This is a genomic window from Paractinoplanes tereljensis, from assembly GCF_016862435.1.
In the GTDB taxonomy this organism is placed as follows: domain Bacteria; phylum Actinomycetota; class Actinomycetes; order Mycobacteriales; family Micromonosporaceae; genus Actinoplanes; species Actinoplanes tereljensis.
In genome coordinates, this window is the sequence record NZ_BOMY01000041.1 from 287,682 (window position 1) to 403,024 (window position 115,343).

94 protein-coding genes and 1 pseudogene (2 of these 95 cut by a window edge) are annotated in these 115,343 nt (G+C 70.9%); 48 read left to right on the forward strand and 47 right to left on the reverse strand.

Annotated features, from left to right (window positions below; translation table 11 throughout):
• A protein-coding gene (locus tag Ate02nite_RS31805) for a helix-turn-helix transcriptional regulator (protein WP_203811542.1) crosses the window boundary here: on the forward strand, positions 1 to 644 show its 3' portion. The gene continues 289 nt to the left of window position 1, outside the view; the window shows 644 of its 933 coding nt (coding positions 290-933); the start codon falls outside the window, past its left edge; it ends in the stop codon at positions 642 to 644.
• Here Ate02nite_RS31805 and Ate02nite_RS31810 read toward each other — a convergent pair.
• The gene (locus Ate02nite_RS31810; RefSeq protein ID WP_203811543.1) at positions 641 to 2,110 is read right to left on the reverse strand and encodes an ATP-binding protein; all 1,470 of its coding nucleotides are present in this window, start codon (positions 2,108 to 2,110) and stop codon (positions 641 to 643) included. The genes Ate02nite_RS31805 and Ate02nite_RS31810 overlap by 4 nt on opposite strands.
• 106 nt (positions 2,111 to 2,216) lie before the next feature.
• On the opposite strand from Ate02nite_RS31810, the gene Ate02nite_RS31815 reads away from it, so the two are divergent.
• Entirely contained in the window at positions 2,217 to 3,899 is a 1,683-nt protein-coding gene (locus Ate02nite_RS31815) for a family 43 glycosylhydrolase (protein WP_203811544.1), read from the forward strand.
• Here Ate02nite_RS31815 and paaI read toward each other — a convergent pair.
• From paaI to Ate02nite_RS31870, 11 genes are all read right to left on the reverse strand, one after another.
• Positions 3,896 to 4,324 (reverse strand): hydroxyphenylacetyl-CoA thioesterase PaaI, encoded by a 429-nt coding sequence (paaI, locus tag Ate02nite_RS31820; protein WP_239147840.1) that lies wholly within the window; start codon positions 4,322 to 4,324, stop codon positions 3,896 to 3,898. The genes Ate02nite_RS31815 and paaI overlap by 4 nt on opposite strands.
• Complete coding sequence (locus Ate02nite_RS31825) at positions 4,321 to 5,118, reverse strand: ABC transporter permease (protein ID WP_203811545.1); 798 nt, start codon at positions 5,116 to 5,118, stop codon at positions 4,321 to 4,323. The genes paaI and Ate02nite_RS31825 overlap by 4 nt, the downstream gene beginning before the upstream one ends.
• Positions 5,115 to 5,915, reverse strand: a complete 801-nt coding sequence (locus Ate02nite_RS31830) for an ABC transporter permease (protein ID WP_203811546.1) — start codon at positions 5,913 to 5,915, stop codon at positions 5,115 to 5,117. Before Ate02nite_RS31830 ends, Ate02nite_RS31825 begins: the two co-directional genes overlap by 4 nt.
• Entirely contained in the window at positions 5,912 to 6,679 is a 768-nt protein-coding gene (locus tag Ate02nite_RS31835) for an ABC transporter ATP-binding protein (protein ID WP_203811547.1), read from the reverse strand. Before Ate02nite_RS31835 ends, Ate02nite_RS31830 begins: the two co-directional genes overlap by 4 nt.
• Before the next feature lie 27 nt (positions 6,680 to 6,706).
• Positions 6,707 to 7,753 carry an ABC transporter substrate-binding protein gene (locus Ate02nite_RS31840; protein ID WP_203811548.1) on the reverse strand — a complete coding sequence of 349 codons (1,047 nt, stop codon included), beginning with the start codon at positions 7,751 to 7,753 and terminating at the stop codon, positions 6,707 to 6,709.
• A 148-nt stretch (positions 7,754 to 7,901) separates the two neighbouring features.
• Positions 7,902 to 8,486, reverse strand: coding sequence for a helix-turn-helix domain-containing protein (locus Ate02nite_RS31845; RefSeq protein WP_203811549.1), 585 nt, complete (start codon positions 8,484 to 8,486; stop codon positions 7,902 to 7,904).
• Entirely contained in the window at positions 8,483 to 9,823 is a 1,341-nt protein-coding gene (locus Ate02nite_RS31850; RefSeq protein WP_203811550.1) for an amidohydrolase family protein, read from the reverse strand. The genes Ate02nite_RS31845 and Ate02nite_RS31850 overlap by 4 nt, the downstream gene beginning before the upstream one ends.
• Positions 9,820 to 10,194 carry a nuclear transport factor 2 family protein gene (locus Ate02nite_RS31855; RefSeq protein WP_203811551.1) on the reverse strand — a complete coding sequence of 125 codons (375 nt, stop codon included), beginning with the start codon at positions 10,192 to 10,194 and terminating at the stop codon, positions 9,820 to 9,822. The genes Ate02nite_RS31850 and Ate02nite_RS31855 overlap by 4 nt, the downstream gene beginning before the upstream one ends.
• Entirely contained in the window at positions 10,194 to 11,564 is a 1,371-nt protein-coding gene (locus tag Ate02nite_RS31860) for a dihydroorotase (protein WP_203811552.1), read from the reverse strand. Before Ate02nite_RS31860 ends, Ate02nite_RS31855 begins: the two co-directional genes overlap by 1 nt.
• Positions 11,565 to 11,578: 14 nt before the next feature.
• Positions 11,579 to 12,388: an amidohydrolase family protein gene (locus Ate02nite_RS31865; protein WP_203811553.1), complete on the reverse strand. Its 810-nt coding sequence runs from the start codon at positions 12,386 to 12,388 to the stop codon at positions 11,579 to 11,581.
• The gene (locus Ate02nite_RS31870) at positions 12,385 to 13,068 is read right to left on the reverse strand and encodes an isochorismatase family protein (protein WP_203811554.1); all 684 of its coding nucleotides are present in this window, start codon (positions 13,066 to 13,068) and stop codon (positions 12,385 to 12,387) included. The genes Ate02nite_RS31865 and Ate02nite_RS31870 overlap by 4 nt, the downstream gene beginning before the upstream one ends.
• 128 nt (positions 13,069 to 13,196) lie before the next feature.
• Between Ate02nite_RS31870 and Ate02nite_RS31875 the strand changes: the two genes are divergently transcribed.
• From Ate02nite_RS31875 to Ate02nite_RS31925, 11 genes are all read left to right on the forward strand, one after another.
• Positions 13,197 to 14,396 carry an LLM class flavin-dependent oxidoreductase gene (locus tag Ate02nite_RS31875; RefSeq protein ID WP_203811555.1) on the forward strand — a complete coding sequence of 400 codons (1,200 nt, stop codon included), beginning with the start codon at positions 13,197 to 13,199 and terminating at the stop codon, positions 14,394 to 14,396.
• A gap of 5 nt (positions 14,397 to 14,401) precedes the next feature.
• On the forward strand, positions 14,402 to 14,794 hold the full coding sequence (locus tag Ate02nite_RS31880) for a RidA family protein (RefSeq protein WP_203811556.1): 393 nt from the start codon (positions 14,402 to 14,404) through the stop codon (positions 14,792 to 14,794).
• Positions 14,791 to 16,233 (forward strand): aldehyde dehydrogenase family protein, encoded by a 1,443-nt coding sequence (locus Ate02nite_RS31885; RefSeq protein ID WP_203811557.1) that lies wholly within the window; start codon positions 14,791 to 14,793, stop codon positions 16,231 to 16,233. Before Ate02nite_RS31880 ends, Ate02nite_RS31885 begins: the two co-directional genes overlap by 4 nt.
• Positions 16,221 to 18,398, forward strand: coding sequence for an oxidoreductase (locus Ate02nite_RS31890; protein ID WP_203811558.1), 2,178 nt, complete (start codon positions 16,221 to 16,223; stop codon positions 18,396 to 18,398). Before Ate02nite_RS31885 ends, Ate02nite_RS31890 begins: the two co-directional genes overlap by 13 nt.
• Positions 18,395 to 19,201, forward strand: a complete 807-nt coding sequence (locus Ate02nite_RS31895) for an SDR family oxidoreductase (protein WP_203811559.1) — start codon at positions 18,395 to 18,397, stop codon at positions 19,199 to 19,201. The genes Ate02nite_RS31890 and Ate02nite_RS31895 overlap by 4 nt, the downstream gene beginning before the upstream one ends.
• Complete coding sequence (locus Ate02nite_RS31900) at positions 19,194 to 20,600, forward strand: GMC family oxidoreductase (protein ID WP_203811560.1); 1,407 nt, start codon at positions 19,194 to 19,196, stop codon at positions 20,598 to 20,600. Before Ate02nite_RS31895 ends, Ate02nite_RS31900 begins: the two co-directional genes overlap by 8 nt.
• Before the next feature lie 9 nt (positions 20,601 to 20,609).
• Positions 20,610 to 22,049 (forward strand): aldehyde dehydrogenase family protein, encoded by a 1,440-nt coding sequence (locus tag Ate02nite_RS31905; RefSeq protein WP_203811561.1) that lies wholly within the window; start codon positions 20,610 to 20,612, stop codon positions 22,047 to 22,049.
• A gap of 8 nt (positions 22,050 to 22,057) precedes the next feature.
• Positions 22,058 to 22,492 (forward strand): Ohr family peroxiredoxin, encoded by a 435-nt coding sequence (locus Ate02nite_RS31910; protein ID WP_203811562.1) that lies wholly within the window; start codon positions 22,058 to 22,060, stop codon positions 22,490 to 22,492.
• On the forward strand, positions 22,485 to 22,961 hold the full coding sequence (locus tag Ate02nite_RS31915) for a flavin reductase family protein (RefSeq protein WP_239147842.1): 477 nt from the start codon (positions 22,485 to 22,487) through the stop codon (positions 22,959 to 22,961). The genes Ate02nite_RS31910 and Ate02nite_RS31915 overlap by 8 nt, the downstream gene beginning before the upstream one ends.
• Positions 22,962 to 23,056: 95 nt before the next feature.
• Positions 23,057 to 23,557: a PH domain-containing protein gene (locus tag Ate02nite_RS31920; RefSeq protein WP_239147869.1), complete on the forward strand. Its 501-nt coding sequence runs from the start codon at positions 23,057 to 23,059 to the stop codon at positions 23,555 to 23,557.
• Positions 23,554 to 25,098, forward strand: a complete 1,545-nt coding sequence (locus tag Ate02nite_RS31925) for a PH domain-containing protein (RefSeq protein ID WP_203811563.1) — start codon at positions 23,554 to 23,556, stop codon at positions 25,096 to 25,098. Before Ate02nite_RS31920 ends, Ate02nite_RS31925 begins: the two co-directional genes overlap by 4 nt.
• A 47-nt stretch (positions 25,099 to 25,145) precedes the next feature.
• Here the strand turns inward: Ate02nite_RS31925 and Ate02nite_RS31930 are convergent, their stop codons facing one another.
• Positions 25,146 to 25,865 (reverse strand): pectate lyase, encoded by a 720-nt coding sequence (locus Ate02nite_RS31930; RefSeq protein ID WP_239147843.1) that lies wholly within the window; start codon positions 25,863 to 25,865, stop codon positions 25,146 to 25,148.
• Positions 25,866 to 26,089: 224 nt separating this feature from the next.
• Between Ate02nite_RS31930 and Ate02nite_RS31935 the strand changes: the two genes are divergently transcribed.
• Together Ate02nite_RS31935 and Ate02nite_RS31940 are read left to right on the forward strand one after the other, a co-directional pair.
• Positions 26,090 to 27,514, forward strand: coding sequence for a M14 family zinc carboxypeptidase (locus Ate02nite_RS31935; protein ID WP_203811565.1), 1,425 nt, complete (start codon positions 26,090 to 26,092; stop codon positions 27,512 to 27,514).
• A gap of 167 nt (positions 27,515 to 27,681) precedes the next feature.
• Entirely contained in the window at positions 27,682 to 28,809 is a 1,128-nt protein-coding gene (locus tag Ate02nite_RS31940) for a GGDEF domain-containing protein (RefSeq protein ID WP_203811566.1), read from the forward strand.
• Positions 28,810 to 28,817: 8 nt separating this feature from the next.
• Here the strand turns inward: Ate02nite_RS31940 and Ate02nite_RS31945 are convergent, their stop codons facing one another.
• Positions 28,818 to 29,384, reverse strand: a complete 567-nt coding sequence (locus tag Ate02nite_RS31945; protein WP_203811567.1) for a Uma2 family endonuclease — start codon at positions 29,382 to 29,384, stop codon at positions 28,818 to 28,820.
• 526 nt (positions 29,385 to 29,910) lie between these two features.
• Here Ate02nite_RS31945 and Ate02nite_RS31950 point away from each other — a divergent pair.
• Positions 29,911 to 30,735, forward strand: a complete 825-nt coding sequence (locus Ate02nite_RS31950) for a glycosyltransferase family 2 protein (RefSeq protein WP_203811568.1) — start codon at positions 29,911 to 29,913, stop codon at positions 30,733 to 30,735.
• A 16-nt stretch (positions 30,736 to 30,751) separates the two neighbouring features.
• On the opposite strand, the pseudogene Ate02nite_RS49085 reads toward Ate02nite_RS31950, so the two are convergent.
• A pseudogene (locus tag Ate02nite_RS49085) lies at positions 30,752 to 31,339 on the reverse strand (DUF998 domain-containing protein); the annotation flags it as partial.
• Here Ate02nite_RS49085 and Ate02nite_RS31955 point away from each other — a divergent pair.
• Positions 31,302 to 32,021: a lysophospholipid acyltransferase family protein gene (locus Ate02nite_RS31955; RefSeq protein WP_203811569.1), complete on the forward strand. Its 720-nt coding sequence runs from the start codon at positions 31,302 to 31,304 to the stop codon at positions 32,019 to 32,021. The pseudogene Ate02nite_RS49085 and the gene Ate02nite_RS31955 overlap by 38 nt on opposite strands.
• Positions 32,018 to 33,181: a glycosyltransferase gene (locus Ate02nite_RS31960; RefSeq protein WP_203811570.1), complete on the forward strand. Its 1,164-nt coding sequence runs from the start codon at positions 32,018 to 32,020 to the stop codon at positions 33,179 to 33,181. The genes Ate02nite_RS31955 and Ate02nite_RS31960 overlap by 4 nt, the downstream gene beginning before the upstream one ends.
• Here Ate02nite_RS31960 and Ate02nite_RS31965 read toward each other — a convergent pair.
• Together Ate02nite_RS31965 and Ate02nite_RS31970 are read right to left on the reverse strand one after the other, a co-directional pair.
• The gene (locus Ate02nite_RS31965) at positions 33,133 to 33,816 is read right to left on the reverse strand and encodes a response regulator (RefSeq protein ID WP_203811571.1); all 684 of its coding nucleotides are present in this window, start codon (positions 33,814 to 33,816) and stop codon (positions 33,133 to 33,135) included. The genes Ate02nite_RS31960 and Ate02nite_RS31965 overlap by 49 nt on opposite strands.
• Positions 33,813 to 34,940: a sensor histidine kinase gene (locus Ate02nite_RS31970; RefSeq protein ID WP_203811572.1), complete on the reverse strand. Its 1,128-nt coding sequence runs from the start codon at positions 34,938 to 34,940 to the stop codon at positions 33,813 to 33,815. Before Ate02nite_RS31970 ends, Ate02nite_RS31965 begins: the two co-directional genes overlap by 4 nt.
• A 112-nt stretch (positions 34,941 to 35,052) precedes the next feature.
• Here Ate02nite_RS31970 and Ate02nite_RS31975 point away from each other — a divergent pair, with 112 nt between their 5' ends.
• The gene (locus tag Ate02nite_RS31975) at positions 35,053 to 36,591 is read left to right on the forward strand and encodes a multicopper oxidase family protein (protein WP_203811573.1); all 1,539 of its coding nucleotides are present in this window, start codon (positions 35,053 to 35,055) and stop codon (positions 36,589 to 36,591) included.
• 66 nt (positions 36,592 to 36,657) lie between these two features.
• Here the strand turns inward: Ate02nite_RS31975 and Ate02nite_RS31980 are convergent, their stop codons facing one another.
• Positions 36,658 to 37,662 (reverse strand): serine hydrolase, encoded by a 1,005-nt coding sequence (locus Ate02nite_RS31980; RefSeq protein WP_203811574.1) that lies wholly within the window; start codon positions 37,660 to 37,662, stop codon positions 36,658 to 36,660.
• A gap of 287 nt (positions 37,663 to 37,949) precedes the next feature.
• On the opposite strand from Ate02nite_RS31980, the gene Ate02nite_RS31985 reads away from it, so the two are divergent.
• The gene (locus tag Ate02nite_RS31985) at positions 37,950 to 39,158 is read left to right on the forward strand and encodes an FAD-dependent oxidoreductase (protein WP_203811575.1); all 1,209 of its coding nucleotides are present in this window, start codon (positions 37,950 to 37,952) and stop codon (positions 39,156 to 39,158) included.
• On the opposite strand, the gene Ate02nite_RS31990 is transcribed toward Ate02nite_RS31985, so the two are convergent.
• From Ate02nite_RS31990 to Ate02nite_RS32020, 7 genes are all read right to left on the reverse strand, one after another.
• Positions 39,155 to 41,308, reverse strand: coding sequence for a HelD family protein (locus Ate02nite_RS31990; protein WP_203811576.1), 2,154 nt, complete (start codon positions 41,306 to 41,308; stop codon positions 39,155 to 39,157). The genes Ate02nite_RS31985 and Ate02nite_RS31990 overlap by 4 nt on opposite strands.
• Before the next feature lie 257 nt (positions 41,309 to 41,565).
• Entirely contained in the window at positions 41,566 to 42,156 is a 591-nt protein-coding gene (gene folE, locus Ate02nite_RS31995; protein ID WP_203811577.1) for a GTP cyclohydrolase I FolE, read from the reverse strand.
• A complete protein-coding gene (gene pabB, locus Ate02nite_RS32000) occupies positions 42,122 to 43,258 on the reverse strand; it encodes an aminodeoxychorismate synthase component I (RefSeq protein ID WP_203811578.1) in 1,137 nt (378 codons plus the stop codon). Before pabB ends, folE begins: the two co-directional genes overlap by 35 nt.
• Positions 43,255 to 44,082, reverse strand: coding sequence for a bifunctional 5,10-methylenetetrahydrofolate dehydrogenase/5,10-methenyltetrahydrofolate cyclohydrolase (locus Ate02nite_RS32005; RefSeq protein WP_203811579.1), 828 nt, complete (start codon positions 44,080 to 44,082; stop codon positions 43,255 to 43,257). Before Ate02nite_RS32005 ends, pabB begins: the two co-directional genes overlap by 4 nt.
• A complete protein-coding gene (purU, locus tag Ate02nite_RS32010) occupies positions 44,082 to 44,987 on the reverse strand; it encodes a formyltetrahydrofolate deformylase (protein ID WP_203811580.1) in 906 nt (301 codons plus the stop codon). Before purU ends, Ate02nite_RS32005 begins: the two co-directional genes overlap by 1 nt.
• A 1-nt stretch (position 44,988) precedes the next feature.
• On the reverse strand, positions 44,989 to 45,846 hold the full coding sequence (locus Ate02nite_RS32015) for a methylenetetrahydrofolate reductase (RefSeq protein ID WP_203811581.1): 858 nt from the start codon (positions 45,844 to 45,846) through the stop codon (positions 44,989 to 44,991).
• Between the two features lie 66 nt (positions 45,847 to 45,912).
• Positions 45,913 to 47,244 carry an aminomethyl transferase family protein gene (locus tag Ate02nite_RS32020; protein ID WP_239147845.1) on the reverse strand — a complete coding sequence of 444 codons (1,332 nt, stop codon included), beginning with the start codon at positions 47,242 to 47,244 and terminating at the stop codon, positions 45,913 to 45,915.
• Between the two features lie 136 nt (positions 47,245 to 47,380).
• Between Ate02nite_RS32020 and Ate02nite_RS32025 the strand changes: the two genes are divergently transcribed.
• Together Ate02nite_RS32025 and Ate02nite_RS32030 are read left to right on the forward strand one after the other, a co-directional pair.
• Positions 47,381 to 48,310: a LacI family DNA-binding transcriptional regulator gene (locus tag Ate02nite_RS32025; protein ID WP_239147846.1), complete on the forward strand. Its 930-nt coding sequence runs from the start codon at positions 47,381 to 47,383 to the stop codon at positions 48,308 to 48,310.
• 25 nt (positions 48,311 to 48,335) lie between these two features.
• Positions 48,336 to 48,935 carry a TetR/AcrR family transcriptional regulator gene (locus Ate02nite_RS32030; protein ID WP_203811582.1) on the forward strand — a complete coding sequence of 200 codons (600 nt, stop codon included), beginning with the start codon at positions 48,336 to 48,338 and terminating at the stop codon, positions 48,933 to 48,935.
• 3 nt (positions 48,936 to 48,938) lie between these two features.
• Here the strand turns inward: Ate02nite_RS32030 and Ate02nite_RS32035 are convergent, their stop codons facing one another.
• Together Ate02nite_RS32035 and Ate02nite_RS32040 are read right to left on the reverse strand one after the other, a co-directional pair.
• Positions 48,939 to 49,325: a hypothetical protein gene (locus Ate02nite_RS32035; RefSeq protein WP_203811583.1), complete on the reverse strand. Its 387-nt coding sequence runs from the start codon at positions 49,323 to 49,325 to the stop codon at positions 48,939 to 48,941.
• A gap of 41 nt (positions 49,326 to 49,366) precedes the next feature.
• Positions 49,367 to 50,053, reverse strand: a complete 687-nt coding sequence (locus tag Ate02nite_RS32040; protein WP_203811584.1) for an aminomethyltransferase family protein — start codon at positions 50,051 to 50,053, stop codon at positions 49,367 to 49,369.
• Between the two features lie 141 nt (positions 50,054 to 50,194).
• On the opposite strand from Ate02nite_RS32040, the gene Ate02nite_RS32045 reads away from it, so the two are divergent.
• Entirely contained in the window at positions 50,195 to 51,553 is a 1,359-nt protein-coding gene (locus Ate02nite_RS32045; protein ID WP_203811585.1) for an aminomethyl transferase family protein, read from the forward strand.
• 54 nt (positions 51,554 to 51,607) lie between these two features.
• Here the strand turns inward: Ate02nite_RS32045 and Ate02nite_RS32050 are convergent, their stop codons facing one another.
• The 4 genes from Ate02nite_RS32050 to Ate02nite_RS32065 all read right to left on the reverse strand — a co-directional run bounded on the left by Ate02nite_RS32050 (position 51,608) and on the right by Ate02nite_RS32065 (position 55,538).
• Positions 51,608 to 52,177: an inositol monophosphatase family protein gene (locus Ate02nite_RS32050; RefSeq protein ID WP_203811586.1), complete on the reverse strand. Its 570-nt coding sequence runs from the start codon at positions 52,175 to 52,177 to the stop codon at positions 51,608 to 51,610.
• Positions 52,178 to 52,244: 67 nt separating this feature from the next.
• The gene (locus Ate02nite_RS32055; RefSeq protein WP_239147847.1) at positions 52,245 to 52,577 is read right to left on the reverse strand and encodes a hypothetical protein; all 333 of its coding nucleotides are present in this window, start codon (positions 52,575 to 52,577) and stop codon (positions 52,245 to 52,247) included.
• A 64-nt stretch (positions 52,578 to 52,641) separates the two neighbouring features.
• Positions 52,642 to 54,885 carry an ABC transporter permease gene (locus Ate02nite_RS32060; RefSeq protein WP_203811588.1) on the reverse strand — a complete coding sequence of 748 codons (2,244 nt, stop codon included), beginning with the start codon at positions 54,883 to 54,885 and terminating at the stop codon, positions 52,642 to 52,644.
• Positions 54,885 to 55,538: an ABC transporter ATP-binding protein gene (locus Ate02nite_RS32065; protein WP_203811589.1), complete on the reverse strand. Its 654-nt coding sequence runs from the start codon at positions 55,536 to 55,538 to the stop codon at positions 54,885 to 54,887. The genes Ate02nite_RS32060 and Ate02nite_RS32065 overlap by 1 nt, the downstream gene beginning before the upstream one ends.
• A gap of 132 nt (positions 55,539 to 55,670) precedes the next feature.
• On the opposite strand from Ate02nite_RS32065, the gene Ate02nite_RS32070 reads away from it, so the two are divergent.
• Both Ate02nite_RS32070 and Ate02nite_RS32075 read left to right on the forward strand, forming a co-directional pair.
• Positions 55,671 to 56,972 (forward strand): sensor histidine kinase, encoded by a 1,302-nt coding sequence (locus Ate02nite_RS32070; RefSeq protein WP_239147848.1) that lies wholly within the window; start codon positions 55,671 to 55,673, stop codon positions 56,970 to 56,972.
• Complete coding sequence (locus Ate02nite_RS32075) at positions 56,969 to 57,622, forward strand: response regulator (RefSeq protein WP_203811591.1); 654 nt, start codon at positions 56,969 to 56,971, stop codon at positions 57,620 to 57,622. The genes Ate02nite_RS32070 and Ate02nite_RS32075 overlap by 4 nt, the downstream gene beginning before the upstream one ends.
• Here Ate02nite_RS32075 and Ate02nite_RS32080 read toward each other — a convergent pair.
• Together Ate02nite_RS32080 and Ate02nite_RS32085 are read right to left on the reverse strand one after the other, a co-directional pair.
• Positions 57,609 to 59,924, reverse strand: coding sequence for a putative bifunctional diguanylate cyclase/phosphodiesterase (locus Ate02nite_RS32080; protein WP_203811592.1), 2,316 nt, complete (start codon positions 59,922 to 59,924; stop codon positions 57,609 to 57,611). The genes Ate02nite_RS32075 and Ate02nite_RS32080 overlap by 14 nt on opposite strands.
• 53 nt (positions 59,925 to 59,977) lie before the next feature.
• Positions 59,978 to 60,373: a DUF2750 domain-containing protein gene (locus tag Ate02nite_RS32085; RefSeq protein WP_203811593.1), complete on the reverse strand. Its 396-nt coding sequence runs from the start codon at positions 60,371 to 60,373 to the stop codon at positions 59,978 to 59,980.
• Between the two features lie 117 nt (positions 60,374 to 60,490).
• Between Ate02nite_RS32085 and Ate02nite_RS32090 the strand changes: the two genes are divergently transcribed.
• From Ate02nite_RS32090 to Ate02nite_RS32100, 3 genes are all read left to right on the forward strand, one after another.
• On the forward strand, positions 60,491 to 61,069 hold the full coding sequence (locus Ate02nite_RS32090) for an RNA polymerase sigma factor (protein ID WP_203811594.1): 579 nt from the start codon (positions 60,491 to 60,493) through the stop codon (positions 61,067 to 61,069).
• The gene (locus Ate02nite_RS32095; RefSeq protein WP_203811595.1) at positions 61,023 to 61,682 is read left to right on the forward strand and encodes an anti-sigma factor; all 660 of its coding nucleotides are present in this window, start codon (positions 61,023 to 61,025) and stop codon (positions 61,680 to 61,682) included. The genes Ate02nite_RS32090 and Ate02nite_RS32095 overlap by 47 nt, the downstream gene beginning before the upstream one ends.
• A gap of 83 nt (positions 61,683 to 61,765) precedes the next feature.
• Positions 61,766 to 62,401 carry a fasciclin domain-containing protein gene (locus Ate02nite_RS32100; protein ID WP_203811596.1) on the forward strand — a complete coding sequence of 212 codons (636 nt, stop codon included), beginning with the start codon at positions 61,766 to 61,768 and terminating at the stop codon, positions 62,399 to 62,401.
• A 16-nt stretch (positions 62,402 to 62,417) separates the two neighbouring features.
• Here the strand turns inward: Ate02nite_RS32100 and Ate02nite_RS32105 are convergent, their stop codons facing one another.
• Positions 62,418 to 62,633: a putative signal transducing protein gene (locus Ate02nite_RS32105; RefSeq protein WP_203811597.1), complete on the reverse strand. Its 216-nt coding sequence runs from the start codon at positions 62,631 to 62,633 to the stop codon at positions 62,418 to 62,420.
• On the reverse strand, positions 62,630 to 63,172 hold the full coding sequence (locus Ate02nite_RS32110; RefSeq protein ID WP_203811598.1) for a nuclear transport factor 2 family protein: 543 nt from the start codon (positions 63,170 to 63,172) through the stop codon (positions 62,630 to 62,632). Before Ate02nite_RS32110 ends, Ate02nite_RS32105 begins: the two co-directional genes overlap by 4 nt.
• 83 nt (positions 63,173 to 63,255) lie before the next feature.
• Here Ate02nite_RS32110 and Ate02nite_RS32115 point away from each other — a divergent pair, with 83 nt between their 5' ends.
• Both Ate02nite_RS32115 and Ate02nite_RS32120 read left to right on the forward strand, forming a co-directional pair.
• Positions 63,256 to 64,137 (forward strand): LysR family transcriptional regulator, encoded by an 882-nt coding sequence (locus Ate02nite_RS32115; RefSeq protein ID WP_203811599.1) that lies wholly within the window; start codon positions 63,256 to 63,258, stop codon positions 64,135 to 64,137.
• 9 nt (positions 64,138 to 64,146) lie between these two features.
• Positions 64,147 to 64,875, forward strand: a complete 729-nt coding sequence (locus tag Ate02nite_RS32120; RefSeq protein ID WP_203811600.1) for a GNAT family N-acetyltransferase — start codon at positions 64,147 to 64,149, stop codon at positions 64,873 to 64,875.
• Here the strand turns inward: Ate02nite_RS32120 and Ate02nite_RS32125 are convergent.
• Positions 64,846 to 65,025, reverse strand: a complete 180-nt coding sequence (locus tag Ate02nite_RS32125; protein WP_203811601.1) for a hypothetical protein — start codon at positions 65,023 to 65,025, stop codon at positions 64,846 to 64,848. The two genes, Ate02nite_RS32120 and Ate02nite_RS32125, sit on opposite strands and share 30 nt — an antisense overlap.
• Before the next feature lie 52 nt (positions 65,026 to 65,077).
• Here Ate02nite_RS32125 and Ate02nite_RS32130 point away from each other — a divergent pair, with 52 nt between their 5' ends.
• Both Ate02nite_RS32130 and Ate02nite_RS32135 read left to right on the forward strand, forming a co-directional pair.
• The gene (locus Ate02nite_RS32130; protein ID WP_203811602.1) at positions 65,078 to 65,653 is read left to right on the forward strand and encodes a DUF1349 domain-containing protein; all 576 of its coding nucleotides are present in this window, start codon (positions 65,078 to 65,080) and stop codon (positions 65,651 to 65,653) included.
• 54 nt (positions 65,654 to 65,707) lie between these two features.
• Positions 65,708 to 67,723, forward strand: coding sequence for a serine/threonine-protein kinase (locus Ate02nite_RS32135; protein WP_239147849.1), 2,016 nt, complete (start codon positions 65,708 to 65,710; stop codon positions 67,721 to 67,723).
• Here the strand turns inward: Ate02nite_RS32135 and Ate02nite_RS32140 are convergent.
• Complete coding sequence (locus tag Ate02nite_RS32140; RefSeq protein ID WP_438871276.1) at positions 67,710 to 67,859, reverse strand: VOC family protein; 150 nt, start codon at positions 67,857 to 67,859, stop codon at positions 67,710 to 67,712. The genes Ate02nite_RS32135 and Ate02nite_RS32140 overlap by 14 nt on opposite strands.
• Before the next feature lie 33 nt (positions 67,860 to 67,892).
• Here Ate02nite_RS32140 and Ate02nite_RS32145 point away from each other — a divergent pair, with 33 nt between their 5' ends.
• From Ate02nite_RS32145 to Ate02nite_RS32155, 3 genes are all read left to right on the forward strand, one after another.
• Entirely contained in the window at positions 67,893 to 68,264 is a 372-nt protein-coding gene (locus Ate02nite_RS32145) for a VOC family protein (RefSeq protein ID WP_203811604.1), read from the forward strand.
• Positions 68,265 to 68,286: 22 nt separating this feature from the next.
• On the forward strand, positions 68,287 to 68,613 hold the full coding sequence (locus tag Ate02nite_RS32150; protein ID WP_203811605.1) for a TraR/DksA family transcriptional regulator: 327 nt from the start codon (positions 68,287 to 68,289) through the stop codon (positions 68,611 to 68,613).
• A 214-nt stretch (positions 68,614 to 68,827) separates the two neighbouring features.
• A complete protein-coding gene (locus tag Ate02nite_RS32155) occupies positions 68,828 to 69,532 on the forward strand; it encodes a SprT-like domain-containing protein (RefSeq protein WP_239147850.1) in 705 nt (234 codons plus the stop codon).
• On the opposite strand, the gene Ate02nite_RS32160 is transcribed toward Ate02nite_RS32155, so the two are convergent.
• The 3 genes from Ate02nite_RS32160 to Ate02nite_RS32170 are packed head-to-tail and all read right to left on the reverse strand — an operon-like array spanning position 69,498 to position 82,797.
• Complete coding sequence (locus tag Ate02nite_RS32160) at positions 69,498 to 70,019, reverse strand: hypothetical protein (protein ID WP_203811606.1); 522 nt, start codon at positions 70,017 to 70,019, stop codon at positions 69,498 to 69,500. The two genes, Ate02nite_RS32155 and Ate02nite_RS32160, sit on opposite strands and share 35 nt — an antisense overlap.
• Positions 70,020 to 70,036: 17 nt before the next feature.
• A complete protein-coding gene (locus tag Ate02nite_RS32165; RefSeq protein ID WP_203811677.1) occupies positions 70,037 to 76,348 on the reverse strand; it encodes an RHS repeat-associated core domain-containing protein in 6,312 nt (2,103 codons plus the stop codon).
• Positions 76,349 to 76,383: 35 nt separating this feature from the next.
• Positions 76,384 to 82,797 (reverse strand): NIDO-like domain-containing protein, encoded by a 6,414-nt coding sequence (locus Ate02nite_RS32170; RefSeq protein ID WP_203811607.1) that lies wholly within the window; start codon positions 82,795 to 82,797, stop codon positions 76,384 to 76,386.
• A 404-nt stretch (positions 82,798 to 83,201) separates the two neighbouring features.
• Here Ate02nite_RS32170 and Ate02nite_RS32175 point away from each other — a divergent pair, with 404 nt between their 5' ends.
• From Ate02nite_RS32175 to Ate02nite_RS32195, 5 genes are read left to right on the forward strand one after another with little or no spacing between them, the layout of a single operon-like run.
• Positions 83,202 to 84,131 (forward strand): ABC transporter permease, encoded by a 930-nt coding sequence (locus Ate02nite_RS32175; RefSeq protein WP_203811608.1) that lies wholly within the window; start codon positions 83,202 to 83,204, stop codon positions 84,129 to 84,131.
• Positions 84,128 to 84,991: a carbohydrate ABC transporter permease gene (locus Ate02nite_RS32180; RefSeq protein ID WP_239147851.1), complete on the forward strand. Its 864-nt coding sequence runs from the start codon at positions 84,128 to 84,130 to the stop codon at positions 84,989 to 84,991. The genes Ate02nite_RS32175 and Ate02nite_RS32180 overlap by 4 nt, the downstream gene beginning before the upstream one ends.
• A 29-nt stretch (positions 84,992 to 85,020) precedes the next feature.
• Positions 85,021 to 86,667, forward strand: a complete 1,647-nt coding sequence (locus Ate02nite_RS32185; RefSeq protein WP_203811609.1) for an ABC transporter substrate-binding protein — start codon at positions 85,021 to 85,023, stop codon at positions 86,665 to 86,667.
• Between the two features lies 1 nt (position 86,668).
• Positions 86,669 to 87,295: a hypothetical protein gene (locus tag Ate02nite_RS32190; protein WP_203811610.1), complete on the forward strand. Its 627-nt coding sequence runs from the start codon at positions 86,669 to 86,671 to the stop codon at positions 87,293 to 87,295.
• Complete coding sequence (locus Ate02nite_RS32195) at positions 87,292 to 89,268, forward strand: beta-galactosidase (RefSeq protein WP_203811611.1); 1,977 nt, start codon at positions 87,292 to 87,294, stop codon at positions 89,266 to 89,268. The genes Ate02nite_RS32190 and Ate02nite_RS32195 overlap by 4 nt, the downstream gene beginning before the upstream one ends.
• On the opposite strand, the gene Ate02nite_RS32200 is transcribed toward Ate02nite_RS32195, so the two are convergent.
• Together Ate02nite_RS32200 and Ate02nite_RS32205 are read right to left on the reverse strand one after the other, a co-directional pair.
• Positions 89,262 to 91,187, reverse strand: a complete 1,926-nt coding sequence (locus tag Ate02nite_RS32200; protein WP_239147852.1) for an alpha-glucuronidase — start codon at positions 91,185 to 91,187, stop codon at positions 89,262 to 89,264. The genes Ate02nite_RS32195 and Ate02nite_RS32200 overlap by 7 nt on opposite strands.
• The gene (locus Ate02nite_RS32205) at positions 91,184 to 91,909 is read right to left on the reverse strand and encodes a cellulose binding domain-containing protein (protein WP_203811612.1); all 726 of its coding nucleotides are present in this window, start codon (positions 91,907 to 91,909) and stop codon (positions 91,184 to 91,186) included. The genes Ate02nite_RS32200 and Ate02nite_RS32205 overlap by 4 nt, the downstream gene beginning before the upstream one ends.
• A gap of 119 nt (positions 91,910 to 92,028) precedes the next feature.
• On the opposite strand from Ate02nite_RS32205, the gene Ate02nite_RS32210 reads away from it, so the two are divergent.
• The 3 genes from Ate02nite_RS32210 to Ate02nite_RS32220 are packed head-to-tail and all read left to right on the forward strand — an operon-like array spanning position 92,029 to position 95,311.
• Complete coding sequence (locus Ate02nite_RS32210) at positions 92,029 to 93,735, forward strand: phosphatidylglycerol lysyltransferase domain-containing protein (RefSeq protein WP_203811613.1); 1,707 nt, start codon at positions 92,029 to 92,031, stop codon at positions 93,733 to 93,735.
• Positions 93,732 to 94,370 (forward strand): hypothetical protein, encoded by a 639-nt coding sequence (locus tag Ate02nite_RS32215; RefSeq protein ID WP_203811614.1) that lies wholly within the window; start codon positions 93,732 to 93,734, stop codon positions 94,368 to 94,370. Before Ate02nite_RS32210 ends, Ate02nite_RS32215 begins: the two co-directional genes overlap by 4 nt.
• Positions 94,367 to 95,311 (forward strand): alpha/beta hydrolase, encoded by a 945-nt coding sequence (locus Ate02nite_RS32220; protein WP_203811615.1) that lies wholly within the window; start codon positions 94,367 to 94,369, stop codon positions 95,309 to 95,311. The genes Ate02nite_RS32215 and Ate02nite_RS32220 overlap by 4 nt, the downstream gene beginning before the upstream one ends.
• Here Ate02nite_RS32220 and Ate02nite_RS32225 read toward each other — a convergent pair.
• A complete protein-coding gene (locus tag Ate02nite_RS32225; protein ID WP_203811616.1) occupies positions 95,308 to 96,810 on the reverse strand; it encodes a hypothetical protein in 1,503 nt (500 codons plus the stop codon). The two genes, Ate02nite_RS32220 and Ate02nite_RS32225, sit on opposite strands and share 4 nt — an antisense overlap.
• 1 nt (position 96,811) lies before the next feature.
• Positions 96,812 to 98,857, reverse strand: a complete 2,046-nt coding sequence (locus Ate02nite_RS32230) for a hypothetical protein (RefSeq protein WP_203811617.1) — start codon at positions 98,855 to 98,857, stop codon at positions 96,812 to 96,814.
• A 94-nt stretch (positions 98,858 to 98,951) separates the two neighbouring features.
• Here Ate02nite_RS32230 and Ate02nite_RS32235 point away from each other — a divergent pair, with 94 nt between their 5' ends.
• Positions 98,952 to 100,421: a tetratricopeptide repeat protein gene (locus Ate02nite_RS32235; protein ID WP_203811618.1), complete on the forward strand. Its 1,470-nt coding sequence runs from the start codon at positions 98,952 to 98,954 to the stop codon at positions 100,419 to 100,421.
• Between the two features lie 12 nt (positions 100,422 to 100,433).
• Here Ate02nite_RS32235 and Ate02nite_RS32240 read toward each other — a convergent pair whose 3' ends face one another.
• Entirely contained in the window at positions 100,434 to 103,883 is a 3,450-nt protein-coding gene (locus Ate02nite_RS32240; RefSeq protein ID WP_203811619.1) for a toll/interleukin-1 receptor domain-containing protein, read from the reverse strand.
• 129 nt (positions 103,884 to 104,012) lie between these two features.
• Between Ate02nite_RS32240 and Ate02nite_RS32245 the strand changes: the two genes are divergently transcribed.
• Complete coding sequence (locus tag Ate02nite_RS32245) at positions 104,013 to 104,465, forward strand: hypothetical protein (RefSeq protein ID WP_203811620.1); 453 nt, start codon at positions 104,013 to 104,015, stop codon at positions 104,463 to 104,465.
• On the opposite strand, the gene Ate02nite_RS32250 is transcribed toward Ate02nite_RS32245, so the two are convergent.
• Positions 104,466 to 107,474 carry an AfsR/SARP family transcriptional regulator gene (locus tag Ate02nite_RS32250; RefSeq protein WP_203811621.1) on the reverse strand — a complete coding sequence of 1,003 codons (3,009 nt, stop codon included), beginning with the start codon at positions 107,472 to 107,474 and terminating at the stop codon, positions 104,466 to 104,468. It abuts the gene before it with no gap.
• A 263-nt stretch (positions 107,475 to 107,737) separates the two neighbouring features.
• On the opposite strand from Ate02nite_RS32250, the gene Ate02nite_RS32255 reads away from it, so the two are divergent.
• The 3 genes from Ate02nite_RS32255 to Ate02nite_RS32265 all read left to right on the forward strand — a co-directional run bounded on the left by Ate02nite_RS32255 (position 107,738) and on the right by Ate02nite_RS32265 (position 111,214).
• Positions 107,738 to 108,856 carry a flavin-containing monooxygenase gene (locus Ate02nite_RS32255; protein ID WP_239147853.1) on the forward strand — a complete coding sequence of 373 codons (1,119 nt, stop codon included), beginning with the start codon at positions 107,738 to 107,740 and terminating at the stop codon, positions 108,854 to 108,856.
• A gap of 250 nt (positions 108,857 to 109,106) precedes the next feature.
• A complete protein-coding gene (locus Ate02nite_RS32260; protein WP_203811622.1) occupies positions 109,107 to 109,796 on the forward strand; it encodes a response regulator transcription factor in 690 nt (229 codons plus the stop codon).
• Entirely contained in the window at positions 109,793 to 111,214 is a 1,422-nt protein-coding gene (locus Ate02nite_RS32265; RefSeq protein ID WP_203811623.1) for a sensor histidine kinase, read from the forward strand. Before Ate02nite_RS32260 ends, Ate02nite_RS32265 begins: the two co-directional genes overlap by 4 nt.
• Here Ate02nite_RS32265 and Ate02nite_RS32270 read toward each other — a convergent pair.
• On the reverse strand, positions 111,186 to 115,343 hold the final stretch of the coding sequence (locus Ate02nite_RS32270; RefSeq protein WP_203811624.1) for a hypothetical protein. It continues 10,149 nt past the right edge of the window; 4,158 of the gene's 14,307 nt are visible here — the last part of the coding sequence; its start codon lies beyond the right edge, outside the window; it ends in the stop codon at positions 111,186 to 111,188. The genes Ate02nite_RS32265 and Ate02nite_RS32270 overlap by 29 nt on opposite strands.

The following is a 115,343-nucleotide window of genomic DNA, read 5'->3' on the forward strand; positions in this document are numbered from 1 at the left end:
CCCTGCGCAAGCTGATGCGCGCCCTGCCGGAGACCTACCGCACCGACGCCCAGGCCGCCGCCGACGCCACCGTCGTCGACCCGGCCCGCTGGGGCCAGGAAACTCCGGACCGCCCGGCCGAGGTGCGCCGCCTGCAGGAGGCGGTGGTCAAGCGTCAAAAGATCAAGTTCGACTACAAGGCCCAGCCGCGTACGGCGGACCCCTGGGGCCTGATCGACAAGGGCCGCGTCTGGTACCTGATAGCCGGCACCGAAAAGGGCCAGCGAACCTTCCGCCTGGACCGCATAACCAACCTGACCCTGTCCGACCAGACCTTCGCCCGCCCCGCCGATTTCACCCTGGAAACGGCTTGGGACAGGGTGGTCGAGACCCTGGAGAACAACCGCTCCCGCACCTGGGCGACGGTGCTGATCCCGGAGCGCTTCCTCTGGGTCCTACAAGACCATTTCGGCCGCCACTGCCACCCAGGCGACCAACTGCCCGACGGCCGAATCCAAGCCCGGGTAGCCGCCCCAACCCCCCGAGACATAGCCCGCACCCTCTCCGGCTGGGGCGCAACCATAGAGGTCCTGAACCCACCAGAGGTACGCGAAGAACTAGCCCGCATCGGCACCGAGCTGGCGCACCTCTACGCCCCTGGCTAGGAGTACAAGCGGTTGAGGTCGACCAGGAGAATCCGGTCGTCCGTTGCGGCGGCGGCCGTCAGTTCGGCGGTGAACCCGGCGCCGCCGTACAGAGCAAGCACCGTGTCTTCGGTGTCGTAGCCCTTCGGCTGCAGCAGATCACGCGCCCTGGCCAGTCGATGGAGATGATGGTGGCCGATGACCTCACCCCATTTCGCCTCGCCCAGGGACAGGATGCGCCGGGGGTTGTTCGCCTGCTGCGCGGACAACGCGACCACGTCGATCTCGATCTGTGCGCGGTTCTCCGGGTCGTTGACCGTGCCGGATCCGACCTCCGCGGGGTGCTCCGCGAAGAGAGTGTCGCCGGACTCCAGAACGAAGGCCCGGCACAGGGCCTCGAAATGCGGGCCGACAACCTGGGTGAGAAACGTCTGCCGGGTCGTCGACCAGACCTGCTCGGCGCGGTGGATCTCCAGCTCGGCCCAGCGTTTCCGCATGATCGCCTCGTAGAACGTGATCAGCGGTTCGACGATCCGGAACCGGACTCGGCCCGGCCGGAGCAGGTCCGGTTCGCGGGCGATCAGCGCGCAGTCCTCCAGGACGTTGAGCGGATGGGTGATGTGGTCGGTCTTTCGCCCGATGAAACTGGCGATCCCGCCGTTGGTGTTGTTGCCGCCGGCAATCGCCGCCAGCACCGAGTGATAGAGGGCGGGGTCGCGGATGGCGGACTCCTCGGCCAGCAGATATCGCGCCTCCCGGAACAGCGGCGTCTGCGGGTTCAACGCGGTCCGGACCACCCAGGCGTCGAATTCCTCGACCGTGGCCGGGGAGTCGCCCTGAGTGAACTCGGAGCGGTAGGCCGGAGTTCCGCCGACGACCGCGTGAACCAGGACGGCGAGCCGGGGATCGGTGATGCCCCAGAACTCGGCCGATTCCCGATGCCGGAACGGTTGAACGACAAGCTCGAGGCTCGCCCGGCCGCGCAGTGGTGCCTGCCCGGCCAGCAGGCCACCCATGACCGACATCGCCGATCCACACAGCACCAACCGGGCCGAGCTCGTCCGGCCGCTGCCTCCGGGGCCGAGCTCGCGCTGAATGATCGACGGCAGCGCCGGTGAGGTCTTGGACAGGAACGGGAACTCGTCGATCGCGACGATGCTCGGGCGGTCGCGGAAACTGTGGAACAGGTGCGCTATCGCACCGTTCCAGTCCCGGAACGGTGCGTCGATGAACTCGCGGGTGTGCCGCGCGAGTGCCTCGGTGAACAGGCGCAGCGACTCCGTCTCGGTGGCCTCGGTGGCGGCGAAGTACATGCCTCCGGCCGCCTCGGCCATCGCTTGCAGCAGGAAGCTCTTGCCCTGACGACGCCGGCCGCTCACCACCCCCAGCGACGCGCCGCCCCCCGTCACGGCGGTGGGCCTGGTCGCGAAGGCGGCCAGGCCGTCCCACTCGCGGGCACGGCCGAAGATCCGGGGCGGTTTGTCCATGAAACGCAGCCTTCCAGAGGCGGACGGGTTACGGAAGTATAGTTCCCGGAACTATACTTCCGCTCAACTCTGGCGCGGGCGCGGATCATCGACGACCATGCATGGTATGACCATCGCCGTGCGGCGCGTGCTTGCTGTTCTGGTGCTGTTTCTCGGGTCGTTCGTGGTGATTCCGGCGGGCGCGGCTGCGGCTGCGGCCAGTGACCCGATCGCGCATGACCCCACCGTCATCCGGGAGGGGCGGTACTACTACAGCTTCATCACCGGGGACGCCGCCACGCGTACCTATCTGCCTATGCGGCGGTCAGTTGACCTGGTGCAGTGGAGTGACCTGGGGACGGTCTTCGCTACCGCGCCGGGATGGGTCACCGAGCAGCTGGGCACCACGCCGCCGGACTTCTGGGCTCCGGACATCAGCTTCTTCGGCGGGCTCTACCACCTCTACTACTCGGCCTCGTCGTTCGGCACCAACAACTCGGTGATCGGGCTGGCCACCAACGTGACGCTCGACCCGGCCAGCCCGGACTACCGTTGGGTGGACCGCGGGCTGGTGCTGCGGTCGGGGGCGCCGGACAACTTCAACGCCATCGACCCCGAGCTGGTGCTCGACGCCGGCGGCGGGGCCTGGCTGGCGTTCGGGTCGTTCTGGGACGGGATCAAGATGCGCCGGCTCGACCGGGCGACCGGGATGCTGTCGGGCGACGATCCGGCGCTCTACTCGCTCGCCTCGCGCGGCGGGGCGTCGATCGAGGGTGCGTCGATCACCCGGCACGGCGGCTACTACTACCTGTTCGCCAGCCTCGACTACTGCTGCCGCGGCGTCGACAGCGACTACCGGGTGGTGGTCGGCCGGGCCACCAGCGTGACCGGCCCGTACCTCGACCGGGCCGGAGTGCCGATGCTGACCGGCGGCGGCACCGAACTGCTGCGCGGTTACCACGAGTTCCGCGGTCCGGGCGGCGGCGACGTCATCGGCGGCGACCTCTACGCCCACCACTACTACGACCTCAACGACAACGGCCTGCCCAAGCTCTCGGTCCGGCCGATCCGATGGGCCGGTGGGTGGCCGGCGCTGGGCGATCCGCTGTCCGGCAGCCGGGAGATAGGCCACGGACCGGCGTACGTAACCCTGGTGAACCGCGTCGACGGCAGCGTGGTGTCCAACCCGTCGTGCGGCTACGAGGGAGCCGACCTGCAGCTGGCCGTCCCGGCCACCGGCGACCCGTGCCAGCAGTGGCGTCCGGACGAGCGCGGCAACGGCGACGTGAGCCTGGGCAACCGCTTCAGCAACAAGGTCGCCGAGGTCGCCGCGTGTGTCAACGCCGACGGCGCCCGGGTGGCCCAGTGGGGCTGGCTGAACAACGCCTGCCAGCGCTTCCAGTTCGTCCCGGCCCAGGACGGCTGGTCGACCATCCAGAGCAGACTGGCCGGCCGGGTCCTGCAGGGCGCCGGCTGCGGCGGCGCCGGCACGCCGGTACAGACGGCAACCGCGACCGGCAACGCCTGCCAGCAGTTCCGCCTACAGCCGATCGGCAACATACTGCTGACCGACCCAACCGGCCAGCGCTCCCTGGACGGCTGCAGCGCGAAGGTCACGTTCCGTACGGGCCACCCGAACCGCTGCCGCCAGTGGCGCTTCGACCACGTAGCGGACGGCTACTACCGGGTGGTCAACGCCGCGAACGGCCGCCCGCTGGGCGGTCCCGCCGCCCGGTGGCGGATGGCGGATGGCCACCAACTGATCAACCGCGACGGGTACGCCGTGACAGCGCGCCTGGAGCAGCCCTAGTCGAGAATGGGGCGGCCTACGTTGCGGCTGCGGCCACGGAACTCGGCGATCGGGTCGCCGGGGGTGCCGTCGGGGCGCAGCCGGAAGACGGTGACGTCGTAGACGCCGGTGCGGCCCTTCACCGCGCGCTCGCCGGCCCGGGCCAGCAGGTGGTCGCCTACCTGGCCCGGTTCGAGGAAGGTGATGTCGAAGCCGGCCGCCAGCGACAGCACGCCGTAGGAGTTGCAGGCGACCGCGAACGCCGTGTCGGCCAGCGTCGCGATCAGCCCGCCGTGGCAGATGTCCCAGCCGTTGGCCATGTCCGGCCGGACCACCATGGTGACCTCGCCGGTGCCGGGGCCGGCGCTGCGCAGCTCGATCCCCAGCGCCCGGCTGGCCCGGTCGGCCGCCAGCATGACCTCGGCCGAGCGAAGAGCGATACTCATGCCTGGGTGAATCCCATCCGGGCCAGCACCGCGGATTCCACGATGCCGATCACCTGGTAGATCAGCAGGGTGGCCAGGGTGATCAGCACGGCCAGGGCCCAGACCGCACCGATCCGCGACTCGCCCACGGCGGCCACGATCGCGTACCCGATGCCCTTGCCGGTGGCGAGCCACTCGGCGATCAGCGCGCCGGTGATCGCGCCGGGCGCGGAGATCCGCACCGCCGCGAACAGCGCGGGCACCGCGGCCGGCACCGCCACCTTGCGCAGCGACTGCCAGCGGGTGGCGCCGTAGACCGTGACCAGGTCGATCGCGGTGCGTGGGGCGCTGCGCAGGCCGAAAGTGATGTTGACCAGGGCCGGGAAGAGCACCACCAGGCCGCCCATCACCGCGACGGTCACCGTGCTCCGGCCGAAGATCAGCACCAGGATCGGCGCGATCGCGATCAGCGGCACCGACTGGAGCAGCAGCACGATCGGCAGCAGGGCGCTCTCCAGCGGCCGGAACAGCAGGAACAGGGCCGCCGCCAGCAGCGCCACGGCCAGACCGGCGACGAAGCCGACAAGCGCGTCGCCGAGCGTCGCGCCGAGCAGGTGCAGCGCCTCGGACCGGTTCTGCGCGGCCTTGGGCAGGGTGAAGTAGTAGTCGATGACGTCCATCGGGCCCTTGCCGACGAACGCGGGGACCTCGAAGACGCGCAGTCCGGCGACCCAGAGCACCAGGATCGCGACGATCGAGATGGCGGTCCGCCCGGCGCTCCGGCCGATGGCACCCGCTACCCGCAAGCCGTTCATCGGCCCTCCTTCGTGCCGGCCGCCCACGGCGCGGCGAACCGGCCGATCAGGGCCACGATCAGATAGCCGGCCAGCGAGACCAGCCCGGCGACCAGGGCGAGACCCCAGGTGCGGGGGATCTGCAGGGTCTGCTGGGCGTTGATCAGCGCCGGTCCGACGCCGACGTCGACGCCGCCTAGGTATTCGCCGAGCACCGCGCCGAGGAAGGCCGACGGGGCGGCGACCTTCAGCGCGGCCAGGATGCTGGGAATGGCCGCGATGATCCGTACCTTGGTGAGCTGCTGCCAGCGGGAACCGCCGTACGCGGCGACCAGGTCCAGCGCGGCCTTGTCGGCCGCCTTGAGGCCGAGCAGCGCGCCCACCACGGTGGTGAAGAAGACCAGCATCCCGGCCAGGAAGACCGCCGTGCCGGCGATCGCGCCGCTCTGCGGCGGATCGATGAGGATCCGCAGGATCGGGCCGATCGCCACGATCGGGATGCAGTACGAGACGACCGCCAGCTGCGAGACGATCCCTTCCAATTGCCGTACGACCATCACCGCCGCGGCCAGCAGGATCGCGATGAGATTGCCGAAGACGAAGCCGATGGCCGCCTCGCGCAGGGTGAGGGACACGTTCGGCCAGTAGAACGAGAAGCCGTCGCCGACCGCGGTGGAGACGACCCGGGCCGGGTCGGGGATCGATCCGCCGCCGTCGGCGGAGGCTGCGCCGACGTTCTTCAGGACGGTGTCGGCCAGCAGCCACCAGACCGCGACCACCCCGGCCGCGCCGATCCCGGCGCGCTGCCAGCCCCTCATGGGGCGCCCTCGAACAGCAACGCCGAGGCTCGGTCCTGCAGCGCGTGGAACTCCGGCGTGCGCAGCATTTCCGCGCTGCGCGGCCGGGGCAGGTCGACCTCGATCACCTCGACGACCCGGCCGGGCCGGGCGCTCATCACCGCGACCCGGTCGGACAGGAAGATCGCCTCGCCGATGCCGTGGGTGACCATCACGGTGGTGGCCGGCTTCTCGCCCAGGATGCGCAGCAGCTCGCCGTTGAGCCGCTGCCGGGTCATGTCGTCGAGCGCGCCGAACGGCTCGTCCAGCAGCAGCACCGACGGCTGCAGCACCAGCGAGCGGGCGATCGCCACCCGCTGGCGCATGCCGCCGGAGAGCTGGGCCGGCTTGGCCTTCTCGAAACCGCGCAGGCCGACCAGTTCGATCAGCCCGGAGATCAGGCCGCGCTCCGGCTTGACCCCGGCGACCTCCAGCGGCAGCCGGATGTTGCTCTCCACCGACCGCCAGCTCAACAGCGCCGCGTCCTGGAACGCGATCCCGAGCTTGTGGGATTCACGCAGCTCGCGGGGGGTCTTGCCGTCGACGGTGGCGGTTCCCTCGGACGCTGTCTCCAGGCCGGCGAGGATCCGCAGAATCGTGGACTTGCCGCATCCGCTCGGGCCGAGCAGGGAGAGAAACTCTCCCTGCTCGGTGGAGAGGGACACGTCCTGCAGCGCCGTGACGACCGACCCGCGGAGGGTGAAGTTCTTGCTCAGACCGCGGATGTCGATGCCGGTTTCAGGCATGTCGTGGTTCTCCGATCGACGGGCAGGTCACTTGAGCAGGTCCGGGTGGTCCTTGTAGACCTCGGCGATGAGCGAGGTGTCGAAGAGGTCACCGCTGCCGATCTCGACGCCGGAGGCCTTCAGCGTCGCGAGGCTCGTACTGATCGCCGTGTCGGAGATCGTGAGCAGGCCGTTGGTCGCGGTCTCGTCGCTCTGGATCAGCTTGTTCGCCTCGGTGGCCTGCAGTTTCTGGGTCGCGGCGTCCAGATCCAGGGTCTTTCCGTAGTTTTTCACCGCGAGGTCGACAGCGCCGTCGGTATCGGCGACCGCGTCCTTCCAGCCCCGGATCGTCGCGTAGAGGAAGTCCTCCAGCGCGGCCCGCTTGTTGTCGATCGAGTCCTGGCTGACCACGAAGCTCTCGGTCACGAACGGCAGCCCGTTGTCGGCGAACGGCAGGTTCTGCACCTTGAAGCCACGCTGCTGCAGGGTGATCGACTCGCTGGTGACGAACGCCAGGTAACCGTCGACCTCGCCGTTGGTCAGCACCGACGGGTCGTACTGCACCGGGACGATGGTCACGTCCGACTCTTTGATGCCGTTGACCGCCAGCAGCGCCTTGAACAGGCCCTCGTTGCCGGTCTGCACGCCGACCTTCTTGCCGACCAGGTCGGCCGGCTTGGTGATGTTCGCCTTGTTGGCCAGCGACAGGATCGTGAACGGGTTCTTCTGGTAGGTCGCGCCGATGATCTTCAGCGGGGCCTGCTCGTTGTTGATCGCCTGGGCGACCGTGATCGGGTCGCTGATCCCGATCAGCGACTTGCCCGAGGCCACCTGGGTCTCGGTCGAGCCCGGGCCGGCCACCAGGTTGACCGAGCTGAACCCGGCCTCCTTGTAGTAACCCTTCGAGTCGGCGAAGTACTCGCCGGCGAACTCGATGTCCTTGACCCAGGACAGCTGAACGGTGAGGGCGCCGTGATCGGTTTCCGTGGAGGCGGTGGAGGAGTCTCCGTCGCCGCCTCCACAGGCGGTCAGGGCAAGGGCTGCGGCGGCCAGAACTGCGACAAATCGTGACTTGGAGAAAGACAGCACCGTCATAGCGGCGGCTCCTAAACTCGCGAAGAGGGGGGCTTCATTCCAGTTAGGATGGAATCCTGTTCACCTATACCGAACACTAGGGGCCGCAAGTTACCTCGCACGGCACCGGTGTTTCGGGGTTGTAACTACAAGATCAGTAACTGCTTGATCAGTACGACGGTGGAGCGCTCGAGAACAGCAGCACCACGGGCTCGTCGCTCGGGTTCTCGAGGCGGTGCGGGGTGCTCGGGTCGTACGAGAGGCAGTCACCCTGCCGCAGTTCGAAGCGCTCCGCGCCGAGCCAGACGTCCACACGTCCACGCTCCACGAACACGGCGGTCTCGGAGGCGCCGTAGGCCAGCATTCCCTCGCCGGTGTTGCCTCGCGGCGCCAGCGTCGAGCGGATCACCTGCAGCTTGCCGAACGCCCGCGGGGTCAGCAGCTCCTCGTCCCACTCCCGGTTGGGGTGGACGAGTCGCGGGCCCTGACCGGAGCGCACCAGCCGGGAGTTCGACCGGCTCTCGAACAGGCTGCCGATGGTCTGGCCGAGCGCCTTGGCGATCCGCATCAGCGTCGCGATCGACGGGCTGGCCTCGCCCCGCTCGACCTGGGACAGGAAGCTCACCGAGACACCCGACTCGGCGGCCAGCGACCGCAGCGACACCTTGCGATCGAGCCGGAGCTCCCGGATGTAGGTGCCCAGCTTCCGCTCGAAGCCGGCCGCATCCGTCGTCAGGTCCTCGGGCGTCGTCACGTGTGCACAGTATCGGTCGGGTGGGTTCCGGTCAGTGGTGTCCACGATGCCGTCAGCGTGTCCACCGCCGCCCCGATCTCCGCCAGGTCAACGGTCAGAACCTGGCCGTCCCGGACGACGGTCCGGCCGCCGACCACCACTCGTTCCACCGCTTCCGGCAGCATCGAGTAGATGACGTTCTGGGTGGCGGTGCGCCGGGGCCGCAGCGAGGGCGCGGTCAGGTCGAGACCGACCAGGTCGGCCCGGTAACCGGGGGCGATCAGGCCGACCGGCTGGCGCAGTGCGCGCCCGCCCGCCGAGGTGCCCATCCGCAGCACGTCGGTCGCGGTCAACGCCGTACCGTCGCGGTCTTTGGCTTTGGCCAGCAGCGCGGCCATCCGCATTTCCTCGAAGAGCGACTGGCGGCTGTTCGCTCCCCCGGCGTCGGTGCCGAGGCAGACCGGGATGCCCCGGTCCAGCATCCGGCGGACCGGCGCGATGCCGCCGCCGAGGAAGGCGTTGGCCGACGGGTTGTGCACGACCGTGCTGCCGTGTTCGGCCAGCAGCGCGAGGTCGGCGTTGTCGACCCGGACCGCGTGCACGGCCAGGGTGCGCTCGTCGAGCACGCCGAGCGCGGCCATCCGGCCGATCGGCGTCACCCCGAACCGGGTGATCGACGTGTCCACCTCGCCCTGGCTGTCGGCCAGGTGGACGTGCACCGGGACGTCGAACTCGGCCCCGAGCGCGGCGGCCAGTTCGAGCATGTCGGGACCGGCCCCGAGTACCGAGTGCGGGGCCGGGTGGACGTCGATCAGCGGGTCGCCGGCCACCGCCGTCCGCAACTCTCGGAAGTTCTTTTCAAAAAGCGCCGGGGACTCCTGGTAGCGCGGCGGGCCGGGATCGGCGTCGAACATGCACCGGGCGAGTACGGCGCGCAGGCCGACCTCCCGTGCCGCCTCGATGATCGCCATCGCGTTGTCGTTGCCGCCGTCGTGCAGGTAGAAGAACTCGACGGCGGTGGTGATGCCCATCCGCAGCATCTCGGCGAAGTCGTAGCGGGCGGCCAGCTTGATCGCGTCCCGGTCCAGCCCGGCCGCGGTCGGGTGCACCAGCTTGCCCATCCAGTCGGCGAACCGCAGGTCGTCGCCGAAGCCCCGGATCAGCGCCTGGAACGTGTGCCCGTGCCCGTTGACGCCGCCGGGCACGATCGCCCGGTCGGCCCAATGCTCGACCTCGGCGCCATTTGAAGCCGAAGCAGGGCCGGCCGCCACGATCATGTCGCCGTCGATCTCGATCGCGGCGTCGGCGATCCACTCGTCGCCGATGAACGCCAGCGGCGCGGTGATCAGCCGGGTCACGGGTTCAGCGCCTTGTCGACGAGGTCCTGGTCGCCCTCGAAGAACCGGACGGTGGCGAGCTTCCCGTCGCGGACCGTGGAGAGGATCAGCCGCCGCCAGCTCACCCCGTTGGCGGTGGCGGTGGCGACCGTGACGACGTGCTCGTCGCCGCCCAGCAGCTCGTCCGGGACCAGCCGGAACGTGCCACCGGTCAGCCGGGCCATCGTCGCGCCGAACTCCCCCACCCCGGCGTGACCGTGGTACGTGCCCGACGCCGGGTGCGAGCCGGGCACTTCCAAGATGACGTCGTCGGCGTAGAACGGCATCGCCGCGGGCGGCCCGCCGGCCTTCATGGCGTCGAAGTAGCCCTGCAGTACGGCCAGGTTGCTCATCAGTCCTCCCCACGGATGTAGGTGCCGTAACCGGACGTACCGACGAGCTCCTCGTCGCGCACCACGAACTGACCGCGCACCAGGGTGTGCCGGGGCCAGCCCTTCAGCGGCATGTCCTCGTACAGCGAGTAGTCGGAGAACGTACCCAGCCAGGCCGGGTCCGGGGTCCGGGTCTTCTGCAGGTCGACGATCGCCAGGTCGGCGTCGAGGCCGACGGCGATGTCGCCCTTGCGGTGGTCGGCCTGGATCAGCTCGGCCGGGTTCTTGGCGGTGAGCTCGGCGATCCGCTGCAGCGGCAGGCCCCGGCGGTGATAGCCCTCGGACAGCAGCACCGGCAGCGTGGTCGGCGCGCCCGGGAAACCGGCGCTGGCCTTCCAGATGCCACCCTCCTTGGCGACCCGCTGCCGGCCGACGTGGTCGGAGCCGAGCGTGTTCACGGTGCCGTCGGCGAGGGCGGCCCACAATGCGTCGGGATGCCCGGCCGTACGCAGCGGCGGGTTGACCTTGCCGACCACGCCGCCCGCCCAGTCCGAGGTGTGCGTCAGGTAGTGCGGGCAGGTCTCGGCGAACAGCGAGTCGGAGGCGAACTCGACCCGGGCCTTGCGCAGCTGGTCGAGCGAGTCGGCCGTGCTGACGTGCACGAAGTACATCCGGCAGCCGGTGCGCTGGGCGAAGAACGTGGCCTTGCGGATCGCCTCGGCCTCGACGAACGGCGGCCGGGACTCGTCCCAGGCGGCCAGGTCGTCCCGGCCGGCGGCGATCAGCTCGTCGCGCAGCACCCAGACGATCTCCGGGTTCTCCGCGTGCACCAGCAGCAGGTCACCCCGGGCGGCGACGGCCTGGGCGATGCCGAAGAAGCGCCCGTCGTGGGTGCCCTCGACGTTGAGGTACGCGCCCTCGTCGCCCCGGAAGTGCATGAAGTACTTGAACGAGCGGAGCCCGTACTGGCTGCGGTACTCGTCGATCTCGCTGATGTGCTCGTCGGTCATCAGCGTGCAGTGGTAACCGAAATCGATGTGCGAGAGCGAAGAGGCCGCCGAGGTGTGCTCCGCGAGCATCGGCAGGTACGACCCGCCGTTGGAGAGCATGTACATCATCGTGGTGACGCCGCCCTTGGCCGCCGCCGCGGTGTCGGTGCGGTACTCCTCCAGGCCGGAGGTCGACAGCGCGATGTGGTTGTGCGGGTCGACGCCGCCGGGGAAGAGATGCAGGCCGGTGACATCGACGCGCTCGGCGGCGTCGACTGCGGTGCCGTTTTTCAAAAGAGCCGCGATCTTGCCGTCCCGGATGCCGACGTCGGCGGGCCGGGGCACGTCCCGAGGGCGCACCACCGTGCCGCCGGTCAGCACGAGGTCAAAGGGAGGTTGCATGCGGTTCTCCTCTTTCAAAAAAGAAGGCTGAGCGGGCGGTCGTCGATGATCGACTCGAGCAACAAGGGGTCGAACGGCAGGGACCGGAACTGCTCCAGGCAGTCGGCCGGCCGGTAGATCGGGAAGTCCGAGCCGAACAGCACCCGGTCGGTGACGCCGTAATCGAGCAGGTTCTGCAGGATCTGGGTGAGCTGCGCCGGGCGCCCGTACCGGGCCGAGAGGTCGGTGAAGACGTTCGGGTTCTTGAACATCACGGCCGCGGTCTCGAAGCTCCACGGCTGCCCGGCGTGCGCGATGATGATCTTGGTGTCCCGGAACGTGCGGGCCACCCGGTCGAGCAGCATCGGCTGCGCGTACTCCAGATAGCCGCTGCGCAGAAACACCCCGCCCTGGTGGAAGGTGAGCGCCAGGCCGTGCTCGGCGGCGGCCGCGTAGACCGCGAACGCCTCGTCGCTGTGCGGGTGGAAGCCCTGGTAGGGCGGCGACAGCTTGAGGCCCTTGAGCCCGAGGTCGGTGGCCGCGTAGCGAACCTTGTCGACCGCGTGCGGATCGGAGGGGTCCACGCTGCCGAAGCCGATCAAGCGGTCCGGCGAGGAAGCGACCAGCCCGGCGATGTACTCGTTCGGGATGTCCAGGTCGATCTCGCAGGCGACCAGTCCGAGGATCACCGCCGCGTCGACGCCGGCCTCGCGCATCGCCTCCTGATGGGCGTCCCAGTCGCCGTCCGCGCTCGGATGGGCGGACACGTTGGCGTCCAGCTCCGGCCCCCAGTGCGGGCCGAGGTGCTCAGGCAGCCAGGTGTGGCTGTGCCAGTCGACTCTCACGCTATTTTTCCGAAATAGGCGTCGATTTCCGACACGGACAGCACGTCGGCGTACTTGGAAGCAAGATCAAAGAGCGCCACTTCGTGTACGACGTCCAAGCGGTCGAAGACAGCGTCTCCCACCACACCCACCCGGAAGCCGTAGGAGAACGCGTCCACGGCGCTGGCCCGAACGCAGCCACTCGTCGTCGCGCCGGCCAGCAGCACGGTGTCGACACCTCGCTGAACCAGGTGGGTGAGCAGCCCGGTCGCGAAGAACGCGCTCGGGTGGTCCTTGGCGATCAGCGGCTCGTCGTCCCGCGGGGCGGCCTCGGCGACGAAGTCGTACGCCCCGGCGCCGGTCGAGGCCAGCGTCGGCGTCTTGCCGGCGTAACCACCGGCGGTGAGCTTGGTCTTCGGGGCGACGTGCGGGTGAAAGACCGGGATGCCGGCCTTCCGCGCCGACGCCAGGAGGACCGCGATCCGGTCGACGGCACCCCAGCCCCGGTTACCCGTGGCGGTCGGGAACTCGTTCATCGCCTCATCGATCGGCACACGCGAGTGGCCGACCGTGCGGTATTGCACGTCGATCACCAGGAGCGCCGGGCGTACACCCAGACCGGACACTCGGCCGAAGCCGGCCCGGTCGTACAGGGTTTCGTCCGCCGCGGCTAGAGCCGTTGGCCACCAAGAACTGGACATGGCGCCGAGGTTAAGTTGCCTGCTCGCCGGGTGTCAACCAATACCGGAATGCATCAACTAACACTGGACACATGTCCTGCGACCCTGTAAACCTGTCCGGCATAGGTTCACGGCTGGTGGGAGGCGTTGTGCAGTTCGATTACCTGTTCACGATGGACAACCCGGGTAACACCCGGTCCTATCGCGAACTCCTCGACATGGCCACGGAACAGATCGTGCATCTCGACGAGTCCGGTTTCGGCACGTTGTGGCAGGGTGAGCACCACTTCGGTGGCGAGGGTTTCGAGATCAACCCCAACCCGATCCTGGCCGGGGCTTATGTCGCGGGGATTACGAAGCGGCTTCGCATCGGCACGGGCGCGGTCACGCCGCCGTTCTGGCACCCGCTGCGACTGGCCGAGGACCTGGCACTTCTCGACCAGATGAGCCGGGGCCGGCTGGACATCGGCGTCGCCCGCGGCATCCAGCGCCGCGAGTTCACCAACTTCTACCCGGCCGCCGACCGGGGCGCCGACGAGCAGCGCAACTGGCGCTTCTTCCTGGAACAGATGGAGATCCTGAAGAAGGCCTGGACCCAGGAGGCGTTCTCACACCAGGGCGAATTCTGGACGTTCCCGGCTCCCGGGATCCCGGACGGCGCGACCTGGTACCCGCGCAACCCGCTCTGGCGGGCCGAGGACGGCGAGTACATCGCGATGTCGATCATCCCGAAGCCGTACCAGAAGCCGTACCCCTCGCTCTGGAATCTTCTGGATAAAACGCCCGGCTTCGTCACCTCCGCCCAGGAGCGGATGAACGTGATCACCTGGCTGCGCTCCCGCGAGGGCCTGCGCGAGGTGATGGACGCCTACCAGGGCGCGCTCACCGAGACGCTGGGCCGGCCGGCCGCCCGCGGCGAGGGCGTCTCGCTGATGCGGATGGTCTACGTCGCCGAGACCGACGAGCAGGCCGAGGCCGACACCCGCGAGCTGATCAACGCGCTGTACTCCTACGTCGGCGGGGTGCGCCCCCGCGGCATGTTCGCCAACCCCGGCGAGAAGCTCACCGACGAGGAGCAGACCGGCGAGTGGTGGAAGTTCCTCTACCCCCGCGAACATCTGTTCATCGGTTCGCCCGACACCGTCAGGGCACAGATCAAGAACTTGCAGGACGAGTACGGCGTACCGCGGCTCGTTCTCTGGTCGTGGATCCCCGGTCTCGACCAGGAGCAGGTCATGCGGTCCAACCGGCTGTTCGCCGAGGAGATCATGCCGCACTTCCCGGAGGCGGCGCCCGAGCCGGTCCGGCCCGAGATGCCGGCCGGCTTCGGCCCGCTGACCGGGGACTGAGCCCCGTGCGCCGGATCATCCGGGTGCCGGAAGGCCCCCAGTACGACGAGTCCTATCCGCTGTCGCAGGGCGTCGAGACCGAGACCATGGTCTTCGCGAACGGCATGGCGTTCGACAACGACTCCCGCACGCGCATGGCCGCGGCGGCCTCGATCGCCGACGAGACGCGCATCGTGCTCGACGCCCTGGCCGCGATCCTGGCCGACGCCGGGGCCTCGCTCGCGGACGTGGTGAAGACGACGGTCTACCTGTCCGACCGGGCGTTCTACGACGAGATGAACAGCGTCTACCGCACCTATTGGGCGCCGGGTTCATTTCCGACCCGCGCCACCGTCTATGTCGGAATCGGGAGTGAGTGCCGGGTGGAGATCGACGTGATCGCGGTGAAGCCGTCATGAGGGCCCCGAATCTGATCGGCGGGGTGGTCGAGCCGTCGACCGGCACCGACATCCCGGTGACCTCGCCGTGGACCGGGGAGTCGATCGGTTCGGTCGGCGCCGGCGACGCGGCGACCGTGGACCGCGCGGTCGCCGCCGCCCGAGCCGCACTGCCCGGGTGGGCGTCGATGCCGTCCACCCGGCGGGCCCGGATCCTGGTGCGCCTGGCCGGGCTGATCGAGGCGAACGCCTCCTCGCTCGCCGAGACCATCTCGCGGGACAACGGCAAGACGCTTGTCGACGCGCGGGCCGAGCTGGACCGGGCTCGCGAGCACCTCGAAGCCGCCGCGACCGCCCCCGCGCTGCTCGCCGGGGAGCACGTGGTCGACGTCGTCTCCGGCATCGACGCCACCCTGGTCCGCGAGCCGGTCGGCGTGGCCGCCATCGTGCCGCCGTTCAACTTCCCGATCATGACCGGGCTGATCTACTGGTCGTGGGCTCTGGCCTGCGGAAACACCGTGGTGATCAAGCCGTCCGAGCAGACCCCGTTCGGTGGTTCCGCGCTCGGGCCGCTGTTCGCCGAGGCCGGCTTCCCCTCCGGGGTCGTCAACGTCGTGCAAGGCGGCCGGGAAGTCGTGGAGGCACTCTGCGACCACCCGGACGTGGCGAGCGTGTCGCTGGTCGGCTCGTCGGCCACCGCCGCCGCCGTTCATGCCCGCGCGTCGGCGGCCGGCAAGCGCGCCCAGGCGGCCGGCGGCGCACGGAATCCGCTCGTCGCCCTCCCGGACGCCGACCCGGAGGTGGTCGCCGCCGCCGTCACCACCTCGGCGTTCGGGATGTCCGGGCAGCGCTGCCTGTCCAGCAGCATCCTGGTCGCGGTGGGTTCGCAGCCCGAGCTGGTCGATGCCGTGGTCCGCGCAGCGCGGGAGACCACTGTTGCTTCGGCTCCGGAGGCCGCCGGAATCCCGCCGATGATCTCGCGCGCCGCCGTCGACGCCGTCCTCGACGTGCTCAAGCGGGCCGAGGGCGATGTCCTTGTCGACGGCCGCGCCGCCGTCACCGCGGGCACGGCCGGCGCGGCTCCAAGTGGGCCCTATGTGGTCGGCCCGTCGGTGGTGCGCGCCGCGATCGACAGCCCCCTGCTCACCGACGAGGTGTTCGGGCCGGTGCTGTTCATCGTCACCGTGCCGACCCTCGACGCGGCGATCGAGTTCGTCAACGCCAGCCCGTTCGGCAACGCGGCCTCGATCTACACCGCCGACGGCACCGCCGCCCGCGCGTTCACCAGCCGCGCCGACGTCGGCAACGTCGGCGTCAACGTCGGCGTGGCCGCCCCGACCGCACAGGTCGGCTTCGGCGGCCGCCGGAAGTCGTTCCTCGGCACGATCCACTCCCAGGGCCGCACCGCCGTCGACTTCTTCACCGACCTCAAGTCGGTGTCGGCGAGGTGGGTCAGCTGAACGTTCTGACCACGGGCATCGACCTCGGCCCGGCCCGGATCAAGAACCGCGTCTTCGTCGCCCCGCACACCACCAACTTCGGCGAGGCCGGCCGCAACCTGGTCACCCAGCGCCACCTCGATTACCACCGGGAGCGGGCCCGGGGCGGCGCCGGCCTGATCATCACCGAGGGCATCCGGGTGCACCCGACCAGCCTGCGCCGGCTGGGCATCCACGCCTACCACGACGAGGCCCTCGAGGGCCTGTCCGAGCTGGCCGACGTCGTGCACGCCGAGGACACCCGGCTGTTCGCCCAGATCCTGCACACCGGCCGGCACTCCGGCGACGACCACCACGGCAGCTGGGGAGCCGGCCCGGCGCCCTGGAACACCGGCGCGCATTCCCCGCACGTGATGAACGCGTTCGACCTGGACACCGTGGTCGACGGCTTCGCGGCGGCCGCGGCCCGGGTCGTCGAGGCCGGCTTCGACGGCCTGGAGGTGCACCTCGGGCACGGACACCTGCTCCAGCAGTTCCTCTCCCCGCTCACCAACGACCGGCGAGATGGCTACGGCGGCTCGTTCGAGGCCCGCACCCGGCTCGCCCGGGAGGTGCTGATCGCCGTGGTCGAGGCGGTCGGCGGCCGGGCCGCCGTCGGCGTGCGGCTGTCCGCCGACGAGTTCCTGCCCGGCGGCCTAGGTCCCGACGACGTGGTCCGGATCGTCGAACATCTCCGCGGTTTCGTGGAGCTCGACTTCCTGCACGTCAGCCACTCCGCCTACATCGGGGCGGCCTCGCTGAGCACCCAGATGGCCGACATGAGCTACGGCCGGGCGCCGTTCCGGCACCTGCCCGCCCGCTTCAAGCAAGAGTTCCCGGACGTCCCGGTGCTGGCGATCTGCCGAATCGACACCCTGGAAACCGGCGCCGAGATGGTGGCGTCCGGCGAGGCCGACCTGGTCGGTTACGCCCGCGCGCACATCGCCGAGCCAGCCCTGACCCGGCGCACCCTCGGCCAGGGCGCCCCACGCCACTGCATAGCCTGCAACCAGGGCTGCAACGCCAACCTGGAGGCGATCACCCCGATCACCTGCACGGTAAACCCAGCCGTCGGCCACGAACGTTCCTGGCTGGCCGCCGAGGAGACCCACCCCACCCCGCAGTCGGTGCTGGTGGTCGGAGCCGGCCCGGCCGGCCTGGAAGCGGCAATAACCGCCAGCCGCCGAGGCCATCACGTCGTCCTGGCCGACGCCGCCCCGGATCTCGGCGGCACCCTGCCGGACGTCACCAAGATCCGCCCCGGCTTCAGCCTCCTCCTCGACGACCTACGGTCCGAGCTGGACGCCAGCCGCGTGATCCGCCGCTTCGGCGCCGAGGTAACCGCAGCCACGATCGCCGACCTGTCCCCCGACGTAGTCATCCTCGCCACCGGCGCGGCAACGCACCCGGCAGACGCGCTGACGCTGCCCGCAAGTCCGCCGCTCACCACCAGCGCAGCCACCCACCCAGCAGACGCACTCGCGCAGCCCGCAAATCCGCCGCTCGCCGCCGATGCGGCCACCCACCCGGACGACGCGCGGGCCCTGCCCGGCGATCCGACGGACGCCACCGATCCCGCCGTGCCGGCGCTGGCCGGTGGGCCGCCGGTGCTGGAGCTGGGCGAGGTCGTCAGACGGCCGGGATCGGCAGGGGCGACCACCCTCGTACTCGATGAATTGGGGTCTTGGGAGGCCTTTGCGCTGGCCGAATTTCTCGCGGCGCGCGGCGTCGCGGTCCGGCTGGTCAGCCCGCTGGCCAGCATGGCTCCGCGGATCACCGTCTACTCGCGGCTCGGGCTGGCCGAGCGGCTGCGCGCGGCCGGCGTGCGGATCTTCACCATGCACCGGCCTACGCACGCGTGCGGCGACGCCGTCACCATCACGCACACCGTCGACGGGTCGACGCAGACCCTCGCCGGCATCGACTCGATCGTCCACGTCCGGCCCGCTCGGGCGCGGGCCGGGCTGCTCGACCAACTCGCGGAGTCCGGCTGGTCCGGCCAGGTGCATCTGGTCGGCGACGCGTTCGCTCCGCGCACCGTTCAGGAAGCCGTCTACGAGGGGCGGGCCGCCGGTCTGGCGATCGGCGTCCCCTCCGTCACCGAAGGACTGTCCATGCGCCCTCCCTACCCCCTGGTCCCGGCATGACGACCGCGCTGATCACTGGCGCCGCCGGGGCGATCGGGCAGGCCATCGCGGCCGCCCTCGGCGCTGCCGGAATGCGGCTGGCCCTGGCCGACACCGACGAGGCGGCCTTGGCCGCCGCGCTGAGCAACGGCCCCGCCACCTCGGCTGCCGCGCTGGGCAACGGCCCCGCCACCTCGGCCGCCGCGCTGGGCAACGGCCCAGCCGCGCCGCTGAACGAGGGCCCGACCCTGCATCGGCTGGACGTGACGGACGATTCGTCGTGCGCCGACGTGGTCGCGGCGGTCGTTGCGGCTCACGGTGAACTCTCGCTTCTCGTCAACGCCGCCGGGATCATGGTGCGGAGCACCGCTCTGGAGACCGACACCGCGACGTTCCAGCGCGTGCTGGACGTCAATCTCACCGGCGCCTACCGGATGGCGAAGGCCGCGCACGCTGCCCTCGCCGCCAGCGGCGGCTCGATCGTGTCGATCTCGTCCACCCACGCCTTTCTGGCCGCCAAGGCCTCCTTCGCCTATGGCGTCAGCAAGGCCGGCGTCAGCCATATGACCAGGCTGCTCGCCCTGGAGTGGGCGGCCGACGGGATTCGGGTCAACGCGGTCGCGCCGACCGTGGTGCCCAGCGCGATGACCGCGGGCGTCCTCGCCGACCCGGCCTATGTCAACCGGAAGATGGCCGCGATCCCGCTCGGCGCGCCGATCGCTCCCGAGCACGTCGCCGCGGCCGTGGCCTACCTGGCCTCGCCGGCCGCGGCGTCGACCACCGGCCAGATCCTCGTACTCGATGGTGGTGAAAGCCTTGCGTAAGACCATTGTGGTGATCGGCAGCGGCGCGGCCGGCCTGTTCTGTGCGGACGGCCTCGTCGCGCGCGGCGACGCCGACGTGATCCTGCTCGAAGCCGGCGACGACCCGGGCACTCCCCCGCCGGACTGGATGCGCACCGACCTGGCCACCCCCGCCGACGTCGACTGGGGATACGTCGACGCCGACACCGGGCGGCCGCTGCTGCGCGGCAAGGTCACCGGCGGGTGCACCTCGACGAACTCGGCGGCGGCGCTGCGCGGGCAACCCTGGTGCTTCGACGAGTGGAACATCGACGGCTGGCGCTGGGACGACGTCGCCCCGGCGTTCAACGCCCTGGAGAACGACCGGCAGTTCGGTGACCGGCCCACCCATGGCGCCGCCGGTCCGATTCCGATCACCCGGCTGAGCTTCGGGCCGGTCGACACCGCGTTTGCCGAATGGGCGGCCGGGCAGGGGCACGCCTGGGTCGAGGACCAGAACGCGCCGGGCGTGCTCGGCGTCGGTCACTGGCCGACCAACACCGTGGACGGCGCAGTGCGCTACGGCGTACACCAGGCTCTTCTTCCTGGTCTTCGGCCGCATCTGCGGGCCGGGACGACCGCGAAGCGGTTGCTGTTCGACGGCACCCGGTGCGTCGGGGTGGAAACCTCGGCGGGCACGATCGACGCCGACCACGTCGTGCTGTGCGCGGGCTCGGTCGAGACACCGGCGCTGCTGCTGCGCTCCGGCATCGGCCCGGCCGCCGACCTCGCCGCGGCCGGGATCCCGCTGGTCCACGACGCCCCCGAGGTCGGCGCCAACCTGCAGGACCACCCGTGGACCGTGCTGCAGGTCCGCGCGGCCGACCCGGAAGCGCCCGGTCTGCGGCCGGTCAACGGTGTGCTGCTGCGCTACGAGATCCTCGCCGACGACCGGGTCGAGGTGCATCTCTATCCGCACCAGGCCAAGCCGTACCTGCCCGACGCCGATCCCGCCGACGTCTTCCTCGGGCTCGGCCTGATGCGGGCGATCAGCCGCGGCTCGGTCCGGCTCGCCGTCGACGGCACCACCGAGGTGCACCTCAACCACCTCGGCGATCCGCAGGACGCCAAGGCCTTCGACCTGCTGCTGGACGACGCGCGAGCGGCCCTCGACGCGCTGAGCGACGTCCTGATCGAGCCGGCGGACGCCTGGTGGCGTGCTGATAATCCGCCGCCCTTGGAGTCCTACGGGCACCTGGTCGGCACCTGCCGGATGGGAACCGACCCCGGCGCGGTGGTCGACCCGACGCTCGCCGTCGCGGGGGTCACCGGCCTGTCGGTCGCCGACGCCTCGATCATGCCGACCAGTCCCCGCGCCAACACGATGCTCGCCTCCATGATGATCGGCCTGCGCGGTGCCGCGCTGGTCCTGCCCGAATAGAGGACTGCCATGCCCCTTCTCGACCCCGACCGGATCGCCAAGGTTCTGCACGCGGGCACCGCCCAGCCGGCCGCCGCCACCGCCGACATCACCGAACCGGCCACCGGCGCCGTGCTCGGCCGGATCGCGACCGCGACCACCGACGACCTGTCCACGGCAGTGGCCCGGCTGGTCGACGGTCAGCGGGCCTGGGCCAGGCGCCCGGCGTTCGAACGCTCCGGCGTGCTCCGCGAGGCCGGCCGCCTGATCGAGGCCAATATGCCGGAGCTGGCCGACTGGCTGGTCCGCGAGGGTGGCGCCACCGTCGGCAAGGCGATGTTCGAGCTCACCATCAGCGCGCAGGCCCTGCACGCGGCGGCCGGGCTCGCGCTGGAGTCGACCGGCGAGACCTACCCGTCGCCGGCCGGCCGGCTCAGCATCTCCCGGCGCATCCCGGCCGGCGTGGTCGGCGTCATCGCGCCGTTCAACTCGCCGCTGTTCCTCGCCCTGCGCAGCGTCGCGCCGGCCCTCGCGGTCGGCAACAGCGTGGTGGTCAAGCCCGACCCGCGCACCGCGGTCAGCGGCGGCACGATCATCGCCGAGGCGCTGTTCCAGGCCGGGCTCCCGGCCGACGCCCTCGCGGTGCTGCCCGGCGACGGCACGCTGGGGGCGGCGCTTGTCGACCACCCGGACGTGCCGATCATCGCGTTCACCGGCTCCACCGCGGCCGGCCGGGCGATCGCGGTGCAGGCGGCCAAGCAGCTCAAGCGGGTCCACCTCGAACTCGGCGGCAACTCCGCGCTCGTCGTGTTCGACGACGTCGACCTGGACGCCGCGACCAGCGCCGGCGCCTGGGGCTCGTTCCTGCACGCCGGCCAGATCTGCATGGCGTCGAGCCGGCACCTCGTGCACGAGTCGATCGCCGAGGAGTACGTGGCCCGGCTGGCCGCCCGCGCCACGGCCCTCGACCCGCGGACGGCGATCGGGCCGATCATCGACGCCCGGCAGCGGGACGCCGTACACAAGATCGTCTCGGACACCCAGGCCGCCGGCGCGACAGTGGTCGCCGGCGGCACCTACGACGGCCTGTTCTACGCCCCCACGGTCATCAGCGGGGTGCGACCCGGGATGAGCGCCTACGACCTGGAGATCTTCGGGCCGGTCGCGCCGGTCACCACGTTCGCCGACTTCGACGAGGCGGTCGAGCTGGCCAACGGCACCGAGTACGGCCTGTCGGCCGGCGTGCTGACCGCCGACGTCGGCCGCGGGCTGGCCTTCGCCGACCGGATCGTCAGCGGAAACGTGCACGTCAACGACCAGACCCTGGTCGACGACGTGTTGCAGCCGTTCGGCGGCGTGCGCGCCTCCGGCAACGGCAGCCGGGTCGGCTCCAACCGCTACAACGCCGACGCGTTCACCGAGCAGCAATGGCTCACCAGCCAGGCCGAGATCGCCCGCTACCCGTTCTAGGAGTTCCCGTGTCCCACATCTACACCGCCAAAGCCCACGTCGCGGGCGGGCGCAACGGCCACGGCCGCAGCGACGACGGCCACCTGGACGTCGACCTGTCCCGGCCGGCCACCGGCGGCCCCGGCACCAACCCGGAGCAGCTGTTCGCGGTCGCCTATGCCGCCTGCTTCGAGGGGGCCCTGGCCACCGTGGCCCGGCGGGCCCGGGTCGACCTGGGCGAGACCAGCGTCGACTCGACGGTCTCGCTGTCCTCGGTCGACGACGGCAGCTTCCGGATCGGCGCCACCCTGGCCGTGACCATCCCGGGCGTGACCGATCCCGACGAGGCGGTGAAGCTGGCGATAGAGGCCGACCGGGTCTGCCCGTACTCGAACGCGCTGCGCGGCAACGTCGAGGTGGCGATCACCGCCAACGGCCGGTGGGTGGCGGGTCCCCGTGACTGACGCGACCGAACTCCGGCGGGCGTTCACCCTCTACCCCCGGGGCGTGATGGCCGTGGCCGCCCGGATCGACGGCGTGCCGGTCGGGCTCGCGGTCAGCGCGTTCGTGTCGGTGTCGCTCGACCCGCCGCTGCTCGCGCTCTGCATCGACGCGGCCTCGCGCACCTGGCCGGTGCTGAGCACGGCCGGCACGATCGGGGTCAGCGTGCTCACCGAGGAGCACGCCTGGCTCGGCCGGCAGCTGGCCAGCCGCAGCCGCGACCGGTTCGCCGATGCCAAATTCGACGAAACCAGCGGGGGCGCGCTGCTCCTGGACGGCGCCGCGGCCCGGTTCGAGTGCCGCACCGAGACCGTGGTGCCGGGCGGCGATCACCTGATCGTCCTGCTCCGGGTCCTGTCCCAGGAGGCCGACCCGGCCCGCAAGCCGCTGATCTGGCACGATTCGGAGTTCCGGGCGGTGGCGCCGTTGTGAACGCGGCCGCGCACCCATGACATTTGTCCTGCCGATCGCGCGCCGAACGGGTCAGCGGAGTCCGGGGTCCGGATGCGACCGTGGAAGGCGTGACGATGACGGTAGATGTGGTGCGGCTCCGGCCCCCGATGCACCGGGTCAGCCCGCGCGCCCGGTGGTACTGGACGGCCAAGGCCGCGGTGCTGTGGACAGTGCTGCTGGTGCCGCAGGTGATCTGGTGGTTCGCCGACGGGGACGGCGCGCGGCTCCCGCACCTGATCGTGGGTGCGGGGTGGCTGGTGCTGGCGGCCGTGCACCTGGCGGTGATGCCGCAGTGGCGCTATCGCGTGCACCGCTGGGAGGCCACCGACACCGCGGTCTACACCCAGACCGGCTGGCTCAGTCAGGAACGGAGGATCGCACCGATCTCCCGGGTGCAGACCGTGGACAGTGAACGCGGACCGATCGAGCAGCTGTTCAAGCTGGCGAACGTGACCGTTACCACCGCGTCGGCGGCCGGCCCCCTCAAGATCCAGGGGCTGGCCGTGGCGGACGCCGACCAGCTGGTCGCCGACCTGACCACCCGGGTCGGCCAGACCGTCGGGGACGCCACGTGACCACCGCGGTCGACGCGGGCGAGGAGCCGGCGGTCGACGCCGATGCCGGCTGGCGCCGGCTGAGCCCGCGGATGCTGGCCGTGCACCCGGTGATGGAGCTGCGCCGGCTGATCTTCCCGCTGATCGCGGTGCTTATCGGGTTCCGCAGCGACGACGGCGCCGACGGCGGCTGGTGGGCGCTGGGCATCGGCGGCATCGGCATCGCGCTCGGTTTCCTGCGCTACTTCACCACCTCGTTCCGGATCACCCCGGCTCACGTGCAGGTGCGCCGGGGGCTGGTCCGCCGCCGGACGCTCACCGTGCCGCGGGACCGGATCCGCACCGTGGACGTCACCTCGAACGTCCTGCATCGGATCTTCGGCCTGGCCCAGGTCACCGTCGGCACCGGCCAGACCGACAAGAAGAACGACGGCGTGAAGCTGGACGGGCTGAGCGCCGCCGCCGCCGAGAACCTGCACCGTGAGCTGCTGCACCGCCCGCCCGCCGAGGCGGCCCCGGGCACCGGCTCGGTGGTGCCGCCGCCCGCCGCGGCTACCCCCGAGACCGTGCTGGCGGCGCTGCGCCCGGCCTGGGTCAGGTACGGCCCGTTCACGTTGTCCGGCCTGGTGGCGATCGGTGTGGTGTTCGGCATCGGCTCCCGCCTGGTGAATGAGAGCCACGTCGACCTCGCGAAGATCGGTCTCGTCCACGACTCGACCGTCTACCTGCGGGAGCGGCCCCTGCCGGTGGCGATCCTGCTGGTGTCCGCCGCGGTGGTGATGTTCACCGCGATCGCGTCGACCAGTGGCTACATCCTGACGTTCTGGAACTTCCGGCTCAGCCGGCATCGCAGTGGCACGCTGCACGTACGGCGCGGCCTGCTCACCACCCGCAGCACCACGATCGAGGAACGCCGGCTACGCGGTGTGGAGCTGAGCGAACCGCTGCTGCTGCGGGCCGTGGGCGGCGCCCGGGTCCTGGCCATCGCCACCGGCCTGCGGGTCGGCCGGGGCGCCGACCGCGGCGGCTCGGTCCTGTTGCCACCCGCGCCGCGCGGCGTCGCGGTGGACGTGGCCGGCCGGGTCATCGGCGACGCCGATCCGCTGACCGTAGCCCTGATCCGGCACGGCCCCCGGGCCCGCTTGCGCAGATTCACCCGGGCCGGCACGGCCGGCCTTGTGGTGATCCTGATCGCGCTTGCATTCGTGCTGCTCGCCGGCGCGCCCTGGTGGACCTTCTGGACGGCGCCGGCGGTGCTGCCGCTCGGCGCGCTCCTGGCCCAGGACCGGGCGGCGTCCCTGGGTCACGCCCTCACCGGAGACTGGCTGGTCAGCCGGCACGGAAGTCTGGTCCGACGCCGCTACGTGCTGCGGACCGACGCGGTGATCGGCTGGAACATAGCCACCTCGGTGTTCCAGCGCCGGGCCGGCCTGACCACCCTGGTCGCCACCACGGCCGGCGGGCAGCAGCATTACGCCGTCCCCGATGTCCCCGCCGCCGAGGCGATCCGGACCGCCCGCGCCGCGGTCCCCGGCCTGCTGGAACAGTTCCTCGCTGACTGACCGTCACGGACGGCCCTCCGGATGTACGCCGGAGGGCCGCGCCCGTACTAGGAGACGATGCAGTTCTTGCCGTTCGCGCCGCTGCCGGTCTTCACCGGCTCGGCGCCGGTGTTGTTGCCGGTGTACAGCCAGCACGTCGGGATGCTGCCGATGCTGTTGCCCTTCAGCGTCGCGACGTCGCCGTAGTTGGTGTTGACGCCGGCGATCACCTTGCCGCTGGTCGCGGTGACGTTGGTGATGGTCACCTTGCGGGCGGCCTGGGTGGAGCAGTTGCCGCACGAGCGGTACAGCTTGCCGAAGTTGCTGACCTTGAAGTTCTTGATGGTCACCGAGCCGCCGGACCCGCGGTTGTCCTGGAACACCTTGTCCGACGCGCTCGCCGCGCTGCCGCCGTCGATCACCACGGTGGCGTTGGTGCCCCGGAAGGTGGCGGCGTCCTCGCCGACGTCCTGCCAGACGACGTTGGTGAGGTTGCAGCTGCCCGCGCAGTGCACGCCGTCGGCGGCCGGCGCTCCGAGGATGACGTTCTTCAGGGTCGCCCCGGCGGCCAGGTCGAACAGCGGGTCCTGGCCCTCGGCCTGTCCTCCACTGCCGAGGTCGCCCGAGCCGATGTAGCGCTTACCGCCGCCGTCGAACGTGCCGGTCACCTTGATCGAGGCGGTGACCTTCACGTCCGTCGCGGCGGACGCCGCGCCCACCACCGCGACCGAGCCGGCCAGAGCCGCCGCGAGGACAGCCGCACCGATGAGCAAGCGTGGTCTTTTCATTGTCTGTGGACCTTTCGTCGAGTACCCACGTTCGGCAGGAACATACGGCTCTGACATGGGCAGGAAACCGTTTGGACATCGACGTATGTCTTAAGAGATGTTTAATCGGTGCTTTGTTCAAGGCTAATTTTGCTGCAACATGCCATTGACATGCGCAAATGCTACTTTTATGCAAATCTCTGCAAATGACCAGTTGACGGGACCAGTCATATCGAAGATCGTGGATGGCTTACGGTTCGGTGCACAGTGACGCCGGGCCCACCACGATCGAGGTACCGATGACCAGGTTCTCGCTCCCCCAGCAGTCGCACCTCCGGCGGCTGATCGCCGCCGGGGCCGGCGCACTGCTCCTCCTGCTCGGGACCGGGCTCACCATGCCCGGCAGCGCCGCCGCGGCCGTCCCGGGCACGACCGAACTGGCCTACTACGACGTCACGTCGCCGACCACGACGACCGGCGCGCTGGCCGCGAACCTCACCCGCACCGGCTATGACGTGCTCGAAGGGCCGCTGACCAACGGCGTACCCATCCTGGCGGCCGAGGCCGACGCCCAGCGGTTGCGGCGCGGTGGGCTGACCGTGCGCTATGCCGGGCCGCTCTACCAGCCGGTCCCGGCGTCGTTCGTCGCGGCGGCCGACACCTACTACGGCGGTTACCACACCGCCGCCGGGCACGAGGTGCACAACCAGGCGGTCGCCACCGCCCACCCCGACCTGGCCGTGCTGCGCAGCATCGGCCAGTCCTGGCTGAAGTCGCAGAGCAGCAGCGCCGGTCACAACATCCAGGCGCTGTGCATCACCAAGATCGCGACCGGGGACTGCGCGCTGAACAGCAGCGGCACGAAGCCGAAGTTCACCCTGATGGCCCAGATGCACGCCCGGGAGCTGGCCACCGGCGAGCTCGCCTACAAGTGGATCGACTACCTGGTCAACAACTACGGCACCAACACCGCCGTGACCACGCTGATGAACACCACCGAGCTGTGGGTCATCCCGATCGCCAACCCGGACGGCGTCGACATCGTCTCCTCGAACTCGACCCGGCCGGTCTCCCAGCGCAAGAACGCCCACACCAACGGGTGTTCCGGCACCGGACTCGGCGTCGACCTCAACCGCAACTCGAGTTACCACTGGGACGTCAACCAGGGCACCAAGTGCAGCGAGACCTACCCCGGGGCGAGCGCCGCCAGCGAGCCGGAGACCCAGGGCATCCAGAGCCTGCTGAGCCAGATCTACAAGGACACCAAACCGGCCGCCGACTTCTCGGCCGCGACCACCGCCACCAAGGGGACCTTCCTCACCCTGCACTCCTACGCCGAGCTCAACATCTATCCGTACGGGTGGACGAACTCGCTCGCGCCGAACAACACCGATCTCAAGACGATCGCCACCGCGATGGGCAAGTCCAACGGGTACGCCGTGGTGCACGGCGACGGCGGCCTGAACTACTTCGCGCCCGGGGCGACCGATGACTGGATCTACGGCACGCTGGGTGTTCCCGGCTACACCATCGAGGTCGGCCCCAGTTCCTCCGGCTGCAGCGGGTTCTTCCCGGCGTACAGCTGCATGTCCTCGTTCTGGAATTTGAATTTGCCGGCCTTCCTGAGCCTGGCCAACGCGGCCGCGCGCCCCTACCCGACCGGCAGCTGACGCTCACGGCCGGAGCCGCTCCCGGACCGCACCCCGGCGGGTACCGGAACGGCGGCTCCGGCCGACTCTCCTTATCCGGTGACCGACCTCCCCCGGCCCTCCGCCCGCGCGTGGTGGCGGTATTTGACCGCGTTCGTTCTCGGGCTGGTTCCGTACGCCTGCGGCGGGTGCCCACCCAGAACCGGGAGCGGCTGCTCGACTCGGCCGTGATCAGCTGCGGTTACGCCCTGGTAGTGGCCATCTTCCTGATCAAGCCGGCCGTGGTGCAGGACAGGTCGATCCCGGCCGCCCTCACCCTGGCCGCCTACCCGATGGCCGACCTGTTCATCTTCGCCCTACTGATCAGCCTGCTGCTCAGCGGCGGCCTCGGCACCCAGGCGATGCGGTTGCTGGCGCTGGCCCAGCTGGCCCTGCTGGTCTTCGACCTGGCCTACGCCTTCATCCCGGCCTTCCTGCTGCAGGACTCGCTGTTCTCCGGCATCACGAACGCGGCCTCGCTGGCCGTCTACGGCCTGCTCGGCGCGGCCGCCCTGCACCCCGGTTTCACCTCGCTGACCGCCCCCTCATCCTTTGAGAGCCGCCCCCAGCTGCCCTGGATCCGGGTGCCGCTGCTCTGGACCGCCGCGCTGGCCGGGCCGGCACTACTGGCCTACGAGGCCTGGCGGTACGACGGCAAGGTGCCGGACGCTTTCGTCATCGCCGTCGGCTGCACGGTGATCTTCGGCCTGGTGGTCGGCCGCCTCCAGGCGCTGATCACCCGGGTCAACTCGCAGTCGGTCGAGCTGGCCGAACAGGCCCGCCGCCTGGAGGTGCTGGCGTCCTCGGACGGCCTCACCGGCCTGGTAAACCGCCGCACCTGGGACGACATGCTGACCGCCGGGCTCGAGCAGGCCGGCCGGCAGCAGCTCACCACCACGGTGGCGATCATCGACATCGACCACTTCAAGCACTACAACGACACCCACGGGCACCAGGCCGGCGACCGCCTCCTGAAGACGGCCGCGGCGGGTTGGAGCGCCCAGATCCGGCATCATGACGTGCTGGCCCGCTACGGCGGCGAGGAGTTCATCGTCCTGCTCCCGGACTGCGACGCGGCCACCGCCGCAGAGACCCTAGGCCGCCTGCGCGCCGCCACCCCGGACAACCAGACCTTCTCGGCCGGCATAGCCACCTGGAACCATGAGGAATCCGCCGACGACCTGGTAGCACGGGCCCACGCGGCGCTCTACGCGGCCAAGCACGACGGCCGAGACCGCTCAGTCATAGCCGAACCGAACCGCTCCGTACGGGTCTGACTCAGGAATCAGATCTGGCTGAGATCGATCTCGATAGCGAAGGGCACAGTTAGTTTCACGACGCCGGCGAAGACGTCGCTGTCGCGGTAGCGGCCGGTCGCCGGGTCAAGAACGTACGTGTAAACGAGCGGTGCACCCGTGGCGGCCTGCTCGACACGCCAATAGAACTGAATGCCCGCCCTCGCGTACTGGTCAGCCTTGACGATCCGGTCGGTCGTCTCCGAACCCGGTGAAACCACCTCGACCACCAGAAGCACATGCTCGGGCCGGGTCGGGGCAACGTCGATGGTCTCCGCCCGGTACACCGTGACATCGGGACGACGGTTGTTCAGCGGCACGTCCTGCAGCCGGACATCGAAGTCGGTCTCAGCGTTCCAATCCGGCCCGGCGGCCGCATCCAAGGCGTTTGCCAGAAGCCGGGCCAGGCGGCTGTGCCGCTTGAACGGGCTCGGACAGACCAGGACCATCCCATCCACGATCTCGATGCCCGCACACTGCTCTTCCGTCCATGCCGCGTACTGCTCGGCCGTGACCTGCTGATGCATCCAGGCCGGCGCGACCATCTCGACCGTCATACACACCCCATGGAACCCGATCGGCCACCGGACTCAAGATACCGTGGCTCCTGCGACCCACATACGGTCACCGGCAGGCCTGACGGAATCCCCTAGGTAATGACGTCCGGGTCCAGCAGCGTTACTTGAATAACATACGGGACGATATCATCGTTTATTGTCGCATGGAAACCTGCGGCCACCAGAATAGCCCGCAGTGATTCGCTCATTATTTCGTCCGTTGTTCGACGCAGCTCACGCATGCCATCTGCGGCATTTCCTCGCGCATACGCCTCACGGGATCGAATTTTTAATTCCTTTGATACGACCCACGTTACGTACACACCGGCACAGCGTCGGGCATCAAATCCATCTCGATGTGCAACCCGCTTGCTTCGTCATCGGGTAGAGGGGAAGGAGTGAAGCCTTGCCAAGAAAAGCACCCCTCTGCCTCCGCGACGACGCGCATCACAAGCCCGCCGGCAGGAACCCGTGGATAACCGATCACGGTGACGTCGGGCTGTGTCGCATGTGGATGATGGGAGACATGCTGATCTCCGTCGTGGTGCCGGTCTACAACGAGGAACAGTTCCTTCGGGCTTGCCTTGACGCGGTCTTCGGGCAAGACGAGCCGGTGCACGAGGTCATCGTGGTCGACAACGGGTCCAGTGACGGGACCCTCCGCGTGCTGGACGAATACGCCGGGCGGGTGACGCTGCTGAGCGAGCCGCGAAGGGGTGTCCAGCACGCCCGCAATCGCGGGTTCGACGCGGCCGGCGGGGACGTGATCGGGCGGATCGACGCCGACACCCGGCTTGGCCCGGGCTGGTCCCGGGCGGTCCGGGAGACGTTCGCGGAACCGGCGGTGCAGGCCGCGACCGGCCCGGTCGCCTACTACGACGTGGTGCTGGCCGGGCTCATCGACGGCGGCGATGCCCTCTTCCGGCGGGTGTGGGGTGGCCGCGAGCTCGACTGGCTGCTCGGCGCCAACATGGCGATCCGGGCGACCGCGTGGCGGCGGGTGCGGCCGGCCCTCTGCGACGACGCGGGCGTGCACGAGGACATCGACCTCGGCATTCACCTGCACGCTGCCGGTGAGGCGACGGTGTTCGCGGCCGGGATGCGGGCCGGCACCTCGGCGCGGCGGATCGCGAACCGGTTCACCGACTACCGGCGGTACGTCCTGATGACCGAGCAGACCTACCGGCGACACCCCGGGCGACCACACGCGTACGCCCGGGCCTGGCTCACCGCGCGCGCCCAGTTTCTGCTGTTTCCGTTGCTGCGCCTGGTGTATGCCCTGGCCCAGCCCCGTCCACTGGCGGCGCTGCGGGGCGGCGGCCGGAAGAATCCCATGCTGCCCGGCCGCTGAAGAAGCCGATCCAGCCGAGCCCGGCGAACAGCGCGACCCGTTCCAGCAGCCCGCTCGGGTTGTTCGGCAGCACCCCGCCGGCGTCCAGCACCACCAGCACGCTGGCCGCCACGAACGTCACCGTCATCACCGCGGCGAGCGGCCACGCCACCCGCCGGGGCCCGAGCAGGGCCACCGCGCCGATCCCGGCGATGCCGAGCGTGATGGCGATCAGCTGATGGATCAGCCCGCGGGTGGTGTGTTCGGTGGCCACGCCGGGCGGGAAGCCCAGCCCGGCGTCGGTCCGGATGACGGCGAGCGCGACGAGGCAGAGCCCGCACCAGAGGATGAGAGCGCCGGCCCAGCGACGCAGCCCGATCGCCGCGAGGATCAGCCAGAGGCCGCAGGTGGCCAGGTTGAGCGTGCCGTGCCAGCCGCCCGGGCCGAGGGACAGCTGGCTGATCCAGTTGCGGGTCTGGTCGTAGCCGGGCCGGGTCAGTCCATCCACTGTGCTCGCTACGATCATCTGAACCGCGGCAAGCACCCCGAAAGCCGGCAACCTCATCCGTCCAAGTTTAGGAGTCGCCATGCTGAGGGTGTTCTCGGTGGCGTACTGGGCGTTCATCGTTCTCACCTGCCCGGTGTTCTTCGTCGGTGCGCTGCTGGTGTGGCTGGTGACGCTGCCGTTCGACCGCCGCCGGGTCGCGTTGCACCTCTATTCGTCGGCCTGGGCGGCGTTCTACGTCTACGTCAACCCGCTCTGGCGGCTGCGGGTCGCCGGCCGCGACCGGCTGCCCTGGCACGGCGCCGCGGTGCTGGTCGCGAACCATGCCTCGCTGATCGACATCCTGGTGCTGTTCGCCCTGTTCCGGCCGTTCAAGTGGGTCTCCAAGCAGGAGATCTTCCGGGTCCCGGTGATCGGCTGGAACATGCGCCTCAACGGCTACGTGCCGGTGGTCCGGGGCAGCGGGGCGTCGGTGCGCCGGATGATGGAGCGTTGCAACGAGCTGCTCGCGGCCGGGTCGCCGCTGATGATGTTCCCGGAGGGCACCCGCACCTCGGACGGCTCCCTGCGGCCGTTCAAGGACGGCGCGTTCGACCTGGCCATGCGGCACGGCGTGCCGGTTTTCCCGATCGCGGTGCACGGCACCGGCCAGGCCCTGCCCCGCAAGGGCCTCATTCTCAAAGAGCAGATCCGGGCGCGGATCGAGGTGCTGCCGCCGCTCACGCCGACAGATTTCCCGGACGCGTACGCCCTCCGGGAGGCGGCCCGGGAGTCGATCGGGAAGGCCCTCGCCGAGTCGTGAGGATCGCCCACTTCTGCGACAGCCAGCCCGGCCGCCCGGACGGTGTCGCCCGGTCGGCCGAGCTGACCGTGCGGCTGCTGCGCGAGGCCGGCCACGACGTCGACCTCTACCGGCCCGGCCCACTGATGAGCGGCCCCGGTGTCCGCTCGCTGCCGGTGCCGTTCCGGCAGGTCCGGGTGGGGTTGCCGTTCACGCCCCGGCCGGCCGACGTGGTCCATGTGCACAGCACCGGCCCGATCGGGATGACCGGTTTCCGGGCCGCCGCCGACTGGGGCGTGCCGCTGGTGGCGACCTGGCACACCGACGTGGTGGCGTACGCGGACATGTTCGTCGAGGTCCCGATCGGCGCCGCCTGGTGCGCCCGGCAGCTGGGGTTGGGCTGGTCGGCCCGGGAGTACCTGGAGCTGACCAGGCCCGGCGCGATCCGGCACCGGCGGCTGATCGAACTGGGCAAGGGCATGTTCGCGCGAATGGCGGTGGCCATCGCACCCTCGGACAAGACGGCGGCGGGCTTCGCGGAGTTCGAACCGGCCTGCGAGGTCCGCGTGCTGCCCACGCCGGTCCCGGCCACCACGCTGGAACCGGTGCGCAACAACGGGAGCGTGGTGCTGTCGGTCGGCCGGGCCACCGCCGAGAAGAACCCGGAACTGCTGCTGCAAGCGTTCGACCGGGTGCGCACGGCCCGCCCGGACGCCCGGCTGGTGCTGCTCGGGGTGCGCCAGCAGCGCCGGCACCTGGCCCGCCGGATCGCCGCGCTGGGCCTGGACCGGCACGTCGAGGTGCACCCGCCGGTGCCACACGACCAGGTAGCCGGCTTCTACCGGGCCGCCGACGTGCTCGCGTTCGCCTCCACCACAGACACCCAGAGCCTGGTGCTGGCCGAGGCGGAGGCGATCGGCCTGCCGGTGGTGGTCGCCGATCCGGGGCTGGCGGCCCGGCCGGGAACCGCCGACGCCGCCCGGTTCACCTGCGAGCCGACGCCGGAGGCGCTCGCCGCCGCGCTGCTGCGCATGCTGGACGACGACGCCCTGCGCGCCGCCGTGACCCGCGAAGGTAGGGCGGCCGTGGCGGCGTACACCCCGGAGGTTTTTCTTGGTCGCCTGCAGGCGATCTACGGCCGGGCCGGAAAGTCTCCCGGCCGGACCAGCCCGCACTGGTAGGCGATGACCACCAGCTGAGCGCGGTCGCGGGCGCCGAGCTTCATCATCGCGCGGTTGACGTGGGTCTTGACCGTCAGCGGCGACACGTAGAGGCGTTCGCCGATCTCGTCGTTCGACAGGCCGGCCGCGACCAGCGCCATCATCTCGCGTTCGCGGTCGGTCAGCGCGGTGAGCCGGTCCGGCGCGGGCAGCGGCCCCGGACCCGGCTGGGCCAGGAAACGGGTGATCAGGCCGCGCACGGCCTTGGGCGAGAGCAGCGCCTCGCCACGCGCGACGACCCGGATCGCCTCCTGCAGGTCGGCCGGTTCGACGCTCTTGCTGAGGAAACCGCTGGCCCCCGCGCGCAGGGCCCGCAGCACGTTCTCGTCGAGCTCGAACGTGGTCAGGATCAGCACCCGCACCCCCGCCAGGTCCTCGTCGGCGGTGATCGCCCGGGTGGCCTCGATGCCGTCCATCTCGGGCATCCGGATGTCCATCAGGATCACGTCGGCGCGGGTGCGGGCGGCGAGTTCGACCGCTTCGCGGCCGGTGGTAGCCTCGCCGACCACCTCGAGGTCGGGCGCGCTGTCGACAAGCACCCGGAACCCCGCCCGGATCAGGGTCTGGTCGTCGGCGAGCAGCACGCGGATCGTCATGCGGGGTCCTTCACCAGCGGGAGGTGGGCGTCGACGGTGAACGTGCCGTCGTCGTCCGGCCCGGCGCGGACCGTGCCGCCGACGGAGTTGACCCGCTCCCGCAGACCGATCAGGCCGTGCCCGGTCCCGCTGACCGCACCCGCCCCCGGCAAATTCAAAACCCTAATGCCAAGGCCACCCGAGGTGTACGCGAGGAGCAGTCGCGCCGCGCCGCCATCCCCGTGTTTGTGGGCGTTGGTGAGGGCCTCCTGGACGATCCGGTACGCGGCCAGGTCCACCGCCGACGGCAGTGACCGGGGTTCGCCGTCAGTCTGGTAGTCGACCTGCAGCCCCGCGGCGGCGAGCGAGTCGAGCAGCTGCGGCAACCGGCTAAGCCCCGGCGGCGGGGCGGTGTCGTCCGGCCCGCGCAGCACGTCAAGGACGCTGCCGAGTTCGGACAGCACGGTTCGCGCCGACCGGCGTACGTGCGTAAGGGCCTCTTCGGCCCGATCGGGCTGATCCCGGAGCAGATGGACGGCCACCCCGACCTGCACGTTGATCACCGCGATGTGATGCGCCACCACGTCGTGCAGGTCCCGGGCGATCCGCAGCCGCTCCTCCACCACCTGCCGGCGGGCCTCCTCCTCGCGCCCGTGCTCGGCCTGCCGGGCCCGTTCCTCGACCACCCGCATCTGCCCGCGCCGGCTGCGCACCGCTTCCCCGACCGCGACCGCGGCAACACCCCAGGCCACGATGGTGGCGTTGAGCGGATCGCTCCAGCTGCGCCCGGCCCCGATGACCACGGCGACGTAGACGGTCACCACGGTGATGACGCCGGCCACCGCGGCGATGGTCCGGGTGGTCCGCGACGCGACGGTGTAGGTGCAGATCACGCTGGCCGCGAGCAACGGCCCGGCCAGCGCCGCGTGCAGATTGAACCCGGCCGTGGCCACCGTGACCAGGCCGAACACGGGCAGGACCCACCGGCGGCGAGCGGTGATCAGCAGCACCGCCAGCACTCCGGTCACCAGGTCCTCCGCATCGAGCGAGTGGGCCGGCCCGAACCGGTGGGCAAGCAGGATCACGGTGACCACCAGCAGACCGAGCCCCGCGTCGACAAGCTGGGGATGGGATCGGGCCGACATGGACCGCACGCTATCGGAGCCCCCCGACAAAAAAGTCGTCCATCGGCAGTAGTCGTGATCTACCGCCGCTGGACGACGTGGATTACCGGGCGCGGCCGCGATCGTCGTCGCCATGACTGACCTACGTGGACTCGGCCGCCGTCGCCTGCTGCAGACGGCCGGCGTGGTGGCGCTGACCTCGCTCGCCGGGTGCGGAAAGAACGAGCCGGGGACGGCCGCCGACCAGCCGCTCACCTCGGCCGCGAAGCTGCCCGAGCCGTTCACCGCCCGGCTGCCGATCCCACCGGTCAAGCGCCCGTCGCGCAGCACCAGCGACACCGACCACTACGAGCTGACCGCCCGCGAGGCGAACGCGGAGATTCTGCCCGGCCTGCGTACCCCGATCATGGGTTACGACGGAATCTTCCCCGGCCCGACCATCAAGGCGAGGCGAGGCCGCCGAACCGTCCTGCACTACCGAAACCAGCTGGGCGTGCCGACGGTGGTGCACCTGCACGGCGGCCACACGCCGGCGGAGAGCGACGGTTTCCCCACCGACCTGGTGCTGCCGGCGGCCGGCGGCTCCGGCTACGCGTCCCAGGCCGTAGGCGGCACCACCAGCGCAGGCACCCGCGACTACACGTATCCGGTGGATCAGCAAGCGGCGACGCTCTGGTACCACGACCACCGGATGGGCTTCACCGGCCCACAGGTATGGCGCGGCCTGGCCGGTTTCTTCCTGATCACCGACGACGAGGAGGCGGCCCTGCACCTGCCGAGCGGCGACCGAGACATCCCCCTGATGATCACCGACCGGGCGTTCGACGCCGACGGCGCCTTCACCTACCCCGCGATGGACCCGCACCTGATCAGCATGCCCGGCATCGACGCAGCCCACATGCGAGGCGCGACCGGCGACGTGATCCTGGTGAACGGCGCCCCATGGCCGGAGTTGCCGGTGGCCGCAGTCCGCTACCGCTTCCGAATCCTCAACGCCTCAAATGCCCGCCGCTACGACTTGACCCTCGACCCGCCGGCGCCGCTGATCCAGATCGGCTCAGACCAGGGTTTGCTGGCCGCCCCGATCTCGCACACCGCGATCACCGTGGCCCCCGCCGAGCGATTCGATGTGATCGTCGATTTCGCGGCCTATCCGGTAGGCACCAAGGTCGTCCTACGCGACGGTTCCGGCCAGGTCATGCGATTCGCGGTAACCCACAAGGCCACCGACAACAGTACGATCCCCGCCCGGCTAGCCGCAGTGGAGCCGCTCCCGAAATCCGCCGCCACCACCCGCGACTGGATGTTCCGCCAGGGCAAGGTGCAGAGCATGGGCCACGAGGCAGACGGCTGGGTAATAAACGGCCGAGAGTTCGACCCCCAGCGGATAGACGCCACCCCAAAGCTGGGCGAGGTAGAGATCTGGCGCCTGGCCAGCGACACCCAACACCCGGTACACATCCACCTGTCCCCGTTCCAGATAATCTCCCGAAACGGCGGCCCACCCGCCCCCACCGACCAGGGTTGGAAAGACACGGTCGACCTGAGCCCTCACGAGTTGGTAGAGGTGGCAATCCGCTTCGACGACTACGCCGGCCGCTACCTGCTGCACTGCCACAACCTGGAACACGAGGACATGGCCATGATGGCCACCTTCCAGGTGACTCGCTGACCGGACAGCTGTGTGCGGTCATGGCAGGCGGCGCCGGTGGCCGCGGCTGCCATGACCGCACCCGTGTCAGCCTCCGTTTACCGGCTTGAAGTGCTGCGGCTTCGACCGCGGCGCCACTGTCGCGGCCGTGGCGGTCGGTGCCGGGGGCAGGTTGTCGATCAGCGTGCGGCCGATCTTTGCGTGCGCCTCGACTGCTGGGTGCGTCGCGCCGTAGTTTTCCGGGTCGCCCAGGCCCTCGGCGAACATCGCGTACGTCAGCAGTGGCACGCCGTTCGCGTCGAACATGATGCCGACCTCGTGCCGCGACTCCCCCAGGTCGTTGAAGTCGGCGCCGTACTTCGTGGCGACGCGCTCCCGCTCCCGCGACGACATCACCCGGCGGACGCCGTCGTGGTAGCCGCTGAGGCCGCGGGTTACCCGGAGCATGAAGTCGCACGAGGCCGGCGACAGCAGCGTCTTGTTCGCCAGACGCCACAGCAGGTCGTGCATCTCGCGCGGCGTGGTCACACCCAGATAGAAGCGGTTCGGGTTCGCCACCGGAATGACCCGGGTCTGCGCGAAACCCTTGGCCGCGAGGATCTCGTTGATCTCCAGCGCCGGGACCAGCCGGCCACACAGGCGTACGGCGGTGTTGTCCGAGACAAGGAGCATCGCGGTCAGGAAGCCGGCGACGGTGAGGTCGTCGCCGTACGTGCCCTGCAGGAAGTAGATGCCCGAACCGCCGAGGATGATGTCGCCCTGCAGATCGAGCTTGGTGCCCATGGTGAGCTCGCCCCGGTCGACCTTGTCGAGCACCGCGGTTGCCACGGCCAGCTTCTGCACGCTGTACCCGTACGTGACGTGGTCAGCGTCGTCCTCGACGAACGGCGTGATCGCACCGGTCGCGTCCACCGCCGCCATGTGGGTGTGCCACATGCCGCCGACCTTGGCTTTCTCCTTCTCGTACACCCTCTTGATACGCGCATTCCCGGACACGGCGGCTTCCGCGGGTGAGCTGACCCCGACCGTCGCCGCCGCGGCAGCGGCAGCGCCAAGGCCGAGCGCGGATCGACGGGAAAGTTTGGCTGGCATAGTGCCTCCTTTGTGGACGGAAAGGTCAGGCGGCAACGTACAACACCTCCGCTCATGCCCGGAGACAGCGAGGCCGCGAGCACAACACGAAATCTCTGTCAACGAGGGCCGGCGGAGCGGATCATCACGCCGCCGCACCACGACCGAATCGCTATAATTCAGGCCGCACACGAAAATGCGTCCCGGTCGGTAGTCCGGGTCGCGGGCCGACGGCCTGCGCAACCTCCCTGTCCGACGGCAGGGCCCCGGTGTGTTCCGAGCATGCGACTACACGCACTGGGAGCACTGTGTCCGAGACACGCATCGCCATCGCCGGGGCCGGATTGTCCGGCCTGACCCTGGCCCACTATCTGCACCGCCACGGCCTCACCGTGTCCGTCTACGAGCGCGACACCGGCCTGTCCGCCCGTGAAGCCGGCTACCGGGTACACATCAACTCGACCGGGACCTCGGCTCTGCACGCCGCGCTGGAACCACGGTTGTGGGAGTTGTTCCTCGCAACCTGTGGCCTGCCCGACGAGGACATGCTGCTCTTCGACGAGCACCTCACCATGCGCCCCGCCCGGGACAAGGCCGCCATGTCCGGAATCGGGGCACCCACCGACATCCCGGAACACCTCGCGGTGTGCCGTTCCACGCTGCGCCGGATCCTTTACCTCGGCCTGCACGACCTCGTGCACTTCGGCGCACAGGTCACCGGTTACCGCACCAACCCCGACTCGACCATCACCGTGCTGCTGGCCGACGGCAGCACGAGGGAGGCCGACGTGCTCATCGCCGCGGACGGCATCAACTCCGCCGTCCGCGCGCAGCGCCTGCCCCAGGTCCGAGTCGCCGACCTCGGGGCCCGGTCGATCGCCGCGAAGATCCCCCTGACTCCGCAGAACAAGGCGAAGCTCCCGGCGCAGCTGTACAACGCGTTCTCCATGGCGTACGACAGCGATCACACCGGCCTGACCCTCGCCCCGCTGGAACGCACCGACCCCCGGTCGGCCCTGGTCCTCGAGCAGGACGCGGAGTTCCAGCTGGAGGCCCAGGAGAACTACGCGCTGAGCATCTTCAACTCGACGGCGGATCTCATGATCCCGGATGACGAGTTGTTCAGCGCCGGACCGGGAGAGCTGAAGGAGTATGCGCTGCAGCGACTGGCCGGCTGGCATCCGGATCTGCTGGAGATCGTCCGGCTCTGGGACACCGCCACCGTGCAGGCGCTCGCGATCCGCAGTTGCATCCCGGTTCCGGCCTGGGAGCCGTCGACGGTGACCGTCATGGGTGACGCCGTCCACGCGATGAGTCCGGCCCTGGGCATCGGCGCCAATACAGCCCTGCGCGACGCGCACGTCCTGGGCGATCAGCTTTTGGCCGCGGCCAGGGGTAGGACAACGCTGATCAGCGGCATCGGCACCTACGAGGAGACCATGCGGGACTATGCCTACGAGGCCATCCGAAAGTCGGCGTTCGTCGGCCAGAAGGTGATCGGCCACCGCACCGTCTAGGTCCGAACGGCCCAGGGCACATCCGCCCGCACCTCGATGTGCTCTGGGCCCTGCGGTGCGACCTGGAGGCGGCCGAGCTCCTGGGTGCATCGGGTGAGCGCGATGTAGAGCCCGTTCCAGCCTCGAGGCTCGGCCGTGATGCCATCGGGATCCACCACCAGGGTCGCGTCCCATTCCAGGCCCTTGGCCTGGGTGGCGGTGAGTACCGGCACGTCGTCCAGGACGGCCGCGAGTTCTTCGGCGTACGCGGCGGACGCGACCACGCCCACCGTCCCACCCACCCAGCGCTGCCGCAGGCTCTCGACCGTCGCGGTCGCCGTGTCGAGCAGTTCCCCCGGCGTCACGGTGAGCTTCCACGGGGTGATGCCGGTCGAACGAACCGCCCTCGGCGGGGTGTTGAGGCTGCCGGCTTTGGCCAGGACCGGCCCGGTGAGCTCCATGACCTCGCGTGGCGTGCGGTAGCAGATGGTCAGCTCCGCCGCGGTCCAGCGCTCCCCGAGCGTCGCTTGCACCGCCTGCGTCCAGCTGGTGTGCCGATGTGACGCCTCGGTCTGGTCGATGTCGCCGACCGCGGTGATGGAGCGGGACGGACACCGCCGCAGCACCATGTGCCACTGCATGTCGGACAGCTCCTGCGCCTCGTCGATCACGACATGCCCGTACACCCATGCCCGATCCTTCCGGGCACGCTCCGCGACACTCGCACCGTGCGGCGCGGCCGCCGGCCGGTCGCCGAGCAGGTCCACGACCGCGTCGAACAGCGGGATGTCACTCGACGCCCACGGCAGCGCGGCGGTAGCGGAGACCAGCGTGACCTCCTCCGCGGACAGCGCCGGTGCGAACCGGCGCAGCAGGGCCCGGTCGCCGAGCAGGCGCCTGAGCATCGCTTCGGGATCCCGCGTCGGCCACCACGTCTCGACGAACCGCGCGATGGTGGCGCTGCCGGCGATACGCTCGCGCAGCTCCTCGATCTCTTCGTCCGACATCAGCCCGTCGACGTCGCTGCCGGTGGCCGTCGCCTGCGGCTCGGCCCGGCGGTCGAATCGGGCGAGGATGTCCTCGAAGCCCTCCTCCATCTGCTGCAGCAACGCCTCGCGTTGCTCGGCGACGGCGTCGGCCAGCAACTGGTGCAGGTGCTCGGCGAAGGCCTGGCGGGCACGGTGGTAGGAACGACCGGCCGTCGCCGAGGCCAGCGCGTCCGCAACGGCCTGCGCGTCGAGGACGTACGCCTCGCCCTCCCACCGCAGGCCCAGGTCACGCACCGGCGGCAGGAGCGCCCGCACGTATGCCTCCAGCGCGGGCTGCCACAGCGCGCGCCCCTTGATCTCCGAAATCCGCCGGTCTTCGGCACGCTCGACGGTGGCCCCGGGAACCAGGGTGTCACAGGTGGCGGACACGACCGCCGTCTCGCCGAGCGCGGGCAGCACCTGGGCGATGTAGTCGAGGAACCGGGGCGAGGGCCCGAGCACCAGCACCGCCTGCTCCGCCATCTGCCCGTGGGTGAACAGCAGGTACGCCACCCGGTGCAACGCCACCACCGTTTTGCCCGTACCCGGGCCGCCCTGAACGATCAGCGGCCCGGTCGCGTCGGCGCGGATGATGTCGTCCTGCTCGTGCTGCAGCGTCGAAATCGCCGTCGCCATGCGCCCGGTGCGCCGCTGGTCCAGTGCCGACAGGAGGGCACCTTCGCCGACGAGGTCGGACGCCGCCGTGCCGTCCAGCGGCTCGTCGTCCACGCCGGTCACCACCGCGCCGCTGGTGCGGACGTGCCGGCGCCGGGCCTGCCCCTGCGGGTCGATCGCCGTCGCGGTGTAGAAGGGCCGCGCGGCCGGGGCACGCCAGTCCACGACCAGCGGGTCGGCCTGCACGTCCTCGTCCCGCAGCCCGACCCGGCCGATGTGCCGTACCGTGCCGTCGAGGCCGTCGAGACGCCCGAAGACAAACCCGCTCTCCGTCTGCCGGATCTCCTCGTACTGGCGCTGGAGCATCCGCCGGCGGGTGAGGTCCCCGTCGTCGTCGGTGGCAGCCTGCTCGGCCCGCTCCGCCAGGTTGGCGGCCACTCGATCCCGGCGCGTCAGGGCCGTGTCGAGAAACGTCTGTTCCTCGGCGATGGCGACCTGACGGCGAATTTCCTCGGCATTCCGGTGCATAGGGAAACCTCACACAAGCGATTCGGTTTGCGTTCGACCGGCAATGCTAGGGAGATCGGGAAGATGAATTCGAATGGAAGAGACAGGAATCTCACGGGCTTGCGATTCCCGGTCGCCTTCTGTCTCCGGCAGCAGAATTCGGCCTTGATTATTCGGTCCGGACCTGCTCGGCCGTGCGCTGCATTCGTTCTAAAGAATGCGCAGGCATTGCGGCCTGTCGATCCAGCGCGAGCCGGCGAAGAGGCACCCGGGCAGAATTATCCGCGGGCCACGGCGAGGAACTCCTGTCGGGTGCGGACGTCGGCGCGTAGCCGGCCGAGCATGGCGGAGGTGACCGTTGTGGCGCCGGTGGCTCGGATTCCCCGCAGGGTCATGCAGGTGTGTTCCGCTTCGATGAGCACACCGACGCCCTTGGGTTGCAGGCGTTCGGCGATCCAGTCGGCCACCTGCTTGGTGAGCCTTTCCTCGACCTGCGGGCGCAGCGCGAAGTGCTCGACGATGCGGGCGAGTTTGGACAGGCCGAGGATGCGGGTGTCGGGTAGGTAGCCGACGGTGGCGGTGCCGAAGAACGGCAGCAGGTGATGCTCGCACACCGACCGGAAGGGTATGGCCCGGGCCAGCACCAGCTCGTCGTAGCTGCCGTCGTTCGGAAAGGTGGTCAGCTCGAACGGGCGGGGGGTGAAGAACTCCGCGTACGCCTTGGCCATCCGCCGTGGGGTGTCGCGCATGGTTTCGCCGTCGGTGGCGATGTTCAAGGCGTTCAGGAAGTTCCGGGCGGCCAGTTCGGCGGCGTCCAGGTCGATGGCCTGGCTGTCAGCGACGACGCGCGTCGCGGTGGGTGTTGACATGGCGGTCTTCTCCGATGGTCAGGACGGCGGCTTTGGCGAGGAGTTCAGCGTGTTCGGCGGCGGGGTCGGAGCCCCACGTGATGCCGCCGCCGGCACCGTAGACGGCGCGGCCGGTCTGCCGATCGATGACGGCGGTCCGGATGGCGACGTTGAACCGCGCCCGGAGCGGCTCAGTCGGTGGGGCGAGCATGCCGATGGCTCCGCAGTAGACGCCGCGAGGGCCGCGCTCGATGTCGCGGATGATCGCCATGCTGCTCGTCTTCGGTGCGCCGGTGATCGATCCGCAGGGGAACAGTGCCGTGAAGATGTCGGCGAGCCCGGTGCCCGGCCGCAGCCGGGCGGTGATCTCAGAGGTCATCTGCCAGACGGTCGGGTAGGGCTCGAGCGTGAACAGGTCGGTGACTTCCACCGTGCCGAGCTCGGCTATCCGGCCCAGGTCGTTGCGGAGCAGGTCGACGATCATCACGTTCTCGGCCTGCTCTTTCGCACTCGTGCGCAGCCGCTGGGCCTGTTCCCGGTCGTGCGTGGCATCCTGTCCGCGCTCGGCCGTGCCTTTCATCGGCCGGGTCCGGATCTTGTTGCCGCTCTGTTCGAAGAACAGTTCGGGGCTGGCGCTGGCGATGACGTACCGGCCGAGGTCGAGGTAGGCGTTGTAGCCGCCACGCTGGGCGGTGGCGAGCTGGGCGTACAGCGCGAATGGGTCGCCGGTGAAGTCGGTCTCCAGGCGGTCGGTGAGGTTGCACTGATAGGTGTCGCCGGCCGCGATCCGTTTCCGTACCGCATCGACCGCCCGCGCGTGCTCGGCGGCGCTCCATCCGGGTACCCACCGGGTCGGCTCGGCGGCGCCGGGTCGCGGCGGTGTCACCGGCGCGACGTCGGTCGGTGGCGCCGTGATCCCGAACCAGGCCGGCGGTGGTGAGTCGGGCGCTACGTCGTACGCGACGTAGCCGTAGGCCCAGTCGCCGCCGGCCGTTGCCCGTTCCACCTCGGCCAGCACCTGCGGGACCTCACTGACGCGGTCGGTGCTCACCACCCGCCGTGGGGGCGGAAAGGCGAGGGCACGACCGGCCGTCAGGTCGTCGAACCGGGCGACGCTGTTCATCGGCGGGCGGCACGCAGCGTGTTCGCCATCAGCATGGCGATGGTCATCGGGCCGACGCCACCCGGGACCGGTGTGACCTGCGCGGCGATGCCGCGCAGCTCGGTGGTGCGGACGTCGCCGGTCAGGCCGTGCGGGGTGCGGTGGATACCGACGTCGATGACGGCCGCGCCTGGTTTGACGTGTTCGGCTCCGATGAGGTGGGGCACGCCCGCCGCGACCACCAGGATGTCGGCCGTGCGGGTGAGCGCGGCCAGGTCGGTGGTGTGTTTGTGGGCGACGCTGACGGTGGCGTCGTGGTGCAGCAGCATCTCGGCCATCGGGTGCCCGACCAGCGAGGAGCGGCCGACCACGACGGCGTGGGCGCCGCGCATCTTGACTCCTTCGGAGGCGAGCAGTTCGATGACGCCGCTCGGGGTGCACGGACGCAGGCCGTTCTCGCCGCGGGCCAACAGGCCGGCGCTGTGGGTGGTGAGGCCGTCGACGTCCTTGCCGGCGGGGATCCGGTCGATCAGCGCGCCGGGGTCGAGGTGCGCCGGCAACGGCAGCTGCAGCAGGATGCCGTCGCAGCCGGGGTCGGCGGCGAGCTCGTCGAGCACCGCGGCGACCTGGCCCTGGGACACTGTGGCGGGTAGGTAGCGGTGCAGGTCACGCATGCCTGCTTCGCGAACCGCCTTGCGTTTGCCGGCCACGTAGACGGCGCTGGCCGGGTCGTCGCCGACCAGGATCGTGGCCAGTCCCGGCTTGCGGCTGAGGGTCGCCACCTCGGCGGCGACCTGGGCCCGGACCCGCAGGGCGACGGCCTTGCCGTCGATGAAGGTGGTCATCAGGCGAAGACGATCGTGTGGTTGTGGTGGCGGATGACCCGGTCCTCGCTGTGCCACTGCACGGCCCGCGACAGCACCGCGCGTTCCACGTCGGCGCCGCGGCGTTGCAGGTCGACAACCGAGTCGGCGTGGCTGACCCGGACCACGTCCTGCTCGATGATCGGGCCTTCGTCGAGGTCCTCGGTGACGTAGTGCGCGGTGGCGCCGACCAGTTTGACGCCGCGTTCCTTGGCTTTCGCATGCGGGCCGGCGCCGATGAAGGCGGGCAGGAAGCTGTGGTGGATGTTGATGATCGGTACGCCGAGCCGGGCGATGAAGTCGCCGGAGAGGATCTGCATGTAGCGAGCCAGCACTACGAAGTCGACGTTGCCGCGCAGCAGACGCAGGTGCTCGGCTTCGGCGGCGGACTTGTCCGGTCCGGCGGAGGGCACGTGGAAGAACGGGATGCCGAAGGCGCGTACCTCGTCGGCGGTGTCGGGGTGGTTGGAGATCACCATGGCGATGGTGACCGGCAGGTCGCCGCGCCGGTGCCGCCAGAGCAGGTCGAGCAGGCAGTGGTCGGCCTTGGACGCGAAGATCGCCACTCGTTGCGGGATGGACAGGTCGCGCAGCCGGTATTCGAGGTCAAAACCCTTGGCCAGCGCCGTCTTGAGGTCCCGGTCGATCTGCGGGAGCGCGGCCTTGAGGTTGTTCAGGCTGAAGACGGTGCGCTGGAAGAACGCTCCGCCGAGCGGGTCGTCGGAGTACTGGTCCAGCGACACGATGTTGGCCTGGTGTTTGCCGAGCACCGCGCCGACCGCCGCGACGATGCCGGTGCGGTCGCGGCCGTGCACGATCAGTGAGGCTTGGTGGTGGGTTGGTGTGCGCGACGGCGTCTGCAGAGGCGCCTGCTGAACGATGGTCATGTCAGCCCTCCTTCCGGAAATTGGTGATCCACTCGGCGGTGGCTCGAAGCCCGCCGAACGTGTAGAAGTGCAGCTTCACCTCGCCGTGCCGGGCGGGGTGGTAGTCGCCGGCGAGGGCGTGCAGGAAGCGGTCGGGTCCGGCGGTTCCCATCAGGTTGGTCAGCGACAGGCCGTACTTCTTGGCGATCGAGGTGCCGGTGCCGACGCCGAACCGGGTGGCGAAGCGCAGCAGACGTCGCACGCCCGCCGGGCCGGGCACGCCGATGCGGATCGGGCTGGTGACGCCGTGCTCGCGCACCTGCTCGATCCAGTCCAGTACCGGGTCGGCGTCGAACCCGAACTGGGTGATCACGTCACCGGTCAGGTTCTTCTCGCGCAGGGCCGTGTGTTTGTCGATCAGGGCCGGCCAGAGCACCTGCTCGGGAATGCCGGGGTGGCCTTCCGGGTAGCCGGTGATGCTGACCCGCCGTACGCCGTGCTTCTCGAGCAGGCCCGACCGGATCACCGAGAGGGCATCGGCGTACGGGCCGTGCGGTTGGCTCGGGTCCCCGCCGACCACGAAGATCTCGTCCGCGGCCGCCTCGGCCCGCAGGGCCGAAAGGAATTCGGCGAGCATCGGCGCGGAGGCCAGCCGGCGGGCTGAGACATGCGGTACGGGTATCCAGCCCCGCCGCGTGACGGCGCGCGCCGCGGCCACCCGCATCGCGAGGTCCTCGTTACCGAGGAAGGTGACGTTGATCCGGGTGCCGGCCGGGATGTCGGCGGACTCGAGCTCGCCGATGTCCTTGCCGGTCATCTCGAGGGAGAAGCCGCGCAACAGCTCGGTGAGCCGCTGCGACCTCAGGGGTGTGGACGTCATGGGTCTCCTCATGGGCAGGAGTCATCGCCACCGCGCTCGCGCGGCGGGGCTGGCAGTGCGGGAGGGTCAGTTCCGGCGGTACGCGGTGCGGGCGTGCTCGTTGTACGGCGTGGGCTGCACGGTGGCGCGGATGCGGGGCAGGTCGACGCTCTCGCCGGTGCCGGGGGCATCGCCCCAGACGACCTCGACCGTCGTACCCGGTGTGGTGTGCCCGGGGTCGATCAGCGAGAGGGCCAGGATCGCGTCGTAGGGGTGCAGTGATGCGGTGTGGTAGGTGCTGCCGATCAGGTCGCCGCCGGTCGTCTCGATGCGCTGCCGGGCATAGCTGAGCACGAAACCCGGATCCGTCCCGTCGCCGATCACCCGCCGCGCGTCCTCGTTGTCGAGGACCAGGGTCACCTTGGTGAAGCGGGCATTGTCCTTGGCCTTGACCAGCGCCTCACGGCCGATGAAGTCGTGGTCGAGGTGGACGAGCCGGCCGTAGCCCAGCTCGTACGGGGTGACGTAGTAGTCCTCGATGTTCGCCGAGAAGAGGCTGCCGTGCAGTGGCCGCTGGCCTTCGATGCCGAACAGCGGCAGCCAGCGGCGGTAGCTGTCCAGTTCCGGGTCGGTGTAGATCGCCGGGGTGGGTGACGGGATCCAGCCGCTCTCGACCGACGCGGTGGTGTAGGCGAGCGCGCCGACGTGCACGATGCCGAGCGGTTCACCGGCTTTGAGAAGGGCCTCCTTGACGTACGCGCCGTCGGTCCAGTCGCCGATGAACTCGTACCCGGCCTGCCCGGCCATGCCATGCCGCAGGGCGCGGAAGCGGCGCCCGGCCAGCGTCACCTCGGCGGTGTGGAAGAACTTGGTCGGCGGCAGCGGCCCGCCGAACACGCTCTCCACCACCTGCTGGGCGAGCGGCCCCTGGACCTGGAAGCGGAACAGTGCGGGGTCGCCGCCGCCGGGCCGGTACGCCGAGGACGGGTCGGTGGTGAACGAGACGTCGTAGCCGCCCTGCTCACCGTGCCACTGCACCCAGTGTTGCGAGGCGGGGATGCCGCTGAGGGTGTATCTCTGCTCGCCGAGCCGGGCGAGGATGCCGTCGGTGACGATGTAGCCGTCGCGGGTGACCGGGACGATCTGCTTGGCCTGGCCGATCGCGAACTTCTCGTAGTTGTTGGCGCTGACCGCCGCCAGCAGTTTGGTGGCGTCGGGGCCGTCGATGAACAGGTCGTACATGTGGTGTGAGAGGTCGGAGAGCGCGACGCCCTCGTGCCAGGCCGTCTGCTCCGGCCGCCAGCCGGCGTATTCCTTCTCGACGACCTCGGGCGTCCAGGGCGCGGCGCCGGGCTTCCACAGCATCTTGATCGGCGAGCCGGCCTTGGTGATGCCGTCCTGAAGACTGAGTGGTCCCATTCGGGCTTCCTTCCGGTTTTCCCTGTTCACAGGGTTGGATGTTGCAGAACTAAATCGAGCTAGTTACGGAAGCTACATCGCTGTTTCGCACTGTGGCAAGGACCACTTCGCTCAACGGCATCGGTACGGTCATGGCATGGCAGATGCGCGGCGGGCGACGCTGAAGGACGTGGCGGCGGCGAGCGGGGTGTCCCGGGCGACGGTCAGCTTCGTCCTCAACGCCACCCCGAACCAGACGATCTCGCCGGCCACCCGGGCGCGCGTCCTGCAGGCCGTGCGCGACCTCGGGTACAAGCCGCACACCATCGCCAGGGCGCTGCGCGAGGGCGCCTCCCGGATAGTGATCATGCACATCGACACCGGCCTGGAGGGCAACTACTCGCGAAGCTACATCCGGGGCCTCGACCAGGAACTCGCGCTGCACGACCACGTTCTGCTGGTACGACACGGTCCAGCCACCGCCGAAGCCACCCGCCAGGCGCTCGACACCATCAATCCGCGCGCGATCCTCCAGTTCGGCGAGCCGTACCTGACCGGACACGAACTCGACGACTACGGCGGCGGCCGGCTCGACGGCCTGGCCGCGCACGCCGCCATCCAGATCGGCCATCTCGCCGAACGCGGGCATCGCCACGTCGCGCTGGCCATCGGCGAGCAGGCGCCGCTGGTCAAGACACGGCTGCGCTTCACCCGCGACGCCCTGCGGACCTGCGGCCTCGCCCCCCTCGTCGAGCTCGTCGTGCCCCGGCCCCGGGCAGCGGGAGCAGCGGCGGTCGCTACGTTCCGCAATGCGCATCCGGAGGTCACCGCGATCGCCGGCTACGACGACGACGTCGCGCTGCGCACCCTGACCGCCCTGGCCGACCTGGGTGTCGCGGTGCCGGACGAGGTCGCGGTCATCGGCTTCGACGACACCGAATACGGCGCCCTGTTCAATCCGGCGCTGACCACCGTCCACATCGATGCCGAGGCGCACGGCCGGCGCACCGCCCGCTCCATTCTCGGCCTCGACATGACGGATCTGATGTCGAAACCGGCCAGCGTGATCGTCCGCGCATCGGCATAAAAGCGGCACACTATACTCACCGTTCGTGAACAGCGAAGAGCGGCGGGAGCGAATCCTGCGCAAGGCCGCCGCCCTGTTCACGGTGCACGGATACGCCGGCGTCAGCATGAACGACGTACTCGTCGCCGTCGGTGGTTCGAAAGGCACGCTGTACCGGTATTTCACCGACAAGACCGACCTGTTCCGGTCGACGGTGGAGATGTTGATCGATGAGCGCAACAAACCTCTGAGGTCCTTCCATCCGAGCGACTCCGACCCGGCGAAGGCGCTGCGGGAATTCGGCCGGCATTCCGCCGCTGTGGTTCTCGAACCCGGGGCGATCGCCCTGCACCGGCTGATCACGGCCGAGGCGGTCCGGGTCGAGGGCCTCGGCCAGACGTTCTTCCAGCACGGCCCGGCCGTCGGATACACCGTCCTGGCCCATTACCTCGACACACTCACCGCATCGGGCCTGGTCGCGATCGACGACACGATGCTCGCCGCCGCGCAGCTCTATCACGCGATGGTCGGGGCGTTGCAGATGCGATTGCTGATCAACGCCGACGACCGGCCCACCGCGGCCGAGATCGAGGCGAGCATCTCCGCCGCGGTGGACACGTTCCTCAACGGCGCCGGGCGTGGATAGCCGTCAGCTCCTGCCGATCGGGAACGGCCGTTCGACGACGGTCGCACCGATGGTCGTCTGGACGTGCCGTTCAACGGCCGGGTTGGCGGAGCCGCCGTTCGGCTCGCCCCACACGAGCTCCACCCGGTCGCCGTAGCCGACCTGTCCATCGAGCATGCATACCGAGATCCAGCCCCGGACGTTCGCGGTGTAGCTGCACAGCGTCGAGACACCGATCAACTCGCCCTCGCGTTCCACCCGGTCGAACTGCGAGGCCGCGTAGAAGGCGGCCGGCGTGTCGATGTACTTGAACCGCTTCTCCCCCGGCTCGTACATGCCGGCGAAGATCCGGGCGACGTCGTCGCGGTCCCACGCGAGCCACGCCTTGCGGCGATGCGGCCGGTCGCGCATCCCCTCCAGGGCGTCTCGGCCGATGAAGTCGTGGTCGAACTTCAGGATGTGCCCGTACCCGAGGTCCCAGGGGGTGACGTAGTAGTCGCGAACGTCGCCGGAGACGAAGCTGCCGCCCAGCGACCGGACATGCGGTGGTTGAGCCCGGTGACCTGACGTCCCCCGATGCGGAAGCGACCCATCGTGAAGAACGGGATGGCCGGCATCGGGCCACCGTTGACCTTCTCGAAGATCTGGGCCGCGTACGGGCCCTGCAGTTGCAGCCGGTAGAACTCTCGGCCGTGCGAATTCTGCGCGGTCCGCTCGTCGCGGCGCCAGGTGACGTCGTAGCCGCCGGTCTCGGCGTGGAACTGCACCCAGTTCAAGGCCGGCGGCCGCCCGACGATGCGCACCGCGTTGTCGTCGAGACAGAACAGGATGCAGTCACCGATCATGTAACCGTCGTGGTTGACCGCGACCAGCTGTTTGGCCTTCAGCGGCCCGAACCCGGTGAAGCTGTTGGCCCCGACGTCGGACAGCAGCCGGTAGCAGTCGGGCCCCTCGATGGTCAGATCCGTCATGTGATGCGACAGATCCATCAGAGCCGCGCTGGTACGCCAGCTCTCCTGCTCGTCACGCCAGTTGGTGAACTCCGCCCGGATCGGGAACGGGTACGGTCCGGACCGGCCGCTACGCATCAGGGCCAGCGGATCCCCGGCCTCCCGGATCGCGTCCTCGAGACTTGCCATCAGCCTTCCTTCCGTCAGGAGCTGCGCTAACGGACGGACCGTACCGTACGGTACGGTGGCACAGGTCACAACCTAAGCTTGCAAGATTTCGAGAATGACAAACCCTTAACACGCCCTGTACCGGACGGTACGGTCCGGTCCATGACCTCAGGACAGCAGCGCGCCATCTACGAGCAACTGCTCGCCAACCGGAACGCACCCTTCATCCAGCAGCGGCCCGCGATGTTCAGCCCCGCCGCAGCAGCCCAGGACGCCGCGAACCCAGCCGGCACCTACGGCCTGTTCGCCCAGCTGATGCTGCCGCTGCACTACACCGACTGGGCCGACGAGACCGCCGCCCACGTCACGTCCTGCTACCTCGGTGACTGGACACCGCTCAACAAGATCCTGATTCGCGGTCCGCAGGCACTCGCGTTCCTCAGCACCCTCAGCCCGGCGAACCTCAGCGACTTCGCACTCGGCCAGATCAAGCACCACGTGCAGCTCGACGACAATGGCTTCGTCGCCTCCGAAGGCGTGCTCTGCCGCCTCGGTGAGGAAGAGTTCCTGTACACCGCCGGCAGCGGCGACTGGTTGGCCTGGCAGTTCAGCAAGGGCACCTGGAACGCCGAGATCAGCGACATCAGCCCCGACCGGTTCATCTTCGGCGTCCAAGGCCCGCAATCGCTGCACGTCCTCGAGAAGGCCACCGGTCAGAGCCTGCGCGACATCGCCTTCAACCACAGCCGCCCCGCCGAACTCGACGGCATCCCGCTCCGCGTCCTGCGCACCGGGATCTCCGGCGAACTCGGTTACGAGCTACACGGCGCCGCCGAACACGCCAGCACCATCTGGTCGGCGGTCGCCGAGGCCGGCGCCGGCTTCGGTCTCCGACTGCTGGGCTTCGGATCGCAGTCCGTGCAACACATCGAGGCCGGCATCGCCACCAACGGGTTGGACTACATGCCCGCCGCGGGCATCACCCCCGGGGCACCTACCCAGTTCCGGCACCGCCCCATCGGTGGCAGCTTCGTCCCGGCGGCGTTCACCGACTACTTCCGCAAACCCGGCGAACTCGGATGGGGCCCGCGCAAAGCCGTCCCCGCACATGACTTCATCGGCCGCGACGCCTTCGCCGCCGACCTCGCCGCGGCCCACGCCGGCGAGCTGCGCACTCTTGCCGGCCTGCGTTGGAACGACGACGACGTCACCGCCGTCTTCGCCTCCCTGTTCGGCGCCTCGCCGGCCGAACAGATGCAGCTCCCCCGCTTCAACGGCCCGGCGTTCGACCAGATCCTGGTCGACGGACAGCAAGCCGGGGTATCCACGGGCCGCGCCATGAGCATCAACGTGCACGGAACGATCTCACTCGGCGTAATCGCCCCCCGCTACGCCACCCCCGGGACCGAGGTAACCATCCTGTGGGGCCGACCCGGCACCCCCCAACGCGAGATCCGCGCCACCGTCACCACGCTCCCGTTCAAACCTGACCACCGCCGCACCGACGTCACTCACCTTTGACCGTCAGTTCGAGGCCCGTCGCCCCGCCGGCCAAAGAGGATGGTGAGTTCCCTGTCAGTACGCGCCTTCCCCGTGCAGTACCGCCAGCAGTTCCCTGTGCAGGCCGGGAGCCGCGGCCAGGATGTCGGTGCAACCGGGCTTCCAGGACTCGCCGAGCAGATCGGTGACCACGCCGCCCGCCTCGGTGACGAGCAGGACACCCGCGGCCACCCCGATCAGGTCGCACTCGTACTGCCAATACGCGTCGACATGACCTCCGGCGAGATCGAGCAACGGGAACGTGCTGGGCACCGTGGAACGGATGAACAGAACCTTGTCCAGCAGGGCCGCCACGGCGTCGCCGAAGCGCCGGTTCTGAGTGCGGGGCTGGGTCATCGTGACGATCGCCGCGTCAACATCCGTCTTCACCGACACCGCGAGAGGTTCACCGTTGCGGAAAGCACCCGCGCCCCGCACCGCGGTCCAGGTCCGGTCACCGACCGGCTGGTGGACGACCGCGAGCACCGGCACGTTGTCCGTGATCAGGGTGACGGTCACCGCCCACTGGTCCATGCCGTGCACGTAGTTGACGGCACCCTCGGTCGGGTCGACAGCCCACCACTCACCAGGCGGGAGTGCTGTCATGATTGATCCGCGTGCAATTGATCTTTGAGCAGGTTGCGGCGGGTCCGTCACGCCAAAGACTTCGGCCTCAGCGGCACACCGTGCCGAGGGTGAGGCCCAGGCAGCAGCCGACCGTGGTGGCGGCCAGCACCGCGGCGGCGGCCCGGCCGGCGACCTCGGCCGGGCGGCGCCGCCGCCAGGTGAACGGGAGGGCCTGTTCCAGCACGACCAGGGCCACCCAGCCGAGCAGGACCAAGGGGAATCGCAGGTCCCAGGCCGGGTCGGCGAAGGCGCTGGCGTTGCCGCTCGCACCGTAGTTGGAGCAGTCCTGCTGGCTGACGACCGGCTGCAGAGCGACCGTCAGCACCGCTACCAGGACACCCCCGCCCAGCAGCGCCCAGAAACCGGCCAAGCGTGTCACTGCGACTCCCCCGATGATCAACTCTGGCGGTTGCGCAGGCAATACAAGCACCCGAGATCAAGCGCTACTCGGTGCGCAGGGCCACCGCCGTTCGGGTTCGGGCGGCCCAACCCGCCGGCAGCAGGGCTCCGCCGGCCGCCAGGAACAGGCCGGCCAGGGCCAGGATGGCCAGCAGGCCCACGGCGTACACGTCGATTGTGGATTCGGGCAGGCGGATGCCTGCGCCTTCGGCCATGGCCGGAACGGCCCAGTGGTGCACCAGGTAGCCGGCGGGGACGCCGGCTAGGCCGCCGATCAGGCCGGGGATTCCGACCGAGGCGATGACCATCGCGGCGGTCTGCTTCGGGGTCATTCCCAGAGACTTGTGTACGCCGATGTCGTGCACCCGATCGCGCGAGTCGAGGACTACCGCGTTCAGGATGCCCAGCGCGGCCACCGACACCAGCAGGGCCGTCAGCAGAGCCGTCAGCGAGTCCAGGATGACCAGCGTTCCGTCCGCGCCCTCGGCCTTGGTGGCCTCGGCGCTCAGGTGCTTGCTCTCCAGAGCCTGCAGGTACGCGGTGCGGTCGGTGCCGGGGGTCAGCTTGACGTACCACTCGAAGGTCTGGTCCTTCTGGTTGGGCAGGCTGGCCGCGTCGGTGTAGAGGTGGTTGTTGGCGCTGCCGTCGAACACCTCGCCTACCAGGGTGAGCGGGCCGTGGCCGGCGCCGGTGACCGTGTCTCCCACGTGCTTGCCGGTGGCGGTCAGGAAGCCGGTGGTGACTACGGCCTCGCCGGGGGCGGTGTACCAGCGGCCGGCGAGCATGTCGTAACCGGCGGCCCGGGCGTCGCCGACGGTGATGTTGCCCCGGGCGGCCTGGCGCAGCCCGTCCACCGTCACGTCGGCCGGGCCCCGGCCGTAGTAGCTTCCGGTTCCGGCCGTGGCGTCCAGGACCACGCGCGGGTCGCTGCCGTCCATCGGCGGCAGGACCAGCACGTCGGCCGAGGTCTCGGGTTTCTGGTCGGCCGCCTGGACCAGGCGCAGCGAGCTGGCCAGGCCGATGGCGAACGTCGCCGCCGCCGTGCCGAGCGCGACCGTCAGCAGCATGACCAGCAGCCGGGCCGGTCGGGTGAACGGCTGGGCCAGGCCGATGCTGAGCGACCTCGGCAGCCCGGACCGGGCGGCCAGGCGGGCGGCCAGGCGGCCACGGCCGCTCTGCGGGGTACGGCCCACGGCCAGCGCGTCGACCGTGCGCAGCCGGGCCGCCCGCCACGCGGCGGGGGCCGCCGTCGCGCCGATCACCAGCACCGCGGCGACGATCGCGGCGGCATCCACCCACGGGGTGACCGACATCGGGACGGTGCCGAACAGGTCGGCTACGTCGGCCGTCAGCGGGATCGCGAGCAGGTCGCCGGCGACGATACCGAGAGCCGCGCCGATCAGGCCGGGGATCAGGGCCTGGGCCAGGCAGGCCCGCACCACCTGGGCGGGAGTCAGGCCGAGCGCCTTCATCACCCCGATCCGGCGGGTGGCCGAGGCGATCGTCCCGGCGGTGACGTTGCCGATCACCAGGGCGGCCAGGGCCAGGCCGATCAGCCCGAACGCGCTCAGCAGCGGCACGAACAGCTGGGTACGGTGGGCGGCGTCGGCCCGGACGCCCAGCCAGGACTGGGTCTGCACGCCCGCGCCCAGAGCCGTCTGGTGTGCGGTCATCGCCGTCTCGGAACCGGCGTCGGCGTACCGGTAAAGCATCTGCCAGCCGGTCTGGCCCAGCGCGGCGACCCCCTCGGGGGTCATCCAGCCCTGCGCGGTCTGGCTGATCGACCGGGCCTCACCGACGACCTTGAGCGTGGATCCGTTGGTGAGGGTCAGGGCGGTTCCGGCGGGAAGCCGCAGATTGGTACGGACGATCACGATCTCGTCGGTGGCCCGGGGCCAGTGGCCGGACAGCAGGGTGGCCTTGTCGATCGCGTCGTTGCCCGGGGTGGCCCGGCCGGCCACCTGCATCGGCGGAAGCGTGGGGCCGCGGCCGGGGCCGTCGTCGAGCTTCGTCTCGACCGTGGTCACCGGGAACGGGCCGACCGCCTGCTGGGCCTGCGACGCGGTCGCCGCGGCCTGGTCCTTGGTGGTCTTGGCGGCGTCGAAGTACGCGGTCAGGTGGGCGCCGTGCTGCTTGGCGAACGCGTTGGCGAACGGGGCCGACGACGCGGCCAGCAGCAGGCCGGCCAGGACGGTCGCGGTCACGGCCATCGCGGTGGCCGCGACGATCACGATGGTGGCGACGCGGCGCCGCTGGGCTCCGCGCACGACGGTCCGGATCGCGCTCATCAGGACGCCACCTGACCGTCGATGAGGCGTACGGTCCGGGTCGCGACCGCGGCCGCGAGGACCTCGTCGTGGGTGACCATGACGATGGTCTGGCCTTCGGCGTGCAGGTCGATCAGGAGTTTGCGCACCTCCGCGCCGGACGCGGTGTCCAGCGCGCCGGTCGGCTCGTCGGCGAGCAGCAGGGGTGGCTTGTTCATCAGTGCCCGGGCGACCGCGACCCGCTGCCGCTCCCCGCCGGAGAGCCGGCCGGGGTAGGCGTCGGCGTGCCGGTCGATGCCGAGCGTCTCGAGCAGTTGCTGGGCGCGCCGGCGGGACCCGGCCGACTTGCCGGCGATCTGCGCGGGCAGCAGCACGTTGTCGGTGACGGTCAGGTCGTCGAGCAGGTTGAAGAACTGGAAGACCAGGCCGACGGTGGCCCGGCGGTAGCGGGCGGCGGCGGCCTCGCTCAGCCGGTCCACCCGGGTGCCGCCGACCGTGACCGTGCCCTCGGTGGGCCGGTCCAGGCCGGCGATCAGGTTGAGCAGGGTCGACTTGCCACTGCCGGACGGGCCGAGCAGGGCCAGGCACTCCCCCTCGGCGACGTGCAGGCTCAGGTGGTCCAGGGCGGCCTGGTCGCTCTCGTACCGGCGGCTCACATCTACGACATCAATCATGGTTGGGGACGCTAGGGACGCCGGGGCACCGCGGTCGTCGGCCGGGAGAACCCCTTCGGCGGCCGGGGTCATCCTTGCGGCGTAGTCCAGCGATGGATGCGTACGGCTGGGCCGCCCGTACAGAATGGGCCGGTGACCGCGTTCCTCAGGGCACTGCGCCGCCGATCGGGGCCGCAGCCGCGGATGACCCGCCGCAACTGGGCCTTCGACGGGCTGCTGGTTGCGGTGTTCGTCCTGGTAGCGCTCAGCGGCACCGACATCACCGACCACCTGTTCGACACCACGAACGACGCGGTGGCGGTGCAGGTACCCAACCTCCCGGATCTCCCGGATCTCCCGGAGGCGGCGGAACCAGCCGAACCGGCGGAACCGGCGAATCTCCCGGATGGCTTCCACCCGCCGGTGATGCCCGATCCGCAGGGGCCGGGCTTCATCGCGATCGCCGCGATCCTTCCGCTGGTCTTCCGGCGCCGCTATCCGCTGACCACCATGATCGGCATTCTCGGCATCACGGTGCTGTCGCTGCACGGGGTGGAACCGAGCACCGACATCCTCCGGGTCTCGTTCTACGCCTGCGTGATCGCCGGTTACAGCGCCGCGGCGTACAGTCCCTATCGCTTGTGGGCCTTGGGTTCGCTGCCGTTGGCAGCCTTGTTGTTCAGTTCCTTTCCCGACCTGGCCGTGCCGATCGTGCCGGTGGCCTGGGTGCCGTTCCTGGTGTTGCTGCCGATCGGGCTGGCCGTCAACGGCATGCGCACCTGGCGCGAGCGGGCCGACCGGCTGCGTTTCGAACGGGCCGACGCGCTGCGCGAAGCCACCCGCGAGGAACGCGCCCGGATCGCCCGCGAGCTGCACGACATCGTCACCCACAACGTGTCGATGATGGTCATCCAGGCCGGGGCCGCCCGCAAGGTCCTCGACAACTCCCCCGAGGCCGCCCGCGATGCTCTGCTCGCGGTCGAGGAGGGCGGCCGGGCGGCGCTCGGTGAGCTGCGCGGGGTGATGGGGCTGCTGGCCGCGGCCGAGGAGGACGCCCTCGATCCGCAGCCCGGCCTGGCCCAGCTACCGCCGCTGATCGACCGGGTGCGCGACGCCGGCATCGAGGTCACCGTGACCACCAGCGGCGACCGGGTCCCGCTGCCGGCCGGCCTGGAGCTGGCCGCCTACCGGGTCGTGCAGGAAGCCCTCACCAACACCGTGAAGCACGCGTCCGGGGCGAGCGCGACGGTCGACGTCGTCTACACGCCGGACGAGCTGTGCATCACGGTGACCGACACCGGCGGCCGGCCGACCCCCGAGGCCGCCGCATCGACGGGACGCGGCCTGGCCGGGCTGCGTGAGAGACTCGCCGTCTACGGCGGCACGCTGCAGGCCGCCGCCCGGCTCACCGGCGGTTACCGCGTGCAGGCTCAACTCCCCCTGGAGACCAGATGACCCTGCGGGTGGTGATCGCCGACGATCAGGCGCTCGTGCGAGCCGGCTTCCGCATGATCCTCACCGCCGACGGCATCGACGTGGTCGGCGAGGCGGAGAACGGCGCCGAGGCGATCGAGGCGGTCCGGCGCACCCGGCCCGACGTGGTGCTGATGGACATCCGGATGCCCACGGTGGACGGCATCGAGGCCACCCGCCGCATCCTGGTCGGCGACGCCCCGCCGCGGGTCATCATGCTCACCACGTTCGACCTGGACAACTACGTCTACGCGGCGCTCGGCCTGGGCGCCAGCGGCTTCCTGCTCAAGGACGTCACCCCGGAATACCTGGTGGCGGCGATCCGGATCGTCCGGGACGGCGACGCGCTGCTCGCCCCGAGCATCACCCGCCGGCTGGTCGAACGGTTCACCACGCCGGAACCCCGCGAGTCGCCGCTGCACCGCGATCTGGCCGCGCTGACGCCCCGGGAACGCGAGGTGATGACCCTTGTCGCGCAGGGGCTGAGCAACGTGGAGATCGCCGGCCGGCTCTTCCTGTCCGAGGCGACAGTGAAGACCCACGTGGCCCGGGTACTGGCCAAACTCGGCCTCCGCGACCGGGTGCAGGCGGTGGTGGTCGCTTACGAGAGCCGCCTGGTCACGCCATCCTGAGGGCCGACGTCTGCCGGGTCAGCAGGCCGGACACGCCGTCCGCGGTCATCGGCTCGGCCAGGTGGAAGCCCTGGCCGACGGTGTAACCGAGCTCGCGGAGCACGGCCACCTGCTCGGCGCTCTCCACCCCCTCGGCGACGGTGTCCAGGCCGAACGCCCGGGCCAGCTGGAGCACCGCGCGGGCTACCGCCTGCCGGGCGTCGGCCGCCGCCGGCTGGCCGTCGTCGATCTCGATGCCGTCCACGAACGACTTGTCCAGCTTGATGATCGCGGCCGGGAAGGCCCGGAGCAGGCTCAGCGACGACTCGCCGGTGCCGAAGTCGTCCAGGGCGAGCCGGATGCCCATCCGGTCCAGGTCGTACAGCGCGCGGGAGACCTGCTGGCCGCGCAGCACCGCCGACTCGGTCACCTCGAGCACCAGCCGCTCGCAGGGCAGCCCGCTCTCGGCCAGCGCGTTTGTCACGTCGGCCACGAAGTCGGGGTCGTGCAGCTGCCGGGCCGACACGTTCAGGCCGGCCTCCTTCAGCGCGTCCGGGCCGAACTCGGCCAGCCAGGCCGCCGCCTGCCGGCAGGTCTCGTGCAGGACGAACCGGCCCAGCGGCACGATCAGGCCGGTCCGCTCGGCGGCCGGGATGAACTCGGCCGGGGCGACGACACCGCGGGTCGGGTGATGCCAGCGGATCAGGGCCTCCACCCCGATCAGCCGGTTGTCCTCCAGCCGCATGATCGGCTGGTAGACCACCCGGAACTCGTCGTTGTCCAGGGCCCGCCGCAGCTCGCCGCCGAGCTGCATGTGGGCCAGCACCGGCTCGCGCATGCCGTCCGCGTACCGCACGAAGCCGGCCTTGCCGCGCTGCTTGGCCGAGTACATCGCGACGTCGGCGTTCAGCAGCACCGAGTCGACGGTGGCCCCGGGCCCGGCGACCGCGATCCCGATGCTGGCCTGCACCAGCAGGCGGTGCTCGCTGATCGGGCTGGTGAACGCGGTCAGCAGCCGCCCGGCCAGCGCGTCCGGGTCGGCGCCGGGCTCGGTGAGCAGCACCGCGAACTCGTCGCCGCCGACCCGCACCGGCAGGGCGTCCGGCCCGGCCTCGGTGCGCAGCAGCCGCGCGACCGAGACCAGCAGGCGGTCGCCGACCCCGTGGCCGAGCAGGTCGTTGACGGTCTTGAAATCGTCCAGGTCGACAAGCAGCACCGCCGCCGGGCCGGGGCCGGCCAGCGCGGCGGCGAGGCGGTCCCGGAACAGCGCCCGGTTGGCCAGCCCGGTCAGGCCGTCGTGGCTGACCTCGTACTGCAGCCGCTTCTCCTGGACCCGGGTGTTGGCCAGCAGCTTGGCGTTCTCCCGGTACGTGATGAACTGCCGGACGGTGACCAGCGCGGTCACCGACACCGTGCCGATCAGGGCCACCCGGACCGGCCAGCCCAGCGGGGCGCCGAACGCGATGGCGATCAGTGGCAGGTCGACCGCCACCACGGCCAGGTAGGGCAACAGGACGCCGGTGCGGACGGGGTCGCGGCGCAGCCCCCGGTCGGCCCGGTTCTGGATCGCCACCCCGAGGGTGATCAGTATCGGGGCCAGCGGCATCACGATCGCCTGGGCCGGGATGGTGGCGGCGAATCCGTACCGCACCGCGAGCACGGCGACCGCCCCGGCCGGGATCCCGCCGCTGGCCGCGACCAGCCGCATCGCCAGCCGGTCGACCGGGCCACTCACCACGTACGACACCTTGGTCGCGGCGCCGGCGGCGGCCAGGAAACCCAGCCCGACCAGCGCTGTCGCCTGCAGACTCCACGGTTCGCGGGCGGAGAGCATCGGTGCCAGCCCGACGTACCACAACACGGCCGCGCTGCCGAGGAACGCGATCGTCCGGTCCAGCGCCACCCGCCACCGCTCGACCCCGTCGGTGGGGGCGACCGGCACCCGGGCCAGTGCCCAGATGGCGATCAGGAACCCGACCGCGACCAGGGCCGCCGCCGGTATCGGCATGCTGCGGGTGCGGGCCTGGGAGGCGTGGGCCAGCATGTCCACGGCCAGCCAGGCGTAGCCGGCCGTCATCACGCCGACGCTGAGCAGGGTCGCCCGCCAGAACCGCCGGGCCACCGGGTCCACGCCGAGGCCGCCGCGGGCCATCTGCTGGACGGCCCCGGCGGCGAGGGCGCCGCCGATCGGGACGAAGACGTACGCGAACGCCTCGGTCCCGGCGCCGGTGGTCAGATAGACCACGCACCATCCGATGCCGAGCGCGGCAACGACCACGGTGGCCTGCACGTACCACCGGGCGGTCCGATCCGTCCGTGTCACGGCCCCGACACTATCGACCTTGGAATGGAGCTGATCTCCCCCGAACGGGCGCCCTAATTCAGCCGGAGCGCCGCCGTCATCCGTGAACGGAACTCGTCCAGGGTGAGAACCGACGTGTTCGTCTCCTCGACAGGGAAGATCGAGATGCCGGCGTCGTCGTCCTTGAGCTGCGGCAACCACTCGGTCAGGAACACGTCCACCGCGATCCGGATGGCGTGCTCGCCGTCGACCTCACCCTCGTTCTCCAGCCGGGCCACCGTCGCATAGGGCCAGATCGGCAACAGAGTGTTCCGCCGGGCGTCCTCGGTGAACAGGATCTCCTCCTCGTCCCCCCAGACCCACAACGCGCCCTGGTCGGCGAGAACCTCGAAAGTTCGGGCCACCCGGGCATCATCGGCCAGGCCACGAAGGCGTTCCGCCTCCCGGCGCGAGATGTCGTCCGGTGCCACTGAACCTCCATTGTCCGAATCGCCAGTTTCCGACGTGATGGTATCCGTCCCCGAAGGTGCATCCACCGACCGGCCCCGCAACGAACAACGATGAGAACCTGTCTGCGAAGGAGGTCGATGGACTCCGACGGCGAGCTCGCCGAACGCTTACGCGACGGCGACGAGAAGGCCCTTCGGGAGGCGTACGACCAGCATGGCGCGACCGTGTTCTACCTGGCCCAGCGGGTGCTGGGCAACCGGGCCGACGCGGAGGACGTCACCCAGCTGACCTTCGTCGCGGCCTGGACCGGGCGCGCCGGCTTCGACCCGCAGCGCGGCACGATGCTGGGCTGGCTGCTCGGCATCGCGAAGCGCAAGGCCGTCGACCGGCTGCGGTCGGCCGCGCGCGACAGACGGGTGGCCGAGACGGTCAGCGCCCAGGCACCGGCGCCGGACGAGACCGAGCCCCCGGAACGGATCATCGACCGGCTGATCATCGCCGACGAGCTCAGCCGGCTGCCGGCCGAGCAGCGCCGCACCCTGGAGCTGGCGTTCTTCGACGACCTCACGCATCCCCAGATAGCGGCGGTCACCGGGCTGCCGCTCGGCACGGTCAAGAGCCATATCCGGCGTGGGATGGCTAACCTGCGACGTCGATGGGAGGTGGACGGTGCGGCATTTGGATCCCGATCGGCTGGCGCTTCTCGCGCTCGCTGAACCGCTTGATTCCTTCGAGGCCGGCCACCTGGCCGAGTGCCCCGGCTGCCGGCACGACCTCGACGCGCTGCGGCATGTCGCCGAACTCGGCGCCGAAGGACCGGACCTCGACCGGCTGCCCGCCCCACCGGCCCGGGTGTGGGAGGGCATCGAAGCGGCCCTCGACCCCCCGGAACGGCGCGGCCGTCGATCACACTGGCTGCTGGCCGCGGCCGCCGTCGTGGTCCTGGCGGTGGCCGGCACCGTCGTACTCAACCGGATCGTGCGCGCTCCGGCCGAGACGGTGACCGCGCGGGCCACGCTGAAACCGCTGGCCACGGTGCCGGCCGACGCGAACGGCACGGTACGGGTGCTGTCCGGCGGCGAGATGCGGGTGGACGTCCGCAACCTGCCGCTGACCAGCGGTTTCCACGAGGTGTGGCTGATCGACCCGGATCATCCCACCAAGATGATCGCGATCGGCAACCTGACCGACCGGCCGGACGCGACCCTGCCGGTGCCGCCCGGCGTCGACATGAACCGGTACCGGCTGGTCGACATCAGCGACGAACCGCACGACGGCGACGCCGCCCACTCCGGCCACAGCCTGCTCCGCGGAACCCTCACGTCCTGAGTGCATCCAGCAAAGGCGATGCGATCGAAGTACGGGGTGGTGGCACCGACGCCACCACCCCGTACCCGAAAGGACACGCAACGATGAGGTTCACCCGAACCGTCGCCGTCACGGCCACCGCTGTGGTGCTCTCCGCCCTGGCCGCATCGCCGGCCGACGCACATACCAGGTCGCTGGGCACCCGGTCGCTGGCCGCGGTGCTCACCGCGCACGGCACCGGCTTCGACCACAACGGGCGCGATTACGACATCCTCACCGCCGCGGTGCTCGCCGTGCTCAAGGCCAAGCCGGCCAGCCCGGTCGGCGTCCTCACCGACGGCAAGACGGCGCTGACCGCGTTCCTGCCGAACGACCGCGCGTTCGAGACCCTGGTCGCCGACATTCAGCACACCCGCCGACTGCCCGGCGAGAAGGCCGCCTTCACCGCGGTGGCCGGCCTGGGCATCGACACCGTCGAATCGGTGCTGCTCTACCACGTCGTGCCGGGCGCCACCGTGACCCGGGCCGCGGCGTTGAAGTCCGACAACGCCCGCCTCACCACGGCCGCAAAATCCACCATCAAGGTAGATGTGTACGGCTACCGTCACCGGCGAATCCAGCTGATCGACGCCGACACCAGCGACCGTAACCCGCGGGTCGTCGTCTTCAACATCAACAAGGGCAACAAGCAGATCGCGCACGGCATCGACCGGGTGCTGCGCCCGATCGACCTGCCCTAACCCTTTTGGCCGCGATCTAGGACGTCGCGTCGGCCACGATCGCACGTGCCTCGGCCTCGTCGGCCGGGGCGACCAGCACGCTCACGCCTTCCAGCTGGAAGGAGCCGATCTCACCGCCGGCATCGTCGGCCGTCACCCGGGCCTCGATGCCGGCGCTTCGCAACAGGCCGGCCACGATGTCACCCTCGGCCCGGCTCGACACGCTGGCCACGGGCACCGTCTGATTCGTCACGCGACCACCGTACTCGTCTCGCGGTGGTAGGTCTTGTTGGCGATCCGCCAGCGTTTGTCGATCCGGATCAGTAGGAACGTGTCGGTGAACGTGTCCGCGCCGTGGCGGAGCGTCATCGACGCGGTCGCGATGGTGCCGTGCACGTCGACGGCGTCGATCCGGCGGGTGCGCGCCGGTTCGTCGGCGGCCGGGCGGCCCGGGAAGAGGCCGCAGTACTCATCCAGGTCCCAGGACACGAAGACGCCGTCCCGGAGTCCTTCGATGTGGGCGGTGGGCAGGAAGGCGTCCCGGAAGTGAGCGGGGTCGCCGGTGGCGTGGCCACGGATGTAGGCGCGCAGAGGTTCGAGCACGGCCTCGATGACCTGGTGGCAGGCCTCGCCGTCGAACAACGCCAGGAGTACGACGTCGGCCTCGGCCACCGCGTCGCCGGGGTGACCACCCCCGGACCGCGTCCAGCCGGCCACCTCCCGGTCACGCTCCGCGAGTCGGGTCACCATCGCGGTTCCCATCCGGCCCAATCCGAGTGCGGCGATCCTCATGGCTCCCACTGTGCGAGCCCCGCCGGGATGCGACAAGCGCAGATCGAGCATCGCAGCCATGCGTGATGTGCATACTTCCGGTCATGGAATTGGTCGCGTGGCGGACGTTCGTGACGGCCTGCCGGCTCGGGTCGCTGTCGGCGGCCGCCACCGAACTCGGCTACACCCAGTCGGCCGTCTCCCGGCAGATCGCCGGCCTGGAACGCAGCCTGGGCACGCCGCTGGTGCAACGGCACGGGCGCGGCGTACGGCCGACACCCGCCGGCGAGGTGTTCCACCAGCACGCCGTGATCGCGCTCAAGGAGGTCGACCGCGCGGTCCGCGCCGTCCAGGAGCCCCGGCAACGTCCGCTGGCGGTCGGCGCGACCTCGTCGCTGGCGGCCGGCCTCGTGCCCGCGGCGATCCGCCGCCTGCTGGACCGCACGGACCCGTTCCGCTGGACCCTGTCCCCCGGCCCGAGCGCCCAGCTGCACGACCGGGTGATCGCCGGCGACCTGGACGTCGCCTTGGTCACCGACGCGCCACCGGGCTTGCCCAACGACCCGCGCGTTGACCGGCGCTTCCTGGGCCTGGACGAGATGGTGGTGGTGCTGCCCATCGGCCATCCGCAGGCCGGCCCCGCCCCGGTGGACATCCGGGCGCTGGCCGACCAGACCTGGGCCGAGGACAACGACGGCTCGGCCACGCTGCTGCGCCAGCACGCCGCCCGCGCCGGGGTAACCGCGCGCATCGACCTGACCGCGGCCGACCTGCCCGGCAAGATCGCGCTGGTAGCCACCGGGCACGCCATCGCCCTGATTCCCGGCGTGCTGACGTCCGCGCTACGAGCCGACGTAACCACCGTGCCCCTGGTGGACCCGCCGACCCGCGGCATCTACACGATCACCCCACGTCGCTCCCCGCACCCGTCGGCGAACCCTCTGTTCGACGAGCTGGCGACCGCCTTCACGCCGCGTCCACAGTAGAGTGGCGTCGTGGGAGAGGTCTCGATCCGTTTTCTCGAGGGAGATGCCGACGCCGGCGCCCTGCGCACCCTTTACGAAAAGGTGATCGCGCCAAGCTTCCTGCCCGCGGAACGCGAGCCCATCGAGAAGCTGAGCCGAGTCCTGCGCGCCGACGAGCTGCGCGGGGCGATAGCGGTGACCCCCGACGGAGAGCCGGTCGGCGCCCTGTTCCTGGAGTGGTTCCCCGACATCCGGGCCGCCCTGCTCTGCTACTTCTCCATCCGGCCCGACCTGCGCGGCCAGGGCATCGGCCGCCGCCTGGTATCGGTAGCCGCCCCACACTGGCGCGAAACGCTGAAGCCCCTCGTGGTCTTCGCCGAAGCCGAGGACCCCACCGCCCCCACCGAGGTCCCCGCCACCGCCGACTACGGCGACGACACCGCCCGGCTACGGCTGTACGCCGGCTTCGGAGCCCGCCGCCTGCCGCTGCCCTACCTGATGCCCGAGCTGTCCCCGGGCGAGGGCCGCCTACCAGGCCTGCTGCTACTGGTGATCGAGTCCGACAAGGCGGTAAGCCCCACCCCCGACCAGATCGAGAGCAAACTCGTCGAAGGCTTCCTGACCCGCTACTTCACCCGCCTGGAGGGCACCAACCCTCCCGACGACGACCGGCTGACCCGCCTGCTCACCGACTGCCGCCGCACGGACTTCCTGCCGCTGCTGAACCTTTCAGCCGCCCGCGAGGAAGACCTGGCGTAGTTCCTCGGTTGCCGCGCCGGTCGGCCGGGGCTGAGGTGCGGCGGTATCGACCGCTTCGACGGCTTCCTCGGGATGGATGCGTGCCGGTAGCTTGCCGAAGCGCGTGGCCCGATCGCGCGCACTCTCCAGGTCAGCGATCTGCTTGTCCATGCAGCCATGCTCGCACGCGGACGCCCTGGACGGGCGGCCTTAGGGTGGCTCTATGGCGGCGACGATGTCCTGGCTCAACGAGCCTCCGCACTGGTCCGAGCAGGACGGCGTCATCCGGGTTCGCACCGGGCTGAAGACCGACTTCTGGCGGCGGACGTTCTACGGCTACGTCACCGACAACGGGCATTTCTACCGGCAGCCGGTCAGTGGGGACTTCACGGCCGAGGTCACGGTGTCGGCCGGGCACTCGGCGCTGTTCGACCAGGCTGGGCTGATGCTTCGGGCCGACGAGCGCACCTGGCTCAAGACCGGGCTCGAGGTCACCTCCGGGGCCGTGCAGCTGAGCACCGTGCTCACCAGGGATTACTCCGACCTGTCGGTGCAGGCGGTGCCGGATTACGACGGTGAGATACGGCTCCGGCTGACCCGGTTCGGGTCGGCGGTGTGCGTGCACCGCGGCGACCAGAACGGCTCGTGGCAGCTGGTTCGGCTCGGGCATCTGGACCTGCTGGAGACGGTTGACGTCGGGGTCATGTGCTGTTCGCCGGAGCGGGAAGGGCTCGAGGTCACCTTCCGGGACTTCCGGATCGGGGAGCCGATCCCGCGCGAGGGTCTTGAGTCACCGTAAGAGAGAAGTAAGAGGCCCCGTGTAGGTTGGCGTCCCGTGGGTGATCCTTTGCGCTTGACCGATCCTCGGTTCGTCGGGCCCTACCGGACCGTGGCGCGGCTCGGTGAAGGTGGCATGGGCTCGGTGTTTCTGGCCGAGGCGCCCAGTGGGCGGCTGGTCGCGGTCAAGGTCATCCGGGCCGAGTTCGCGCACGAGGAGCAGTTCCGGGCTCGCTTTCGCAGTGAGGTCAGCCGGGCCCGGGAGGTTCCGCCGTTCTGCACCGCCGAGGTGCTCGACGCCGACCCGGACCACGCCACCCCCTATCTCGTGGTGGAGTACGTGGACGGGCCCAGCCTCAGTGAGGTCGTCGCGGAGAGTGGGCCGCTGTCCGGCGGCAGCCTGCACGGGGTGGCCGTCGGGGTAGCGGCGGCGCTCGCGGCGATCCACGGGGTCGGGGTCATCCACCGGGACCTGAAGCCGCGCAACGTGCTGTTCGCGCTGGGTACCCCGAAGGTGATCGACTTCGGCATCGCCCGGCCGCTCGAGCCGACAAGCTTCCACACCCGGGCCGAGGAGGTGGTCGGCACACTGGCGTACATGGCTCCGGAACGGCTCGATCCGGAGACCGATCGCCTGGTCACCCCGGCCGCCGACGTGTTCGCCTGGGCCGCGGTGGTGACCTATGCGGGCACTGGCCGTACCCCCTTCGGCGGTGACAGCCCGGCGGTGACCGCGGCCCGGATTCTCACCCAGCCACCCCGGGTCGTCGGCCTGCCGCCCTACCTCACCGAGCTGGTCATCTCGGCGCTGGCGAAGGAGCCGGCCGACCGCCCGACCGCGCCGGAGCTGCTCGATCGCCTGCTGGTGTCGGGCGCGCCGAGCGCGCCTCCGCTGCCGCCGGAGCTGCGGCGCGACGCCGAGGCGGCGCAGCAGTCCGGCCGCTATCAGACCGGCGGTCACCGGCCCCGGCCCGCACGGCGCGCGATCACCATCGCGGCCGCCGCGGTGGTCACTCTCGCAGCCGCGACCACGGCCGGCGTCGTTCTGCAGACCCAGAGCCAGACCCAGGAGGGTACGCACGGAGCAGGTGCAGCAGCCACGGCGAAGCCGGTCACCGGTCCCGCCATGTTCGATTCGCTGCGCAGTGAAACGCTCTTCGTCGCGAGCAGCGACGAGTCGGGCACCTGCGGCTACCGGCGCGGCCTGCGGGTGACGGCGAAGGCGTCGGCCACCGAGATGTGCGGCGATTACCTGGACACCGTGTTCCCGACCAGCCAGAACATCAGCGTCCGGGCGACCGCGGCCAACGCCGACTCGTGCCCGGCGATCTGGTTCCGCGCCTCGGCCCGCCAGGACAACCGGGAGAACTACCTGGCCGACTTCTACCGGGTCGCCGTCTGCCCCGGCGAGGTGAGCCTGACCAGCTCGATCGGCGGCGCCGAGAACGTCATCGCCACCGCGAAGCGATCCACCGCCACCGGCGCCGGGCACACCGTCCAGCTGGTCGCCGACGAGGGCGAGGCCACCGTCTCGGTCGACGGCGCCGAGGCGCTGCGCGGCCGGCTCACCGAGTCCTCGCTGGTCAGCGGCCGGGTGCTGGTGGGCGCGGTGGCCGGCGCGGGCGGCCGGGCCGACGTGACGTTCACCGACCTCAGGCTGCGCTCGGGCACCGATCCGGCCGTGCCGGCGACACCCGCGTTCACCACCGGCGACGCCCGGTTCACCGCCGGGCAGTGGATGCTCAGCGACCGCGAGAAGGTCGCCATCCTGGAGCCGACCGAGTACCTCAGCGGCGCGGAGTACTGCCGCCGCTTCCCGCCGGACGACACCTCGCCGAACTGCACGAAGAAGTACGTTCCGGTGCCGAACGCGGTGAAGGTCAGCCTGCCGGTGGCCACCGGCATCACCTATCTGGATTACCGGAAAGACCCGAAGAAGTGTACGGATCCGGCGACCCACGCCGGCACCTGCCGGGTCGCCTTCGACGCCTTCACCACCAACTCCGGCGGCGACGGCTCGCCGACCGAACCGCTGCTGGTGACGATCCGGGCCGGAAAGATCGTCACCGCCGCCCGGCTCAACCTGGAATGACGCCCCGGGGCGGCTGGAGCACGCAGAACTCGTTGCCGTCCGGGTCGGCGAGCACGTGCCAGACCCAGCCGTGCTCGTCGAGCGGCTCGGTGGTGACCCGGCGGGCACCCAGCGCCACCACCCGGGCGCTTGTCATGGCAGCACGCTACCGGCTGACTAGGGTGGACCGATGGCGTCAATCAAGCAGTTCCAGGTCACCTTCGACTGCGCGGAACCCGAGCGGGTCGCCCGCTTCTGGGCCGCGGTTCTGGGCTACGCCGTACAGGAAGGTGGGTCGGCCTGTTTTGATCCTTCCGGGGTCGGGCCGCGACTGTATTTTCAGCGCGTTCCCGAAGGCAAGGTCGTGAAGAACCGGGTGCATCTCGACGTGCGGGTCGGCACCGGGCTGGTGGGTGCGGAGCGCCTGGCCGCCCTCGAGGCCGAGTGCGCGCGGCTGCTCCCACTCGGCGCGGTCCGGGTGCGGCTGCTGGTCGCCGACGAGGAGAACGAGTCGTGCCTGGTGATGCAGGACGTCGAGGGCAACGAGTTCTGCCTGGACTGAGCGGGGTCGTTAAGCTGCGGGAATGGTCCGGGACGAGCTGTTACGGCTACGGGCGAGCGCGGCCGCCGAGGCGGCGACCCTGGCCGGCGACCTGGAGGCGCTGTTCGCGGCGTCGCGGGACTCGAACGCCGACGACGAGCACGATCCGGAGGGCGCCACCATCGGCTTCGAGCGCGCCCAGCTGACCGCACTGCTGGCCGCCGCCCGGGACCGGATCGCCGAGGTAGACGACGCGCTGCACCGGGTGGACACCGCGACCTACGGCCTCTGCGAGCGATGCGGCCAGCCGATCGCCGCCGAGCGGCTCGCCATACGACCGTTCGCCCGCCGCTGCATGGCCTGCGCCTAGATCACCACTCACGCGTGTGCTATCTAGGAAGCAGATGCTGTGCTATCTAGGCATCGTCGGATGTGCTGGATCGTCACTGGCTGGACCGCGGACTGGCCCAATCGCCAGCTTGTGGGCGCTGCAAGTGACCGATCGCCCGGCGGCGTGACTACTTCCTTTGCGAGTTCGGTGGCACCATGGTCTGGCGTTGGCTGGGTAGCGGGGAGCGGCGGGGTTGGATCTGACAGAGGCTGGGCAGCTCGCCGCCGGTCTGATGGCCCGGCATCGGCTGACCGGGTGGCGGCTGGTGTTCGACAGCGCCAAGACCCGGGCCGGGGTGTGCCGATATGACCGCAAGGAGATCGGCCTGTCCGGTCCGCTGATCTCGCTCTACGACGTCGACCGGGTCACCGACATCGTGCTGCACGAGATCGCCCACGCCCTGGCCGGGCCGCGGCACGGCCACGACCGGGTCTGGAAGGCCACCGCCCGGCGGATCGGCTGCTCGGGCGAGCGCTGCGTGCCGGCCGACGCGCCCGGCGTCGACGGGCCGTGGGTGGGTGTCTGCCCGGCCGGGCACCGCACGACCGCGCACCGCCGGCCGATCCGGGTGAAGTCATGCCGCGACTGCGCCACCGGCTTCGACGCGTCCGCGATCTACACCTGGTCGTATCTCGGCGAGGCGGTGCCGATGGACCCCCGGTTCGAGGCCGAACTGGCGCGCATCCGGGCCGGCCGGTCGGCGCCGGCCCCGGCGCCGGTCCCGCTCCAGGTGGGCGAGCGGGTCCGGCTGACCGGCACCGGAAAGTACGCCGGGCTGGCCGGCACCGTGGTGAAGCGGGGCCGCACCCGTTACCAGGTGCAGACCGGCGCCGGCCTGCTGAGCGTGGCGTTCTCCGCGGTGGTCAGGGGAGCACCGGCGGCGCGAAACAGGCCGTGAACAGCAACGCCGGCAGCAGGTCGACGCTGTTCGGCAGGGTCAGCCAGCCGACCAGGCCCAGCTTCGGGTCGGTCTTGAAGTCGAGCCGGGCGGCCACCAGGCGGTCGAACGCCCGGGACAGCCCGAACCGCCACACACTCATCGCCATCATGCCCATGCAGGTCGTCCACAGCAGTGCGAAGACGATCATCACGCCCTCCAGGAAGGCGGTCACGCCCGAGGGCGCGCCGTCCGTTCGGGCCACCGACGCTCCGGCATAGACCAGCAGGGTGCTGACCATCAGCGCCAGCCAGGCGAAGGCCCGCATGATGTTCATCAGGGAGACGGTCTCCGACAGGTCCGGGAAGTCCCGCGCCCAGGAGCGCAACTCACGCACCGACTTGGTGTACGAGTACCTCCTGGACCGGAAACCCCCGGCCAGGAGCGGGGCGGCGGCCAGCAGGGCGAACGCCCCGAGATCGTGCATCCGGCGCTGTGCCACCGCCACGCTCCTCTCCGTAGGTGTCAGCACACTAGCGTCCCGCCAGGCACCTTGATGTTCTGGCATCCGCCGCCACCGCCGTACCCCGGTGATCCCGGGATCGGGAAGTTGTAACTGGGTGCCGTGGACGACGGCGTGCTGGGGCTCGAGCTTCCGCCGCTGCCGTTGCCGCGGTTCTGGCCACCACCGCTGCCGCTGCCGCCACCCCGGTTGGACGGGCCGCTGCTGCCCCCGCCACCACCGAAGATGACCTCGTGCCGGTTCTTGGTGCAGTCGTTGTACTTGAAGCAGGCGACCGAGTTCCAGGTGGCGTTCTCCAGCTGCAGCATGTTGCCCCAGCGGTCGAACTGGTCCATCTGTTTGATCTGCCAGAACTGCGGCCCGGTCGTCGGATAGAGCGACTTGTACCGGCTGGTGATCTGCCGGTAGTAGTCGACGTTGGCCTGCCGGAACCCGTCGGCCATGTTGAACTTGTCGACGAGTCTCTTGTAGTCACCGGGGTCGCTGGACTTCATCAGGCTGTTCCAGGCCCCGTCGGCGAGCTTGCTGGCACCCGCGTCGAACGTGTTGAACGCCCGCTTCGCCTTCTTCAGGGAGGCGGTCGTCTTGAGTGCGCTGGCGACCGCCCGGCCGCTCTTGGCCGCGGTCCCGATGCCGGGCACCATGCCGACGATGCCGAGACCACAGTCGATCGCCTGCCCGGAGGCACAGCTCTTACCGGTCTCCAGAGCACCGAACGCCGCCGAGGCCAGGCCGAAGGCGGCACCGACACCGGGGATCGGCGCGGTCACGATGGCGAGCACCCCGGTGACCGTCGAGATGGTGCCGGCGTGCTTGTAGGCGAAGGCGGCGGTCGCCTTGGCCGCACCGGCGACCCCACTGGCCACGCTGGCGACGCCGCTGGCCGCCTTCTTCATCCAGCCCGGCCATTGGCCGTCCGGGTCGGAGAAGGTGAGCGGGTTGCTCCACGAGTAGGTGTACGGGTTGAGCGACCGTGGCTCGTTCATCTCGATCAGCGGGTCGACCGAGAGGAACACCCCGTGCACCTGGTCGTAGAGCCGGGCACCCAGGTGGGTGAGGCCGGTGTTGTCGTTGGTGCCGCCGACGAAGCCCTTGTCGTTGGCCCAGGCCGGGTTGGTGCCGCGCAGCGAACCGTACGGGTTCTGCCGCCGGATGCTGTAGTCCTGGGTGACCGCGTCGATCTGCACCTGCGCCGTGCCCTGGTGGTCGACGCCGAGCCAGGTCAGGCCCTTCTCGGTGCGCGACGCCACGGTCGAGTTGCCGAACGTGTAGTAGCGGGTGCAGGACGTCAGCTTGGTGGTGCTGTCGTACCGCACCTCCTCGCCCGGCAGGTAGAGCGTCTTGCCCTTCGGGTCGGTCCGGATCAGCCGGTTGCCGTCCGCGTCGTACAGGAAGCTGGTCTTGCCGGTGGTGTCCGAGGCCGACTCCACCTCGCCCTCGATGTCCCAGGTGAGGGTCTGGGTGCCGGACGCCGACGTGGGCCGGGTGAGCGTGTTGCCCATCTCGTCGTAGGTGTACGCCCCGGTGGTGGCCCCGGTGGTGCCGGTGATCGCGTGCGGCCGGGCGGCCCCGGCCGCCGGGTAGGTGTAGTTGGTGGTCGAGTCGCCGAACGCCGAGTGCGCGGTCATCGTCTTGCGGTTGCCGACCGCGTCGAACGTCCAGCTGTTCCAGTACGCCGCCGGTCCGCCCAGAGCGTTGGCGGCCGGGGCGGCCGAGCAGTTCCCGGCCGTGTTCGGCGTCCACGCCTCGGTGAGGCGCTGCAGCCGGTCGTAGGTGAAGCACTGGGTGTCGGTGACGGCCGCGTCGCTGACGTCGGTGGCGCTGGTGACGTTGCCGTAGTCGTCGTAGGTGAACGTCTTGTCGGCCAGCAGGTAGGGCGCCGCCTTGTCGCGCTGGATCCGCACCCCGGTGAGGCGGCCGGTCTCCAGCTCACGCCGGAACGACTGCCACACCACGTTGCCGGCGCCGGTGGTCAGCTTGTACTGGTCGAGCAGGTTGAGCGCGTTGTAGACGGTCTCGCCCACGTAGGTCAGCGCCGTGCTCTCGCCGTACGTCGAGGTCAGCGACGTGGCCCGGTCGAACTTGCTCCACCCGTACTTCATGGTCTCCAGCGGCAGGCCGCCGGCCGGGGCGTAGCTGCTGGTGGCGAGCGAGTCGTCCTTGTTGTAGCTGTTCCGGAAGGTGTAGGTGCCGGCCAGGCCGGTCTCGCTGGCCGGGACGGTGTATTCGGAGCCGAGACTCTGGTAGCCGTCGGTGTAGCCGAGCTGCTTGATGATGTACGGCGCCGAGCCGACCAGCCGGCTGCTCTGGGTGAGCTGGCCCTTCGCCAGGGTGTCGTAGCTCCAGGTGGCACGGACGGTGCCGCCGATCGCCCCCTCGTACATCACCCGCTTGCGGTTGAGGGCGTCGTAGGAGAAGGCCAGCGTCTTCTGCCGGGCGTCGGTCTTGGTCTTGATCCGGTTCGCGTCGTCGTAGGTGGTGGTGACCTTGCCCTTGTCCGGGTCGGTGAAGGTGGTCTCCCGGCCGCGGATGTCGTACTGGTAGGTCCACGTGTTGCCGGACGCGTCGACGACGTCGGTGAGCTGGCCCTTGCGGTCCCGCTTGTAGAGAGTGGTCTGCCAGCTGCCGGCCGTGCCCGGGGTGGGCGCGCCACTGGCGGTGTACTCCCGCAGCTCGGTGTTGTCACCGCGGGCGTTGATCACGGTCGAGGTGGCGGTGCCGCCGTTGGGCGGGGTGACGTCGGTGCGGTCACCGGCGTGGTAGGTGGTGGCCCGCCACCGTTCCTTGTCGTACGGCTGGAAGATCTCGGCGATCTTGCGGCTGGCGCCGTCGTAGACCGTCCGGGTCTGGTCCGGCACGAAGGCCCGCTCGGTGCTGGTGATCAGATCGCCGCTCGCCGTGCCGGAGGTGTGGTAGACGTCGAACGACTTGCTGGCCCGGCCGGCCGAGTCGTAGAACGCCTCGGTGACCAGGCGCCCGCCGGACGGCGACGGTGCCTGGGTCTGCCGGGTGCGCAAGAGGCCGTCGCTGAGTGCCCAACTGGTCGTGTACGTGCCGTCGAGGTTGAGCTTCGACGTGGAGATCGCGGTGGCCGCGTCCTTGCGTACGTAGTAGGCGAATTTGGCCTCGGCCGGGTCGGTGCCCTTGACCGAGCCGGGCCCCCACACCGAGGTGAGCCGGCCCATCGGGTCGTACTGCAGGTCGGTGCGCTTGAGGTTGGGGTCGACGGTCGCGGTGGCCTGGCCCCAGGCCGGGTCGAGGGTGGTGACCGTCTGGTGGCCGAGCGCGTTGCTGACCGTGGTCTGGGTGACCGGGCCGTCCAGCTTCGGCAGGTATTCGGTGGTGGTGACCGCGCCGCCCTCGGCGGTGCTGGTGAGAGTGCGGCCGTGCTCGTCGAAGGTGCTGGTGCCGGTGGTGACGAAGGTGGGTGCGCCGGCGTTCCAGGCCGACATGGTCTCGATCTTGGTGGGGTCACCGGCGGTCGGGGTGGCCTCGAACGCGAGCCCGTCGAAGGACGTCCGGATCTCCCCGATCACGTCCGCGTCGGTGAGCGTCCCGCCGGTGTCGGCGCACTTCACGGCGTAGTTCTGCACCCGGTGCAGGTTCGCCAGGAGCCACTTGTCCTCGTTGCGCGGGGTGTAGTCGTTGAGCGTGCACCGTTCGTCACCGGTGACGCTCTCCACGCCGTAGTCGTCGATCTTCTCGGCCAGGCCGTAATTGTCGTACGTGGTGGTGCTGCGGGTGACCCGCTCGCCCCGGTTGTTGTCGAGGGTGGTGTAGTCGCGCGAGGTCCCGGTGCGGACGTAACGGGCGGTGACGGTGTCGCCGTTGAACGTGCGGGTGGCGGTCGGCGCCGACGCCCACGGGTCGCTGACGTGGCGGGAGACCACCGCGCCGCCCGGCCCGTTGAACGTCTTCGACTCGCGCTCCATCCCGCCGTACCAGTCCTCGTCGTTGATCCCGTCGATCTGGACGCTGCGGGTGCCGCCGGAGGCGTTCAGCCGGTCACCGTGCATGCCGCGGAAGTAGCGGGTCTCCGAGTAGGTCTGCTCGCCGACGTCGCCGACGGTGACGCCCACCCGGGCGAAGCCGCGGAAGCCGGACCAGGTCTTGACCTTGGCCTTGACCAGGCCGTCGTCGTCGGCGTAGTGCCAGGCCGCGCCGTCCAGGTAGCTGTACTTGTAGACGACCCGGGGGCTGCCCTGCGGCTGGACGCCGCCGGTGTGGTCGTCGTTGTAGACGGTGTCGACGACCCACTTGTTGAACCAGTCGGTGACGTAGTTGGCGTAGCCCTCCGGCTTCCACAGCACCGGGTAGCAGAGCCGGGTGTTGGTGGCCGGCGCCGGCTTGTCGTTGGCCTTGCAGTCCTGCGGCTTGTAGGTGACGTTGACCGTGCCGCCCGTCTCGTTCTCGATCTTCGCGATCCGCCACCAGTTCATCGCGGCCGCGAAGTCGATGGTGTCGACCCGGTTGGCCAGCTGTACGCCGGTGAAGGTGACCTCGGGCAGGGTGGTGGTGCCGCCGACCAGGCCGGACTGCTGGATCTTGTCGAGCCACAGGCCGGCCCTGGTGGTGTCGCCCGGGTCGGGGAAGCTCTGGGTCAGCGTCCAGCGGTCGACGTTGGACAGCGCGCCGCTCCTGCGGACCTGGGTGGTGATGGTGGACAGCCGCTTGGTCGACCAGAACGTCGGCGCGTAGTTGTCGCAGTCGGTCTGCGCCGCCGTGCACTCCTGGTCCCAGGGCACGTCCGGCCAGCGCGTCTCGTCCTTGGTCGTGCAGGTGGACAGGCACCGGTCGGCGACCGCGAAGTCGACCCGCATCGGCACGGTGCCGGCGAAGTAGTTGTCGGCGCCGGAGATCCGGCGGGTGCCGTAGTCGATGTGGTCGAGCCAGCCGCCGCGGTCGTAGACCGCCTTGTCGTCCTTGTCGACGTTGCGCAGGTAGCGGTTCTGCTCCTGCTGGTACCAGTACGACATCGAGTTGCCGTGCACGTCGACGACGTAGTCGAGGTTCCACCGCCACGCCTGCACGCAGTCGGAGTCGGCGAACTTGGTGGCGTGGCAGGGCTCGTTCGGCTCGTTGCCGAAGACCGGCACGGTCCACGCCGAGTTGGTCTCGTCGCCGCCGGTGGTCCAGCCCGGCAGCCGGTTGCGGCCGAACCAGTACTCGGTGCCGTCGGTGGTGGTGACCACCCACCACTCACCGTCGTTGTCGCCGTTGGTGGCGCCGGTGCGCCGCTCGATCTTCGAGCCGTCCTCGGAGCGCAGGTGCCAGCGCTTCTCGGTCGCGTTGTAGAGCAACTCGCCGGAGCTGCCGTTGAGCGACAGGGTGGCGTTGTCGGTCTCCCAGCAGTTGTCGCCGGTCTCCTCGTCGTTGTTGTTCTCGTCGCCGTCCCGGTCGTCACCGCAGGACGTGTAGGTGCGCTCGATGTAGCCACCCGGCCAGGCCTCGAAGCCCTCGCCGACCCAGGACGGCTGGTTGTTGCTGGCCGCATGCCGGCCGTCCACCGACTGCGACGAGTAGCTCAGGTCGACCGTCGGGGTCGGGCCGCCCAGCGACGGCGGCACCTTCATCGGGTACGACCAGGTGAACGCGCCGGTGTTGCCGCCGGCCGACCAGGTCGACGACGCCTGCAGCGACGTCGCCGAGTAATCGCCGGCCGGGCCGGACTTGCCGGCGGTGACCGCGACCAGGCTGCCGGTGGAGGCCAGCGCGGACACCGTCCGGGCCGTGGTGTCGTTCTTGGTGGCCAGCGGTTTCGCGGCGCACTCGGGTGCGTCCGGCCGGTCCAGGGCACAGGTCGGCAGCTGCACGAGCCGCAGCCGGGAGGCCCAGTCGGCGCCGTACGCGGTGGCGTACGGCGCGTAGTCGACCTTGAGCTGGACGTTGCCGGCGCCGGCCCGGCCGTCGGCCCGGTCCACCCGCATCAGCACGCCGCGGACGGCCGCCTTCGCGGTGGCCGCGCGGTCGAGGACCTCGAGCCGGACCCGGCTCGGGTCGTTCGCGACCTTCTTCTCGGCCTGGACGGACAGCCCGCCCACCTTCGCCTCGACCGGCTTGAGGTCTAGGTAACCGGCGCCGGCGGCCGGCCAGACCGGGGCCGGCTTGTCCAGGGCGGACGGGACCTTGGTCGCGGCCCGGGCGGCCACCGCCACGGCCTCGGTGGGTACGTCCTTGATCTTTTCAGTGGTCGGTTTGGCCGGTTTGGGCGCGCCGCCGTCGGGTCCGGCGTACGCGGGGGCGCTGATCAGCGCCGCCCCCGTGACCGCCGTAATGGTCAGTGCCAGAAGTTTTCTGGGCAGGGTGAAATACACCGGGTACCTCCGGAGAAGGAGACAGGGGGCGGGTGTCAGCTGGTCGGTGCGTCGATGCGCAGGCCGATTCCGGGGCGGAGTACCGGTTGCCGGTAGGTGTACTGCAGGGCGACCGTTCCCTCGGCGTTCTCGATGCCGATGGTGGCGGCGCCACCCTTCTCCAGGAAGGTGCCGTCGATGTCGGTGTAGGCGAAGCTGTAGCCGCCGGCCTCGTCGAGGATGGCCTGGAACGTCACCCGGGTGTTCGGGTCCTCGTAGGAGGACACGTTGCGCCACTCGACGACGAACTGCCGGTTGGGTGCCGTGCCCCGGGTGGCCGTCCGCACGCTGGCCGAGGAATCGACGACCCAGTCGTGCCAGAACGGGTAGACCGCGTTGTTCGGCTCCTCCGGGAACTTCAGCGACGGGATCGGCCAGGCGTCCGAGGACGGCGTGCCCGGGTTCTCGTAGGTGAGCAGGCCGTTGCTGTCGATCCAGGCCGAGGTGTACGTGTTGCCGTAGTGCTTCACCGCGAACGGCAGCGTGATCTGGGTTATCGCCTCGTCGCCGGTGACCGGCAGCACCGTGGTGTCGGCCGGGGTGTAGGCGACCGCCTGCTCGGTGATCTTGTAACCGGAGTTGGCCGGGGTCGCGGTGGCCGCGAAGTCGATCACGCCGGTGGTGTTGGTGCCGACCGTGACCTGGTTGACCGCCGAGCCGGCACAGTCGCCGCCGGCCTGGGTGGCGATCACCGCGTAGTTGCCGGCCGGTACCGCCTCGATCCGGTAGGTGCCGTCCGCCGCGGTGGTCGCGCTGAGCCCGGCCGTCTTGACCGAGGCTCCGGCGACCGGGATGCCGGCACACGACACCGTGCCGGTCACCACGCCCTGGCCGGGCGGGTTGGGCTTGAACGTGATGCCCATCCCGGAGGCCAGCACCTGTTCTTTGGCCGAGTACTGGAAGGCGATCGTCCCGGACGCGTTCTCGATGCCGATCGTCGCCGTGCTGCCCCGCTCGCGCGGTTCGGTGCTGGTGATGTCGGCGTACGCCAGGGTGATCTCACCGGACTCGTTGAAGATCACCTCGAAGCTGGACCGGGAGTTCGGGTAGCCGAACTGGACGACGTTGCGCCACTCGACCACCCACTGCCGGTTCGGTGCGGTGCCGCTGGTCTTGGTGGCGATCTTCGAGTTGGCGTCGAGGACCCAGTCGCTCCACTGGACGTACACCGCGGCGTTCGGGATGCCCTCGGCCGCTAGTGACGGCAGCGGGCTGGACGCCGACCCGATCCAGCCGAAGTACATCGGGTCCTTGAAGCTGATCAGGCCGTTCGAGTTGATCCAGGCCGAGGTGTAGGACTCGCCGTACAGCTTGATCGGGAACGGCGGGTTCTTCTGCCAGGTGACCTCGTCGCCGGTCCAGCCCTCGGTGATGTCACCGGGGACGAACGTGGTGGTTCCGGTGGTGCACTTGTAGCCGAACTCGTCGCCCTCGGTCATCACCGACAGGTCGATGTCGGCGACCCCACCCGCGAACGGCACGGCCTCCTTCGACGACTGACCCGCGCACCGGGAGTCGCCGGTCAGGGCGGCCACCGTGTACTCGCCGACCGGCAGGCCGGTGAACTGGTAGGAGCCGTCGGCCGTGGTGACCGCGGTCTTGTTGCCCGGGTTCAGGGTGACCGTGAGGCCGGCCGCCGGCGTGCCGGTCACCGCCACTGAGACGGTGCCGCTGATCGTGCCGAGCGGCGCCGGGTTGTAGGTGATCGAGCTGTTGCTGACCACCGCGGCGGTCAGGTACGAGTACTGGCTCGCGACCGTGCCCGACGCGCTCTCGATGCCGACCGTGGCCGCCGCGCCCTGCTGCAGCGCGGTGGTCAGGGTGCCGTAGTGGAAGCTGATCGGCCCGCTCTCGGCGAACTTCGCCTCGAAGGTGATCCGGTCCGGGCCGCTCGGGCGGAACTTGACGTTGCGCCACTCGACGATCCAGGTCCGGTTCGGCGCGGTGCCGGTGACCTTGGTCAGCACGCTCGCCGACGCGTCCACCTCGAGGTCGTCCCAGAACGGGGCGACCACCGAGTCCGGCGCGCCGGCCGTCGGCATCGCCTGGTTCACCGACCTCGCGGTGCCGGTCGAGTTGGTGCCGAAGGTGAGGAAGCCGTTGGTGCTGACGTAGACCGAGCTGAACGACAGCCCGTGCAGCAGGACCGGGAACGGCGTGGTCACCGCCAGGGCCACGTCGTCACCGGTCAGCGCGAGCACGGTGTCGGCGGCCTCGAAGCCACCGGTGCCGATGCTGCACGCATAGCCGAGCGAGCCGTAGTCCGGGCCGAGCTGGAGGTCCTGCACCGTGTCGGCGAACAACTCCACCTGGGCCGAGGCGGCCGGTGCGCAGCGGCCGGACAGCGCCGCCGACACCGTGTAGGCGTCCGCCACCACGTCCACGAAGCTCCACGTGCCGTCGGCCGCGGTCTTGGTGGTCAGGCCGGTCGGGTCGAGGGTGACCGTCACGTTGGCGGCGACCGCGCCGGCGGCGTTCTTCAACGTGCCGGAGAGGTCGAACTTCTGCACCGGGTCGGTCTCGACCGGCAGGGCGAACTTGATCGACATGCCGGTGGCGAGCTGCGGGCTGTCCACCGAGTAGGGCAGGCCGTCACCGCCGTCCGGCGCCTCGATGCCGATCGCCGCGCCGGAACCCTTCTCCGCGTCGGTGTCCAGGCCGTCGTAGTTGAACGTCACGTCGCCGGTCTCGGCCAGCACGGCCTCGAACGAGACGCGCTTGGTGGTGTCGGCCTTGAGGGCCACGTTGTTCCACTGGACGGTGAAGGCGCCGGCGACAGCCTTTGTCTTCACGCTCGCTGACGCGTCGACCACCAGGTCGTCCCAGAACGGCGCGACAAGCGCGTTCGGGTCGAGCGGGGCGGGCAGGGCGCCGCCGTTGTCCGGGTGCGAACCGGCCGGGTCGTCGAAGGTGAGGACGCCGTTGGTGTCCACCCAGGTCTTGCGATAGGTCTGGCCGTAGTAGGGGAAGGCGAACGGCAGGTCGATCGCGGCGACCGCGTCGTCGCCGGTCAGCGACAGGGCGGTGGTGCCGGTGGTGAGCGCCGCGGTGGCCGCGGTGCAGGTGTGCCCGATGTCGTCGGCCCGTTTCATCAGGTACAGGTCGCGACGGATCAGGTCGGTGCCGATCTCGATGTCGAACGTGTCCGAGATGCCGCAGGGGCCGCCCTTGGTGCCCTTGACCGTGTAGATACCGGCCGCGAGCCCGGTGAAGCTGAAGCCGCCGTCGGTGCCGGTGGTCTGGGTGAGGCCGCCCGGGTTGAGGGTGACCGTGACGCCGGCGACCGCCTCGAACGTGTCCTGGATGTCGATGGCCGTGCCGGCGACGCCGGCCGGCGAGGAGATCTCGAACGACTCCTGGGTCACCACGCTGATCCGGCTGCCGGAGTCGACCGCGATCACGTACAGGATGTGGTCACCGGCCACCGAGCCGACGGTGACGTCGAACGCGGCGTTCGCGCCGGCCGCGACCGCGACCTCCTTGTCGAAGGCCTGGCTGTCCACGCTGTACTTGAACTTGGTGACGTTGAGGTCGGTGCCCGAGCTGAACGTCACCGGGAGCTTGCCGCCCGCCGCCACCTCGGTGGCGCCCAGGGTCAGGGTGGCCGGCAGCGGCTTGGCCTGGTCGGCGATCTTCGCGACGGCCTCACCGAACGCGGTCACCCGCACGTCGTCGATGCCACCGGTCCAGAAGTCGGCGTCCACGCCGACCGACAGGCGCTTGCCGATCGTGACGGTGCTGGTGGCGTCGAACGTGGTGGTGGCCGTGGCCGTAGCGGTCTGCAGGACTCCGTCCACGTACAGCGTGATGGCCTTGGTCGTGGCGTTGTAGACGCCGGTGACGTAGGTCCACTTGTTGGCGGTCGGCGCGCCGTTGGACAGTACCGAGTACAGCGCCGGGCTGTCGACGTCCGAGCCGGCCAGCGCGAACCGCCACTTGTTGTCCTCGCGCGAGTAGCCGAGCTGGTACGCGGAGGTGCGGGTGCCGTTGGCGGCGACGATCGTGGGCTTGCCGGTGCCGCCCAGCGTGCTGAGCTTCACCCGGGCCGAGACGGTGAACGACGCGTCGGTGCGGATCGGGGTGGCCACGCCGGTGGTCGGGTGCGGCACGGTCAGCGCGCCGGTACGGGTGGCCGCGCCGGCCCCGGTCAGGTTGAGCGACTTGCCGGCGTTGGAGCGGCCGGCGACCCGGGCGGTGGTGCCGCTGAGCGTCGCGGCGTTGCCGTGCGTGCTGGCGTCCAGGGCGTTGCCGGACTCCTCGTCGAAGTTCCATTCGGCGGCCGGCCCGTCACCGGTCTTCACCGTGAACGTGTAGGGCACCGCCGTCGAGTAGCGGCCGGCCGCGTCGCGCGACCAGACGTAGAGCACGTTGCTGCCGTCGTGCAGCGGCGGCAGGGTGATCTCGGCGCTGTAGTCGGCCTTGGCGGTCTGGGTCCGCGAGTTGGTGAGCACGCCGGAGTCGAGGCTGTAGGCGTACGACTTCACCTCGTGCGGCCGGGTGGTCGGCGCCGAGATCACGAACTTGCCGTTGATGCCCACCCCGCCGGACGGGGTGCTACCGGCCGGATAGTCGGTCGACAACACCTTCGACGGTGGTGCCGGTGGGGTCGCGTCGACGGTGAACTCACAGTTGCCCGACGACGGGCCGGCGATCTTCCCGTCGCTGGTCACCGCGTTCCAGGCGTAGGTGACACCGTCGGTCAGCTTGCCGGCCGGGATCTGCTTGGAGGCGCTGGCCGGGTTGCCGCTGGCGAACGAGATCTTGTTGCTCTCCGACTTCGCGCCACCCAGCGGCCACCAGTAGAAGCTGGTGGTCAGCGACTGCTGGTCGGTGTCCGGGTCGGAGTGCTTGGCGGCCAGGAACGGCGTCGCGCTCAGCACATAGGGCCGGGAGGCGCCGGTGGCGCAGACCTTGCCGTCCGACTTGCGGTCGGTGGGGGCGTTCGGCTTCGAGTTGTACGTGACCGAGAGCTTCGGGGAGGCGTGGTTGAACCGCTTCCACTGGTTCTTGGTGCCCTCGTCGATGGCGCGCAGGCCCAGGGTGGCGGTCGTCGACTTCTGCGTCTCCACGACGTACTTGATGATCGAGGTGACGTTGAACTCGTCGGTGCCGGGGCCGCTGCAGCCGTGGATCGCGCCGTTCTTGCGGTTCGCCGCGGTGGTCGCGGTCTTGCCGCTGTTCCAGGCCGGCTGGTTGTTCCAGGTGGTCTTGCTGGTGATCGCGCCGGTCAGCCAGACCTTGGCGTTCGACTTGGGGCTGCACGTCCAGGAGTGCCGCTGCTCGATGCGGAACGTCGCGGCGGTGACGATCTTGCCCTTGGCCTTGGCCACGTCCATCCGGAAGAACGACCGGACGATGTGGTCGGCGCAGCTGCTGCAGTCCTCGGTGCGGCCGGCGCCGGCCGAGCCGAACACCTTGCCGTCGGTCAGCGCGGTCGAGTTCTGCCAGAACGACGAGCCGGGGTGCTTGCTCATCACGATCGCCCAGGCGTTGCCGGAGATGGCCCCGGTGAACGAGGGGTCGATGTAGAGCGGGAACTTCGCGGTCGGGTCGGCCAGCAGCTTCTTGTCCGGCGACAGCGTCAGCGCGTCCTTGGCCACCTTGACGCCCAGCAGGGCCTGGCGGGCGCCGCGCTCCGGCTCGTCGCCGTTCTTGACCTCGGGGGCCGGCTTCTTCTCCGCGACGGTCGTCTCCAGCGACTCCGACGAGTCCCACATCAGCGGGGCCGGCGCGGTGAAGACCGGCGAGCCGTCGCCGGTGTCGGCCGCGACCACGCCGCCGCCGGCCTGCTTGGTCATCTTCAGCTTGTCGGTGTCGACGCCGAACTTCAGGGTGGCCAGCTTCGGGTTCTTCGCGGCGGCCGGGGTCTTGACCACCAGCACCTCGGAGAAGCCGAGCGCCTCGGCGGTCACCCGCAGGTCGACGCCGGGCAGCACGTCCCGGTAGACCGCGGTGTCGCCGTCGAGCAGCGGCTTGGGCAGCGTGCCCGGCCAGGTCAGGCGCAGCTGGTGGGCGCCCTGCTTCAGCTCCAGCAGCGGCCCGGTGCCGCCGGCCGACAGCCGCACCGGCAGGACCGCGGCGCGCGGCGCGACGCCGTCCTTGCCGGCCACCAGGTTGGTGTCGACCGGGGTCCAGCCCTTACCCTTGCGGACCCGCTCCGGCTCCATCGAGACCTCAAGGGTCTGCGAGCCGTCGTCGTTGAGGAACGTCTGGGTCATCTCGTCGCGCTGATCGAGGAGCTCGATCGGGCCTTCGCAGGTCTTCTGCGCGGCGACGGCGGCGGCCAGGTTGGGTCGTTCGGCGGCGCAGGGCACCTTGGTGACGGGCGCGGCGACGGCCGGCTTCGCCGGCGGAACGAACGCCACGCCGGCCGACACGACGGCCAGTACCAAACCGATTTTGGACAGCATGAATCGACTACGAGACGCCACGTTTCCCCCGTGATCTCGAACTCTGATCGAGCGTCATGAAATTAGATCGAGTTCGATTCACTGGTCAATCCCGCTCCAGGACGCCCTGACGACCTGTTTCCGGCCTGGCCGCGAGGAAGATCCGCAGGCCCGATGCCGTACGCCCGGCTGACCGCGTAGCCGTTTGGACGATGCCATATCACCCGAACGGCCCCCCATGTCGAGCCGTCCGGTCAGGGGGACCCGCAACGCCGCAAGTTCCGCCTTCACTCGGCAAATTCCCCGAACCCGGGACCGGTCAGAAATTGAGGGTCCTCGATCAAGTCAAGGGGTTGACATGCGTCAATGTTACATCTAGCTTTCGAAAACATAGCCGACATCACCGAAACTTCCGGGAGCGCGCGTTGACCCAGCCGAGGCCGGAAGCGGGACGCCGCACGTGGCGGGCCGCGGTGCGGCGCGACTGGCAGCTCTACTCGCTGGCCGTACTCCCCCTGCTGTTCTTTGTGGTCTTCCGGTATTTGCCGATGCTCGGCAACGTGATCGCCTTCCGGCGGTACTCCCCCGGCGGCGACGTCCTCGGCGAGTACTGGGTCGGGCTGCGGTACTTCAAGATGTTCCTGAACGACCCCTCGTTCTGGCAGGTCTTCGCGAACACCCTGATCATCGGCGGGCTCACCCTGCTGTTCTGCTTCCCGCTGCCGATCGTGCTCGCCCTGCTGCTCAACGAGGTGCGCACCCGCTGGCTCAAGGGCTTCGTGCAGACCATCTCGTACCTGCCACACTTCCTGTCGATCGTGGTGGTGGCCGGCATCGTGCTGCAGGTCGTCTCGGTGGACGGGGTGGTCAACCAGGGGCTGACCGCGGTGGGGCACGACGCGATCTCGTTCATCCAGGAGCCCGGCTGGTTCCGCACCATCTACGTCTCGTCCGAGGTGTGGCAGACCGTCGGCTGGGGCACGATCCTCTACCTGGCCGCGCTCACCACCATCGACGCCGACCTCTACCAGGCGGCCCTGGTGGACGGCGCGAACCGGTGGCGGCAGACCTGGCACGTGACCCTGCCCGGCATCCGGCCGACCATGATGACGCTGCTGGTGCTCAACATCGGCACGTTCCTGGCGGTCGGGTTCGAGAAGATCCTGCTGCTGGCCAACCCGCTGACCTACCCGACCGCGGACGTCATCTCGACGTACCTGTACCGGGTCGGCATCGTCTCGGGCAGCTTCAGCTACGCCGCCGCGATCGGCCTGTTCGAATCGGTGATCGGGCTGGTCCTGGTGCTCGGCGCGAACCGGCTCTCCCGCCGCCTGGTGGGGACGAGCCTGTGGTGACCCGTGGTTACCGCGTCTTCCAGGTGGTCAACGCGATTGTCCTCACCGTGGTCGTGGTGGTCACTCTCTTCCCGTTCGTCAACATCGTGGCCCGGTCGTTCAGCGGCGAGCAGGAGATCCGGTCGGGCCGGGTCAGCCTGATCCCGCGGGGCTTCAACATCGAGACCTACCGGCACGTCATGTCCGACTCGATGTTCTGGACGAACTACCGCAACACCGTGCTCTACACGGTCGTGGCGACGGCCGTCTCGATCGTGCTGACCACCTGCTACGCGTACGTCCTGTCGAAGCGCCAGTTGAAGGGCCGCGGCCTGCTGATCGGCATCGCGATCTTCACGATGTTCTTCAACGGCGGCCTGATCCCCAACTACGTGCTGGTCAGCTCGCTCGGGCTGCGCAACACGCTGTGGGCGATCGTGCTGCCGAACGCGATAAACGTCTTCAACCTGCTGGTGATGAAGGCGTTCTTCGAGAGCCTGCCGGTCGAGCTGGAGGAGGCGGCCGCGGTTGACGGGGCGTCGCAGTACGGCACGCTCTGGCGGATCGTGCTGCCGCTGTCCAAGGCGATCCTGGCCACGATGCTGCTGTTCTACGCGGTCTCGTTCTGGAACTCGTGGTTCGCCGGATTTCTGTACCTGGACCGGCAGGAGCTCTTCCCGGTCACCGTCTATCTCCGCAACCTCATCGCCGGTGCCACCGCCGGCGTCGACCAGACCGCCACGAGCGATTCCGCGCTGCAGATCGCGGCCAGCATCCAGGCCGTGACCATCGTGCTCACCATGCTCCCGATCATGCTCGTCTATCCCTTCATCCAGCGGTACTTCGTCTCCGGCGTGATGCTCGGCGCCGTGAAGGGCTAGGCCCGTCCCCCACATTGGAGTTCCCCCCCATGGCTCAGCTATCCCGACGGCAACTACTGGCCGCGGCCGGTGCCGCCACCGTCGTCACGCTCGCCGGCTGCGACGACGGCGACGGTTCCGGATCCACCGACGTGAACGACAAGAAGGCCGGTTCGATGGACGGCTTCAAGGTCGGCGACCAGTTCAAGGCGACCGAGCCGCTCAAGTTCTCGATCATGATGCTCAGCAACCAGAACTACCCGTTCAAGGCGGACTGGCCGATGCTTGTCGAGCTGGGCAAGCGCACCAACGTCTCGTTCGAGCCGACCGCGGTGCCGGGCAGCGATTACAACCAGAAGGTCAGCGTTGTGGTGAGCGCCGGCAACGCCCCGCAGATCATCCCGAAGACGTACCACCCGGCCGAGGAGGCGTTCATCGCCGGCGGCGCGATCCTCCCGGTCAGCGATTACGTCCACCTGATGCCGCACTTCACCGAGAAGGTGCAGCGCTGGAACCTGCAGGGCAACCTGGCGGCGATCAGTCAGCAGGACGGGAAGTACTACCTGCTGCCCGGCCTGCACGAGGCGGTCTGGCAGGACTACTCGCTGGGCGTGCGCACCGACATCCTGGAGAAGCACGGCCTGGCGGTGCCGGCCACCTGGGACGAGCTGACCACCACCCTGCGCGGGCTGAAGAAGGCGTACCCCGACCAGTATCCGTTCTCCGACCGGTGGAGCACGCAGAAACCCGGCCCGGGCGCCAACAACCTGTTCGGCCTGCTGGCCGCGGCCTACGGCACGTACGCCGGCTGGACCTACCAGACCGCCTACTGGGACGGCGGCGCCGGAAAGTTCGTCCTCAGCGGCGCGATGGACCAGTACCGCCAGGTCGTGCAGTACCTGCAGACCCTGGTCAGCGAGAAGCTGATGGACCCGGAAAGCTTCACCCAGACCGACGACGCGGCCCGGCAGAAGTTCGCCTCCGGCAAGTCGTTCGTGCTCAGCGTCAACGCGCAGACCGTGGTCAACGAGGCCCGCCTGGACCTGGAGAAGGTCCCGGGTGCCAAGGTGGTGAAGATCCCGCTGCCGACCGGTCCGCTGGGCGCGACGCTGTCCGGCGAATCTCGGCTGGAGAACGGCATCATGCTCGGCAAGAAGGCCCTGGAGAGCAAGAACTTCGTCGCGATGCTGCAGTTCATCGACTGGCTCTGGTACTCCGATGCCGGGCTGATGTTCAGCAAGTGGGGCATCGAGGGCGACACCTACACCGGCAGCGTCGAGGACGGCTCGTTCAAGCTCAACCCGCAGATCAAGTGGGCCGGCCTGAACCCGTCGGCGCCCAAGAACCTGCAGGTGGACTACGGATTCTTCAACGGCGTCTTCGCGTACGGCGGAAGCACCAAGATTTTGAATTCGCAGTTCTCCGACGAGGAGAAGGCGTTCCAGGCCGAGATGAACAAGCGGACGACCCGCGAGGTGGGGCCGCCGCACCCGTTCAGCCCGGAGGAGCGCGAACAGGCCGGCCTCTGGGAGGCGGCCATCGCCGACCACGTCAATCAATCGACGCTGGCCTTCATCCTGGGCAAGCGGCCGCTGTCCGAATGGGACAAGTACGTCGCCGAGCTGAACGCCAAGGGCGGCGACAAGTACATCGAGCTGGCCAACAAGGCGTACGCCCGGTTCAAGGAGAAGAAGTGAATTGATCGTCGCGCTCGGCCGGGTCGCCTCGCTCGTCCACACCCTGCTCGTGGTCGAGCTGCTCCTGCTGCTCACCGGGGCGCCCGGCCTGGTCGTGCTGGTGCTGCTCGACCGGGACGCCAGCAACATCCCGCTCGTTGCGGCCTGCGCGATCCCGGTCGGGCCGGCGCTGTCCGCCGCGCTCTACGCGCTGCGGTGGCGCAGCGACGACCCGGCCGACCTCGCACCGGCGCGGGCGTTTCGGCGCGGCTATCGGCGGAACGCGGCCGGGGTGCTCAAGCTGTGGGTGCCGTGGCTGGCCTGGATGGCCGTGCTCGGGCTGAATCTCGGGCACGGCTGGTGGCCGATCCCGGTCGCCGCGGTGGCCCTGGTGGCCACCCTGTGGCAGGCGAACGCCCTGGTCATCGCGTCGCTGTTCACGTTCCGCACCCGGGACACGGCCCGGCTGGCCGCCTATTTCCTGCTCCGCACGGCGCTGGGCACGGCCGGCCTGCTGGCGCTGGCCGTGCTGGTCGTCGTGCTCTGGTCCGAGGCCGTGCTGGCCCTGGCGGCCGCGGGCTTCGCCGCGATGCTGCTGCGGACCGCCGGGCCGTTGCGCGCCGAGATCGAGGAGAAATTCGTTCAATGACCAAGCTGCGGTACGGCGGGGACTACAACCCGGAGCAGTGGCCGGAGCAGGTGTGGGACGACGACTACCGGCTGTTCGAGGCGGCCGGGATCGACACGCTCACCGTCGGCGTCTTCACCTGGGCGCTCACCCAGCCCGCCGCGGACACCTACGACTTCACCGTGCTCGACCGGATCGTCGAGCGGGCTGCCGCTGAGGGCCGGTCGGTCGTCCTGGCCACCGGCACCGGCGCGCACCCGGCCTGGCTGGCCCGGGCGCATCCCGAGGTGACCCGGGTCGACTTCGAGGGCCGCCGGCACCGCTTCGGCCAGCGGCACAACTCCTGCCCGAGCTCGCCGGTCTTCCGCCGGCTGTCCACCGAGATGGCCCGGCGGCTGGCCCAGCGGTACGCCCGGAACCCGGCGATCGTCGTCTGGCACGTCGGCAACGAGTTCGGCGGCGCCTGCTACTGCGAGCACTGCGCGGCCGCCTTCCGGCTCTGGCTCCGCGACCGGTACGGCTCGCTGGACCGGCTCAACGAGGCCTGGTACACCACGTTCTGGTCGCACACCTTCACCGCGTGGGACGAGATCGAGCCGCCGTCCGCGCTCACCGAGCATTGGCACGGGCCCGACCACACCGCGTTCCAGGGCATCACCCTCGACTACCTGCGGTTCATGTCGGAGGCCATGCTCGCCAACTTCCGCGATGAAAAAGCGGCAATCCGAGAATCCGACCCGGGTACGCCGGTGACCACCAATTTCATGGGCGCGTACCGGCCGATCGACTATCACCGCTGGGCCGCCGACCTCGATCTCGTCGCCTGGGACTGCTATCCGCCCGACGACGAGCACCCGGAGTGGATGGCGTTCACCCACGACCTGATGCGCGGGATCAAGGGCGGGCGGCCGTTCTGGCTGATGGAACAGACCCCCAGCGTGACCGCCAGCCGGGACGTCAACCCGCTGAAACGGCCCGGGGTTCTGCGGCTGTGGAGCTGGCAGGCGGTGGCGCACGGCGCGGACGCGGTGCTGTTCTTCCAGATGCGGGCCGGGCGCGGCGCCTGCGAGAAGTACCACGGCGCGGTCATCGGGCATTCCGGCCGCGACGACACCCGGGTGTTCCGCGAGGTGGCCGCGCTCGGTGCCGAGCTGGCCCGGGCCGGTGACGCGGTGCTCGGCGGCCGGACGCCGGCCCGGGTGGCGATCCTGTTCGACTGGGACAGCTGGTGGGCCCTGGAGATCTCGGACGGGCCGTCCCGGCTGGTGCGCTACCAGGAGGTGGTGCGTGCGTACCACCGCGCGGTGTGGGCGGCCGGCGCAAGCGTCGACGTGGTCCCGGTGACCGCCGACCTCGCGCCGTACGACGTGGTGATCGCGCCGGTCCTGCACATGGTCAAGGGTGATCTGGCCGGCCGGCTCGAGGACGTCGCCCGGCGTGGTGGCACGGTGCTGACGACGTTCCTGTCCGGCCGGGTCGACGAGGACGACAACGCGTTCCTGGCCGACGTGCCCGGCCCGCTCGGCGACCTGATGGGCATCCGGGTCGACGAGTGGGACGCCCGGCCGGCCGAGGTGGTCAACCCGGTCGACTTCGGCGACCTCACGGCGGCCGGCCGCCTGGTGTTCGAGATCGTCATCCCGCGCGGGGCCGAAGTGGTGGCGACCTATCGGAACGACTTCTACGCCGGGACGCCCGCGGTGACCCGGAACGCCTTCGGGGCCGGCGAGGGCTGGTACGTGGCGACCGCGCTCGACCAGGACGGCGTCGACCGGGTGGTGGGCCGGGTGCTGGACCGGCACGGGCTGCGCGGGCCCTACCCGGGGGTTGAGGCCGTCCAGCGGGGGCGCGCTACGTTCCTGCTGAACCACGGGGCCGAGCCGGTCTCGGTGACGGCGCACGCCGATGCGTCCGAGCTCCTCACCGGGGTCTCGGTGCGGCGCGGCGATCCGCTTCTCCTGGCCCCGCGCGACGTGCTGATCCTGGTTCAGTAGATGCGGCGGCCCCTCGCGTCCGGCACCCCGGACTTGCGGAAGAAGTACGTGTTGACCTGGTCCCGCCACTCCTCGGCCGACCGCACCTGCTCGTCGAGCAGTTCGCGGACCCGCTCGTACTTGGCCGGCGGCACGGTGCCGGCCAGGCCGGCCCAGCGTTCGCGCATCTCGGCGGCCTCGCGCGCACCGGCGAAGTGCGTGTCGTAGATGTGCTGGATGACGGTGACCCCGCTGCTCAGCACATGCTGGTACGGCAGGTGGTGGAAGAACAGGGCGAGTTCGTCGGGACACTCGTCCGGCGACTCGTAGATCTTCGCCCACGGCTTCGGGTAGAGGCCGGCGCAGCCGGTGCCGGTGGCCACCGTCCGGTCCACGCCGACGCCGTCCCGGTCGGCGTGGTGGTAGGTGCCCCACGGCGTGTACTCGTAGCCGTCGACGTCCGGGCCGTAGTGGTGGCCCGGCCGCACCATGAACCCCACGCCGAGCGGGGCGGTGTACCGCTCGTACGTCCGCCAGGAATCGTCCATGATCGCGTGCAGCGCGTCGTGCAGCCGCCGGGGCGCCCCGGGGAAGGTGAGCCCGGCCCACTCGTCGAGCAGCGCCGCCGGATCCAGCCCCGGTTCCCAGGCCAGCCGGCCGAACGCGTACAGGTTGGCCTGGGCGAGGGGGTGCCCGGTCCAGAACGGGTCGTCGCCGACGTTGGCGACGGCCACGAACTCGGCGGCGCTGTCGGCCACCGCCGGTCCGTGCGCCCCGCGCAGCAGCTCGCTCCACATCGGAGCCAGGTAGCAGACGTGCCGCTGCTGGCCGGTGTATTCCTGGGTGACCTGGAACTCCACCCCGATCCGGGTGTCCGGCATGGCGGCGATCAGCGGCGACACCGGCTCCCGCGCCTGGAAGTCCAGCGGGCCGTGCTTGACCTGCAGGACGACGTTGTCCCGGAAGGTGCCGTCGTGCGGGGTGAAGTGGTCGTGGGCGGCGCGGGCCCGGTCGACGCCGCGGTCCCGCCAGTCCTGCCGGTGGTTGTAGACGAAGGCCCGCCAGTGCACGACCCCGCCGTGCCGGGCCAGGGCGTCCGCGAGCATGTTCGCCCCGTCGGCGTGCGACCGGCCGTAGGTGAACGGGCCGGGCTGCCCCTCGGAGTCGGCCTTCACCAGGTAGCCACCGAAGTCGGGGATGGTCGCGTACACGTCCACGGTGGTGCTCTCCCACCAGGCCCGCACCCGCCGGTCGAGGGGGTCGGCGGTGCTCATGCCGTGCAGCACCGGCGCCGCGAACGACACCGCGAGGTGGGTGCGGATGCCGTAGTGGCGGAACACCCCGGCCAGCTCGGCCACCTCGCCGAGCCGGTCGGTGAGCAGCCGCGCTTCGGTGGCGTGCACGTTGACGTTGTTCAGGGCGACCGCGTTGATGCCGCAGGCGGCCAGCAACCTGGCGTACGCGGTGACCCGGGCCAAGTCCCGCCGGGGCTCGCCGGCCCGCCAGAACAGCGAACCGCCCGCGTAGCCCCGCTCGACCTGGCCCATCACCGGGTGGACGTCGACGTTGTCCCAGTGGTCGAGCATCCGCCGCGGCACCGCCGGCCGGAACACGCCGGTGGCCGGTGAGTCGTCCGACCGCAGCAGGTGGAACAGCCCGTACAGCAGGCCGTGCGGTTGCCCGGCCCGCAGCACGGTGCACGTTTCGTCACCGCTCAGCTCGTAGCCCTCACCGCCGAGGGACCCGTCGCCGCCGAGGCTCATCTCGAGGTCGCAGGGATCCCCGCCAGTCCCCCGGACCACTTCGCCGCCGAACCGCGCGCAGGCCTGCCGCAGTTCGTCGACCACGGTGTCCACCAGCAGTCCGTGACCGGTCACCCGGATGCGGCGGCTGCCGATCGCCCGCCATGCCCGCGCCGGCAGCCAGGCCGCATCGATCACCGGTCGCAGGTCAGGGTGAGATCACCGGTCGGTGTGCTGGTCGCGACCAGCATGCCGAAGGTGGTCGAGCCGCCGGGCGGCAGCGTCGCGTTGTAGGAGGCGTTGCCGACCGTGACGCCGGTGGTGGAGTCCAGCGGCACCGCGTTCCACATCGTCTGGATCCGCTCGTCGCCGGCCCACCGCCAGGAGACCCGCCAGCCGGTCAGCGCCTCGGCCGCCACGTTGCGCACGGTGACCGTGGCGACGAAGCCGCCGCTCCAGGTGCTGCCGATCTGGGCGGTGGCGGCGCAGACCGGCACCGCCGCGGTCCGCACCGACGGGAACAGGTAGGGATCGTGCTTGCCGTCGGCACTGAACCGCAGCCAGTACTCGGTGCCGGGGGCCAGCCCGTCCAGGGTCACCTGCCCGTTACGTTCCGGCCCGGACACCGCCTCGGCCACCGGATTCAGCCACTGCTGGGCGTCCGCTTGGCTGGCGAACAGAGTGACGGTGACCGGCGGGTTGTAGCCGCAGGGCGGAGTGAGGATCATCGAGTAACTGATCGTCACGCTGGTGGTGGTCACCGCGGTCGCCCGGCCGCTGATCGGCAGCGCCGGCGGGCAGGTCAGCGTCGGCGCGGGCGTCGGGTCGAGCGACGGGGCGGCCGTGGCCGGCGTCGCGGCGGCGACACCGGCCAGGGTCAGGGCGGCACCGGCGAGGAGAACGCTGAACCTGTGCGACATCTGCCGGATGTTACGGACGCGTTTCGTAACATTCAAGCCTGTCGAAGTATTCAGAAGGCCACAGGAAGTCAGCAGCAAGTTGTCCGGTTGTTCAAAGCCGGCGCACAGAAGATGGCCCCATGATGCACTCCCGGTCCGCTCGTCCGCCGCTCTCCCGCCGGACGATCGCCCGCCTGGTCCAGCTGGCCGGCCTGTTCGACGTCGTCACCGCGATCGCGCCGCCCCGGCACGGCCGGATGGCCACCCTGATGGAGTTCGTCCCGGCTGCCGGGGTGCTCTCGGCCCGGGCCGGCACCGTGGTGGTCGGGCTCCTGCTGATCTACCTGGGCGCCGGCCTGCGCCGGGGCAAGCGCCGGGCCTGGCAGGTGACCGTCGCCCTGGCCGCCCTCTCTATCGCGTTGCACCTGGTCAAGGGCCTCGACTACGGCGCCGCCGGAATAACCGCGATCCTGCTGGTCATGCTACTGGCCACCCGGGACCGGTTCACCGCGGTCGCCGACCCGGAGAACCGCTGGCGGGCCCTCACCGCCCTGCTCGGGTTCGCCGGGGCCGGCTTCCTGCTCGGCTTCCTGGAGGTGGCGATCCGGGCCAACCGGCTGGTCGGCGCGCCGGGCGTGGCCGACTGGGCCCGGGAGGCGGCGCTCGGCCTGGTCGGCCTGGACGGGCCGGTCGAGTTCCGCTACCGCTTCGGCGCCGACGCCGTCGCCTGGACCACCGGGGCGTGCGGGCTGCTCGCGGTCGGGGTGGCGCTGGTGATCCTGCTGCGGCCGGGTGCGCATCGGCCGCAGCGCGACGGCGACGGTGAGGTGCGCCTGCGGGAGCTCCTCGCCCGGTACGGCGGGGCCGACTCGCTCGGCTATTTCGCGCTGCGGGCCGACAAGGCGCTGTGCTGGGCGCCGAACCGGGCCGCCGTGGTCGCCTACCGGGTGGTCAACGGGGTGAGCCTGGCGGCCGGTGACCCGATCGGGCCGGAGTCGGCCTGGCCCGACGCGATCGGCGCCTGGCTGGCCGACGCCGAGCGGCACGGGTGGACTCCGGCGGTGCTGGGCTGTGGAAACCGGGCCGGTAGGGCGTACCGGAAGATGGGTTTGGATGTTGTTGAACTCGGCGACGAAGCAATCGTGGACACCGGCGGGTTCGCGCTGAACGGCCGGCCGATGCGCGGGGTGCGGCAGGCGGTCAACCGGATGCGGCGGGCCGGGTACACGTGTCGCGTCGCCCGGCAGCGCGACCTCAGCCCGGGTGAACTGGCCGGGGCGATCGCGGCCGCCGACCTGTTCCGGGACGGGCCGGTCGAGCGCGGCTTCTCGATGGCGCTGTCCCGGCTCGGCGACCCGGGCGACGCGGACTGCCTGCTCGTGCTCTGCCGCGACGAGCACGCGGCGCTGCGCGGGGTGCTGCAGTTCGTGCCGTGGGGTGCCGACGGGCTGTCGCTCGATCTGATGCGTGGCGACCGCACCGCCGACAACGGTCTCACCGAGCTGATGATCGCCACGGCTCTCGAAGAGGCGGCTTCCCTCGGCGTACGCCGGGTGTCGTTGAATTTCGCGGTTTTGCGGTCGGTCTTCGCCCGGGCCGAGGAACTCGGCGCCGGACCGGTCCTGCGGCTCTGGCACCGGCTGCTGAAGGTCGCATCGCGGCTGTGGCAGATCGAGTCGCTGTACCGGTCGAACGCGAAGTACCAGCCGGCCTGGGAACCGCGCTACCTGTGCTTCCCGACCGCCCGCGACCTGCCGCGGATCGCGGTCGCGGCGCTGACCGCCGAGGCCTTCCTGCCCGAGCCTCGACTGCCGGGCCTGCGCCGACCCGCTGTGGTGCCGGCATGAGGCTCACCGGCCTTCCGCTGATCCTGCTGGCGACGGCCACCTTCGCCGCGATCGGTGCGGTCACGGTGTGGCGGTGGTCGCGCGCCTGGATCGCGGCCCGGGTCGCCGGGGTGCTGCTGCTGGAGGCGTCCCTGGTGGTCGCGGTCGGGCTGGTGGTCAACCGGCACGAGCAGTTCTATCCGTCCTGGGCGGCCTTGCGCGGCGAGACCGGCACGGTCGCGGTGGCCGCACCGGTCGCGGCCGGCCGGTTGGACGAACTGACCGCCACGTCGTTTCGGTGGCGGCCCGCCGAGCTCGCCCGGTGGCACCTGGCCGCGGCGCCACTTGTCGTCCTCCCGGCCGACTACCGCGCCCGGCCCGGGGTCGAGTTCCCGGTCGTGCTGTCGTTCGGGGCGGCGGTTCCGCGCACCCCGTCGGCGGTGACCGTGACCGTCGCGCCCACCGCTCGCACCGAACTGTCCGGCCTGCCCGCCGCTCTCCGGAAGGACCTGCGGGTCACCGCCACCGGCTGGGACCTGGTCGGCGGCGGCCGGCTCGGCGACGCGTTCGTCGCCGCCGGCATCGGCGTCCGCGACCGCTCCCCCGCCGACCTGCCGCCGGCCCTGGCCGCCCCACTCCGGCTGCCGACGCGATGATCATCGGTCTGGCTCTGGCCACGGTGGTCGCCACCGCCGTGCTGCTCGCCGCCCTCTGGGGCCGACTGCGCCCGATCGGCCGCTCGGCACTGATCCTGGCCGCCGCGCTCAGCGTCGTCGGCACCGCCACGGTGCAGGTCAACGAGCTGGTCCAGGCCTATCCGACCGGCGGCGGCACGCCCGCCGCCGCCAGCTCCGGCAGCCTCCTGCTCACCGTCTCGGTGCCGGGCCGTCTCACCCTTCCGATGTACGTCTACCTACCGGCCGCCTACCGCACCGGGCACGGCCGGTTCCCGGTGATCGAGGCCCTGCACGGTTACCCCGGCTCGCCGCAGACCTGGCTGCGCCGGCTGCACGTGCAGAGCTACCTGGACACCGAGATCGCGGCCGGCCGGATGGCCCCCACCGTCGTGCTGTTCCCGTGGCAGACCCCGAAACGGCTGCTCGACACCGAATGCACCAACCTGCGCGACGGCCCGCAGGCCGAGACGTACCTGACCGTTGACGTGCCGGCCTTCGCCCGCGCCCACTACCGGGTCCGCACCGACCGGGCCGGCTGGGGCCTGACCGGCTACTCGGCCGGCGCGTTCTGCGCGACCAACCTGGCGCTGCGGCACCCCGGCGAGTACGCGGCGGCGGCCTCGCTGGCCGGTTACGCCTCCCCCGGCATCACCATCGGCGACGGCTCGGAGAAGACCCTGAACAACCCCGGCTGGCGGCTGCGTCACCTGCCCCAGCCGCCGATCGCCCTGTGGCTGGGCTGGGCCGGCGACGACCGGCACTCGGCCCGCGACTCCCGGCACCTGGCCGCCCTGGCGCACGCACCGCTGACGGTGACCACCGCGGTGGTGGCCCACGGCGGTCACAGCGACGCGGTCTGGACCCGGATGGAGCCCCCGTCCTTCGACTGGCTCTCCGCCCATCTGGCCCGGCCTACTTAGGCGGAGATCTCGGCGTATGTCAGCCAGCGCTCCCGGGGTGACAGCCGCAGCCGCACCTTGCTCGGATCGACCCGGCCGAGCGCCGGCAGCCACTCCCGGATGCGCAGCTGGGCCGCCTCGGTGGCGTCGGCCAGCAGGCGCTGCACGGTCTCGTGGTCGCGGTGTTCCTGGGAGAGCATCACGATCAGCTTGGCCCGGCCGCGCACCACGTCACCCCGGCACAGCCGCGACTGGGCGTAGGCGATGTCGCACCGGCGGGTGTGCGGTTGCAGCGCGGCCTGCACCTCGGCCAGCAGCGCCGGGGTGTCGACGGTGCGGTGCGGAAGCTGCCACCACAGCCAGATCGGGTACGGCACCCGGCCGGTCGTGGTGGCCCCGGTCTGCTGGCTCGACGGTGGGTAGCTGCAGCGCATGGCCGGGCTCAGCGCCACCTTCCAGTCGTCGATCGGGCTGTCGCCGGGCTCGTCGCCGCGGCCCGGACTCAGTCTCGACAGCGCGTCGAGCCAGCCGCCGGTCCACTGCTGGGACTCCGCCGGAGCGTCGGCGGCGACCGGCAGCACCAGGTTGATGAACGTGGTGCGGCGCATGCTGGAGATCGAGGCGGCCAGCACCCCGACGCCCCGTTCCCGCAACGCGGCCACCGCCGCCGCGGTCGTCCCGGTGCGGGACGGGCCGATGACGCTCGCGATGACCGCCCGGCGCGGGGTGACCGCGGACGCCTCCGGGAACAACCGGTTGCGGGCCTGCCGGTAGCGCTCCCGATCGAACCCGCGAATGGTGAACCAGTCACCGCGTACCCGATTGAGCCGTTGATCGTCGAGTTTGAGGCCGAAGCCGTATTCCTCGGCCAGCGCGGCCAGCTCCGTCTCGAAGTCCAGCCGGGCATCGGACATCTTGGGGTCGACCCCGATGGAGAACCGCAGGCAGGGTCCGATCGCGTCGCGCAGCCGTTCGTTGGACCCGTCGCCGCGCTCGGCCTTGTAGCTCAGCGGGACCGGGGCGACCGGCGTGTGCAGGTGCAGCACCGGCGCGTCCCGCTCGGCGGCCAGGGCGGTGAGCTTCTCGATGATCAGCGCCTGCATCAGCGCCTCCCGGTAGGTCGGCGACCAGTGGGTGTTGCCCAGGGTGATCAGGACCTCGACCTTGCGGGTGGACTGGTTGAGGAAGCCGGGGTTCGGCACGGCATGCCCGGAGTACGAGTACGTGTCCTGCGGCCCGGCGTGCTCCACCGGGTCGATCTGCACCCGGCCGCTGAACGCCGAGTTCACCGACGGCCAGGTGGACGTCGACACCGACAGCCCGGCCGCCGAGAAGTGGCAGAAGTCGGTCGGCCAGTCGCTCGGGTCCTCCTTGTCCGGGTCGGCGCTGATGACCGAGATCGGCAGCGAGCCGTACCCGTGGGTCAGGGTGAACTGCGCCGAGGACGAGTAGTTACCGGCCGCTTCGGCCGCTATCCGGGCCAGCTCCGACGACTTGGTGGAGTTCGCGGGCAGGGTCACCTCACACCTCGCCACGTGCGTCGAAGAAGTCGTCCGGCTCGACCGGGCGCTGGCCGGCCCGGCGCGCGTCGCGGAGCCAGCGGGGCACCCGGGTCGACCGCGGCACCGAGCTGCTGCGGTGGATCCGCCGGGCGTAGAACTCGCACAGGCAGCAGACCAGGATGACGATCAGGGCCGCCAGCGCGACCTGGAACAGCCTGGTCATCTCGCGGTCCGACTGCACCGTGCCGACGGCGATGGCCAGGGCGGTGGTCACCGCGACCGAGGCGGCGGCCAGCATCCGCTGGAACTTGTGCAGCTGACCCAGTACCGATTTGGTGCTGGGCAGGTCGAGCCGGGCCAGCAGCAGGCCGGGCACGAGCAGGAGCACCGCGACGACGGCGTCGGCCTGGGCCGGCACGAAGTTCGCGGACACCGCCGACGAGTACAGCCAGGCGACCCCGCCGGACAGCAGCGTCCCGATCGCCAGCACCACCAGGGCCAGGCCGGCCACCATCCGGGTGATGTTCTCGATCAGGGCCGGCGCCTCGTCGGCGAGAGCCATGAAGGCGAAGACCCGGACCGGTTCGGTGGACTGCGGGCTGAGCTCGACCGAGGGCCGGCGCCAATGGGCGTGGGCGCCGTGTTCCCGGGGGTCGTTGTCGGTGGTGACGTCCCGGCCCACCTGCGCGGCACGCAGCCCGGCCGCGATGTTCAGCAGGGCCGGCCCGGCCAGCCCGCTGCGGGCCAGGTGCTGCATCCGGTCGGCGGCGTAGTGCGCGCAGAACGCGGCGAGCACGTCGAGCGAGCAGTCCCCGGCGGACAGCGCCGCGATGACCTGGTCGGCGGTCAGCCGGGGCGGCGGGGGCACCGAGCCGGGGCCGACCGGAATCGGCAGGCGGGCCAGGTAGGCCTCGTAACTGGCCAGGTCGACCAGCCGCCGCCGGCCCAGCTCGGCCAGCCGCGACGCGATGCCCTGCATCTCCAGCTCGAGCAGCTTGTGGTGGTCGCCCAGCCGTTCCGCGCGCCGGGCCACCGACTCCAGGTCCTGGGCGAGGACCTCGACGAACTCCTCGTCGACGTCGCTGGCCATCAGGAACCGCCGGACGCTGATCTCCTGCCGGACCTCCAGCGTCAGGTGGTACGCCTTGACCGAGCGCGGGATCTCGGTTTCGTACTCCACCACGAACTCGCGGTTGACCGGCAGCACGTTCTTCGCGAGGGTCTGCAGCGGCGCCGGCCGGTGCTGGGCCGGCAGCAGCGGCGCCTCCCAGCTCAGAAACCGGCGCGGCCGGTCCAGGCCGAGCTGCGCAACCAGGATGTACTGCCGGGTGGCCAGCTGCAGCAGCCGGGCGAACGGAATCAGCAACCGGTCTCCGCCGGCATCCGGAAAAAGAGCATCAAGACCAAGAAGCGCCAGATCCCGTACGGGGTGGGAGGTGCCCGGCAGGTCGGCGTGGTCGAGTGGCGTGTGCATCCGCGGCCCGACCGGCGACCCGACCATGACCAGCTCGGTGATCGCGGCCTCGATCAGCCACCGCGACCGCTGATGGGTGTGCCGCAGCTGGTGGATCGGGCCGGCCTGGTCGGAGACGTCGTCGTGCGCGCTGATCAGCATGAAGAGCAACTTCACGAAGGCGGCGGCGGTGACCCGGTTGGCGTCCCGGTGCGAGAGCCGCGGCACCACCTCACCGTTGGAGTCCCGGATGACCGCCGGCGCCAGGTCCCGCCGGCTGTACCGGGACACCGGCACCCACAGCGCCGCGTCCCCCGGCACCATCAGCGTGTCCCGCAGCCGCCCGGAGATCAGGTCGAGGTCGACGTCGACGCTGATCACCCGGCTCATGTGCCCGCGATCCATCAGAGTCAGATGCTCGGACAGCCGCGGCAGATGGTCGAGCCGGAACGACAGGTCCATCAGGGCCAGCCCGAGCGCCGCCTCCCGGCTGGGAAACGTCATCGGCGCGGTAGGCACCGGAAGCGCGCGAACCAGCGTCCGCAGATGGTCCAGCGGGCCGTTACCCGCCCGCTCGGCGACCGCGGACTGCCCCCGGAGATGCACGGTCATGCGGTGCTCCTTCGCATTCGCTGCCATCCTTGCCGTATCACGGCGACCGGCGGCTGATGTGTCGTCATCACGACTGCGGCTACACTCCGCGGCCATGAACGCTTCTCCCGCCTCCGCCAGCCCGCTCGACGAGGCCCTGGCGCTGTTGCGGGACGGCCGGGTGGTGAACGCCGAGGAGCTGATGAAGCGGGCCGTGCGACGGGCCGCCGAGCAGCACGGTGAGCACAGCGCCGCCTGGGCGTCCGCCCAGTCGGACATGGGCAACCTGCTGCTGCGGGCCCAGCAGCCGGCCTGGGCGGCCGAGTGCTTCCGGGCCGCGGCGTCGGTGCCGCCCGGCGACGACCGGGCGGGCTGGCTCGGTTACCAGCTCAACCTCGGGATCGCGCTGGCGCTGACCGACCGGCTCGACGAGGCCGCCCGGGTGCTGTGGGAGTCGCGGGCCGGCCGGCTGGAGCACTACGGCGCCGACCACGTGGGTTACGCGGCCGGTCTGGAACCGGTCGCCGACATCCTGCTGCGGCTCGGCGACCTCGCGGGCGCGCAGGCGGCGATCGACGAGGCGCTGCCGATCTTCCTGGCCGCCGGCCACCAGCGGATCGCCGGCTCGGTCGCGCTGCGCGGGGTCATCCGCCAGGCCGCAAAGGTGGAGGGGCCGCTGTTCGACGGGCTCAAGGAGCTGCCCGAGCACGTCGTGGAGCAGGTCGCCACGATCGCCGCGACCCGGGCCCGGCAGGGTCTCGACCCGGAGGCCGGCTATCTGCTGGTCGCGCACCTGGCCAACGCCCTGCGCGAGCGGCTCGGCCCGGACCACGCGGCCACCATCGAGGCGTACACCGCGATGGCCGTGCAGGCTGTCGACCGGGGCGACCACAACGGCCGGATCGCCGCCCTGCGGCGGATCCTGGCCGCCTACGACCGCCAGGACCGGGCCGAGGAGGGCCTGGCCGCCGCGCTCGCCATCGCCGAGGCCCTGGGCGCGGCCGGCGACACCGAGAAGAGCCTCCTGCGGTACGAGGATGCCGCCGCCCGGGCCACCCGGATCGGCCGGGCCGACCTGGTCAGCCAGGCGCTGTTCGACTGGGGTCTGGCCCTGCAGGCCCTCGACCGGCCCGCCGAGGCCGCCGAGCGGCTCGGTGCGGCGGCCGACGCCGCGCGGGTCGGCGACGACCCGGAGGCGCTCGGGCACATCGCCGCCGTCTACGGCATCTGCCTGCAGCATCTGGGCCGGCCGGCCGAGGCCCGCGCGGCCCTCGAGGAGTGCCTGTCGGTCCTGCCGCCCCGCGACGACGCCGCCGGAGCGGCTCGCGCCCACCTGGTCGCCCTGCTCGACGAGCAGGAGTGCGACTGTGCCCGGCTACGGGCCGAGGTCGAGCAGGGGTACCGCGACTTCGTGCTGGCCCAGATGCCCGACGGCCTGCTCGAGCGGTTCGACGTCCGCATCGGGGGCGGCGATTTCACCATCGACTTCGAGCTTCAGCGGGTGCTGACCGAGGACGAGGCGCGCCAGTTCGACGACATCGTGCAGGCCGGCCGCACCGAGTTCAGCCGGCGGATGGCCGGCTGAACCCGGGTTGGGTCAGCAGGTGCGGCGGTACTTGAGTTCCGGGATGAACCGGGCCCACTCCTCGGCGTCGAGGCCCCGGCCGGTGATCGCGCAGGCGTACTTGGCCGGGTCGTTGCGCAGGCTGTTGAGCTGGCTGTAACTCCACAGTGTCACGGACGGGACGCCGTAGCCGATCACCGTGGTGACCGCGATCGTGCGCCCGTCCGGCCGGAACGCCGCCGACGTCACCGCCTCGCCGAGGGTGGTGCGCATCCGGACCAGCCGGATCGGCTCGGACGGGCTGCTGACGTCCCACAGCTGCGTCGCGTAGTCCAACCCACCGGTGGCCAGGGTGCGGCTGTCGGCGCTGAAGGCCACCGAGCTCAACTTGGCGGTGTGCCCGCCGATGGCGGCGATCCGGACCGGCCGGGCCGGGTTCTTGACGTCCCACAGCATCGTGGTCTTGTCGTCGCTTCCGCTGGCCAGGGTGCGCCCGTCCGGGCTGAAGGCCAGGGCGCCCACGTCGTCGCTGTGCCCGGTCAGGATCGCGAGCTCGGCCGGGGCGGTCCGGTTGGCCAGGGTCCACAGCCGGACCGTGGGATCGTTGTACCCGCCGGTGGCGATGGTGCGGCTGTCGGGGCTGAAGGCCACCGCGCCGCTGTAGCTCCCGGCCAGCTTGCCGAGAAAGACCGGCTTGGCCCGGTTGGTCACGTCCCACAGCCGCAGCCCGGTGTCGGTGACGACGGCCAGGGTGCGCCCGTCCGGGCTGAACGCCAGCGCCCGCGCCGCCGGCTGCAGGTCGAAGTTCATCGGCTGGGCCGACTGCGCGATGTCGGCCAGCGTCACCATCCCCCGGTTCCGGACGGCGGTCGCCACGGTGCGGTGGTCCGGGCTGATCGCCACCGCCTCCAGGACACCGTGGCCCAGGTCCAGGTCGGCGCCGCGGAGCGGACGGCTGGGATCCCGGACGTTCCAGCTGCGGGCCGTTCCGTCCGAGGTGGCGGCGAGCAGCGAGTTGCCGTCCTGGGAGAAGACCGTGGTCTCGGAGGTTCCACCGGACAGGCCGACCGTGGCCAGGCTGGTCCCGGCACCGGGCGGGGTCAGGTTCCAGATGGTCGCCGTGGCCGAGAGGTCGGTGGTGACCAGCTTGTTGGAGTTCAGGAAGGACAGCGTGTTGACCGCACCGCGGGTCTTCAGGGTGACGACCGGATCGGGGCTCGCCGTCGCCGTCTGGTCCCAGACCATCACCGTGCCGTTCTGGTCGGCGCCGGCCACCAGGGTCCCGTCCGGGCTGTAGGCGATCGCCCGGACCCGGCTGGTCAGGCCCTCGATCGCCCAGTACGGCAGGTCCTCGTCGGGCAGGTCCGGCATGGTCGGCGGCGGGCTGAAGGTGTGACCTTCGTCGGGAATGTCCTCGTCGTCGTCATCGTCGGAGAAGGTCGGCATCGGCGGCGGAGTCAGCGCGGGCTCGTCGTCCAGAGCCTTGGCCGCCAGCGCGGCGGTGGTCGCGACCGGGATCGGCGGGTGGCCCGGGGGCACCGGGTCGTTCGGCGTCGGCGTCGACGTGGGCGGAATGGCCTCACCGGGGTACCGGCCGTCCATGTCGTAGAAGCCCATCGAGCCGTCGGCCTCTCCCGCGGCCAGGGTCTGCCCGTCCGGGCTGAACGTCATCGGGATGCCACCGATGCTGAGGATGAGTCGCATCGCCGCCGGGTTACGCCGGTCGGTCAGGTCGTAGACCGGGACGAACCGCCCCGAGTCCACCACCAGGACGCTTCCGTCCGGGCTGAAGGCGAACCGGTTCACCGAGTAGTTGGTGTAACCCGGGAGCCGGGAGAGCTGGGCCGGGTGCAAGCGGTCGGTGGTGTCGTACAAGATCGACACCGACGACGCGTCACCGGTGACGAAGGTGTTCCCGTTCCCGCTGAACGCAACCGCATTGATGATGCCGTCGCTGGGCAGGGTGGCGATCAGGGCCGGCCGGGTCCGGTCCGCGACGTCCCACAGCACCGCCGCGCCCTGCGCGTTCACGTAGGCCAGCGTCCGCCCGTCCGGGCTGAACGCCAGCGAACTGCCCAGGTGGGAGATGCCGGTGGCGACGGCCTTCTGCGGGAGCACGGCCAGCCGGACCGGCGTGCGCGGGTCGGCCACGTTCCACAGCGCGACGCTGAGGTCGCTGCCGATCGCCGCCAGCACGCCGTCCCGGGTGTTGGTGGCCTCGAGCACGCTGTCGATCGCGCCGGCGTAACTGGTCGCGGAGACCACCCCGGTGAGCTGCCGGCGGGTGGTCGCGTCGTTGTTGATGGCCTGGGCCGCCGCGCCCAGCTGCAGAGCGATCTGCGGGGTGTCGGCGAGCGCCGCGGTGGCCTGGGTCATCAGCCGCCGGCTGACCGCGATGCGCTGCTGCTGGTCGGCCTTGGCCTGCTGCTTCGCGGCCTCGGCGGCCGCCTCGTCGGCCAGCCGGCGCTGCTCGGCCGCGATCTGCTCCTGCCGCTCGGCCTCCTGCTGCATCTTCTCGGCGCGGTCGGCCGCCTCCTTGGCGAGGCGCTGCTGTTCCTGCTTGCGGGCCGTCGCCTGATCGGCGAGCCGCCGCTGGCGCTTCGCCTCGGCGGCCGCCTTGGCGGCGAGTCGCTGCTGCTCCTGGGCCTGCTGCTCGGCCTGCTCGGCGGCGGTCTTGGCCTGATCGGCCCGAGCCTGGGCCAGGGTCGCCCGGGCCTGCTGCTGGTCGGCCAGATCCTGCTGCCGGCGCGCCTCCTCGGCGGACCGTTCGGCGCTGTCCCGCTGGGTGTCGGCCACCGCCTTCTGGCGCAGCGCCTCGGCCGCCGCAGCCCGGGCCCGTTCGGCGTTGCGCACCGCCGACATCCCGGTGAACGACGCCAGCAGGGCCAGGACCACCAGGGTCACCACCGCGCCGGAGCGCAGCCGCTTGGCCCGGCGGTGCTGCCGGACGTCCTCACCCTCGAGGTCGTCCTTGCTCATCCCGTGCATCGGGGCGGCCAGCTGGGCGATCGCGTCCCGGAACCGGGAGTGGTGCAGGCTCAGATGCTCGCTGCCGCGGGCCCAGCGCAGGTCGAGGAAGAACGGCTCCTCCGGGAACACCCCGCGCAGCGCGGCCGGCACCGCCGTCGAGTCCTCGGTGAAGTCGCCGCGGGCCTCGTCCCAGGCCCACTCGCCGTCGGTCACCACCGGCAGGATCCGGTTCGCCGACTTCGTGGCGATCCAGTGCTCGATCTCCCGGTTCACCCACGGTGACTCGGCCGCCTCGGGCGAGGCGAGCAGCACGAAGTACTCCGAGCCGTCCATCGCGGTCTGGATCGAGGACCACAGCCCCGGGGTCACCGCCAGGCCGGTCTGGTCCCGGAAGATCCACAGGGCGCGCCGGCGGTGCCACGGCTTCGCGAGCCGGTGCAGACCACGCTGCACGGCCGGCGCGAGCCGCCCGTCGGCAGCATGGCTGTACGAAATGAACCCATCGAAGTTCATGGCATGTCCCCCGGCAGTCGGCACGTCCCGCGACGTCAGATTGTGCATGCCTGCGCCCCACGAGAAAAGGCGAGAGATCGTATCGTCTTGGTTCGTTACCCAGTTGACAGGCCCGGTACGGAGGTCGATGTGCGGTTCGGTGTCACTGGCCATCAGATCCTCCCGCCCAGCATCGTCGACGTCGCGATGCGGCATTGGCGCAGCGTGTTACCGGTGGGTTCGCATCCGCACGGGGTGTCGAACCTCGCCGATGGGGCCGATCAACTGTTCGCGTCACACGTCCTGGCGGCCGGCGGAACTCTGGAGGCGGTTCTGCCATACCAGGGCTACACCGGCTCGACCCGGTTCGACGATCTGCGGCGGGCGGCCGCCAAGGTGATCACGATGCCTTTTCCGGAGGCGAGTGATCAGGCCTTCCTCGCCGCCGGCCAGGCCCTGGTGGACCGGTGCGACCACCTTTTCGCGGTGTGGGACGGCCGGCCGGCCCGTGGACTGGGCGGAACCGCCGACATCGTCGCGTACGCCCGGGCCCTCGGCCGCCCGGTCACCGTGCTGTGGGTGGCCGGCGTACTCCGGACCTGATCAACGGCTGGGCGCGGCGGGCGCTGCCAGGCCCGGCGCGGCCGGGACGGCCAGCTCGGCGAAGAGGCCCGCGGCCAGCTCCCGGTGCGGCCCGCCGTCCGCGCCGTCGAGCGTGGCGGCGATGCCGTCGTGGGCGCGGGCCTGCTCGTACCGGTCGCCGATCTCCCGGGCCAGGATCAGCGCCTGCTCGTGCTGGGCGCGGGCCTCGGTCGCGTCGCCCGCGGCCCGCAGCACCTGACCGAGGTCGTTGACGGCCTCGGCCTCGCTGGCCCGGTCCCCGATCCGCCGGTGCAGCAGCAGGGCGCGGCCCAGGTGACCGGCCGCCTCGGTGAGTCGGCCACCGTGCGCGTACACCGCGGCGAGGTCGGTCAGCGCGTACGCCTCGGCCGTCCGGTCGCCGGCCAGCCGGATCGCGGCCAGGCTGCGCTCCAGGTGGACGCCGGCCTGTTCGAGGTCGCCCGGCTGGTGCGAGAGCCGGGCCAGGAGCGACAGCACGTAGGCCTCGCTGTACCAGTCGCCGAGCTTGGTGACCAGCTCCAGGGCACCCCGCAGCCGGGTCACCGCCTGCGCCTCGTCGCCGAGCCGGGCGTCGACCCGGCCGAGCTGCACCGACGCGTCGGCCTGCCCGGCGATGTCGCCCAGCCGCTCGTAGTGCGCCGAGGCCCGCCGGTAGTGATCGGCGGCCTGCCGGTAGTCGCCCAGCCGCCAGTGCACGCTGCCCAGGTTGCGCAACGCCACCGCCTCGGCCGCGTGTTCGCCGAGGTCGGCGTACAGCATGAGGGCCTGTTGGTAGGTCTCGGCGGCCTCGTCGAGGCGGCCCTGCCGCCGGTGCAACCGGCCCAGATCGGACAGTGCGCGGGCCTGCGCCTCCCGGTCGCCGAGGGCCCGGGCCGACGACACCGCGGAGGCGGTGACGGTGGCCGCCTCGGCCACCGGGCCGCCGGCGTCGAGGTAGCGGAACAGGGTGCCGGCCAGCGCGACGGCAAACCTATAAAAACCGTGCGCGGCGGCGTACGTGCAGGAGGCGGCCAGGTTGGGCCGTTCCGCCTCGATCCAGGCCCGGGCCGCGTCCGGGTCGCCGGCGACGACCGCGCCCTCCGGGTACAGCGTCGCCATCGCCGCGACCGAACCGGCCAGGTAGTGGTCGAACAGGCTGGTCAGCGCGGCCGTCCGCGCCGGGGCCGGGTCCTGCGCGGCGGCGAGCTCGGCGGCGTACGCCCGCAGCAGGTCGTGCATGCCGTACCGGCCGCCCCGGCCGGCGTGCACCAGGCTGGCCCGGACCAGCACGCCGAGCAGCCGCCGGGCCTCGCCGGTGTCGGTGCCGGACAGCGCCGCGACCGCGTCGACGTGCACGCTGTCGCCCGGATGAAGGCCGAGCAGCCGGAACATCCGGGCCGCGTCGGCCGGCAGGTTTTGGTACGACCAGGAGAACACCGCGCGGACCTCGGCCCGCGGGTCGCCGGCGTCGAGCAGATCCAGCCGCATCCGGTGATCGCCCAGCTCGTCGACCAGTTCGGCGAGCGAGACATCGGTGCGCGCGGCGGCCAGCTCGGCGGCGATCCGCAGGGCCAGCGGCAACCGGGCACAGGCCGCGGCCAGGTCTTCGGCCACCGACGTCTCGCGGTCGACCCGGGCGCCGATCAGGCGGCGCAGCAGCACCACCGCGTCCGGCAGGGGCAGCAGATCCAGGTTGATCCGTTCGGCGCCGTGGATCGCCACCATGCCGGGCAGCGAGTCCCGGCTGGTGATCAGCACCAGGCAGGAGCCGGTGCCGGGCAGCAGCGGGCGGACCTGCTCCACCGAGGACGCGTTGTCCAGCAGCACCAGCATCCGGCGCCCGGTCAGCTCGGACCGGTACCGGCCGGCGCGTTCCTCGACGCCCGGCGGGATCTCCGGCCCGGCCACGCCGAGCGCGGTCAGGAAGCCGGCCAGCGCGTCGCCGACCGCCACCGGCTGCTCGGTGTCGTAGCCGCGCAGGTTCACGTAGAGCTGACCGTCCGGAAAGGCCTCCCGCACCCGGTGCGCCCACCGGACGGCGAGGGCGGACTTGCCCACCCCGGCCGTACCGGACAGCAGCACGACGGTCAGCGGCGGCTCGTCGCCGTCCGGCGGCGCCAGCGACCGGTCCAGGGCGGCCAGTTCCCGGTCCCGCCCGGTGAACGCACGCACGTCGGCCGGCAGCTGGGACGGCACGTTCGGCCGGGCCGGCGGCGCGGCGGCGGCCGCCTTGGCCGTGACGGTGAGGGTGGGGTCGGCGGCGAGGATGCGCTCGTGCAGCCGGCGCAGCCCGGCCCCCGGGTCGCTGCCGAGTTCGTCGGCGAGCAGGTGGCGGATCCGCCGGTACTGCTCGTCGGCGTCGGCCTGCCGGCCGCACCGGTACAGGGCGAGCATCAGCTGCTCGGTCAGCCGTTCGTCGAGCGGGTGCTCGGCCACCGCGGCGGACAGCGACGGCAGCACCTCGGCGTGCCGGCCGAGCCGCAGCAGCACGTCGTGGTGGTCCAGCACGGCGGCGAACCGCTCGCCCAGCAGCGACTGCCGCATCGAGTCGAGCCACGGGGTGTCCAGACCGGCGAACGGCTCCCCGCGCCACAGGCCGAGCGCCTGGGTGAGCAGTTCGGCGGCGGACCGGTCGGACTCGGCCGACCGGGCCTGGGTGATGAGCCGGCGGAACGCGTGCAGATCCACCGTCTGCGGGTCGGCGGTCAGGACGTAGCCGCCGGGCCGGCGCTCGATGCCCACCTCGGCGGCGTCGGCGACGGCCCGCCGCAGCCGGGAAAGGTAGCTGTAGAGCGCGCCGTCGGCCCGCTGCGGAGCGTCGTCACCCCAGACCCGGTCGATCAGCTGATCGACCGTGACCGGACGCCCGGCTTCGACCAGCAGCACCGCGAGCACGCTGCGCTGCCGGGCATGCCCGAGGGCGACCGGATGGCCGGCGACCTGGGCCTCCACCGAGCCGAGCACCCCGAACTGAGCCGTCAACTGACCTCCGCACACTCCCAGACTGGACATGCTCACCAGGACATTCAAGATATCCACAAGGTGCGCGCCAAGTCTTGCATGCTTCCCGCAAGGTACGTCGACGACTATTGATCTCGTTGCAGGGAACAGGTCGCCCTCGCCCGGTTGGCGCAGCGTAACGGGGGAATCGGGACGCGAGGGTGAAACCTTGAGCGACGGGCGACCTGCCCTGCATCAAACCACTGGCTGCATCCGTGGTCGCTGCCCCCAGACTCGGCGACCACGGATGCGAATTTATCCGGCACACTCTCCGCATGGCAGATGTGATGGTGCTCGGCGCCGGCGCGGCCGGCCTCGCCGTGGCGGCCCGGCTCAAGACTCACGGCGTGCACAGTGTCGTCCTGGAACGCGGTCCCGGGGTGGCCACCAGCTGGCGCGGCCGATACGACCGGCTCCGCCTGCACACCATCCGCCAGCTGTCCGGCCTGCCGGGTTTCCCCATCCCCCGCCAGTACGGCCGGTGGGTCCGGCGCGACGACCTGGTGCGCTACCTGGAGTCCTACGCGGAGCGCTTCGCCCTCGACGTCCGCACCGGCACCACCGTGGAGCGGGTCAAGCCCGGCGCCGACGGCTGGTCGCTGCAGCTGGGCGACGGCTCCGAGGAATCGGCCCGCACCCTGATCGTCGCGACCGGCTACCTGCACACACCGGTGGTGCCGCCGTGGCCCGGCAAGGAGTCCTGGACCGGCGCGCTGACCCACTCGGCGTCGTACCGCAACGCGGAACCCTTCCGCGGCCAGAATGTCCTGGTGGTCGGGGTCGGCAACAGCGGCGCCGAGATCGCCACCGACCTGGCCGAGGGCGGCGCCGCGTCGGTGAGCCTGGCGATCCGCACCCCGCCGCACATCGTCCGCCGCGAGACGGCGGGCTGGCCGGCCCAGATGAACGGCCTGCTGCTGGGCGGCCTGCCGGAGAAGGCGTTCAACACGATGGCCGCCACGATGGCCCGCCTCGAGGTGCCGGACCTGCGCCCGTACGGCATCGCCCGCCCGGCTGAGGGCCTGAAGACCCGCTTGCGCACCCAGCGTTACGTGCCGCTGCAGGACGTAGGCATCGTCCGCGACGTGCTGGCCGGCCGCGTCCGCCCGGTAGCGGCCGTCGAGAGCTTCACCGCGACCTCGGTACAGCTGGCCGACGGCACCACCCTGCAGCCGGACGCGATAGTCGCCGCCACCGGCTACGGCACCGGCCTGCGCGACCTCTTCGACGACCCGGCACTGTTCGACGAGACCGGCGTCCCGCTGATCCACGGCGGTCCCCCGGCCCGCCCCGGCCTGCATTTCATGGGCTACGACGTCACCCTCGGCGGCATGCTCCGCCAGGCAGCGATCGAGGCCCGCCGGGTGGCCAAGGCAGTCGGAACGACCCGCTAGAAACCTTTATGAGTACGCGCCACCCCGGTCCCGTGGCACTCGGTCCCGGTAGGTGCAACTCGCCCTCCGCGCGCCCGCTGCGGGCGGGCCCGGCAACTTCCGGTGAGAACCCGGCCGCCGAGGCGGCCGGACCGGCGGATCTCTCAGAGTTCTCCCAGAAGCTCTGCGAAAGCGGACAGCTCGCTCCGCGAGCATCGGCGGCATGGCAACGATGGAGATTCGCCGTGACGTGTTACCGAGGCGGAGGATCATGAACGCGCCGGACGAGGCGGAACGGCTGCTGGTGGTGGACGACGAGGCCACCGTCCGGGAACTGCTCGCCGCGACACTGCGGTTCGCCGGTTTCCGGGTGAGCTCGGCGGCCACCGCCGGCGAGGCGATCGCGTCGGCCACCGAGGACCCGCCCGACCTGGTGCTGCTGGACGTGATGCTGCCCGATATGGACGGCTTCGAGGTGGTCCGGCAACTGCGCGAGCACCGTACGCCGGTGCTGTTCCTCACCGCCCGCGACCGGCAGGCCGACAAGATCACCGGGTTGTCCCTGGGTGCCGACGACTATGTGACCAAGCCGTTCGACCTGGAGGAGCTGATCGCCCGGATCCGGGCGATCCTGCGCCGCACCTCCGGGCACCACGCCGGGGTGCTGACCGTCGGTGCGCTCGCGCTCGATGTGGACGGGCACCAGGTGACCCGGCACGGCCGGCCGGTGCGCGTCTCGGCCACCGAGTTCCGGCTGCTGCGCCACCTGATGGAGAACGCCGGGCGGGTGGTGACCAAGGCGCAGATCCTCGACCGGGTGTGGAACTACGACTTCGGCGGGGACGCCAGCATCGTCGACACCTACATCTCGTACCTGCGCCGCAAGGTCGACGTCGAGGAGCCGAAGCTGATCCACACCGTGCACGGCGTGGGCTACGTGATGCGGGAGCCGAGGACATGAGTCTGCGCGTGCGACTGCTGCTGATCACCGCGGCGCTGTTGCTGACCGGACTCGGGCTGGTCGGCGCGGTCGTCTCCGATCGCCTGGAGCACTACCAGCTCGACCGGGTGGACAGCGAGCTGAACTCCGCCATCGACGTGCTCACCCAGGATCGGGTCCCCAGGGCGACCCGTCTCGGCCCGACGGTCGTCAACGGCGTCCCGTTCCTGATGGCCATGACCGCCGACGGCGCCTCGTCCAGGAACACTCTCGAACCCGGCCTGGACCCGGCGAGCGTGCCATCGTTCGCCGAGTTGCGGACCGTCCCGACCGACGGCACCCCGGTCTTCCTGCGGGCCGGCGACGGCTCGGGACGCTGGCGGGTCGCCGGACGGCTGCGGACGAACGAGTTCGTGGTGGTGATCGCGGCGGCACCGATGACGACGGCCGACGCCACCGTCACCCAGCTGCGCGTCACCAGCCTGGTCAGCGGGCTCGCGCTGCTCGTCGTGCTGAGCGCGGTGGGCTGGTTCGCGCTCGGCCGGGGCCTGCGCCCGCTGCGCCGGATCGAACACACCGCGGCGGCGATCGCGGCCGGCGACCTGACCAGCCGGGTGCCCGGCCTGGCCGCGCCGCGCACCGAGATCGGTCACCTCGCCACCTCCCTCAACACCATGCTCGGCCAGCTCGAGCGGGCCTTCACCGACCGGGCCGCCTCCGAGGCCCGGATGCGCACGTTCGTATCGGACGTCAGCCACGAGTTGCGGACGCCGCTGTTCGTCATCAAAGGCTCGACCGACCTGCACCGGATGGGTGCGCTGGCCGGGTCGGCCGACCTCGACGAGGCGATGCGCCGGATCGACCGGGAGGCGACCCGGCTCACCTCGCTCACCGAGGACCTGCTGCTGCTCGCCGAGCTGGACGACGCACCCGAGAGCCAGCTCGACCGGGCCCCGATGGACCTGCGCACCCTGGCCACCGATGCCCGGCAGGACCTGCACGCCCTCGACCCGGACCGGCCGGTCGAGCTGACCGGGCCCGGTGGGACCGGCGCGCCCGGCCCGGCCCCGGTCGACGCCGACGAGGCCCGGTTGCGGCAGGTCGTCACGAACCTGGTCGGCAACGCGGTGGCGCACACCCCGCCGGGCACCGCCGTACGCATCGGCGTCGGCACGGCCGACGGCCGGGCCGTGCTGGAGATCGCCGACCGGGGGCCGGGGATGACGGCCGAGCAGGCCGGCCGGGTCTTCGACCGGTTCTACCGGGCCGACCGCGCACGCACCCGCTCGGGCGGCGCCAACGCCGGGCTGGGGCTGGCCATCGCGCGCTCGCTGGCCCGGGCCCACGGCGGCGACGTCGAACTGGAGACGTCGCCCGGCGCGGGCGCCTGCTTCCGGCTGGCGCTGCCGGTCAACGCATGGCGACCGGCCGGCGAGTAGGGCGGCGGCTGCCGGCCACCAGGACGAAGCCCACGGCCAGGAGCACGGACGCCAGGGCGGCCAGGCCGGTGACCTGGCTGCCGGTCATGGCCAGGTTGCCGCCGGTGGTGCCGGCCAGCCGGAGGGTGATCTCGACGGTGTTGTCGGTGGCGTTGCCGTCGTCGCTGCTGGTGGTGATGGTTACCCGCATCAGGTGGGTGCCGGAGCGGGCCCGGCCGGTCGTGGCCAGCGTCAGCCACAGCTCGTGGCCCTTGAGGGCGGGTGCGTCGGGGGCCGCGCAGAGCACCGCCGCACCGGCGGTCGTGCAGGACGCCGCGACCGTGCGCACCGCCGTCGCCGCGATCGCGGCGGCCGGGTTGAACAGGATCGCCGCCGAGCGCACGGTGACGCCGATCGGCGGGACCACGGTGAAGCGGACGTTCTCGGCGGTCCGGATGCCCTCGTTGCGGTAGGGGACGCGGACCTGCACCGGCTTCGTGCCGCTCAGCACCGATGCCGCGCCGGCCTGGTCGAAGGTCAGGTTGATCGCGTACCGGCCGACCACGAGCGGCGGGAGAGGCACGTCGGCGTCGTCGTCGCAGTCGCCGTCGGGAGTTTCGCCGGCCAGCGCCGCGTCGACGCAGCCGCCGACGATCTGCACGCCGTGGCCGGTGCCCTCCGGGACCAGCAACGGCAGGTCGAGCCGGGCCGGGAGCTGGACGGCGCAGATCACGATGCTGGTCGTGGGGCCGGCCCGGCAGCCGGCCGGCAGTTGGCCGGCCCTGGTGTTCGCCGGCAGCACGATGCTGGCCTGGTAACTACCCCGGCCGGCGATGCTGATCGGCAGCACGGTGGTCTGGCCGGCCGTGGGGGTCACGAGCGACGGGGTGCCGACGGTGACGCTGCGGGTGACCGCACCGGCCGATGTGGACACCGGCACACCGGCCGTGACCAGTTTGTCGTCGCCGTTGGCCAGGGTGATGCCGGTGGCCGGCCAGGTCGTTCCGGCCGACACGCCGGTGCCGACCGCGACCGTCAGGCGCAGTTCGCGCGGGGTGTCGGCGGCCAGCGCGAGATCGGTGCAGGTGACCGCGGTGCCGACCGCGCAGGCGGTGTCGCCGAGGTCGGCGGCGGTGACGGTGACCCCGGCGGGAAGCGCGTCCAGCGGCACGGTGAGTGCCAATGGGGAGTGCGCGACGGTCGCCGACATCCGGATCACCGTGGTGCCGGTGGTGCCGGCCGGGATGACCGCGCCGGCCACGGTGAGCGTGCCGGTCCGGGCGATCGACGGGGTGACGCCGAGGTCGGTGCCGCAGGTGGTGGTGCCGGCCGCGAGGACACAGGCGGCGGCGAGCCGCCCGGTCGCGTCGGCGGCCACGGTCAGCGGCACGGTCCAGCTCAGGTCGGCGTCCCGGGCGAGGTCGTACGTGCAGGTCAGGGTCGCCGGTCCGGCCACCGTGCAGTCCTGGGCGGCGCGACCGGAGAGGTCGCCGAACCGGGTCCCGGCCGGTGCGGTGAGCCGGGCGATGTTGCGGACGGCATCGGACGGCCCGTCGTTGGTGGCGGTGACGGTCAGCTCGGTGACGTCGCCGGCGGTGACCGTGCCGCCGAGGCCGGAGAATCGGTAGCGGACGGCGGCGACCCGGTCGGTGGTGGCGATCAGGTCGGCGACCGCGATGGCGGTCTCGGTCCCGGCGGTGACGGTGACTCCGGCCGACCAGGTCCGGCCGGGGAGGGCGCCGGACGCGGTCCGGGCGGTGATCGCGACGGTGGCCGGCAGGTCCAGGCCCGTGCACCGAATCTCGGCGGCGGTAGCGGCACAGCCGGTGGCGGAGGCGGAGGCGGTGAAGCCGGCCGGCAGGTCGGCCAGCGGGACGACCAGGGTGGCGGCGCGGGCGGATCCGGTGATCCGCACCGAAGCGGTGGCGGTGCCGCCGGGCGGGGTGCTGCCGGGGGTGACCGCGATCGCGATCGGGGTCGCCAGCGCGATGTCCGGGATGGCGGTGCAGTTGCCGGCGACCAGCACGCAGCCGCCGGTGAGCGGGGTGGCCGGGTCGGCGGCCGGCGAGACGGTGAAGGCCGGCGCGATCCGGACCCGGTCGCCGGCGGCGATGTCGGTCACGCAGTCGAGGCGGGTGCCGCCGCCTTGCGGGGTGCAGGAGGCGACCGGCCCGAACGTCAGGCCGAGCGGGGCGACGACCGTGTACGCCCAGGCCGCCGCCCGGGACGGCCCGGCGTTGGCGACGGTGACCGTGATGGTGCCGGTGCCGCCCGGCCGGATCGTGCCCGCCGCCGGCCCCGCGACACCGACGGTGGTAGCAATCCGGGCGGCGCCGACCCTGGCCACGGTCACGCCGGCGGACGACGACCGCCCGGCGTCGGCGACCGTCACGACCGGCGTCCAGGTTGCGAGCGCCGCGTCGGCCGCCACCGCCACGTCGAGGGCGACCGTGGTGCCGACGCAGGTGATCAGGGCATTAGCGGTCGTGCAGGAGCTGGGCGGGGTGACCGTCATGCCGGCCGGCAACGCATTGGTCGGGATGGTCACGGTCGGCGCGGCCGCGGTCGTGTCGACGGTCAGGGTGACCGTGCCGGTCTCGCCGGGCGTGATGGTGGCGGTGTTGGCGGTGATCCCCCGCAGCAATGCCGGAGTGACGTGGAGGTCGGGCAGGGCCGCGTCGCACACCGCGTCGGCACCGAGGTCGAGGCAGCCGCCGGTGAGGGTGCTCCCGGCGGCGGCACCGTCCGGCACCCGTACCGGAATGGTCAGGGTGAGCGGCGCCCCGCCGGCCGGCAGGTCGAGAGTGCAGTCGAACTGCGCGCCGCCCACCGGGAGGCAGTGCGGGTCGGCGGGGCCGAAGGTCGCGCCGGCCGGGGCGGTCAGCCGCACCGCGACCGCGGTCGCGTCCGAGATGCCGGCGTTGTGCAGGCTCGCGGTCAGGGTCGCGGTGCCGCCGGGTGCGACGGTGCCGGCCGGCGTGGGCAGGTTCCAGCGCACATCGGTCCGGGCGGCGAGGGTGCGGGCGAGCGTCGCGGTCACTCCGGTGGTGTCGCCGTCCGGGTCGGTCACCGTCACGGTGGGCGCCCAGCTGACGGCGGCGGCCATCGCGGCACCGGCCCGCAACCGCAGGGTGATCAGGTGACTGGCGCCGGCCGGGGCGTCGACGCCGGTGCAGACGATCGGGCCGGTCAGGTCGCAGGTGGACCCGGCCGGGCCGGCCGCGCCGACGACCTGGAACCCGGCCGGCAGGGCGGCGACCGGGATGGCGGCGGTCAGGCCGGTCAGCGGACGGTCGGCGGTCATCGTCAGGTACGCCGTGGCCGCGTCCCCGGGTACCAGGTCGGCCGGATCCAGGGTCAGCGTCGCCCGCTGCGCGAGCGAGGTGGCGAGGGTGAACGCGATCGTGCCGGCGCACGAGCCGGTGGCTCCCGGATCGACGCAGCCACCGGACATCCGCGCTCCCGGGGTCGCGGTCGCGCCGACGGTCAGCCGGACGGTGAACGACACGCTGCCGCCGGCCGGGATGTCCGCGGCGCAGGTGACCCGGACGGCCGAGTCGCGGGGGCAGGGCGTGCCGGTGATCGCGGTGCCGGCCGGCGCGGTGATCTCCACCGGGACGCCGCGGGACAGCGAGATGCCGGTGTTGCGCACGGTGACCCGCACGTCGGCGGCCGTGCCGGGCCGCACGGTGTCGTCGGCCGGTGGGTCCACGTCGACGGCGAGGACGGCGTCCGGGGCGCCGACCGTGGCGAGCTGCCGGGTCAGTCGCACGCTGTCGCCGAGCCGGTCGAGGGTGATCGCCGGGGTCCAGGTGTCGCCCTCGGTGGCGTCGGGCGCAGCGGCCAGCGTCACCGTGAGGGTGCCGGCCACGAAGGGGCAGGAGGCGGTGCACGGCGTGCCGCCGAGGTCGGCCGCCGACACGGTCAGCCCGGCCGGCAGGCCGGTGGTGTCCAGCGTGACGGTGGTCCGGTCGCGGGGGCCGGTGGCGTGCAGGGTCAGCGTGGCGGTGCCGGTCCCGCCGGGCGTGACGGTCACGTCCTGCACGCTCGCCACCGTGATCGCGGCGGCCAGCGCGGCACCGAGCACGAAGTCGGCGATCGGGGTCTCGCAGGCGGCGTCGCCGTCGAGGTCGAAGCAGCCGCCGGTGAT

Coding starts and splice junctions, on each gene's coding strand:
- Ate02nite_RS31810 (WP_203811543.1), bottom strand. CDS start 2,110: ATGGACAAACCGCCCCGGATCTTCGGCCGTGCCCGCGAGTGGGACGGC.
- Ate02nite_RS31815 (WP_203811544.1), top strand. CDS start 2,217: ATGACCATCGCCGTGCGGCGCGTGCTTGCTGTTCTGGTGCTGTTTCTC.
- paaI (WP_239147840.1), bottom strand. CDS start 4,324: ATGAGTATCGCTCTTCGCTCGGCCGAGGTCATGCTGGCGGCCGACCGG.
- Ate02nite_RS31825 (WP_203811545.1), bottom strand. CDS start 5,118: ATGAACGGCTTGCGGGTAGCGGGTGCCATCGGCCGGAGCGCCGGGCGG.
- Ate02nite_RS31830 (WP_203811546.1), bottom strand. CDS start 5,915: ATGAGGGGCTGGCAGCGCGCCGGGATCGGCGCGGCCGGGGTGGTCGCG.
- Ate02nite_RS31835 (WP_203811547.1), bottom strand. CDS start 6,679: ATGCCTGAAACCGGCATCGACATCCGCGGTCTGAGCAAGAACTTCACC.
- Ate02nite_RS31840 (WP_203811548.1), bottom strand. CDS start 7,753: ATGACGGTGCTGTCTTTCTCCAAGTCACGATTTGTCGCAGTTCTGGCC.
- Ate02nite_RS31855 (WP_203811551.1), bottom strand. CDS start 10,194: ATGAGCAACCTGGCCGTACTGCAGGGCTACTTCGACGCCATGAAGGCC.
- Ate02nite_RS31860 (WP_203811552.1), bottom strand. CDS start 11,564: ATGCAACCTCCCTTTGACCTCGTGCTGACCGGCGGCACGGTGGTGCGC.
- Ate02nite_RS31870 (WP_203811554.1), bottom strand. CDS start 13,068: ATGTCCAGTTCTTGGTGGCCAACGGCTCTAGCCGCGGCGGACGAAACC.
- Ate02nite_RS31885 (WP_203811557.1), top strand. CDS start 14,791: ATGAGGGCCCCGAATCTGATCGGCGGGGTGGTCGAGCCGTCGACCGGC.
- Ate02nite_RS31895 (WP_203811559.1), top strand. CDS start 18,395: ATGACGACCGCGCTGATCACTGGCGCCGCCGGGGCGATCGGGCAGGCC.
- Ate02nite_RS31905 (WP_203811561.1), top strand. CDS start 20,610: ATGCCCCTTCTCGACCCCGACCGGATCGCCAAGGTTCTGCACGCGGGC.
- Ate02nite_RS31920 (WP_239147869.1), top strand. CDS start 23,057: ATGACGGTAGATGTGGTGCGGCTCCGGCCCCCGATGCACCGGGTCAGC.
- Ate02nite_RS31930 (WP_239147843.1), bottom strand. CDS start 25,865: ATGAAAAGACCACGCTTGCTCATCGGTGCGGCTGTCCTCGCGGCGGCT.
- Ate02nite_RS31935 (WP_203811565.1), top strand. CDS start 26,090: ATGGCTTACGGTTCGGTGCACAGTGACGCCGGGCCCACCACGATCGAG.
- Ate02nite_RS31945 (WP_203811567.1), bottom strand. CDS start 29,384: ATGACGGTCGAGATGGTCGCGCCGGCCTGGATGCATCAGCAGGTCACG.
- Ate02nite_RS31950 (WP_203811568.1), top strand. CDS start 29,911: ATGCTGATCTCCGTCGTGGTGCCGGTCTACAACGAGGAACAGTTCCTT.
- Ate02nite_RS31955 (WP_203811569.1), top strand. CDS start 31,302: ATGCTGAGGGTGTTCTCGGTGGCGTACTGGGCGTTCATCGTTCTCACC.
- Ate02nite_RS31965 (WP_203811571.1), bottom strand. CDS start 33,816: ATGACGATCCGCGTGCTGCTCGCCGACGACCAGACCCTGATCCGGGCG.
- Ate02nite_RS31970 (WP_203811572.1), bottom strand. CDS start 34,940: ATGTCGGCCCGATCCCATCCCCAGCTTGTCGACGCGGGGCTCGGTCTG.
- Ate02nite_RS31975 (WP_203811573.1), top strand. CDS start 35,053: ATGACTGACCTACGTGGACTCGGCCGCCGTCGCCTGCTGCAGACGGCC.
- Ate02nite_RS31980 (WP_203811574.1), bottom strand. CDS start 37,662: ATGCCAGCCAAACTTTCCCGTCGATCCGCGCTCGGCCTTGGCGCTGCC.
- Ate02nite_RS31990 (WP_203811576.1), bottom strand. CDS start 41,308: ATGCACCGGAATGCCGAGGAAATTCGCCGTCAGGTCGCCATCGCCGAG.
- folE (WP_203811577.1), bottom strand. CDS start 42,156: ATGTCAACACCCACCGCGACGCGCGTCGTCGCTGACAGCCAGGCCATC.
- pabB (WP_203811578.1), bottom strand. CDS start 43,258: ATGAACAGCGTCGCCCGGTTCGACGACCTGACGGCCGGTCGTGCCCTC.
- Ate02nite_RS32005 (WP_203811579.1), bottom strand. CDS start 44,082: ATGACCACCTTCATCGACGGCAAGGCCGTCGCCCTGCGGGTCCGGGCC.
- purU (WP_203811580.1), bottom strand. CDS start 44,987: ATGACCATCGTTCAGCAGGCGCCTCTGCAGACGCCGTCGCGCACACCA.
- Ate02nite_RS32015 (WP_203811581.1), bottom strand. CDS start 45,846: ATGACGTCCACACCCCTGAGGTCGCAGCGGCTCACCGAGCTGTTGCGC.
- Ate02nite_RS32020 (WP_239147845.1), bottom strand. CDS start 47,244: ATGGGACCACTCAGTCTTCAGGACGGCATCACCAAGGCCGGCTCGCCG.
- Ate02nite_RS32025 (WP_239147846.1), top strand. CDS start 47,381: ATGGCAGATGCGCGGCGGGCGACGCTGAAGGACGTGGCGGCGGCGAGC.
- Ate02nite_RS32035 (WP_203811583.1), bottom strand. CDS start 49,325: ATGCGCGACCGGCCGCATCGCCGCAAGGCGTGGCTCGCGTGGGACCGC.
- Ate02nite_RS32040 (WP_203811584.1), bottom strand. CDS start 50,053: ATGGCAAGTCTCGAGGACGCGATCCGGGAGGCCGGGGATCCGCTGGCC.
- Ate02nite_RS32045 (WP_203811585.1), top strand. CDS start 50,195: ATGACCTCAGGACAGCAGCGCGCCATCTACGAGCAACTGCTCGCCAAC.
- Ate02nite_RS32050 (WP_203811586.1), bottom strand. CDS start 52,177: ATGACAGCACTCCCGCCTGGTGAGTGGTGGGCTGTCGACCCGACCGAG.
- Ate02nite_RS32060 (WP_203811588.1), bottom strand. CDS start 54,885: ATGAGCGCGATCCGGACCGTCGTGCGCGGAGCCCAGCGGCGCCGCGTC.
- Ate02nite_RS32065 (WP_203811589.1), bottom strand. CDS start 55,538: ATGATTGATGTCGTAGATGTGAGCCGCCGGTACGAGAGCGACCAGGCC.
- Ate02nite_RS32075 (WP_203811591.1), top strand. CDS start 56,969: ATGACCCTGCGGGTGGTGATCGCCGACGATCAGGCGCTCGTGCGAGCC.
- Ate02nite_RS32090 (WP_203811594.1), top strand. CDS start 60,491: ATGGACTCCGACGGCGAGCTCGCCGAACGCTTACGCGACGGCGACGAG.
- Ate02nite_RS32100 (WP_203811596.1), top strand. CDS start 61,766: ATGAGGTTCACCCGAACCGTCGCCGTCACGGCCACCGCTGTGGTGCTC.
- Ate02nite_RS32110 (WP_203811598.1), bottom strand. CDS start 63,172: ATGAGGATCGCCGCACTCGGATTGGGCCGGATGGGAACCGCGATGGTG.
- Ate02nite_RS32115 (WP_203811599.1), top strand. CDS start 63,256: ATGGAATTGGTCGCGTGGCGGACGTTCGTGACGGCCTGCCGGCTCGGG.
- Ate02nite_RS32125 (WP_203811601.1), bottom strand. CDS start 65,025: ATGGACAAGCAGATCGCTGACCTGGAGAGTGCGCGCGATCGGGCCACG.
- Ate02nite_RS32130 (WP_203811602.1), top strand. CDS start 65,078: ATGGCGGCGACGATGTCCTGGCTCAACGAGCCTCCGCACTGGTCCGAG.
- Ate02nite_RS32140 (WP_438871276.1), bottom strand. CDS start 67,859: ATGACAAGCGCCCGGGTGGTGGCGCTGGGTGCCCGCCGGGTCACCACC.
- Ate02nite_RS32145 (WP_203811604.1), top strand. CDS start 67,893: ATGGCGTCAATCAAGCAGTTCCAGGTCACCTTCGACTGCGCGGAACCC.
- Ate02nite_RS32150 (WP_203811605.1), top strand. CDS start 68,287: ATGGTCCGGGACGAGCTGTTACGGCTACGGGCGAGCGCGGCCGCCGAG.
- Ate02nite_RS32170 (WP_203811607.1), bottom strand. CDS start 82,797: ATGCTGTCCAAAATCGGTTTGGTACTGGCCGTCGTGTCGGCCGGCGTG.
- Ate02nite_RS32185 (WP_203811609.1), top strand. CDS start 85,021: ATGGCTCAGCTATCCCGACGGCAACTACTGGCCGCGGCCGGTGCCGCC.
- Ate02nite_RS32195 (WP_203811611.1), top strand. CDS start 87,292: ATGACCAAGCTGCGGTACGGCGGGGACTACAACCCGGAGCAGTGGCCG.
- Ate02nite_RS32205 (WP_203811612.1), bottom strand. CDS start 91,909: ATGTCGCACAGGTTCAGCGTTCTCCTCGCCGGTGCCGCCCTGACCCTG.
- Ate02nite_RS32210 (WP_203811613.1), top strand. CDS start 92,029: ATGATGCACTCCCGGTCCGCTCGTCCGCCGCTCTCCCGCCGGACGATC.
- Ate02nite_RS32215 (WP_203811614.1), top strand. CDS start 93,732: ATGAGGCTCACCGGCCTTCCGCTGATCCTGCTGGCGACGGCCACCTTC.
- Ate02nite_RS32220 (WP_203811615.1), top strand. CDS start 94,367: ATGATCATCGGTCTGGCTCTGGCCACGGTGGTCGCCACCGCCGTGCTG.
- Ate02nite_RS32230 (WP_203811617.1), bottom strand. CDS start 98,857: ATGACCGTGCATCTCCGGGGGCAGTCCGCGGTCGCCGAGCGGGCGGGT.
- Ate02nite_RS32235 (WP_203811618.1), top strand. CDS start 98,952: ATGAACGCTTCTCCCGCCTCCGCCAGCCCGCTCGACGAGGCCCTGGCG.
- Ate02nite_RS32240 (WP_203811619.1), bottom strand. CDS start 103,883: ATGAACTTCGATGGGTTCATTTCGTACAGCCATGCTGCCGACGGGCGG.
- Ate02nite_RS32250 (WP_203811621.1), bottom strand. CDS start 107,474: ATGTCCAGTCTGGGAGTGTGCGGAGGTCAGTTGACGGCTCAGTTCGGG.
- Ate02nite_RS32255 (WP_239147853.1), top strand. CDS start 107,738: ATGGCAGATGTGATGGTGCTCGGCGCCGGCGCGGCCGGCCTCGCCGTG.
- Ate02nite_RS32260 (WP_203811622.1), top strand. CDS start 109,107: ATGAACGCGCCGGACGAGGCGGAACGGCTGCTGGTGGTGGACGACGAG.
- Ate02nite_RS32265 (WP_203811623.1), top strand. CDS start 109,793: ATGAGTCTGCGCGTGCGACTGCTGCTGATCACCGCGGCGCTGTTGCTG.